Raw genomic sequence first — 112,100 nt, 5'->3', positions numbered from 1 at the left:
TGCGCGCGGCGTGCGCCCAGCGTGCGCAGCAGGGCGGCTTCGTGGCGTCGTTCGGCCGCGCTGGCGGCGAGTGCGGCGGCCAGCACCAGCGCGCCCGCGAGCAGGCTGAAGCCGAGGATCCAGCGCACCGCGTTGCCCACGCGGTCGACGATCTCGCGCACGCGGTCGAGCAGCGAGTCGACGTCCACCAGGCTCAGGTTGCTGTAGTCGCGCGACAGCTGCGCCAGTTCGGTCGCATGCCCGCGCGGCAGGTGGAAGCTGGCCAGCCAGGTATGCGGCAGCCCGCCGGTGTGGGCCGGGTCGAGCAGCAGGAAGAAGTTGACCCGGAACGAACTCCAGTCGACCTTGCGCACGCTGCTGACCTTTGCGTCGATGCGGCCTTCGCCCACGTCGAAGCGCAACGTGTCGCCGAGTTTCAGTGCGAACATGTCGCGCCACATGGTGTCGATCGACACCTCGGCCTGGGCCGGCTGCGCGCCCTGCCAGCGGCCGGCGATCACTTCGTTGGCGGGCGGCAGCGCGGCGGACCAGGACAGCCGCAGCTGGCGGTCGGTCCAGTCCTTCGCGCGTTCGTCGGCAAAGGCGAGCTGGTCGATCGGGCGGCCGTTGATCGCGGTGAGCTTGCCCACGGCCAGCGGCAGCATGTTGAGCTGGTCGCCGCCGATCCTGGCCAGCGCCTGCGCGAAGCCGGCGCGTTGGTCGTCCTGCAGGTTCAGCGCAAACCAGTTCGGCGTATCCGCCGGCAGCTCCTGGCGCCAGCCCTGCAGCAGCGCCGGCGCCACGATCGCCAGCAACAACAGCGCGCACAGGCCCAGGCTGAGCGCGGTGGCCTGGATCACGCTCAGCGCAGGTCGCCGCGCCAGCGCGGCCAGACCGAGCCGCAATGCCGGGTGCGCGCCCGGTGCAATACGTCGGGCCAGCCACAGCAGCGCTCCGGCCAGCAACGCCGCGATCAGCGCCACGCCGAGCAGGCTGGCGGCGAGGATGCCAGCCAGGGTGAGCGAGCTACTCTGGCTCCAGATCAGGCCCAGCGCCACCAGCGCGGGGATCAGGTACAGCGCATCGAAGCGCCGCACCCGCCGCTGCATGCTTTGGCGAAATACCGCCACCGGCGGCACCTCGGCCAGCCGCGCCAGCGGCGGCAGCGCGAAGCCAACCAGCACGGCGATACCCATCGCGGCGGCGGCGAACGACGGCGCCAGCGGCAGCACGGTCGGCACGTTGCCGAACAACTGGCTGGCCAGCAGCCAGGCCAGTTGCGCCAGCCCCAGCGCGAGCAGCACGCCGAGTGCGGTGGCCGGCACGGCCAGTGCGCCCAGCGTGCCCAGCAACAGCCCCAGCACGCGCCGACGCGGCGTGCCCAGCGCACGCAGCAGGGCGACTTCGGCGGTCTTGCGCCGCGCGTAGCGCTGCGCGGACAGCGCGATCGCGATGCCGGCCAGCAGCGCCGACAGCAGGGCGGTCAGGCGCAGGAAGGCGCCGGCGCGATCGAACGACGTGCGCATGCGCTCCTGGGTCTGTTCCGGCGTAATCAGCTGCGCGCCTTGCGGCAACGCGGTCGCCTGCGCCCAGTCGCGCCAGGCCTGCACCGCCGTCGGCGTGCCGGCCAGCAGCAGGCGGTGGCGGGCGCGGCTGCCGACGCCGAGCAGGCCGGCCTGCTCGGCGTCGGCCAGACTCATCAGTGCGCGCGGCGCCAGCGCCAGCAACTCGCCGCCATCGGGCTGGCGTACCAGTTCGGCGGCGATGGTCAGCTCGCGGCCGCCCAGTTGCAGCGGCTGACCGACCTGGAGGCCCAGCGCCACCAGGGCGCGATGGTCGAGATAGACCTCGCCCGCGGCCGGGGCGTGGCCGTTGTGCGTGCGGCCGGCGGCATCGCGCAGTTCCAGTGTGCCGCGCAGGGGATAGCGCGCATCGACCGCCTGCACGTCGAGCAACTGGGTCTGCTCGTGGGCGAACGCCACGCTGGGAAAGCCGGCGGTACGGGTGAGTTGCAGGCCATCCTGGCGCGCCTTGTCGGCGAACGTGTTTGGCAGGACCTGCGGCGATGACACACCGATGTCGCCGCCGATCAGTTCGGCGGCGCTGGCCAGCATGCCGCGCTCGATCCGCGTCGCCAGCGTAGCGACCACGCCCAGCGCCACCACCGCCAGCACCAGTGAGGCGGCCAGCGTGCGCAGTTCCGGCAGGCGCCATTCGCGGCGCAGGCTGCGCAGGGCGAGCAGCAGCATCTTCATGCCTGCACGTCCGTGCCGGACGCCACGACGCGACCTTCCTCCAGCTCGATCCGGCGATCGCAGCGTGCGGCCAGGGTTGCATCGTGGGTGACCAGCACCAGGGTGGTGCGGTGGTCGCGGTTCAGCGCGAACAACAGGTCGCAGATGTGGTGGCCGGTACGCTGGTCGAGGTTGCCGGTGGGCTCGTCGGCGAACAGCACGCGCGGGCCGTGCACGAACGCGCGGGCGATCGCCACGCGCTGCTGCTCGCCGCCGGACAGCTGGGCCGGATAGTGCCGCCGCCGCGCGCCCAGGCCCACGGCTTCGAGCGCATCGCGTGCGCGCTGGCGTGCATCGCTGCTGCCTTCCAGTTCCAGCGGCAGCATCACGTTCTCCTCGGCGGTCAGCGCGGGCAGCAGGTGGAACGACTGGAACACGAAGCCGACCAGGCGCCGGCGCAGGTCGGCACGGGCCTCCTCGTCCAGCTGCTGCAACGCATGGCCGTCCAGCGCAATGCTGCCGTCGTCCGGCGTGTCCAGCCCGGCCAGCAGGCCGAGCAGGGTGGTCTTGCCGGAGCCGGACGCGCCGACGATGGCGAAGCTCTCGCCCGGCTGCACCTGCAGGCTGACTTGGCTGAGGATCTCCAGTCTCCCCTCGGGGCCGTTGACCGACTTGCTAACATCACGGGCTTCAAGAAGAGGCCGGGAAGAATCACTCATGCGTCAATGCCTGTGGTTGCTGGTTTTTCTGTGCGGCATCGGCAGCGCCCAGGCGGCGGCGCCGAAAACCGTGCTGGTCCTGGGTGATTCGTTGTCCGCCGCGCACAACATCCCGGTCGAGGCCGGCTGGGTGCATCTGCTGGATGCGCGTCTCAACCAGATGGTACCGAAGTGGACCGCGATCAATGCCAGCATCAGCGGCGAGACCTCGCTGAGCGGGCGCAACCGCCTGCCTGCGCTGCTGGCGAAGTACCGCCCGCAGGTGCTGGTGCTGGAACTGGGCGCCAACGACGGCCTGCGCGGCCTGCCGCTGCCGGCCCTGCGCGCGAACCTGGATGCGATGATCGTGGCGGCGCAAAAGGCGAAGGTGCGCGTGCTGCTGGTCGGCATCGAGCTGCCGGTGAACTACGGACCGCAGTACCGCGACGGCCTGCGCGCGGTCTATGCCGACCTGGCGCGGAGCCGCCGCACCGCACTGGTGCCGTTCCTGCTTGAGGGAATCGCACTCGATCCCGCGCTGATGCAGGACGACGGCCTGCATCCGGTCGCCAGCGCCCAGCCGCGGGTGCTGGACACCGTCTGGAAGCCGCTGCAGCCGCTGCTGCATTGAGCGGCAAACAGAACCTGCTCTGAACCTCGTTTTCCCGCTTTCACGCTACCCTCACCCGGTCGCCGCTTAGATCTTCACGTATGTGAAATCATGGCAAGGAGGACGATATGACCGTACATGACGAGCAAGCGGGATTGATTCTGCTGGTCGAGGACAACCGCCAGATTGCCGAAATGGTGGGCGAGTTCCTGGAGCGGCGCGGTTATTCGGTCGACTATGCCGCCGACGGGGTCAGCGGGCTGCACCTGGCGGTGTCCAACAGCTACGACGTGCTGGTGCTGGACCTGATGCTGCCAGGCTTGGACGGGCTGGAGGTCTGCCGCAAGCTGCGCAAGGAGGCCAAGAAGTCCACCCCGGTGCTGATGCTGACCGCCCGCGACACGCTGGAGGACAAGCTTTCCGGACTCGAGGCCGGCGCCGACGATTATCTGGTGAAGCCCTTCGAGGTGCGCGAACTGGAGGCGCGGCTGCGTGCGCTGATCCGCCGCGACCGCCGCCAGGTCTCCACCGAGGTGCTCAGCGTCGGCGACATGACCCTGGATACCGCCACGCTACGCCTCACCCGCGATGGCCAGGAACTGACCGTGTCGCCGATCGGTCTGAAGCTGCTGGCGATCCTGATGCGCGAGTCGCCGCGGGTAGTCAGCCGGCGCGACATCGAGCGCGAGATCTGGGGTGATACGCTGCCCGACTCGGACACCTTGCGCTCGCATCTGTACAACCTGCGCCGGGTCATCGACAAACCCTTCGCGCGGCCCCTGTTACACACGATTCATTCAGCCGGCTATCGTCTCGCGGATCTCGAATCGGAAGTGGCCTCTTCGCCCCAGACGGCCTGACATCGACACGGCGCATACAGGTAGGCGCACACAGTTAATGGATAGCAGGGTCAAAGCAGTCACCTTTCGTGTGGGTGCCTTCCGCCGGCGCATTGCGCGGGTGTTCGCACTGCAGTTCCTGATCGTCGCCGTCGTCTGCATCCTGGGCATCTACGGCATCGTGCCCACGGTCATCGTGATTGCGATGATCGTGGTCACCACCGGCCTCGCCTGGCTGGCCACCCGGCGCGAGTGGCGGCCGGTGCGTGCCTTGGCCCGGCTGGTGAACCGCTGGGACGGCCAGCCGCCGGACCCGGAGTCGTTGAACCTGGAGCAGTTGTCCACCCATACCGACGCCGACGTGGCTTCGCTGGCGCAGGGGCTGCATGGTTTCGCCATGCGCCTGGCCAGTTACAACCAGCGCGAGCGCAGCTTTACCCGCGACGCCAGCCACGAGCTGCGCAGCCCGCTCACCGTGATCAAGATGTCGGTCGACATGCTCGGCGAGGAGGACGGCCTCAGCGATTTCGGCGTGCGCTCGGTGCGTCGGATCAAGCGTGCCACCCGCGAGATGGAGGTGCTGGTGGAGGCGCTGCTGATCCTCGCGCGCGAGACGGACGCTTCGGCCGACGACCAGTATTTTGTCGTCAACGACGCGCTGCGCAAGGAACTGGAGTCCGCCCGTGAACTGCTGTCCGGCCGGCCGATCGAACTTGTGCTGGAGGAACCGGCCCGCTTTGCGCTGCAGGGCTCGCCGCAGGCGTTCTCGGTACTGTGCTGGCAACTGATTCGCAACGCCTGCCAGCAGACCGAGCAGGGCAGCGTGGTGATCAGCGTGCTGCCCGGCGTGGTCAGCGTGCGCAACCGGACGACAACGCAGTTACCTGGCGACGACGGCCGCCCGCTGCGCGTTCATGGCGCCGACCGGCACGGTTTCGAGCTGGCCATTGCCCAGCGGATCAGCGACCGCTTCGCCTGGCCGCTGGAACTGCAGACGGGCTACGGACAGGAAAACATCGCCCGCATCCGCTTTCCACACCCCCTGCCGGCCGACGCGCCGGCAGAATCCGCTTTATAGGGCGGGTACTGCCCGCCGTTCCTGCCGCCCGGTGGGGACGGCAGGGCAGGGTGTTGCATCAGGCAGCTTGCAGCGCCGGGGCCACGTCGAATGCGCAACCGGTCTTCGCCTTCACGTCGTCGAGGCTGACGCCGTCGTTGAGTTCGATCAGGGTCAGGCCCTTGCCTTTCTGCACCTCGAACACGCACAGGTCGGTGATGATCAGGTCAACTACCTGCTTGCCGGTCAGGGGCAGGTCGCACTCGGTCTTGATCTTCGGGCTGCCGTCTTTCGCGCAGTGCTCCATCAGCACCACCACGCGCTTGACGCCGCTGACCAGGTCCATCGCGCCGCCCGGGCCCTTGACCATCTTGCCCGGCACCATCCAGTTGGCCAGGTCGCCGTGGGCGGACACTTCCAACCCACCGAGGATCGACAGGTCGATGTGGCCGCCGCGGATCATCGCGAACGAGTCGGCGCTGGAGAAGAAACTGGAGCCGGGCAGGGTGGTGATGGTCTGCTTGCCGGCGTTGATCAGGTCGGGGTCGAGCTGGTCCTCGGTGGGGAACGGGCCGATGCCGAGCAGGCCGTTCTCCGACTGCAGGGTGACGTTGACCCCGTCGGGGATGTAGTTCGCCACCATGGTCGGGATGCCGATGCCGAGGTTCACGTAGAAACCGTCGCGCAATTCCTTCGCGGCGCGCCTGGCCATCGCCACGCGGACCGGGCTTTCCTTGCCTGCGGCGACGCCGGCGATGGTGCGGAACTCGATGCGCTTCTCGTACTTCGCGCCTTGCACGATGCGGTCGACGTAGATGCCCGGCACGTGGATGTTGTTCGGGTCCAGTTCGCCGACCGGCACCAGGTGCTCCACCTCGGCCACGCAGGCCTTGCCGCAGGTGGCGATCATCGGGTTGAAGTTGCGCGCGGTCTCGCGGAACACCAGGTTGCCGTGGGCATCGCCCTTCCACGCCTTCACGATCGACAGGTCGGCGGTGATGGCTTCCTCCAGCACGTATTCCTTGCCCTCGAACACCTTGGTTTCCTTGCCCTCGGCCAGCTTGGTGCCGAATGCGGTGCGCGTGTAGAAGCCGGGAATGCCGGCGCCGCCGGCGCGCAGCTTCTCGGCCAGCGTGCCCTGCGGGGTCAGGTGCAGCTCCAGCTCACCGGCGAGCACCTGGCGCTCGAATTCCTTGTTCTCGCCCACGTAGGACGCGAAGACGCGTTTCACCTGGTGCGTCTTCAGCAACGGACCCATGCCGAAATCGTCCACGCCGGCGTTGTTGCCGACGATGGTCAGGCCCTTGGTGCCGGCCTCCAGCAGCGCGCCGATCAGGTTCTCGGGGATGCCGCACAGGCCGAAGCCGCCGGCGGCGATCGTCATGCCATCGAACAACAGGCCATCAAGGGCTTTCGCCGCGCTGGGGTAAACCTTGTCCATTGCCGTGCCTTCCTCAGGGAGAGTCAGCTGCCAAGGATACGACGGATTCGCCGCGGCCGGCCTGGTACCAAGGTCGCAGACCGGTCCGTCGGCGCGGTACGGACGCTCATAACCTTATGCGATTTCGCAAGTTCGCAGCGCGGCGCCGAGCCGATAGGCTGATCTTCCCCGACCGGACCGGAGACGGCGATGATCAAGCTCCCTGCATGGCTGGCACTCGCGGCAACCCTGGTGACGACGGCGGCGATCGCCGGGGAGGCGACCCTGCTGAACGTGTCGTACGACCCCACCCGCGAACTCTATCGCGACGTGAATGCGGCTTTTGCCGCGCAGTGGAAGGCGCAGCACGGCGACAACGTCACCATCGAGATGTCGCATGGCGGTTCGGGCAAGCAGGCGCGCTCGGTGGCTGACGGCCTGCCGGCCGACGTGGTCACGCTGGCGCTGGCCTGGGACATCGACGCCATCGCCGATCACGGACTGCTGTCCAGGGACTGGCAGCAGCGGCTGCCGCAGAACGCGTCGCCGTACACCTCGACCATCGTGTTCCTGGTGCGCAAGGGCAATCCGAAGGGCATCAGGGACTGGCCCGACCTGATCAGGCCCGGGGTGGAGGTGATCACGCCGAACCCGAAGACCTCCGGCGGCGCGCGCTGGAATTTCCTGGCGGCGTGGGGCTACGCGCTGAAGCAGCCGGGCGGCAGCGAGGCGAAGGCGCGCGCGTACGTGCGCGAACTGTTCCGGCATGTGCCGGTGCTCGACACCGGTGCGCGCGGCGCCACCAACACCTTCGTCCAGCGCGGCGTCGGCGACGTGCTGCTGGCGTGGGAGAACGAGGCGCTGCTGGCGCAACAGCATCTGGGCAAGGGCACGTTCGAGATCGTGGTGCCGTCGGCAAGCATCCTGGCCGAGCCACCGGTGGCGGTGGTCGACCGGAACGCCGACAAGCGCGGCACGCGTGCGGTCGCCGAGGGCTATCTGAAGTTCTTGTACTCGCCGCAAGGGCAGGCGATCGAGGCGAGGAACTTCTACCGGCCGCGCTCGCCACAGGTGGCGCAGCAGTTCGCCGCGCAGTTCCCCAGGGTGAACACCTTCACCATCGACGAGGTGTTCGGCAGCTGGCGCCAGGCGCAGGCGAAGTTCTTCGCCGACGACGCGATCTTCGACCAGATCGGCCCGGGCAGTTGAGCCGCATGCAGCGCCGCATCCTGCCGGGGTTCGGCCTCAGCCTGGGTTACGCGTTGGCGTACCTCGGGCTGATCGTGCTGCTGCCGCTGGCGGCGCTGGCGTGGAAGGCATCCGGCATCGGTCTCGCCGGCTTGCTGCACCTGCTGGCGTCGCCGCGCACGCTGGCGGCGCTCAGGCTGAGTTTCGGCGGTGCGTTGCTGGCCGCGTCGGTCAACGTTGTGGCCGGCCTGCTGGTGGCGTGGGTGCTGGTGCGCTATCGCTTCCCCGGCCGGCGCCTGTTCGACGCACTGATCGACCTGCCGTTCGCGCTGCCGACCGCCGTGGCCGGCATCGCGCTGACCACGCTGTACGCGCCGAACGGCTGGCTCGGCGGCTGGCTCGCCACACTCGGCATCAAGGTGGCATACACCCCGCTGGGCGTGTTGCTGGCGATGGTGTTCGTCGGCTTTCCGTTCGTGGTGCGCACGCTGCAGCCGGTGCTCGAATCGCTCGAGCGCGACGTGGAGGAAGCCGCCGAGAGCCTGGGTGCGCGACGCTGGCAGACGTTCCTGCGGGTGATCCTGCCGCTGCTGCTGCCGACCCTGCTGACCGGCTTTGCGCTGGCGCTGGCGCGCGCGGTGGGCGAGTACGGTTCGGTGATCTTCATCGCCGGCAACATCCCGCTGCGCTCGGAGATCGCGCCGCTGCTGATCGTGCAGAAGCTCGAGCAGTTCGATTACGCCGGTGCCGCCGCGCTCGGTGTGGTGATGCTGCTGGCCTCGTTCGTGCTGCTGCTGGCGATCACGCTGCTGCAGCGTTGGAGCACCCGCTGGACGGAGCCGGCACGGTGAGTGCGCGGCGGCCCGACGGTTGGCGACGACTGCTGCGCGGCGCGCTGGTGCTGGCGGCGGTCGGCTTCATGGTGCTGTTCCTGCTGCTGCCGCTGGCGACGGTGTTCAGCGAGGCGTTGCGCGCCGGTGTGCGCGCGTGCCTGGCCAGCATCCGCCAGCCCGAAACGCTGGCGGCGATCCGGCTGACCCTGCTGGTGGCGGCGGTCGCGGTGCCGCTCAACCTGGTGTTCGGCGTGGCGGCGGCATGGCTGATGGCGCGTTTCGAGTTTCGCGGCAAGGCGCTGCTGGGCGCGCTCATCGACCTGCCGTTCTCGGTGTCGCCGGTGATCGCCGGCCTGGTCTACGTGCTGCTGTTCGGTGCGCAGGGCTGGTTCGGGCCGTGGCTCGACGCGCACGGGGTGCGCATCATCTTTGCCGTGCCGGGGCTGGTGCTGGCGACGATGTTCATCACGCTGCCCTTCGTGGCGCGCGAACTGATCCCGCTGATGCAGGCGCAAGGCAGCGAGGAGGAACAGGCCGCGCGCGTGCTCGGCGCGAATGGCTGGCAGATGTTCTTCCGGGTCACTTTGCCGAATATCCGCTGGGCGCTGCTGTACGGCGTGCTGCTGTGCAATGCCCGCGCGATGGGCGAGTTCGGGGCGGTGTCGGTGGTGTCCGGCCACATCCGCGGGCTGACCACCACGATGCCGCTGGAAGTGGAGATGCGCTACAACGAATACGACTTTGCCGGCGCCTTCGCGGTGGCTTCGCTGCTCGCCTTGCTGGCGCTCGTCACGCTGGCCGTGAAGACCTTGCTGGAATGGCGCTATGGCAACGAGATCGCCGCCCATGCGCCGGGCGGCCACTGAGGGACGCCGCATGACCCTGGAACTTTCCCGCCTGCGACGCCGCTACAGCGATTTTGCCGCGCTGGACGATGTCAGCCTGACGATCGCACCGGGCGAGTTCCTCGCCCTGCTGGGGCCGTCCGGTTCCGGCAAGACCACCCTGCTGCGCATCCTGGCCGGGCTGGATTATCCCGACAGCGGCGGCATACGGCGCGGCGATGAGGATTTCCTCGCGATGCGCGCGCGCGAGCGCGGCGTCGGCCTGGTGTTCCAGCATTACGCGCTGTTCCGCCACCTGAGCGTGACCGAGAACATCGCGTTCGGCCTGCGCGTGCGGCCGCGGCGCTCGCGCCCGGCGCGTGCCGAGATCGCCATGCGGGTGGAGCGCCTGTTGCAACGCGTGCAGCTGGACGGCCTTGGCAGCCGCTATCCGGCGCAGCTGTCCGGCGGCCAGCGCCAACGCGTGGCGCTGGCCCGCGCGCTGGCGGTGGAGCCTGATCTGCTGCTGCTGGACGAACCGTTCGGCGCGCTGGACGCACAGGTGCGCGTCAGCCTGCGCCGCTGGCTGCGCGAGCTGCACGAGGAGCTTGGCCTGACCACGGTGTTCGTCACCCACGACCAGGAGGAGGCGCTGGAACTGGCCGACCGCATCGCCGTGATGAACCACGGCCGGATCGAACAGGTCGGTTCGTCCGCGGCGATCTACCAGCAGCCGGCCACCCCGTTCGTGTGCGAGTTCATCGGCAAGGTCAACCGGTTGCCGCTGCGCCGCGAAAGAGGCCGGCTGGCCGCCGGCGGCTGGGTGCCGGGCGACGATCCCTGGCGGGGCCGCTACGAGCACGCGATCGCCTATGTACGGCCCGAGCATCTCGCGCTGGCCGTGCCGGCCGCACAGCCCGGCTGGACGGCGTACCTGCGGCACGTCTATCCCGCCGGCAGCATCGCCCACCTGGAGCTTGCGGTGGATTCGCTGCACCAGACCCTGGAGGCGGATGTCGCCACCGACGACCTGGCCAGGCTCGGCCTGCATGCAGGCATGCCGTTGCGCGTGGCACCGCGCAGTGCGGTGGTGTTTGCGCAGACGGAAGACGGCACGCCGCTGCCTGGCGAACGCTGGAGCTGGCACGCCGGGCAGGTCGCCCCACGGCGGCATTGCGTCACCCTGTAACGCGGAATCCGCCGCGTTCCGGCGGTATGTGCATGCGTCGCCTTGACGCGATGGTTTACACGTGTAAACATCATGTCACTTACACGCGTAAACGGTGACCCATGGCAATCAGCGAAGCCGAGGCAGTGGTGATGGACGTGTTGTGGCGTGCGGCGCCGCGCACGGCCGAGGAGATCCTGGCCGAAGTCGGCCCGGCGCAAAACTGGCAGGAGGGCACGGTGAAATCCCTGCTCAACCGCCTGCTGAGGAAAAAGGCCGTGCACGCCGAGCGTGACGGTCGCCGTTATCTCTACACGCCGTTGCTGACGCGCGAGCAATACGTCCAGCAGGAGAGCAAGGGCCTGCTCGATCGCCTGTTCGGCGGCCGCGTGGCGCCGCTGGTGGCGCACTTCTCCGAGCAGCGCAAGCTGTCGAAGAAGGACATCGCCGAACTGCGCAAGCTGCTCAGGGAACTCGACGATGAACAGCATTGAGCTGGTCGGAATGGATGGGATCGGGATCGACTGGCTCGGGCGCGGCTGGCTGCTGATCCTCGCCTTCACTGCCACCGTGCTGGTGGCGGCCGCGCTGCGCAAGCCGTGCCGCCGCCTGTTCGGCACCGAACGCGCGTTCCAGCTATGGCTGCTGCCGCCGCTGGCGCTGCTGGCCAGCCAACTGCCGCATGCGGCCCACGCGCCGAGCACGATGCTGCCGCCGATGGTGTTCGCGATTACCTCGGCGGCAGCCGCGTTGCCGGCGCACGCCACGGCGGCAAGCGTGATCGACTGGCGCATTTTTGCGGCGGCGCTCTGGTTGTCGGGCATGTTCGTCAGCCTCTGGCTGGCCGCAGTCGCGCAGTCGCGCTATCGCACCCGCCTGCACGGCGCTTCGGTGGTGGATGGGTTGCGCTCACCCCGGCTGGTGCTGCGCGCCAGGGGCACGGATGTCGGGCCGGCACTGGTTGGCGCCTGGCGCAGCCGGATCGTGCTGCCCGCCGATTTCGAGCAGCGCTACGACGCGATGGAGCAGGCACTGGTTCTCGCCCACGAAGTTGCCCATGCGCGCCGTGGCGACGGCTGGTGGTGCCTGCTTGCGCGAATCCTTGCCGCGCTGTTCTGGTTCCACCCGCTGGCGTGGTGGGCGCTGGCCGCGCTGCGCCACGATCAGGAACTGGCCTGCGACGCAGTGGTGTTGCGCGAGCACGGCACACAGCGGCGCCGTTATGCGAATGCGATGTTGAAGACCCAGTCGTCTGCGTTCGCGCTGCCGGTGGGTTGCCCCTGGTCACCCCGTCATCCCGTTACGGAGCGTATCGCCATGTTGAAACTGCCTTCACCGAACGGCCGTCGCCGAAACGCCGGAATGCTCGCCGGCTTCGCACTCGCCATTGTCGTGGTCGGCTCGGTTTATGCCGCCGGCACGCCGCAGGAACCGCGCGGGGTCCGGAAAGTCCACGGCCTGGAATACCAGTTGGACATGCAGGTCGAGCTGACGGTCGACGATGGCCACAAACGCCATACGGAAGCTGCGGATTTCGCGCTGTGCATGGCGCCGGGCAAGGCTGCGATGGCAAGCGTGGGGGCCGTGAAGGTGGAAGCAACCACCGCGCCCGTCGATGATGGGCAGGTACGCATCGACCTGGCCGTGACCAGCGCCGGCACCTCGCCGATTGCGCACAGTCAGTTGCACGGCGCGCTTGGCAGGACGCTGCATGCGGTGGGCACGGGAGCGGATGGGAAGCCTGCGTATGCCGTAGACGTCACGCCGCAGGCAGGTTGCCCGGCGCGCGTGATTGCCGAGGCCTCTCCGGTCAGGATCACGGAGCACGTCACAAATGGCACGGCGCGTGAAGTGGCGGAATCGATAGCGGCGAAAGCGGGCTGGAAGCTCGCCAATCCGCGCGCGCTGGGCGACGCTCCCGTCACGTTGTCGTTCAACGACATGCCGGCAGGCACGGCGTTGCAGCGGGTGGCCGACCTTGCCGGCGTGAAGCTGGTGCTGGATGGCAAACGGGTGCGTTTCGCGCCCAAGTAAAGGTTGAGGTCCCGGTATACTCGTTCCCGTTGCCAGGGAGAGAGAGCCCACGTGAAACCGCATCGCCTGTTCATAGCCCTCGCCACCTTCGGAATCAGCGCCATGAGCCATGCCGCCGTCCCGCCCGTGCTGGTGATCCATGGCGGCGCCGGCGTGATCAAGCGCGAGATGACGCCGGCGAAGGAGCAGGCGGTGCGCACGGCGATGACCCAGGCATTGCAGAACGGCTACGCCCGTCTCAAGGCGGGCGATAGCGCGCTGGATGCGGTGGCCGCGGCGATCACCGTGCTGGAGGACGATCCGAACTTCAACGCCGGCAAGGGCGCGGTGTTCACCCATGACGGCACCAACGAGCTGGACGCGGCGATCATGGACGGCAACACGCTGCGTGCCGGCGCGGTGGCCGGCGTGCAGCGGGTGAAGAACCCGATCCTGCTGGCGCGCGCGGTGATGGAGCAGTCGCCGCACGTGATGCTGTCCGGCGCGGGCGCCGAGGCATTCGCGAAGGAGCACGGCATCGCCCTGGTCGACCCGTCGTATTTCCGCACCGAGGCGCGCTGGCAGCAACTGCAGAAAGCGCTGAAGGAGGACGCCGCGAAGCAGCCGCATGCGGACGTCGAGACGGCCAAACACTTCGGCACGGTCGGCGCGGTGGCGCTGGACGCGCAAGGCCGCCTCGCCGCCGGCACCTCCACCGGCGGAATGACCGACAAGCGCTGGGGCCGCATCGGCGATTCGCCGATCATCGGCGCCGGCACCTATGCCAACAGCGGCTGCGCGGTCTCCGGCACCGGCTGGGGCGAGTTCTACATCCGCACGGTGGCCGCGCACGAGATCTGCATGAAGGTCACCCAGATGCGCGTGCCGCTGAAGCGCGCCGCCGCCGAGGTGATCAACCAGGAGATCCCGTCGATGGGCGGCAGCGGCGGCGCGATCGCGCTGGACGCGGAGGGCCACATCTCGATCCCGTTCAACACCGACGGCATGTACCGCGGCTGGATCGGCGCCGATGGCGTGCCGCACGTGGCGATCTACGGCGACGAGGACGACGGCACCGCGGAGTTGCCGGCGCCGGCGCCGGCCGATAGCGTCGCGCAGCCGTGAGGCAGGTCAGGGCCGGAGTTTGTGCAGCTGCGCGGGCGTCAGCGCGCCACTGATGCCACGGCGGCTGCCGTCGGCACGGATCACCAGCACGCGCGGGGTTTCGCCGCCCCAGTTCGGGTCGAGCAGGAAGTTGATGCGTTCGGGCGAGGCTTCGGCGTAGGCGCGCGCGGGATAGACGTCCATCTTCATGCTGCGCAGGCGCGCCTCGATCGCCGTGCGCAACTGGATGCTGTCGGTCGTCACGGTGACCAGTTCGATCTCGCGCGGGTCGGCGCGTTGCAGTGCGGCCAGCGCTTCGAGGTTCGGTTCGCAGTAGGCGCAGTCGAGCGACCACAGGGCAAGGATGCGCATGCCGTGCGCCGGCGGCTGCAGCAGGGCGGGGACGTCGGCGGCGGCCAGCGGTTGCAGCGTGCCGGCGCAGGCCAGCGTCGGCAGCCACAGGAGGAACGCGAGCAGCAGGCGTTTCATCGTGGCACCTCGACCAGGCGAAAGCCGGTGGCGGTGTTCCAGGCCACGAACGCGCGGCCCTGTTTCAGCAGCAGTTGCGGCGAACCCACTGCGCCGCTGCTGCGGGCGATGTCGCGTGGGGCATCGAAGTGGACGCCGTTGTCGGTCGAGCGACGCAGCATCAGCGCGTAGCCGTCGGCGCCGACCTGGTTCCAGGCCACCCACACGGTCTGCTCGTGTACGGCCACGTCGGCGTGGCTGGCGCCGCTGCCGGCGATCGCCAGCGGATGTTTCGGTGCGTGGCCGGGATCGAGCTGGCCGTACCAGATCGTGGGTTGGTCCTTGGACTCGTACCACACGGCGTGGCGGATGCCGTCGCGGCCGATCGCCAGGCCGGGACCGTGATGCGGGCAGCCGGCGATCTGCCAGTCGCTGAAGGTGGCGCGTGCGGCCTGGCTGGCCTGGCCGTCCGTGCGCAACACGGCATAGGCATGGTCGCGGATGTTGTCGCCATGGATGCTGCGGAAGAACGCGGCGACTTCGCCATCGGGCGTGCGTGCCAGCGCGATGCGGCAGCACTCGCAGCTCTGGTCGATCAGCTTGCGCTCGGGCACGAAGCTGGCGCCGCCGTCGTCCGACCAGCTGTAGTAGATCGCCGCGCCCAGGTACGGCTTGCCGGCGGCGGTGGCGGCGATCACGTCGCGCTTGTCGATCCAGGCGATCACGATGCGGCCATGGCCGTCCACCGCCAGCGCATCGAAGCGGTGGGTGATCTCGGTGCGGTCGTGGTGCACGGTCAGCGGGGCGCTGAAGTGTTCGCCGCGATCCAGCGAGCGGGCGAAGCGCACGAAGCCAGTCCATGGCTCGGCGCGTGGCTGCGACCAGCTGACGTAGATTTCGTCGTGTGGACCGAACGCGATCTTCGGGCGGTTCTCGCCTTCGGCGTAGATGCGCTCGGCCGTGGCGTTCACCTCGACCGGCGCGCTCAGCGTGCGGCCGTCATCGTCGGAATGGCGCAGCCGCACGTGGCCGTCCGCCGCGTCCACCAGCCACAGCCGGCCGTGGCTGTCGAACGCCGCGCTGGCGCCAAGCTCCGGGCCGTTCTTCGGCATCTCCATGCGCATGCCGTCGTGCGCGAGCAGCGCAGGCGAGAGCAGGCAGAGCAGGACGATCAGCAGGTGGCGCATCACGGTTCCTCGAAGTAAGCCTTGCTCCCTCCCCTGCTTGCCCCAAAGGGACTTCCTTCGGTCGCAGGGGAGGGTCGGGGTGGGGTGCTCTTGCTCTTCAAGTCAAAAGCGTAACCCCCTCCCGACCTCCCCCTGCAGGCAGGGGGAGGAGCATGGCGGGGACATCACAGCTCCCAGCGCAGCTCGCCGAACCAGGTGCGGCCGGCGTAGGGATGGTAGACCCAGTAACGTTCATCGGTGAGGTTGTCGACGCCGAGCGCGGCGGTCCAGCCCGGCGCGAATTTCCAGCGCAGTTTCGCGTCGGCCACGGTGAAGCGGCTCACCGCGCCGTAGCTGTCCACGTAGTCGCTGTTGTCCAGCGTGCCGTACTGGCGGCCGGAGTGACGGATGCCGAGCGATGCGTCCCACTGCGGCGCGAAGCGGTAGTCGGCGAACACGCTGGCGCGGACTTTCGGGATGCGCGGGAAGGTCTTGCCGTTGGCCAGCGGGTACTGGCGATCCTGCAGCGTCTTCGCATCGTTGAGGGCGAGGCTGGCCGAAAGGTCGAGGCCGTCCAGCCAGAGGTCGGTGAGGCCGAGCTCGCCCTCGATGCCGCGGCTGCGCATGCGGTCGATGTTCTGCACGCTGGTGACGGTGGGGGTGACGGTGATGTCGGTCTGCGAGTACAGCGAGTCGGCGATGCGGTCCTGGTACAGCGAGACGCGCCAGTGGCCGTGGTCGAGATGACGGGTCAGGGTGAGGTCGGTGGACTCGTCGGTCTCGGGCTTGAGCGCGGGATTGTTGTTGACGATCGCGTTGGCCGACAGGCTGCCCTGGAACAGTTCGGTCACGGTCGGGTAGCGCACCGCCTTGCCGTGGGCCAGGCGCAATTCCCAGCCGTCGGCGAGGTCCCAGCTCAGCGCCGCCTTGGGCGAGAAATCGGTGCGCCGACGGTCGGCGTAGTGCAGCGTGTCGACCGCATTCGCGCGCAGGCCGCCGTAGGCGCGCCACTGTTCCAGCCGGCCGCCCAGGGTCAGCGCCCAGGTTTCGGCAAAGCTCCACACGTCCTGCAGGTACAGCGCGCGGGTCTGCGTGCGGCCGGCGAACGCGCTGACCCGCGCGCCATCGGCATCGCCGCGCCAGTCGCTGGCGTTGCGCACGCGGCTGTCCAGCACGTAGCGGTCGCCGTGCACGCCGGCGTACAGCATGTGGCGGTCGCCGAGCGGGCCGGAACTGCGCAGGTCGAAGGTATCCCAGCCGGAGCCGGCCTTGTCGGCGATCGTGCCGGGGCCGCCGCTGGGGATGCCGGGTTCGGCCAGGTTGGCCGTGGCGGCCTGCGAGCGCAGGAAGTCGTAGTGGCTGGCCACCGCGGTCCAGCGCCAGCCGTTGTCGAGGCGGCCGTTCAACTCGACGCCGTAGAGCAGGTGGGTGTCGCTGGCCGAGGAGGGGGCCAGGCCGCTGGCCGGCAGGGTCCAGGTCTGCCCGGCTGCGCTGATCACGCCGCCGGCGACCGGTCGTCCATCGGCGCCATGGATCAGGCTGCGGGTGCGATCCTCGGCGCGGTTGTGCCACCAGCCGACGGTGAACAGCGCGGCCACTTGTTCGGTCACATCGACGCCGACCTTCAGCTTGGCCTGGTCCTGCACCGTGTGCTCGATGCTGTTGGCGCCGTACACCAGCCGCGGCGAGCCGTTCGGGTTGCGATCCAGCACGGCGCCGCTGACCGGCACCGCCGCGGCCGCATCGCCGCCGGCCTTCGCGGTGGCGTACTGCATCGGCTGGCCGTGGTTGTCGAGCCGGCTGAATTCCAGCAGCCAGCTCCAGCGGCCCTGCTTGTCGCCTAGCGTGGCGGCGGCCTGGTGGCCGTTGTAGTGGCCGCCGGCGCCGTACGCGTCGCGGTAGTCCTGGCTGAAGAACTGGGTGCTCACGCTGGCCGTCAGCTGCTGCGGCAACACGGTGTGGATCAGCACGGTGCTGCCCAGCGAGTTGCCCGGGTACAGCGCGGAGTAGGGCCCGTACAGGATGTCGACGGCGCCGATTTCCTCGGGGGCGACCATGCCCCAGCGTGGCGCGCCATCCCAGCCGTTGGTCATCAGGTTGGAGAGCAGCAGGCCGTCGGCATAGACCAGGCTGCGCGCGCTCTGCAGGGTGCCGGCGTTGCGGCCGCTGATCACCGCATTCGGATCGCCGATATAGCGTTTGCGCACCATCATGTTCGGCGCGTACTTCAGTGCGTCGGCGCTTTCGGTGAGGTTCTGCTGCTGCAGTTTCTGCCGCGTGACGCGTACCTGCACGCTGGGCGTTTCCATCACCATGGTGTCGCTGGCGTGCACCGAGACCGGGGCGAGCGTGGTGGTGGCGGGGGCGGGTTCATCGGCGGCCAGCAGCGGGTGGCTGGCAACTGCAAGCGCCATGGCGCAAAAGCCGAGCGTGAGGGCGTTCAAGCGACACTCTGGATGGTGGTCTAGGGTTGCAAGGATAGTCCGCTGCCATGCACGCGACAGATGGCGCGTTGTCGCAGCGGGGGTCGGCGATAGGATGCGCGGGCATGCCTAAAGGTGCCCCGCTGGGAATGCGTATAGGAGCGCACCCTGTGCGCGATGCTTTCCGTCATGTGACGAAGAGCATCGCGCACAGGGTGCGCTCCTACAAATGCGGGTCACTCTTCGCGGTCGGGGCGTTCGCGTACCGGGTGCTTGCTCAGCTTGCGTTGCAGGGTGCGGCGGTGCATGCCGAGGCGGCGGGCGGTCTCGGAAATGTTGCCGTCGCATTCGGTGAGCACGCGCTGGATGTGCTCCCATTCCAGCCGGCGCAAGGCCAGTGGCTGTTCGGGGGCGTCGGGCGGGTCGCTGTCGTCGCTGTCGTTGTCGCCGTCGAGCAGGGCGCGCACCACGGCGTCGGCGTCGACCGGCTTGGCCAGGTAATCGTGGGCGCCGCGCTTGATCGCCTCCACCGCGGTGGCGATCGAGGCGTAGCCGGTCAGCAGCAGCACGCGCAGGTCGGGTACCAGAGCATGCAGCTCGGGGATCAGGCGCAGGCCGTTTTCCTCGCCCAGCTTGAGGTCGAGCACGCAGTAGCGCGGGTTGTGCCGGCGCGTCAGCGCGCGCGCTTCGTCGAAGTTGGTGGCGGTGATGACCTCGAAACCGCGCGAGCCGAGCGCACGCGCCAGCACGCGCAGGAAGGTGGCGTCGTCGTCGACCAGCAGCAGCGGGCGCGCCGTGGCGGCATGGGGCAACTCGGTCATCGGTGGTGTTTCCTGCGTGTGGATCAGTGGCTCATTCTTGCCCGAAGCGGCGAGACTTGCACGTCCGGCGAGCTATTTTTCGGCGATCACCGCCAGCGGCAGGCGCAGGCATACCTCGGCGCCGCGTTCGGCATTGCGCGCGATCAGTTCGCCGTTGAGCCGTTCGGCGGTGGCTTCGGCCAGAGCCAGGCCGATGCCCAGCCCGGTCTGCTTCTGCGAATAGCCGAGTAGGGTGAGTTCGCCGTCGGTGCCGAAGCCGGGGCCGTGGTCGCGCACGCTCAACTGCAGCCACTCGCCGTCGCGCGAGACCTGCAGCGCCACTGCGTGCGAGTGGTTGACGGCCGAAGCGTCGGCGGCGTTGTTCAGCAAATTGAGCAGTGCGTGGCGCAGACCTGGCGGGGTGCGCAGCACGACGCGGGCGATCTCCTGATCCAGCGTGAGATCCAGCTCCGCCTCGGGCCGCAGCAACTGGAAGCGCTCCAGGCAGCCGTGGATGAACGCGGCCACCTCGAGCCGTTCCGGCTCCTGCGAAAGCTGCGCCTTGCCGAACGCGACCATTTCGCGAAGGATCGTGCGGCAGCGGTCGACCTGGCCTTCCAGCAGCTCCAGATCCTCGGCCAGCGAGGTGTCGCCAATGTGCTCGCGGCGCAGCTCGGGCAGCAGGGTGCGCATGGTCGACAGCGGCGTGTTGAGTTCGTGCGCGGCGCCGGCGGCCTGGGTGGCGATGGCCAGGATGCCTTCGTCGCGCAGCGCGCGTTCGCGCACGCGTTGCACTTCGAGCTGTTGCAGGCGCAGCACGTGGGCCAGGCGGCTGATGAAGAAGCTCAGCAGCAGCGCCATGATCACGAAGTTCACGCCCATCCCGGCCACGTGCAGCGAGAAGCGGCTGGGCGAGTTCTCGTGCAGCGGCATCGGCAGCGGCACGTGCGAGTACAGCAGGATCACGTAGGCGACGCCGGCCAGCGCCGCCACCGCCAGTACCGACCGCCCTGACAGCGCCGCCGCGCTGAGCGCGATCGGCACCAGCAGCAGGGTGATGAACGGGTTACTGGCGCCGCCGGTGAAGTACAGCAGGTAGCCCAGCACCAGCGTGTCGAAGGCGATGTGGCCGACCGCTTCCCATTCGCGCAGCGGCCACGGCTGGGTCAGCCGCCATGCGGCGAACACCGAGAACACCGCGAGCAGGCCGATGCCGAGCAGCAACGGCAGCAGCGGGATGTCCAGGCGCATCCACCAGGCACAGACCAGCACGGCGGCGCTCTGGCCGGCGATGGCGCAGATTCGCAGCCAGGCCAGCGTGCGCGTCAGTGCAAACGGGCCGAGGCGTTGGGTGGGCCGGTGCGGCATGGCGATCATCCGGACTTGCTGAAACCGGCGGAACCGGCGCGCGGTGCGCGACGGATCACGCCGGCGTGTTGAATTCCTCGCTGCGCACGGCCGGCAGCAGGTTGTTGGCGACCGAGTCGGAATGGCTGCTCGACAGCTTCTTCATCAGCGGCAGCATCGCCAGCGCGATCACCGTGCAGGCGATGCCGGCGAAGCCGAGCTTGTTGAACAGCGCGGTGTAGATCGGCAGCGACACCAGCGGGTCCTTGATGTCGGTCGGGATGCTGGCGAAGTTCGCCACCACGCTGCCCAGGTACTGCGAGATGCCCGAGGCCACGTAGTAGGCGCCCATCATGAAGCCGCCCATCCGCGCCGGCACGTAGCGCGCGATCATCGCCAGGCCCAGGCCGCTGACCAGCAGCTCGCCCAGCGAATACAGGCCGTAGCCCCACACCATGATCCACGACGAGACCTGGCCATTCACCGCGAAGCGGGCGCCGACGCCGTAGATGAAGAAGCCGATCGCCACCGCGGCGAAGCCCCAGGCGAACTTGGCCGCCACCGAGGGGTTTTTGCCGACCTTGCCCATGGTGTTGTAGGCGAGTACCAGCACCGGGCTCAGCAGCACGATCCAGATCGCGTTGAGCGACTGGAACTGCTCGGGAATCCAGTTGAACAGGTGCAGGCCGAACAGGTTGAACGAGAGGTCGACGTTGCGCTGCGCGAACAGGTTCAGCGAGGTCGACATCTGCTGGTAGAAGATGAAGAAGAAGATCGTCTGCGCGGTCAGCACCAGCGCCGCGATCAGGCCGGCGCGCTCATGCTGCTCGCTGCTGCGGATCAGGTGCACGAAGATGCCCAGGATCACCACGCCGGCGGCGTACACGCACCACTTGGCGACCGTCTGGTCCTGCAGGATGAAGGCGGAGACGAACACCATGCCGATCGCGGCCAGAAGAACCACGCCGAGGCGCTTGACGTCCACCGGTTTCTCGTCCGCCGGCGAGCCGATGTGCGCCAGCGTGCGATGCATCAGCGTGTAGTTGACCAGGCCGAGGATCAGGCCGATCGCGCAAACGCCGAACGCGGTGTGCCAGCCCCAGGCGTCGCCGTATTTGGCGCCCACGTAGTCGCGGATCCACGGGGTCAGCAGCATCGAGATGGTCGAGCCGATGTTCACCGCCATGTAGTAGATGGTGAAGGCGCTGTCGATCTTGGTGTCGTCGCCCTCGTAGACCTTGCGCACCAGATTGCCGGCGTTCGGCTTGAAGAAGCCGTTGCCGACGATGATCACGCCGAGCGCGATGTACAGGAAGTAGGCGTTGTTGGTGGGAATCCACAGCATCGCGTAGCCCAGCGTCAGCACCACGGCGCCGAGCAGCATGGTGCGGCGGGTGCCGATCAGCTTGTCGCCGACCCAGCCGCCGATCGCCGGCGTGGCGTAGATCAGTGCCGCAGCAGCGCCCCAGATCAGGTTGGCCTTGCTGTCGACGAAGCCGAGCCGCTTCACCATGTAGGTGACCATCAACACCTGCATGCCGTAGAAGCCGAAGCGCTCCCACATTTCGATCAGGAAGACGGTGCTGAATGACCGCGTCTGCGAGACGGGTGGGTTCTGGGTTGCCATATGTTTTCCGTGCGTGATCCAAACCGTGGCGACGTGCCGGCACGCGCCAGTGCCGTGCGGCCCCTGAATGGGCCACAACCGACGAAGCGTAACCCATTCGCCATCACGGTGTAGCTGCACTGCGGCAAGACGCCGAACCCGCGGCGGACGCTTGGCGGCGGCGCTTGTGGCATCATCGGTCGCTCGAACCGGCCTGTTCCAGGGGAGTTTGCCGTCCATGTCCATCGCTGCACTGATATCGTTGGAGCGCCTGCGGCCGGCGGGGCGGCATCGCTGATGGCCGCCGAAGGTTTTCGCGGCCCCAAGCAGGTGTGGAACGCATTCCTGTGGTCGATGAAGGGACTTCGGGCCGGCTGGCGGCACGAGGCCTCGTTCCGGCTGGAAGCCTGCCTGGCGGTGGTGCTGATCCCGCTCGGGTTGTGGCTGGGCCACGGTGGGGTGGAGAAGTTCATCCTGATCCTGGCGCCGATGCTGGTGCTGTCGGCGGAGCTGCTGAATTCGGCGATCGAGGCCGTGGTCGACAAGGTCAGCCCGGAATTCAACGAGCTGGCCGGGCGCGCCAAGGACATGGGCTCGGCTGCGGTATTCGTGCTGCTGGTGCTGGTGGTGCTGAGCTGGGCGTTGATCCTCGGGCCGCGCCTGTTCGGTTAGCGCACGCGTTCACCCCGTGCTGACACGATTGCGGCAGGTGGCGTGGGATGATGGAATGGCTTTCCACCGGATCGGAGCGACTCCATGAAACTTCTGCGCAATCTCGTGCTGTTGCTGCTTGCCTTCGGCCTGAGCGGCTGCGGCTACAACGCCATCCAGAAGCAGGACGAGGCGGTCAAGGCAGCCTGGTCCGAAGTGCTGAACCAGTACCAGCGCCGCGCCGACCTGGTGCCGAACCTGGTCAACACGGTCAAGGGCTACGCCCAGCACGAGGAGAAAGTTTTCGTCGAGGTGACCGAAGCGCGCGCCAAGGTCGGCAGCCTGCAGGTCAATGCCGATTCGCTGAACGATCCGCAGAAGCTGCAGCAGTTCCAGGCCGCGCAGGGCGAACTGGGCAACGCGCTGTCGCGCTTGATGGTGGTCAGCGAGAACTACCCGCAGTTGAAGGCCGACGGCCTGTTCCAGAACCTGCAGGCGCAGCTGGAAGGCACCGAGAACCGGGTCACGGTGGCACGCAACCGCTACGTGCAGGCGGTGCAGGCATACAACGGGATGATCCGCACCTTCCCGAACAACATGACCGCCAAGATCTTCGGCTACAAGGTGAAGCCGAACTTCACCGTGGACAACGAGAAGGCGATCTCCACCGCGCCGAAGGTGGACTTCGGCACCACCGCGCCGGCACCTGCCGCGACGCATTGATGATGCCCTGGCGCTTCCCGCGCCGCTGGCTGCTGCTGGCGCTGCTGCTGCCGGTGCTGCTGCACGCGGCCGACGCCGTGCCGAAACTGGCACGGCACGTCACCGATCTCACCGGCACGCTGACCACGCAGCAGGTCGACCAGCTGGACGCGCAGCTGACGGCGCTGGAACGGGCCAAGGGCGCGCAGCTGGTAGTGCTGATGGTCGGCAGCACCGGCGAGCAGGATATCGAGGGCTATTCGCTGGCGGTGGCCGAGGCGAACAAGGTGGGCCGCAAGGGCACCGACGACGGTGTGCTGCTGCTGGTCGCGAAGGACGATCGGCGCGTGCGCATCGAGGTGGGTTATGGCCTGGAGGGGGCGATTCCCGACGCCGCCACCGCGCGCATCATCCGCGAGTACATCGCGCCGAAGTTCCGCAGCAACGACTACTTCGGCGGCATCAGCGACGCGGTCGGCGCACTGACCCAGTTGATCGACGGCGAGCCGCTGCCGCCGCCGGTGCGGGGCTCGCCCGGCGACGAGCGTTCCGGCCTCGGGCTGGAGCAGGGCTTGATGATCGCCGTGTTCGTGGCGCTGTTCCTGCGCGGCATCTTCGGCCGGGCCCGGGCATGGCTCCGTGCGCCGCTGGGTGCCGTGGCGGTCGGCGGGCTGCTGTGGCTGCTGATCTCGATGGGCGCGGGCATCCTCGGTGCGTTGATCGGCGGCGTGTTGATGCTGATGCCCGGCGGTGCCGGCCGCTCGATCGGTGGCGGTGGCTGGGGCGGCTTCGGGGGCAGCGGTTGGGGTGGCGGCAGCGGCGGCGGAAGTTTCGGCGGTGGCGGCTTCAGCGGTGGCGGCGGCAGCTTCGGCGGCGGCGGTTCTTCGGGGAGCTGGTGATGGCGCGCATGCAGCGACTGTGGACGAACCTGTTCGGCGGCTGGTTCCAGCTGTCGCGGCGCTTTCCGGCGGTACTGCTGGATGAGATGGCCACGACGATCGCTGCGGGCGAACGCCATCACCTGGGCGAGATCCGCTTTGCGGTCGAATCGCGGCTGGCGCCGCTGGCCGTGCTGGATGGCCTCGACGCCGCGGCCCGCGCGCGCCAGGTATTTGCCCAATTGCGCGTGTGGGATACCGAACTCAACAGCGGCGTGCTGTTCTACGTGCTGATGGCCGAGCACCGCATCGAGATCATCGCCGACCGCGGCATCGCGGCGAAGGTGGCGGCGGAGGAGTGGGATGCGATCTGCGCGCGCATGCGCGAATGCTATGCGCGCGGAGAGTGGCGCGAGGGCAGCCTCGCCGGCATCGCCGCCGCGAACGTGTTGCTGGAGCGGCATTTCCCAGGCGATGGCAAGGCCAATCCCGACGAGCTCGCGGATCGGCCGGTGCTGCTCTGAGAGAGGTGCGTTTCGCAGATGGCCCGCTTGCCCGCAATCCAGCGTGCCCAAAAAACAGGGAAGGCGCCGAAGCGCCTTCCCGACCAGCCTGCCGCAGATGATCAGGGAGCGGACGCGCCGGGGCCGATGTTCTTCTCCAGGAATGCCTGCAGCCGGTTGTAGAACTCGATGTTGTTCTTTTCGTCGTAAAAGCCGTGACCCTCACCCGGCTTGCTCAACCACTCGTATGGCTTGTGCGCGGCGTCGAGCGCGGCCCGCATCGCCTTGGCCTGCGCGAACGGTGCGCGTTTGTCGTCTTCGCCGTGGATCAGCAGCACCGGCACGTCGATCTTGTCGGCCAGCCTGGTGGGCGAGTTCGCGTCGAGATCGGCATCGTCCTTGCCGATGACGGTGTTCAGGTAGCTGCGGCCGGACTTGTCCTCGCGGATGTCGCCTTTCTTGTACATCATCTTCAGGTCGTAGATGCCGGCGTAACCGACCGCGCACTTGAACATGCCCGGCGCGCGGATCGTGGTCATCATCGCCGAGTAGCCGCCGAAGCTGCCGCCGTAGACGCAGACCCGCTTCGGGTCGGCGTAATTCTCCGCGATGGCCCACTTCACGCCGTCGATCAGGTCCTGCTGGATGCGGGTGCCCCATTTCAGGTAGCCGGCCTCCTGGAAATTCTCGCCGCGGCCACCGGAGCCGCGGTAGTTCACCTGCAGCACGAGATAGCCGCGGCTGGCGAGGAACTGCGCATCGTTATCGAAGTACCAGTCGTCCTGCACACCGATCGGACCGCCGTGCGGCAGCAGCACCATCGGCAGGTTGCTCTGGGTAACGCCCTTGGGAATCGTGAGGATCGCTTCCAGTTCCATGCCGTCGCTGGTCCTGAAGCGCATGGGGCGCCGCTCGGCCATCTTCGCCGGGTCGATCCAGGGTGCCACGGCGAACAGCTTGCTCACCTTGTAGTTATGCGTGTCGATCAGATAGTAGGTGCCCGGGTCGCGGTCGCTGCTGACCCAGAACAGCAGTTTGCTGCCATCCTCGCTGAAGTCGACGAACTGGACATGGCCGGCAAACTTCTGGCTCAGCGCACGGTGCAGTTTTGCCGTTGGTGTGGTGGCGTCGATATAACTTGTCTGCGGTACGCCCGTGGCCAGCGCCGTGGCAAACGGTTGATACGGCAACGCCGTCCATTCGATGTCGCCGATGCTGCTGAAGCCGTCGCTGGCAAGTACCTTGCGGTTGCCGCCATTCTCGTCCTGTTCGACCAGGGCGGTCGGGCCGCCGCCTGCGTCGTAGTGGGCGTAGACGCGTTGCCGGTCAGGCGCGAAGAAGATGGGGGTGAAGCTGCCGCCGATCTGGGCGGCGGCCATCTGCGCCCAACCGCCGGCCTGCTGGTGGTAGACCACGTAGTCCCAGTTGTCATTGCGGCCGTAGGCGTAGTGGGCCTTGCCGTCAGCGCCGACCATGAAGTTCAGTCCACCCACCTTGATCTGGCCGATCAGGCGGCGTGTGTTCTTGCCCGCATCGACGTCGTACAGGGTGCTGAAGTCCTCGCTTTCCCAGCTGTAGGTGGTCATGTAGAAGCGGCCGTCGGCCGGCGTCGGCTGACCGGCCACGAAGCCCCACCCGCGGTCGGTACCGCGTGTGCCTGCGCGCTTGCCGAACTTGCTTTCGAAGCCGTAGAGATAGTCCTGGTGTTTGCCGTCGAAATCGGTGGCGATCACCTCGCCGGTGGCAACGGGCTTGTCGATCGAACCCAGCTGCTTGCCTTTTTCCACCACCAGCCGGGTGTTGTCGACCCAGGTGATGCCGACGGCCAACTCGTACTTGGGCAGGCGCAGCAGGCTGACCGGCCTGCTCATGTCGGCCACGTCGTAGACGGCCAGCGCATGCGAATCGCCGTCGGTATCGTTTATGTTGACGGCGAGATGCCTGCCGTCTGGCGACAGTCGTGGCATGGACAGCGGCGCATGCCGCGCGAAGTCCTCCACCGGAACCAAATCGGCGGCCGTGGCGGCGGCGGGCAACAACAGGCAGGCGGCGGACAGCATGGTCCGCGCAAGACGGTACGACATCGGTTTTCTCCCCTGAAGCTCCGTGCGATGAATCCGGCCGTCTGGAGCGAGGCGGCCCGGCCGGATGCGGACATCCCTGGCAAAGCGGTGGTGCAACCCTCGTCCAGACTCCCCTGGTGCGGACGATATACGGAAGGATTCTAGTTCTTGCGAACGTCGCGGCGGAAGAGCTGCCGCCGCCGGCGCTGGCGTCCCGCTACACTTGGCCTTTGTCAGTCAGTGCGGTCGCCATGTCCCAGCCCTACGTCGTCGATTTCGATCCCGTCGCCTTCCAGCTCGGTCCGATCCAGGTGCACTGGTACGGGCTGATGTACCTGCTTGGCTTTTTCTTCGTGGCGGTGCTGGGCGAATACCGCCGCCGACGTGGGCGCCTGCCGGTCAGCCGCGATGCGCTGGGCGATCTGCTGTTCTACGGCATGCTGGGTGTGATCGTCGGTGGGCGCGTGTGGTACATGCTGTTCTACGCCGATATCGACTGGATCTGGACCGCACCGCAGACCCTGTTCAAGGTATGGGACGGCGGCATGAGCTTTCACGGCGGCCTGCTCGGCGTGCTGGCCGCGGGCTGGTGGTGGTCGCACAGACAGAAGCTGCACTTCTTCGACACCATCGACTTCGTGGCGCCGCTGGTGCCGATCGGGCTGGGCCTGGGCCGGCTCGGCAACTTCATCAACGGCGAGCTGTGGGGCAAGCCCAGCGACGTGTCGTGGGCGATGATCTTCCCGCAGGCGCCGGACCGGCTGCCGCGGCATCCCTCGCAGCTGTACGAGATGCTGCTGGAGGGCGTGGTGATGTTCGTGGTGCTGTGGCTGGTCTCGCTGAAGCCGCGCCCGCGTTACCTGGTTTCCGGCTTGTTCGCGTTGCTGTACGGCTGCTTCCGCTTTGCGGTGGAGTTCGTGCGCGTGCCCGACCCGCAGCTTGGCTACCTGTTCGGCACGCAGTGGGTGACGATGGGGCAGATGCAGTCGCTGCCCTTGATCGCGATCGGGTTGGTACTGCTCGCGCTGTCGCGCCGCGCGCCGACCTTGCCGCTGGCCAGCGTCTGACGCAGCTCTTGCAGGGCGGGCAGTGCCCGCCCTGCGCAGCCGAGGTCAGGTGAGCCGGGGTGGCTCAGAAGTTGCGGTCGCCGCCGATGATGTCGCCCAGGCCGCCGAGGATCGAGCCCTCGCCGCGGCGTTGGCCGCCGCCCTGCGGCGCCGCCGCCAGCATGCGCCCGGCCATGCGCGAGAACGGCAGCGACTGCAACCATACCGTGCCCGGCCCGGTCAGCGTGGCGAGGAACACGCCTTCGCCGCCGAACAGCATGCTCTTGATGCCGCCGACGGGTTTCACGTCCATGCTCACGGTGTCGTGGAAGGCGACCACGCAGCCGGTGTCCACGTCGAGCCGCTCGCCGGCCTTCAGCTCACGCTGCACCACGGTGCCGCCGGCGTGCACGAACACCCAGCCGTCGCCTTCGAGCTTCTGCATGATGAAGCCCTCGCCGCCGAACAGGCCGGTGAGGATCTTGCGCTGGAAGAAGATGCCCAGCTGCACGCCGCGCGCGCCGGCCAGGAACGCATCCTTCTGACAGATCAGCCGGCCGCCATGGTCGGACAGCTTCATCGCCATCACCGTGCCGGGGTAGGGCGCAGCGAACGCCACCTTGGCCTTGCCCTGGCCGGCATGCGTGAACACCGTGGTGAACAGGCTCTCGCCGGTGATCACGCGCTTGCCGGCGGAAAGCAGCTTGTCCATCAGGCCGCCGCCGCTCTGGCCGCCGCTGGAGCCGTCGCCGAACACGGTATCCATCTGCACCGCGGCTTCCTTGTACATCAGCGCGCCGGCCTCGGCGATCGCGCTTTCGCCGGGGTCCAGTTCGATCTCGACGAACTGCATGTCGGTGCCGACGATGCGGTAGTCGATTTCGTCGGCGCGGCCGCTGCCCATCGACGCCGGCATCGGTGGCGGCGCCAGCGGCGTGCCGCCGAACGCGGCCACGCTGCGGATCGGCTTCCATTCGGCAAACCCTTCGCACCAGCAATAGCCGTCCGGCTGGCGCTGGGCCTGTGCCCGCGCCGCGGCATCGTCGAGCGGGCCGATCCGGTCGGTGTTCTTGCCGTAACTGAAAAACCACTGCGCCATGGTCCATCTCCTGGTCGAAAGGCCCGAGTCTAGGCCGGGAAAGTGCGCTTCGGGAGTGACCGTTGTCATGCCCCACGGGCTAGAATTCGACGATGCACGCCTATCTCGACCTGCTCCGCCACGTCCTCGACCATGGCACCGAAAAGACCGACCGCACCGGCACCGGCACGCGCAGCGTGTTCGGCTGGCAGATGCGCTTCGATCTCAACGAAGGCTTCCCGCTGGTCACCACCAAGAAGCTGCACATCAAGTCGATCGTGCACGAGCTGATCTGGTTCCTGCGCGGCGACACCAATATCGCCTACCTGAAGGAACACGGCGTGCGCATCTGGGACGAGTGGGCCGATGCGAATGGCGACCTCGGCCCGGTCTACGGCCAGCAGTGGCGTGCCTGGCCCACCGCCGACGGCGGCGTGGTCGACCAGATCGCCTGGGTGGTCGACGAGATCCGGCGCAACCCGGACTCGCGCCGGCTGATCGTCAGCGCATGGAACGTGGGCGAGTTGCCGAAGATGGCGCTGATGCCCTGCCACACGATGTTCCAGTTCTATGTGGCGAACGGCAAGCTGAGCTGCCAGCTGTACCAGCGCTCGGGCGACATCTTTCTCGGCGTGCCGTTCAACATCGCCAGCTATGCGCTGCTCACCCACATGGTGGCGCAGGTCTGCGGCCTGGGCGTGGGTGACTTCGTGCACACGCTGGGCGACGCCCACCTGTACAACAATCACCAGGAGCAGGCTCGGCTGCAGTTGAGCCGTGAACCGTTGCCGCTGCCGCGGCTGAAGCTCGATCCCTCGGTGCGCTCGATCTTCGATTTCCGTTACGAGGATGTCGCGATCGAGGGCTACCAGTCGCATCCGGCGATCAAGGCTGCCGTCGCCGTATAGCGGTCGCGCAGGAACATGCGGAACCGGCGCGGTCTCGCCGCGGCCTGTTAATATCCGGCGTCATCGGCGGCGTCTTCCACGGGCGCGGGCCGTCCCACTGACCATCCAGCTTTCCAAGGATTCGCCATGGCTATTTCGCTGATTGCCGCACTCGACGAAAACTTCGCGATCGGCCGCAAGGGTCAGCTGCCCTGGCACCTGCCCGACGACCTGCGCTGGTTCAAGCAACTGACCACCGGCAAGAACGTGCTGATGGGCTACAACACCGCCCTGTCGATCGGCCGCGCGCTGCCGGACCGGGTCAACCTGGTGCTGACGCGCCGCCACGAGGCGCCGTACCCGGGCCAGATCACCGTGCGCTCGATCGATGAAGCGCAGGCGCGCTGCGACAACACCGGCCTGATCGTGATCGGCGGCGGCCTGGTGTTCGCCGAGGCGCTGCCACGCGCCCGCCGCATGTACCTCACCTGGGTCAGTGCCGCGATCGACGGCGCCGACGCGTTCTTTCCCGGCGTGCACTTCAGCGACTGGACCGAGGTCTCGCGCGTGCATCACAAGGCCGACGCCGAGCACGCCTACGACTTCGACATGGTCGAATACCTGCGCAGCAGTTGATGTTCGCACCGGGGGGGCCCAAGCCGGTCATGCGCGTGATGGCCGCCGTCATGCTCGATGCCCTGGGGCGCGTGTTGCTGGCGCAGCGGCCGGCGGGCAAGCATCTGGCCGGCATGTGGGAGTTCCCCGGTGGCAAGCTCGAACCCGGCGAGACGCCGATGGCGGCCTTGGCGCGCGAGCTGCGCGAGGAAGTGGGCGTCACCTTCTTGCGTGGCGAACCGCTGATCCGGGTGCCCATTCATTACCCCGAGCGCGAGCTGCTGCTGGATGCCTGGCAAACCGACCAGTGGGAAGGCGAGCCGCAATCGCTGGAAGGGCAGGCGTTGCAGTGGCTGCTGCCGGAGCAGATCGACCCGGCGATCCTGGCGCCGGCTGATCGCGTGATCGTGCAGGCTTTGCGGCTGCCGCCGCGCTACGCGATCACCCCGGCCGATGCACGGCCCGAGCAGCGCGGCTTCTGGTTCGAGCGCATCGGCCAGTCGATCGAACGCAGCCGGCAACTGGTGCAATTGCGGCTGCCGCTGTGGCCGCGCGAACGCGTGCGCGAACTGGCTGCCGGCCTGTTGCCGCTGGCCCGCCGGCACGGCTCCCAGCTGCTGCTCCGCGGCGACATCGAAGGCGCGCGAGAGCTGGGCATCGGCGTACAACTCAAGGGGCGTCAGCTGGCGACCCTGTCCGAACGCCCGCTGCCGCTGTCGCATCTGGTCGGCGCCAGCTGCCACGCCGCCGCCGACCTGGCCCGGGCCGAGCAGCTCGCCGTGGACTTCGCCACGCTGTCACCGGTCGCCGCCCCCCGCAGCCGCGTGCAAGCCGTGCCGTTGGGCTGGGCCAGTTTCCGGTCCATGGCGGAAGCTGCCGCACTGCCGATCTACGCCCTCGGCGGCATGGCCCCTTCGCACGTCGCGCAGGCCCGCGACAACAGCGGGCAGGGCGTTGCCGGCATCCGCGAGTTCTGGCCGTAGCGCCAGCGGATCAGTGTGAGGCGGCCAGCGCCAGGTAGCGTTGGTGCAATCCGGCAACGGCGGTGTCGAGGGCGGCTTCGTCGCCGCTGTTCTCGATCACGTCGTCGGCCAGGGCCAGGCGTTCGGTGCGGCTGGCCTGGTGGGCCAGCATGCGGCGTGCGAGGGTTTCGTCGATGCCGTCGCGGGCGATCAGACGTTCGATCTGCACCGGTTCGGGGGCGTCGACCAGCAGCACGCGGTCGACCCAGCGATAGTGTTCGATATTCTCCGCCAGCAGCGGGATCGCCAACAGGCAATACGGCCCGCGCTCGGCCAGCGCGCGTTCGCGCAGCCATTGGCGCACGCGCGGGTGGATGATCGCCTCCAGCGTCCTGCGCGCGGCGGGGTCGGCGAACACGCGCTGGCGCATGGCCGCGCGATCCAGCCGGCCCGAATCATCCAGCGCCCCGGCGCCGAACGCATCGACCACCTCGGCCAGCCCGGGCGTACCGGGTTCGATCACCTCGCGGGCGGCCACGTCGGCATCGTGCACGTGCACGCCCAGCGCCTCGAAACGCCGCGTCACCATCGTCTTGCCGGCGGCGACGCCACCGGTCAGGGCGACCACCAGGGCGTGCGATCGCGCGTTCACCGCAGGCCAGTCAGCTGCATGTAGCCCTGCAGCAGGTCCGCGCCCGCCACGAACCAGACCCAGCCGGCGGCGGCGATGAACGGGCCGAACGGCATCGGAATCTCGCGTTCATGCTTGCGCAGCGCGATCAGGGTGCCACCAACCAGCGCGCCGATCAGCGACGACAGCAGGATGATCGGCAGCAGCGCCACCGGTCCCATCCACGCGCCCAGCGCGGCGAGCAGCTTGAAGTCGCCGTGGCCCATGCCTTCCTTGCCGGTGAGCAGCTTGAACACCCAGTACACGCTCCACAGGCTCAGGTAGCCGATCGCCGCGGCCAGGATCGAGGCCGGCGCCGTAACGAACATCGGCAGCAGCGACAGCAGCAGGCCCAGCCACAGCAGCGGAAAGGTCAGCTGGTCGGGCAGCAGCTGGGTGCGGAAGTCGATGCCGGACAGTGCGACCAGGGCCCAAGTCAGCGCCAGCCCGGCCAGCGCAGCCCAGGAGGGGCCTAACTTCCACACGATCACCGCGCTCAGCACGCCGCTGAGCAGTTCCACCAGCGGGTACTGGATCGAGATCTTCGACTGGCAGTAGCGGCAGCGCCCGCGCAGCAGCAGCCAGCCGATCAGCGGGATGTTGTCCAGCGCCGACAGCGGATGCTTGCAGTGCGGACAATGCGACGGCTCGCGCACGATGCCCGGCGGCAGCGGCGTCGTATCGGCCTGCAACTCCAGCACATCCCGTGCCTCCCGTCGCCATGCCGCCGCCATGCGCTCGGGTAGCCGCAGGATCACCACGTTGAGAAAGCTGCCCACCAGCAACCCGAGCACACCGGCCAGGGCGATCCACAGGGCGAAGGGAAGTTCGGGCATGCGTCAGCCTTGTGTTTCAGAGCCCCTCGGGCAGGGCATAAGGGTACGGTGCGCTCGCGCAAATAAAAGCGGCGGGCAGTGCCCGCCCTACGAAGCGTGATGCATTGTAGGGCGGACACTGTCCGCCGGTTCTTGATTTGATTTTTGAGGTTGCGTCAGAACGTGCCGGCGAGCTTGAAGATCGGCAGGTACAGCGCGATCACCATGCCGCCGACCAGGGTACCCAGCACGACCATGATGATCGGTTCGAGCAGGGTGGACAGGGTGTCGACGGCGTTGCTGACTTCTTCCTCGTAGAACTCGGCGACCTTGAACAGCATGTTGTCCAGCGCGCCGGACTCTTCGCCGATCGCGGTCATTTGCACCACCATGTTCGGGAACAGGCCGGTCTGCTTCATCGCCAGCTGCAGCTGGTGACCGACCGAGATGTCGTCGCGCATCTGCTTCACGGCGTCGCCGTACACCACGCTGCCGGTGGCGCCGGCCACCGCATCCAGCGCCTCGACCAGCGGCACGCCGGCGCGGAACGTCACGCCCAAGGTGCGGGCGAAGCGGGCGATCGCCGAGTTGCGCACGATATTGCCCATCACCGGCATCTTCAGCGCCATGCGGTCGAGGAAGTGGGCGAATTTCACCGAGCGTTTCTTGGCGATGATCAAGGCGGTGATGCTGCCCGCGATCACGCCGATCACCACCCACCAGTAGCTCTGCATGAACTCCGAGGCGCTGACCAGCAGCTGAGTCGGGGCGGGCAGCTGGGCGCCGGCGTCCTGGAAGGTCTTGGCGAATACCGGCACCACGAACAGCAGCATGATCAGGCAGACCATGAACACCACGGCCAGCACCATCATCGGGTAGAACAGCGCCTTCTTGATCTTCTTCTTGATCGCCTCCGTGCGCTCCTTGTAGGTCGCCACGGTATCCAGTACGGTGTCCAGCACGCCGGAAGTTTCACCGGCGTGCACCAGGTTGCAGTACAGCTCGTCGAACTGCACCGGGTAGCGCGCCAGCGCCTCGTGCAGTGCCGCGCCGCCCTCGATGTTCTGCTTCACGTCGAGCAGGATGTTCTTGAAGCGGACGTTCTTCTGGCCGTCGGCGATGATGTCGAAGGACTGCACCATCGGCACGCCGGACGCCATCATGGTGGCGATCTGGCGGCTGAACACGGCCACGTCGCCCGGCTTGACCGTGCTGCCGCTGGCACCGAACAACGGTTTGGCACGCTCGCGCACGGTCTGCGGATTCATGCCCTGGCGGCGCAATTCGGCCTTGACCAGCGAGGCATTCTTCGCCGGCATGTCGCCCTTCATGCGCTTGCCGCGCTTGTCCAGCGCGACCCACTCGTACGTGGTCAGCTTGCTGACCTCGGCGCGCTGGGCACCAAGCTCACGCGCCTTGTTGATGTTCGTTGCGGTAGCCGTGGCCATGCGCATCTTCCCCCAGTGGTCCAGTCCCGGAGCCGTCCTTCGCAGGCGGCTGGCAAGGTATTGATACAGCTTATGTCATTTTTACGGCGCCAAACCGTGGCGCCGGACGCAAGTTCGATGCAACGGAGGTCCCAGAATCCGCCGCTTATTCCTTGGTGACGCGGTCGATCTCGGTCAGGCTGGTCAGGCCCTGCTTCACCTTGAGCAGGGCCGACGCGCGCAGGTCGTTGATGCCGGCGGCTTTGGCCACCTCGGCGATCTGCAGCGCATTGCCGCCTTGCAGGATGATCTTCTGGATATCCTCCAGCATCGGCATCACCTGGTAGATGCCCACGCGACCCTTGTAACCCTCGTTGCAGCCGTCGCAGCCGACGGCCTCGTAGATGGTCAACCCCGCGTCGATGTCGGCCTGGGTGAAGCCGGCGTCCAGCAGCACCTTGGGCGGCAGCTCGATCGGCTTCTTGCAGTCGTGCAGGCGCCGCGCCAGGCGCTGGGCGATGATCAGGGTCACCGACGAGGTGATGTTGTACGGCGCGATGCCCATGTTCATCAGGCGCGAGATGGTCTGCGCGGCATCGTTGGTGTGCAGGGTGGACAGCACCATGTGGCCGGTCTGCGCCGCCTTGATCGCGATCTCGGCGGTCTCCAGGTCGCGGATCTCGCCGACCATGATCACGTCCGGATCCTGGCGCAGGAACGAACGCAGCGCGCTGGCGAAGGTCATGCCGCGCTTCACGTTCTGCTGCACCTGGTTGATGCCCTCGACGCGGATTTCCACCGGGTCTTCCACCGTCGAGATGTTGCGTTCGGCGGTGTTGAGCATGTTCAGGCCGGTGTACAGCGACACCGTCTTGCCCGAGCCGGTGGGGCCGGTGACCAGCACCATGCCGTAGGGCTTGTGGATCGCGTCGACGTACAGCTTCTGCTGGTTCGGCTCGTAGCCCAGCTTCTCGATGCCGATCCTGGCCGACGAGCCGTCCAGGATGCGCAGCACGATCTTCTCGCCGAACAGCGTCGGCAGCGTGCTCACGCGGAAGTCGACTGCGCGGGTCTTGGACAGGTTGAGCTTGATGCGGCCGTCCTGCGGCACGCGCTTCTCGGCGATGTCGAGCTGGGCCATCACTTTGATGCGCGAGGAGATGCGGTTGGCCATCTTCATCGGCGGGTTGGCCACGGCCTTCAGCATGCCGTCCATGCGCAGGCGCACGCGGTACTGGGTTTCGAACGGCTCGAAATGGATGTCCGAAGCGCCGCGGCGGATCGCGTCGACCAGGATCTTGTTGACGAACTTCACGACGGGCGCATCGTCGTTCGCATTCGCATCGACGCCGGTGGATTCGACTTCGTCGTCGCCGACCTCGATGTTCAGCTCGTCCAGATCGCCGCCGCCCATCTCGGGCATGGTGTTGCGCATGTTGTTGAGCAGGGTTTCGATCACCCGCTGCAACGAGCCGCGCTCCACCAGGATCGGCTCGACCATGCAGTTGGAGTGGAACTTGATCTCGTCCAGTGCATGCGACTGCATCGGATCGGCGATGCCCACGTATAGCCGCTTGCCGCGGCGGAACAATGGCAGCGCCTGGTGCTTGGTGATCAGTGCCTCGCTGATCAGGTCCAGCGGCATCGTCGCCGGGTTCAGCACGCTCACGTCCATCATCGGCATGCCGAACTCGGCCGAGGCGATCCGCGTCAGCTCGACGCCGTCGACCAGGTTGTGGTCCAGCAACCAAGCCCCCAGCGTGGCCTTCTGCTGGCCGCTGTCGGTCATGGCCTTGCGGACCACGTCCTCCGGCATCACCCCTTCCGACACCAGCCGGCGCGCCATGCCGGACAAGCCCATGAGCGACGGTTGCAATTGAGATGACATAACCTACTCGACCTTGCCCCTGTATGTTGTTGAATCTACCGCAGTCCGGCCCGCAGGTCACCCATTCCCTGCAGCTTGGAGGCAGTAGGGTGATGCGGTGCACAAACCGGGCTCGCCACTGCCGAGTCGACCCTGCTTGCAGCGGGAAGTTGGATTGTTCTCTTCCCCCTTACTGAAGGGGCAAGTCGTGCAGGGGATGGCTTTTTCTCCTCCCCCTGCTTGCAGGGGGAGGTCGGGTGGGGGTAGCGCCTTTGATCTTCATGCCAAGAGCACCCCATCCCAACTCTCCCCTGCACGCAGCGGAAGGCGCAAAGCGTGGCGGAGTGCGCCCCAAAAACCCAACCCCGTCCTCAACCTCCACCCAGCCTTCACGCTATGATCCCCCTTCACACGGGGAGCCATCTGTTGAACCGCCTGAGCATCATCCTGCCCGCCAAGAACGAGGCGCCCGCGCTGGCCGCACTGCTGCCGCGCCTGCGCACCGCCCATCCCGAGGCCGAGATCATCGTCGTCGACGACGGCTCCACCGACGACACCCGCGGCGTCTGCAGCAGCAGCGGCGTCGAATGCCTGTCCTCGCCGTACTCGATGGGCAATGGCGCGGCGATCAAGCGCGGCGCCCGTGCCGCCACCGGCGACATCCTCGTTTTCATGGACGGCGACGGCCAGCACGACCCCGCCGACATCAAGCGCCTGCTCGACCAGCTGGACCGCGGCTACGACATGGTGGTGGGCGCCCGCGGCTGGGGCAGCCAGGCCGGCGTGGGCCGCGGCCTGGCGAACACCCTGTACAACTGGCTGGCTACCCGCATGACCGGCCACCAGATCGCCGACCTCACCTCCGGCTTCCGCGCCGTGCGCGCGGACAAGTTCCGCGAATTCCTGCACCTGCTGCCGAACGGCTTCAGCTACCCCACCACCAGCACCATGGCGTTCTTCCGCAGCGCCTATCCAGTTGCCTACGTTCCGATCAAGGCCGCCCAGCGCGTCGGCAAAAGCCACATCAGGCCCCTGCGCGACGGCCTGCGCTTCCTGCTGATCATCTTCAAGATCGCCACGCTGTATTCGCCGCTGAAGCTGTTCGTGCCGGCCAGCGTGGTGTTCTTCCTGCTCGGCTGCGCCAACTACGCCTACACCCTGATCGCGTACCACCGGCTCACCAACATGAGTACGCTGCTGTGGAGTGCGGCGGTGATTGTGTTCCTGATCGGGTTGATCTCCGAGCAGATCACCGGGTTGACCTATCGTCGCGACAAGTAAATGCAAGGAAGCCACTCGAACGGACCTCATGGTCGGAAGGTCTTATGGCGTGTTTCCCCAGCCGCGGTTCTGATGCGTTTGATAACGCCAAAATGAGGTTTTGCATCAAGTGACGCGCGTATTCCTGATCAGCACCTCATATCCGCGTGACATTTCCGACTGGCGTGGAATATTCATGAGGCATCTGGTGGCTGCGCTTGCCCGCGTGTCCTCCATCAAACTCAGTATATGGGCTCCACCGGGAGATCTGCCCGAGCAGGCAACAGCCATTGTTTCGCCCGCAGACGCGCGATGGCTGGCACAGCTGATGGCCGCTGGCGGCATATCGCACATGATGCGCAGCGGGGGGTGGAGTTCGTGGTTCGCACCGGTACGTCTTTTGCGCATGATTGCCGCGAGCTATCGCGATCACCCTGAGGTGGACATCTACCATATCAACTGGTTGCAGTGCGCTTTGCCTCTTCCGAACAATCGCAAGCCTGCACTTATCACGGTACTTGGCAATGATCTGAAGCTTCTGAAGTTGCCGTTCATGCGATTTCTGCTGCGTCGTGTCATGAGGCAACGCAAGGTGGCCATTTGTCCCAACGCTGACTGGATGCACGCCCCCCTGCAGGCGGCATTTGGAGACGTTGCGGAGATACGCCCCGTTTCATTCGGCATCGACCCGCGCTGGTACGCGATCAAACGCGAGTCTGGCGAAGGGCAACCTCATCGCTGGCTTGCTGTCACTCGCCTTACCGCGAACAAGCTGGGGCCTTTATTCGACTGGTCGGAAGATTTTTTTCACGAAGGTTCACGCGAACTGCACCTGTTTGGGCCGATGCAGGAAGGTATCGAAGTGCCGGAATGGGTTTATTACCATGGAGCGGCTACGCCCGAGCAGCTTGCAAACGAGTGGTTCCCGAAAGCGTGTGGCTTGATAACCCTCAGTCGTCACGCCGAAGGCCGGCCGCAAGTCATGCTGGAGGCCATGGCTGCGGGGCTGCCCATCATCGCCTCAAGCATGCCAGCGCACGCCGGTGTCGTGTTTGATGGAGAAACCGGAAGGCTATGCGACTCCATCGACCACTACGGTACTGCGCTGTGCGAACTGGAGGATGCGGTGACTAATCGCCGCTTGGGAGATGCCGCGAGGCACTGGGTGACCCGCGAAATCGGCACTTGGGATGACTGCGCCGATCGCTACGTGCAGATTTATCGCCGGCTACTTGGAAGCGCGTAATGAGCGATCGGATTCTTGTCCTCGGTGCAGGTGGGTTCATCGGGCAACACCTGGTACGGGCGCTGGCACGGCAGGGCGAGTCGGTGATTGCAGCCAGTCGGAGCAAGGTGGACTTTGATCTGCCAAATGTCGAAACAGTGATTGCCGAGCTGCGCGAGCCGAAGGATTTCGCCCCCTTGGTCGCTCGCAGTCGTGCAGTGGCCTACCTCGCGTCTACGTCCACTCCCGGGACATCCGTTGCCCGTCCCTTGCACGAACTGGTCGACAATCTGCAGCCAATGGCTGGCTTGCTGCATGTCTTGCAGGATCATTCTGGCGTGGATCTGCTTTATCTGTCTTCTGGCGGTTCGCTGTACACGTCGACGGGTGACATCGCAGCGAGTGAGGCGACGCGCGTGCAGCCACGGTCGTATCACGGCGCGAGCAAGATAGCCACTGAATACTTCATCTCGGCCTGGTGCAATCAGTATTCGGGCAAGGCGACAATTCTGCGCCCATCAAACGTCTACGGCCCGGGTCAGTTCGAGCGCGCGGGGTTCGGTATCGTACCTACGGCCCTTGGCAAGATTAAGCGGGATGAAATCCTGCATATATGGGGTGATGGTTCCGCTGTTCGCGACTATTTGTATATAGATGACCTGGTGGAGCTGATCACCACGATTCTGGCCCGACAAATGTCCGTAGGCGCGCATATAGTCAACGCCTGCAGCGGTATAGGGGTCAGCCTCAATGAACTGTTCGCCGCCATGGAGACCGTGACCGGTCGACCCCTGCGACGCAGCTATGAAGTCGGTCGTGCAGTGGATGCTGCACGCGTGGTGATGGACCCCACTCTGGCCAGTCACGAGTACGGATGTTCGCCCGTCACACCACTGCATGAAGGATTGGAGCGGACATGGGCCTGGTTGAACAGCACAGCGCACTGAATCGACCGGAACATCCGATGTGTTCCGTCTGCATCGCCAACTACAACGGCGCCGCATTGCTGGATGACTGCCTGACATCCGTTCTTGCCCAGCAGGGCAACATCAGCATCGAGATCATCGTTCACGACGATGCCTCCACAGATGATTCTGTAGCGCTGCTGCGCGAGCGGTATCCACAGGTCGAGTTGCTTGCGAGCAGCGAGAACGTCGGCTTCTGTGTCAGCAATAACCGCATGGTGGCGCATGCACGCGGCGAATTTGTGCTGCTGCTGAACAACGATGCGGCGCTGTATCCAGATGCACTGGTCACCTTGCTGGACGCTGCACAATCGGCACCCCTGCCGAGAATCCTCAGTCTGCCCCAGTACGACTGGGAAACTGGGGTGTTGGTTGATAGGGGTTGTCTGCTCGACCCGTTCTACAACCCGGTGCCGAATCTCGACCCCGGCCGTCGCGATGTGGCGATGGTGATCGGGGCATGCCTGTGGGTGGCGCGCGATGTATGGAATGAGCTCGGTGGCTTCCCAACGTGGATTGAGTCGATCGGCGAAGATATGTATTTGTGCTGCGTGGCCCGATTGCGCGGCAGGGCAGTGCAAGTCGCCGGTACCAGTGGATATCGCCATCGTCAGGGGGCTAGCTTTGGCGGAAACCGTGCAACTGCGCAAGGGCTGCAGACCACCTTTCGACGACGCTATCTGAGCGAGCGCAACAAAATGGAGGTCATGCTGGTCTGCACGCCAACAGTGCTGGTCATTCCGTTGTTGGCGCTGCATTTGGTGCTGTTGGTCGCTGAAGGCATCGTCTTGACAGCGGCGTGCCTAGATACACGCATTTGGCAGGAAATCTATGGCAAGGCTGGTACACAACTCATTCGTGACTTTCCGAGACTATGGGCCACGCGCCGTCAGGAACAGCGGGGACGTGTCGCATCACTGCGTGACTTTCTACGCAATTTTGTGTGGGCGCATAGAAAGCTTGGGTTGCTGCGCCGCTATGGCATGCCTCGGATCCGTTGATGCAGCCAATACGTCGCGTTGTGGATTGGTTAGGACGCCCAATTAGGCGCAATATGATGTGAGCATGATCGCAGCGGAGACATCTCACCGATGTCACTACTCACCTTGCCGTCTGAAATGGCGATTCAATTCACGACCTAGAAAACGCACTGTACCTTTCTTGCCGGGGCGGCCGCGGATGGTGCCAGCGGCAATGCAAGCCTCATGGATGTTCCGAATCGGCAAATCCTCTGCGAACACCGTATGCAGGGCGTTGATGATCTTGTGCGATGTCGAGAGGGGTTGCAGATAGGCGCGTTTGAAGGCGGCCGATCGTCTGGCCGATGCAAAGTCGATGCCGTGCTGCGTGGCAAATAGACGGCCCCACCTTTCGATGGATTCGCGGTGAGCCCCGGCGGTGGCAAGAATGACCTCGAGCTGTTGTCGGTACCCAAATTCCTTTGATGCGTCGCGAAGATGGGCAGACTGCAGATAAGCTTCGTAGACCATCGCTTGAAAGGAAATGGGCAGACTACCGTCTTCGTGCAACGGCATCGCGCCGTGAAACGGTATGTTGCTTTCCGAATAAAAAGTCGAAACAGGCGTTGTGTTCTTGTTCTTTTTGGTGGAAAACGACGAGTTCCCGGTACTGTGTCTGGATACGCCACTGACTGCCATGGGGGCTCGCATGAAAACATACCGATCAATCACGCTGGAGACGGCAACCGCCGAGTAGAGGTCGGGATTACAGGATGCAAAGAATGCTCCTGTCTTGCTCTTCACCTTGTTCAAGGTAGCAAGACTGACGAAGCCACCATCATAAATGACTGGTAGCTGGGGATATTTGGCAACGCCGCGCATGACTTTCTTCAGCCAGAGCGATGCCTCGCGTATTTCGATGCCGGATCCCATCGGTACGATCAACTGACCGCTTTCATTGCCCATGATGGCTGGCCAGTGGTAGGTGCAGAAGGTCGAACGGATGGCTTCGACACCCGATGTTTCGATGATGTTGGATACGGTCTTGATGGATTCCGGCAGTAGCCCGTCGTCATCGCCGATGAAACCCACCCATCCCTCGCGAACATGCGAAAGGGCGAACTCCCAGTTATGCGACATATTCAGGCGCTTTCCCGTCTTCACGTAGCGGATGCGCTGATCGTTGGCTCGACGTACGACGCCCTCGGTATCGTCAGTGCTGCAGTTGTCGCTGACGATTATTTCGAGGTTATCGTAGTCTTGCGATGTTACCGTGCGCAATGACGATTCCAGTACATCGCAACGCTCGCGCGTGGGAATGATGACGGTAATTTTTGGTGCAGGCATAGATGAAAGACCGGGAACTGAATCAGAATACAAGTTTCAGTCTAGCCCGAATCGCTCCGCAGGTTGCTTTGATGTCAGTACGCTGGTGATCGGGGCGTCAAGCTAACGAGTCCGATTAGCGGCACCTGGAATTGCACATGGCAGCGGTAGCAAGATCAACTTCAGCGTCGCCGTTATTGTGCATAGGGGCGATGGCCGGTGGCAAAGTGTCAGTAGATCCAGTGCGCGAGATCTCTGCGGAATAGAGATCGACGCAACGGCATGTGCTTACCGCCATATATAGAAGGGAGGTCGGTCGAGCCGAGTCAGCGTCGGAAGCCAAACCACTCGGCCAGCTGTTGCCGCACCAGATCTCGCACCAGTGGCGCTGCCACGGCCGCCGATAACAGCACTGCGCCACTCACTATGGCCAATTGAAAGACCCCTTCAAGGCTCCGGGGCAATGCCGGAAGCAGCCGGCTTGCAAGCAGTGCGACCACGGCGGCGGCGATCGCGGGAGGGAGTATGTCCCGAACGTACCAGCGAGCCATTTCGCTGCGCAAAAGACGCCGATGCATAAGCGGAATGCCGACTGCGACAAAGGCGAGATTGATGGCGAACCACAGCCAAGCGGCGCCGACGATGCCGTGGTGTCCGACGGCCCAGATGCAGAAGGGAATGCCGAGAACCAAGGCTACGAGGTTTGTACCTACGGTAAGTCGGGTCCAGCCGTGAGCCAGCTGCAGTGCGTAGGGAAGGTTCATCAATCCATTGAACGCTGTGCCGGCCACGAGGATCGACAGCGGCAGCGCCAGCCTCGCTGCCGTGGTGGCGTCCCCGGTCCACAGATAGAGTACGTCGCGGCCGAAGATCATCAGTACAGCCGCCACGGCTGCCACGACCACCGCGAGGCATTGATTGCTCAGATGGTAGAGATGGGTCAGTGAATCCTGCTGGTCAAGTGACGCCAGTCGGCTGTAGCGCGGGTACAGCGCATTGAACATAGGCTGGATCATGCGACCCATGCCAGCGGCGACGCTCATCGCCAAGCTGAAGTAACCGAGTTCTGCCAGCGGAAGCATGGCCGATATTACGATGCGATCAAGCTGGGTGAGCATGATCGACAGGGCCATGATGGCGACCAGGCCACCAGCGAAGCGTCCAGCGTCACGAAGTTCTGCGGCGCGAAAAGCCGATCGTTGCTGAGGGTCAGTCGGCAACAAGAGCCACAGGGCGGCGGCCGATACCAGTGACTGACACGCGCCCACGGCAGCGTACCACCACATGAAGGCGCTGATGGTGGGAGATACCCAGTACAGCACCACCAGCACACCCGCGCCGCGTAGCGTGGCGAACCCGGCATTGATCAGGTTCAGTACCGGCTGCCGTTCAAGTCCGGACAGGCCATTGGCGTAGAAGCTGCTAGGCCACTGCAACGCCACCGCCAGCCCCATGATCGCGATCGCATGCGCTGTGGTGGCACGGCTGAGGTGTTCGGGGTGCAGCCAGTGATTCGCCAGTGGACCGCTGGCTAGCCAGATTACGGCGACGATCATCAGTGCGATTGGCCAGACCAACCACTCGAACGTGCGCACTAGGTCGCCGAGGGTATGTGCGGCGCTAGCATTGTGCACACGCCGCGCCAATTCGCGGTTCAGCACGCCGCCCATGCCCAGATCGAACAGCATGGACAGCGCCTGGATACTTAACATCAGGCCAACCAGGCCAAACGCCTCCATGCCGAGCAGCTTTATATACAGAGGGATGAATACCACGCCCATCAGCGCCATCCATATCTGCCCAGCATAATTCGCCAGGATATTTGTGCGCAGTACGGGCATGGGCAAGGCGCTAGACGCGCCGCAAGTAACCGTCAGGGGCAACCGTGATGAGCAGTTTGCTCTCCAGTGCGCTGTCGATTTCAAAGGCCAGTGGGGCACCGTCGGCAGCCATGTGTGCTTCCCCCTTCAGGCGACGCAGGTATTCCCAGGTAGCGGTCTTGGGGTTGTTGCCCTTGCCCCAAGAGCGATCAGGGAACATCGCGTTGGGCAGATCCTCAACCACGGTATCGAACACGATGCAGTAGCTGCCCGGAGAGGTCAGCGGTGCGTAGGCCTCGAGCTCGGCCAGCACGTGATCGTGGGTATGGTTGGAGTCGAGAATCACCAGTATCCGCTGATGCGCCTGCGCGATTTTATGCACTTGGGCAATGATGTCCGCTGAGATCGAGGAGCCCTGAATCATGTCGATCCGGTGCGACATCGGGTGCGCTTCGATGGCGGCACGATTGTGCGCGCGGATGTCGATGTCGATACCTAGCACGCGGCGTCGGGTGGCCTTGGGATCTAGCACTTCCCCACGCTCGACGGTTTCGCAATAGTCGAGCAGAGCCAGCATAGACGCACTGAGGACCAGCGAACCACCATGGGCGATGCCCGTTTCGATGATGAGGTCGGGCTTGATCCGCCAGACTAGTTCCTGCATGGCCACCATATCCTGTGGATACTGGATGATGGGGCGACCAAGCGAAGAAAAATTATACGAATACTTGTACTGGAGCGAATGCTGGAACCACTGAAATGCAATGTCTTTCAGCAGTTGATCATTTCCCATGCCGGAAATATTTTCACGACATTCGCGTTCGAACTGTTCTCTGGCGTCCATTTGATCTTCCACTGATTCGTGTTACTGGATGGGTACTTGACGCATGTCAGCGTCAACGCCCTGTTGCGGGATTGCCCACCACGACCTCGTCAGCCGCGACGTCGCGAATCACCACGGCGCCCGCACCGACGATTGCCGAACGGCCAATTTTAAGTCGCGGCAAGACAACGGCTCCGGCACCGATAAACGCATACTCGTCAACGCGAACTTCGCCTGCCAGATTCGCCCCGGGACCAACATGGACGCCATCGCCGATCACACAGTCATGATCGATCGAAGCGGATGTGTTGACGATGACTGCGCAACCAAGGGTTGCATTGGAGCAGATGGCCGACATCGCCAGAATTTGAGCACCCTTGCCAATTTTGGCGTCGCTTGCGACGAAAGCGCGAGGATGTATCACGGTCAGTGGTTGCATGCCTTGCTGCTGAAGCCATTCCAAAAGGAACAGGCGGTCACTTCCCCGGCTACCTCCGACCGCCACGCAGGCGTGAACCTGGCCAGCTCCGGTTCGGCTTGCTTGCCACGAGTGGAACCCCTCTTGGCCGAGATAAATCGGAACATCGGGAAACGGGGAGGGGATTGGCCGGTTGTCAAAAACGGCGATCACCTGGAAATCGGAGGATGGCAAGGCCTCGCGCAGCACGCGCGCTTGACCCGCCCCACCCCAAATGATCACATCCTTCATGACTCCGGCACCAGCAGCCTACGCACACAGGCGATGACGCGGTCCTGCTCCTCATCCGTCATGTCGTGATAGCTGGGCAAGTTCATTGCCCTATCTGACAGCGAATGACTCACAACATGCTCTGGATGTGGCTTGAACGAGGGGAGCGATGACAGCGGCCAGAAGAACACTCGGCCGTCGATATTGTCTGCCTTGAAGGCATCCAATAGTGCTGCACGGTCAAACGACACGTTGTCATCGACAACGATGGTTGGCATCCAGTACCCGTTAATAGTGCCTGGGGCCTCGGGGTTCATGCGCAGGGGCAGATTACGCAATGCGTTGTGGTAATACTCGTAGACCCTGCGCTTGCCTGCGATAAGTTCCTCAATGCGCTCGATCTGGCCGCAACCGATTGCTGCCTGCAGATTCGACATCTTGTACTTGAAACCGATCGTCTCGGGCCAGAACTGCCGCGCCTCGCCGCGCGCACGACCATGGTTGGACAAGGTCAGTGCCTTTTCGTACAGCGTATCGTCGTTGGTGACAAAGATGCCTCCTTCGCCGGTGGTCACGGTCTTGGTGCCGTGGAAGGAGAACGCACCGAAGATACCCATGGAGCCAGCGCGATGTCCATGCCAGACAGAGCCGATCGCTTCCGCAGCATCCTCGATGACGGGAACTCCGTGGCGCCGACCTATTTCCCGCAACGTATCCAGCTCGCACAGGTTTCCGTATAGATGCACCGCGAGGATGGCCTTGGTTCTTGGCGTGATCGCCGCCTCCACCGCCGCCGGATCGAGGCACCAGCTGTCGGCTAGTACGTCGACCAGTACGGGCTTTGCGCCAAGATGGATGATGGGCGCTGCCGAGGCGATCCAGTTGATATCGCCGAGCACCACCTCGTCACCTACGCTGATACCCATCGCAGCCATGCCGATATGCAATGCACCGGTGGCACTCGAGGTGGCGATGGCGTGCTTCACACCAAGGTGCTGACGAAACATTGCTTCGAAACGGTGGATGTAGTCGTAGCAGCGCTCACCCCAGCCGTTGCTTGCGGCATCGGTGGCATAGCCGATTTCCAGCGTGGTGATCGATGGCTTGGTGTAGTAGATCCGAGAGGTTGCGACGTCGTTCATAGAATGGCCAATTGTGGGACGGCGACAACAAACTGGCCATCCCATTCCCGGACGTAACTAAGCTGGGCCATGATTTCCTCGCGCAGATTCCACGGCAGGATCAGCACGAAATCAGGCCGTTCTTCGCGCAGGCGCGATTCGGCGACGACAGGTATTCGTGACCCCGGCAACCAGTGCCCCTGCTTGTGCGGCGAGGCGTCGACCACGTAGGGCAGCAGATCCGGTCGCACTCCGGCGTAGTTTAGCAACGTATTTCCCTTGGCGGCCGCGCCGTAGCCGGCGACGCGGCGCCCGGCGCGTCGCTGCTCCAGCAGGAAGCCCAGGCAATCGTTCTTGACCGCATCGGCCTGCGCCTGGAAGCCTTGGTAGTAGGTGTTGTCCTGCATGCCTGCGTCAGCCTCGATGCGCAGTAGTGCCGATACGGCTGGTGTTTCGGCATGCCGGCTATTGGCATGTGCTGCCCAGAGGCGTAGGGAACCGCCATGCGTTGGAAGTTGTTCCACATCCCATATCTTCAGGCCATGCGCCGCGAAGATCCGGCGCACCGTGTGAAAGGAGAAGTAGGAAAAGTGCTCATGGTAGACGGTGTCGAACTGGTGCTTCGCTACCAACTCCATCAGGTGCGGAAACTCGACCGTGATCGAGCCCTCGGCAGCCAACGCCAGTACCAATCCGGCGACAAAGTCGTTGATGTCGGGTACGTGGGCGAGCACATTGTTCGCCACGATCAGGTCGGCGGTCCGCCGCTCTTGCACGAACTCCATGGCAAAGTCACGGCCAAAGAAACGCTCCAGTGTCTCGATCCCCTTCTGCCGTGCAACGTTTGCCGTACCGGTGGTGGGCTCGATGCCGATGCAGGGGATACCGCGCGCGGCGACGTATTGCAGCAGATAGCCGTCGTTGGACGCGATCTCCATCACCAGGCTGTCGTGACCCAGCTTCAGTTGGGCAGCCGCGCGTTCGACATAGCGTTCGGCATGCGCGAGCCAGGAGCGAGAGAACGATGAGTGGTAAACGTAGTCCGGAGCGAATAGTTTGGCGTGCGACTGCACTTCGTCCACCTGCACCAGCAGACAGTTCCGGCAGGTGAACAATTTCAGCGGAAACCAGGCTTCCGGCGCGCCGAGCGTGTCCGCGGTCAGGAACGCATTGGAGGGTGGCGCACTGCCGAGGTCAAGGAAAACATCTTGCAATGGCGTGGCGCAGTGACGACATTTCATGGCTGGATTCCCGCAAACCGGCTCTCTTTTACCAAGGACCATTGCCGATCTTTGGTCGAGATCCGTGTCACTGGCAGCGGCCAGGTAATGGCTATGGCGGGGTCATCATGGCGCAGTCCGCCTTCCTGTTCACGGTTCCACGCCGCGGTATGCAGGTAGAGCAGTTGCGCGTCGTCGGTTAGCGCCTGAAAACCATGCGCAAAGCCTTCCGGAATGAAGAACTGTATCGCCCCTTCTTCGTCCAGCTCGACGCCGTGCCAGTGTAGATAGGTGGGTGATTCGACACGCAGGTCGACCGCTACGTCGAACACGCGACCGCGCAGACAGCGGATCAGTTTGGCCTCGGTGGCCGGTGGGTACTGGAAATGCATACCGCGGACGGTGCCCTTGTCATAGGTCCGGGATAGGTTGATCTGGCTCCAGTGCAGGCCAGGTCGAATCGTGGCGCACTCGACCTCACAGAACAACCGCGAGAATTGGCCACGTTCGTCCTCGACGCGTGTCGTTTCGATCAGGCTGAGACCGGCCAGAGGCGTCGCGTGGAACTTCATGCGGCCCACTCCAGCCCCGCGGTGCGGGCGGCCTCGATGTATGTCTGCAGGTTGTCGCGGCTGCGCAGACGACCGCGCTCGTAATAGTCGCGATACCACTGGATGGTCGACTGCAGTGTGGCCTGCGCGTCCCACACTGGGTGCCACCCCAGTTGCTGCGCCGCCTTGGAAGCATCCAATCGCAAAATCCCAGCCTCGTGCGGGTGTGGCCCCTGCCGATGTTCGCTGCGCAGTTGCGGCCAATGCGACTGCATTAGCGCAACCAGCGCCTGCACCGGCAGCGTAGCGTCGGCGGCAGGGCCGAAGTTCCATGGTCCTTCGACTGGTTTGCCGGCGAGCAACTGCTGACCCAACCGCAGATAGCCTGACAGCGGTTCAAGCACATGCTGCCATGGCCGGATGGCCTCAGGATTTCGGATCTGCAGTGTTGAGCCGCTGGATGCGGCGCGCACCAGGTCTGGTACCAGCCGGTCCTGCGACCAATCGCCGCCGCCGATGACGTTGCCTGCGCGCGCCGTGGCGACGCGTGGTCCGGAGTTGTTGAAAAAGCTCTTGCGGTAGCACTCCGTCACCAGTTCGGCGCAGGCCTTGGAGGTGCTGTAGGGATCATGCCCACCCAGCGGGTGATCTTCTCGATAACCGGTGACGGTGGCCTGCTCCAAGTAGACCTTGTCGGTGGTGGCGTTGACGAGGGCGCGCACCGACGGCGTGGCACGCACAGCCTCAAGCAGGTTGACCAAGCCGAGTACGTTGGTGTCAAAGGTGGTGAACGGCTCGTGATAGCTGCGCCGAACCAGCGGCTGTGCCGCCAGATGAAAGATGATTTCCGGCTTGGTCAGCTCCAGGGTTTGCCGTACTGCATGGGCATGGCGCAGATCCACCTGCAGGTCGCGCACGTTGTGCAGTTCAAGCAGCTTCCAGTGCGCCGGTTCTGTGTCCGGCGCGAGCGCCAGACCGGTAACACGTGCGCCCAGTGCGGTCAGCCACAGGCAAAGCCACGAACCTTTGAAGCCGGTGTGCCCAGTGACCAGTACCTGGCGATCGGCGTAGACATTCCCAAACAGATCGTTCAAGGCCAGACTTTCCATCGGGCATGACCGTTTTGCCAGAGCTCTTCAAGTTTCAGCTTGTCACGTAGCGTATCCATTGGCTGCCAGAAACCGGCATGCATGTACGCGGAAAGCTCGCCATCACGGGCGAGCGCCTCCAGCGGGTCACGCTCCCATACCGTGGCGTCACCCTCGATGTAGTCGAATACACCGGGTTCAAGAATGAAAAAGCCGCCATTAATCCACGAGCCATCGCCGGAAGGCTTTTCCTCGAAGCGAGTGATCCGGTTGTCCTGAATATCGATGGCGCCGAAGCGCCCCGGTGGCTGCACCGCGCACATGGTGGCCAGACTGGCTCTGGTCTTGTGGAAGACCAGTTGTGCGGTGATGTCTATATCGGCGAGGCCGTCGCCGTAGGTGAAACAGAACGTCTCGCCATCCAGATAGTTTTCGACCCGCTTCAGACGCCCACCGGTCTGTGTCTGGTCGCCGGTATCAACCAGGGTGACCCTCCACGGCTCGGCATGCTGCTGGTGCACGTCCATGCGGTTGTTGGCCAAGTCAAAGGTGACATCCGACGTATGTAGGAAATAATTGGCGAAATACTCCTTGACCATGTAGCCCTTGTAGCCCAGGCAGATGATGAAGTCGTTGATGCCGTGCTGCGAGTAGATCTTCAGGATATGCCAGAGCACCGGCTTGCCACCGATGTCAATCATAGGCTTGGGACGCACGGTAGTTTCTTCGCTGATCCGCGTGCCCAGACCGCCGGCGAGGATGACTGCTTTCATGAGAACTGGCCCGCCAAGTGGCCTACTGGCCAAAGGTCAAGGATAAAGGGTCGACGAGGAAAAAAATCCCTACGTCGCCCCACTACTGACGGCAATCATTGCAGACCCGGCAAGGCGCGCAATGCCGACAAGTCCTGATTCAGCCTACCGCCAATGTTCAGGGAATTCAGTTTCCTTAGTGCCTGCTCGGCTTCCACCTTGCGACCTTGCGCGATGAGCATGCGGATCAAGGTAATCTGATAAGCGGGCTCATTCGGACTGGTCTTGATGGCTTCTTCGGTCATGCGTTCGCCAAGAGATGGGTCGTTCAGCACGTTCCACGCGTAATCACCATATGTGGCAAGTAGACGGGCACTCGGACTTGGATGGGCAAGTGCCGCCATGAAAGATTCCATCATGCGCTCCTGCGGCAAGTCACAACGGTTTTCACGCGCACATTGGGTTAATGCGCCCAGCGAGCTTTCATCTTGTACACCGGGTTTATGCGCTTTCAGCTTGGCAATCATGCTGTCCCACCAAGCATCCCTCAGTGGCAGTTTCATGCGCGAATTCATGAAGATCAGTGCCTGTTCCGGCAGAATCGATGAGTAGGGGAGTGCCGCGGACTTTTCCAATGGCGCATAAGCCAGCTTGGTAAAGGGCGAGGCAGGGTCGTAGTGCGAATAGATGATGTAGGTACGTCCCAGTTCGTACTGGGCGCGTGGTGATTGCGGCGCACGTAAAGCCAGGTCTTCAGCCAGCCGCAGGGGGTTGCCCCAAGCATGGGCCGTCATGGCAGTGAGTGTCGTCCAGCACAGCAGGAGCCCAGCAAGCAATACGTGGCGTGGCAGCGTAAATGACTGACCACGGGGCACGGCGAGCAACGGTACGATCGCCAGCAGTAGGCCGAAGGTGGCGAAGTAGTTGCGATGCTCGTAGATCAGTTCCAGTGGCAAGATGGTGCCAGTTGGCAGCTGGCAGCCTAGAAACAAGACGACGCCAAGTGCAACCAGCGGGCGACGTGGGCGTAGCCACCAAGCCAATGCAATCAGGGCCGTAAGAACTGCAATGCTAGCAAGCGTGGTCCACGGGGCCAGCAGTCCGGTCGAAATACGGAAGTTATCGTGATAGAACGACAGCGCACTTGGCGTTGGCAGTAGTGTCCAGACAATATAGTCGACCACGATGCGCGCCTCGCTGAGCAAGCGGGTGCTCAGGGTGAAGTCGCGGGTGGCCCAAGTTTCTGCTTTCAGAATGCCAGGGAGCAGCCGTGCCAGGCCGAAAACCATTGGCACGACCAGAACCAGTAGGAACATGCCGATGATGCGAAAGTCACAGCATCGAGTTTCTGCGCCGTATTCTTTGGGAGACGGCGCAGATTCCTGTGTTTTGCGAAAGCGGAATAGCGCCCATTCGATCAGCAACGCGTATAGGGGCAGCATCACTGCGGTTTCTTTTGCTAGGACGCCGATGGCGGTCGGGACGGTGATGCTGATGAGGCAAAGGATTAAGCCGCCGGTGTCGGATGAGAAGCGCCCCCTCCCTAATCCTCCCCCGTTGGCAGGGGAGCGGATGACAGTTTGGGTGAGCATACGGCGGCGACCGGTGAGGTAGCCGATCAGGCCAAGCAACACGAACAGGTTAGCCAGGCTCTCCATGCGCTGCACGACGTACAACACGGCGGTGAGGTTGATTGGAAGTAGCATCCACGCTGCAGCGATTAGCGAGGCAACGATGCCGGCATGAGGGTTTTGATCGGTGGGAATCGTTCGGAGCAGAGCGCTTGCCAGCAGAAACGCCAGTAGGCCGTTCAATAGGTGAATGACCAAGTTGGTCAGTTTCATCCAGTACGGATCAAGGCCGGTGACGAGGTAGTTGGCGGCAAAGCTCAACGATGCCATTGGCCGCTTGAATTCGCTGGATGGCGAGGAAAGAGCAGCGGCGACCAGCGAAGGCAAGCTAGCGTCGACTGGCTGCACCCCCTTGTTGTCGACGATGTTGGGATAGTCGTCGAAAAGGAAGCCGCCCTGCAGGCCTGGCCAGTACGCGACAGCCGTGATGACGAGGGCCGCAGCCAGTATCCACAGGTAAAGCGACGAGCGTTTCGATGTTGAATGCATTAGTGAGTCGCGCCCGCGTCAGGGTTTGGCTGTGCAGTATTGGTGTTGCCGGCCCTGGCGTCGAGGGTGAGTTGCTGGCGCAGGTGAGTCAGTTCATGTGGCCAATAATTCTGGCGCGCCAGCACCCATGCGTGCAGCATTGGCATACCGAAGCCGGGTGGCATGGCTTGATTCTGCACCTGCTTATAATGGTCGAGTAGTTGCAGGCCCTGCGTCGGATAACCGGCGGCACCCAGTGTGGCGGCAGCTTCCAATGCCATTCCTGGGCGGACCTGCAGATCGAGTGCTCGAATGAAGTCTGCTTGTGCGGCGCTAGGCTGATGTTGGATCAAGGCGATGCGCCCGCGCAGGTAGGTGAGATCTTGCTGCGGTCCTGCGGTCGCCAGTTTCGGGTTCGACAAGCCGGTATTGATCAGATCGAGCAGGACTTCCGACGTCAGGCCCGGGCACTCGCCGGACATGGCAACGGGCAGGGTGCGGTCAAACCAGTGAGCGAGCAGTGTGCCGGTGTTGGCGCTACCCTGCATGGCCTTGCGTGCGGCAACAATGTCGTCGTGGCTGATCCCGCCAGTCAGGCAACGTGCGCCGATCAGATTGAAGGCAAGCTGGGTCTGGTCAGGCTGGGTGGCGAGCAGTTTTTCCAGTCGATGGATGGCATCTTGCGGATGTCCGGCCTGCATCTCGATTTGGGCGGCATTGGCTTGGGCACGTGCGGAGTCAGGATTGATCTTCGCCCAGAGCAACGCTTGTGTGTGCACGTTCCCCCACAGCTCAGCGCGCGCGTGGGTCATCAACGCCAAGCCCAGCGGCAGTACGATCATCAGCCCACGCTTGAGTACCGGCATGGTACGTGTGTCTGTCAGCCACAGGCCAAGCGGCCAGAACATCAATAGCGCCGGCACATAGTTGCGATGTTCGAAATACAGCTCCAACGGCAAGGAGGTGGATTCGATCAACTGGCCCGCAAAGTAGAAAAGAATCGCCAATGAAGCGGCAGGGTGGCGCTGGCGCAGCCACCAGGCGCTGCCGAGCAATGCCAATAGCACGATGATCGCGGGCAGTGTGGTCGCAGGGTGCAGCCAGGATGTCGAGACCACATATTGATCGTTGAACAAACCACTGGAAAAGGGATGCGGTAGCCACAGCAGCGAGAGATAGTCCATCAGCACGCGTGGTTCGGTCAGCAGGCGTTGACCAATGCTCCACGCCCGGAAGTCGGGACCACCGGTGAGGATGCCGTGGATGCCGACCCATGTAATGTGGGCGCAGATGGCGGCTGTGGGGATGGCGACAAAGGTCCACAGGAACCCGCGGTAGGTGCGCTGTGCGTTGCCCGCAGGAACCGGGTGTCGTGGAGCGAGCACGATGATCTCGATCAGCAGCACATACAGCGGTAGCAGGGCACCGTTGGCCTTGGCCAGTACGGCGAGCAGCGTGAAGCCGCCCACGCCGACAATGCTCCATACCAAGCCACTAGGGATTCGTCCGTGGCCCAGTTGAGCTCGGCCATGTAGCCAGGTCAGTAATCCAGCGATAACGCAGGTAGCCGGCAACATGGCCTCGCGCTGCACGATGTACAGAGTGGTGGATACCAACAGCGGATGCAGCAACCACAACGCACTGCCCAGCAGAGCAGCGGCTTGGCGACGTGGCGCTTCCATCGCCAGCAACTGGCCGAGCCTAGCAAGCAGGGCGTACAGCAGAATGCCATTGAGCAGGTGCAAAATCAGGCTGGTGCGCTTGAATGGGTAGGGGTCAGCGGGCCAGTTGCGCGCGTCAAGCAAGAACGTCAACAGCGTCAGGGGTCGTCCAGTGGGGTCGGCTGTGCCCGAAGTGATGTAGCGCCAGAACGTATGCCAATTGTCAACGGGCCCCATGGCGCCCAGAGCCGGCAGATTACCGAAGTCATCAAACAGGAAATCCCCATGTAGACCTGGGGCGTAAGCAATCCAGGCCGTACCGAGCAGTAGTAATACGAGCAGTGGTGTCAGTACAAGGCGATACCGCATCAGAGACGATCCTGAAAAAAGAAAGGCCGCGCATGGCGGCCTTTCCAAACGTCGACGATGCCGATCTTACGGGCGGCAGGAGGTCGGCAGATACTTCGGGTCCACGGTCGACTTGGTGCACGTCCAACCGAGCGAGCCAGAGTTGACGATCGGCGAAAGCACGAAGGTCTGGTTGGCAATCTTGGTGTTCGCCTCATTGCCGAAGGTGGCCGTGATGACACTGGCTGCCACTGCGACTTTGGACACATACTTGCCGCTGATGGACGTGTCAGTCGCCAGACCAGCGGAGGCATTCGATGTGGGCATGGTGCCCTTGTTGCTGTAGAACTCCGCGAAGGCGGTCTTGGCGCCATCGGTCAGCACCGCACCTTCCGACACCTGCGTGCGAATCAAGTAATCCTGGTAGGCCGGGATGGCGATGGCGGCGAGGATCGCGATGATCGCGACCACGATCATCAGTTCGATCAGGGTAAAGCCTTTCTGCACGTTCTTCATGGTGGTTCCTCTGTTTGGTTAGCTAACCGTGTGATGCCCCCTGAGCCCCAGTCCCTTTAATCCCCCTAGGCGGGAACGGACCCCATTCGCATGGTCGGAACGACCAGGAAGCTCGCGGCAAAGTCAAGCAGCTTGTATGCCACGTTTGCCGCAGGTGTATTCCCTCACAACTGTAGGCCTTTGGATTGTGCCCGTGGTCACGAAAGCTCGCAACCCTTGGTGGAAAGTCCCGCGAAGCTCCCGAAGTGTGATCTCGGGTACACGGGCTTGCACTGTTCATCCGGGGCACTTAGTGACACTTATTGTCAGTTTGTGCGACGGCAAAGGTGAGGGCAGCTGAAACTACTTGCGACAGGTCGCGGGTAGATACTTGTCCGACACCGTTCCACCATTGCAACTCCAAGCGATACTGCCGGCTTGGGTGATGGCGGAAAGCACCAGCGTACTGGCCTTGATGCTGCTATTGGCTCTGGGTCCGCTGAATGCGACCGTTATCTTGCCGGCAGGTGCCAAGTCCACACTGGAAACATAATCGCCGGTGATCGATGTGCTTTTTGCGAGGCCTGCGGATTCATTCCTTGTGGGGAACCGTCCGGTGTTGGAGACGAAATCCCATACCGCAGCCTTGGCCCCGCTCGCCAGGCTCATGCCTTCGGTAACTTGCGTCCGGATCAGGTAGTCCTGATACGCCGGGATGGCTATGGCAGCAAGGATCGCGATGATCGCCACGACGATCATCAGCTCGATCAAGGTGAAACCGGCGGAAATACGCTGGCGCAACATGGTGGACTCCCCTGTGAGTGCACCATGGACAGGCACGTTTTGTACCAAATGTGAAGACGGAGTGTGCGCCGCATCACAACGGTGTGCTCGGCCGTTTGAGCCTCACCCGGGGGCTACGTTCGGGGTATTCCAGTCGCGGCTTGCTTGCGTCCCGGCAGGCCGGCGCTTACCGTCACCGCTTTGACCACCCAAGGGGATACCCCATGAAACCTCTGATTGCCGCGCTGCTGCTCGCGCTGGTGGCGGCGCCCGCGATGGCGGGCGACGTCGTGGATACCACCTTCGTCAAGGCCGAGGGCGCGCATGCGTTCAATGTGCGCGACCTGGTGATGATGGATCGGGTCAGCGATCCGCAGCTGTCGCCGGATGGGCGCCATGCGGCGTTCGGCGTGCGCAGCACCGACTACGCGGCGAACAAGGGCATTAGCGCGATCTATGTGCTGGATCTGGACAAGGGCGGCCAGCCGGTAAAGGTGGTTGAGAAGGGCAGCTCGGCACGCTGGTCGGCGGATGGCCGCAGCCTGTACTTCGTGGCGCCGGCCAAGGGCGTGGCGCAGTTGTGGCGGGTGGACCTGGGCGGCAAGGGTGGTCTGAACCTGGCCAAGCATGCTCCCGCCGTGCAGGTCAGCCACGGGGTGCTGGACGTTGGCGGCTACAAGCTGTCGCCGGATGGCAAACAGGTGCTGTTGTCGTATGAGGTGTTCACCGATTGCGCCACGCTGGCGTGCACCCAGCAGCGCCTCGACGCGCGCGAGAAGGACAAGGCCAGCGGCACGCTCTACCACAAGCTGTTTGTGCGGCACTGGGATACCTGGGCCGATGGCCGGCGCAACCAGTTGTTCGTGGCCCGCTTCGACGGCAAGGGTCAGCTGGCGGGTGAGCCCAAGCTGCTGAGTCGCGGCATCGACGGCGACGTGCCGAGCAAGCCGTTCGGCGACGACGGCGAGTTCGGCTTCGCGCCGGATGGCAAGACCGTGTATTTCGACGCGCGCATTGCGGGCACCAGCGAGCCGTGGTCGACCAATTTCGACGTGTACAGCGTGCCGGCGGACGGCTCAGCCGCGCCGAAGAACCTCACCGCCGAGAACAAGGCGTGGGACGCGTACCCGGTGGCCTCGCCGGACGGCAAGACGTTGTACTACCTGGCGATGAAGACCCCGGGCTTCGAGGCGGATCGTTTCGCGATCATGGCGCTGGATCTGGCCAGCGGCGCGAAGCACGAGGTGGACCCGAACTGGGATCGCTCGCCCGGCGGCCTGACGGTTTCCGCCGACGGCAAGACGCTGTACGCCACCGCCGACGACAACGGCCAGCACCCGCTGTTCGCGGTCGACGCGGCCAACGGCAAGGTCAGCCAACTGGTCGGTGATGGCACCGTGGGCGGCTTTTCGCTGGCCGCCGGCAAGCTGCTGCTGACCCGCGACGACCTGAAGCGGCCGGCCGACGTCTACCTCGCAGCCGCCGACGGCAGCGGCCTGAAGCAGGTCACCCATTTCAACGCGGCGGACCTGAAGAACGCGAAGGTGGGTGACGCCGAGTTCTTCACCTTCAAGGGCTGGAACAACGAAACCGTGCAGGGCTACGTGGTGAAGCCGGTCGACTACCAGCCGGGCAAGACCTATCCGGTGGCCTTCATCATCCATGGAGGCCCGCAGGGTGCGATGAGCAACGGCTGGAGTTACCGCTGGAACCCGCAGACCTACGCGGGCCAGGGCTTCGCGGTGGTGACGGTGAACTTCCACGGTTCCACCGGCTACGGCCAGGCGTTCACCGACTCGATCTCGGGCGATTGGGGCGGCAAGCCACTGGAAGATTTGAAACTGGGCTGGAAGGCTGCGCTGGACAAGTACAGCTTCCTCGACGGCGACCGCGCCTGCGCGCTCGGCGCCAGCTACGGTGGCTACATGGTGTACTGGATGGCCGGTGTGTGGAACCAGCCGTGGAAGTGTCTGGTCGACCATGACGGCGTGTTCGACGCCCGCGCGATGTACTACGACACCGAGGAGCTGTGGTTCGAGGAGTACGAGAACGGCGGCACCCAGTACGAGCACCCGGAGAACTACGAGAAGTTCAACCCGCTCAACCATGTCAAGGACTGGCGCGTGCCGATGATGGTGATCCATTCGGCCAAGGACTTTCGCATCCCCGACACCCAGGGCCTGGGCGCATTCACCGCGCTGCAGCGCCGCGGCATCCCCAGCCAGCTGCTGCACTTCCCGGACGAGAACCACTGGGTACTGAAGCCGCACAACAGCGTGCAGTGGCACGACGCGGTGAACGCCTGGCTGAAGCAATGGACCGCGAAGGATGCCCCGAAAGCCGCCTCGCATTGAGCCGGTTGAAGCGGTGAGAAACGGCGGCCTCCGGGCCGCCGTTTTTTTTGTCTTGGCTTTGGCTCCTCCCCCTGCTTGCAGGGGGAGGTTGGGAGGGGGTTGCTCCAGGCTGGCGGGGAAGATCAAGAGCACCCCATCCCAACCCTCCCCTGCGATGCAGGGGAGGGAGCACGGCTGCGGAGCGGGGGTGATGTCAGCGCAGCAGGGCGCGCAAACGGCTGCGAGTGAAGGCGCCGAGGCGGAGTTGTTCGCAGAGGGTTTCGAGTTGGTCGGGCTGGCGGGTGCGGCGCAGCAGGGTGTCGATGGTGCTGGCGCCGGGGGCGTCGAGGGCGATGCGGGTGAGGCGGCGGTAGAGTCGTGCCTGTTCGGCGTGTTCGCGCAGTCTGGCGGCGCAGGTTGCGGCGCCGCGCAGGCGCAGGAAGGCGACTTCGTCGATGCGGTCGAGCAAGGTGTCGAGGCTGCCGAAGTGGGTGAGCAGGGCGGCGGCGGTCTTCGCGCCGATGCCGGGTACGCCGGGGATGTTGTCCACGCTGTCGCCGCACAGCGCCAGGTAGTCGGCGACCTGGTGCGGGTGCACGCCGAGTTTCTCGTGCACGCCGGCGGGCCCCCAGCGCAGGCCGCGGGCGTAGTCCCACTGCTCGTCGTGCTCGCCCAGCAACTGGCCGAAATCCTTGTCGGCGGAGACGATCACGCTGCGCCAGCCCAGCGCGCGCAGGTTCCACACGGTGCTGCCGATCAGGTCGTCGGCCTCGAAGCTGTGGTCGATCATCAGGTGCACGCCGAGCGCTTCGGTGATCGCGCGGCACTGCACGAACTGCCGTTCCAGGTCGGGTGGCGGCAGGTCGCGGTTGGCCTTGTACGGCGGGTAGATCGCGTTGCGGAACGAGCTGGTCAGCGAGGCGTCGAACGCCACCGCGATGTGTTCGGGCTGCGCGCGTTCCAGCAGTTCGCACAGGAAACGGGTGTAGCCGTGCACCGCGTTGACCGGGTGGCCGTCGGCGTCGAAGAATTCGTCCGGCATCGAATGCCAGGCGCGGAAAACATACATGCTGCCGTCGACAAGATGGACGGCTGGACGTCCGCTCGCCGGCGTGTTCACGGTGTCCACGTGCTCAGCAGGTCGGCCAGCGCCGGGCGGTCCCGGTCGGGCACGTCGATCTGCGGCGTGCCGAGGTGGACGAAGCCGACCACGTGCTCGTGTTCCGCCAGGCCGAGGATGCCCGCCACCTCGCGGTCGTAGGCGGCCCAGCCGGTCAGCCATTGGCCGCCGTAACCCAGCGCGTAGGCGCCGAGCAGGATGTTGTAGGCCACGTTGCCGGCGCACAGTTTCTGTTCGATCTCCGGCACCTTGCTGTCGGCCTGCAGGCGGGCGACGACGGCGATCACCAGCGGCGCGAAGATGTAGCGCCCGCGCTCCTTCTCGAGCTTGGCGTCGGACATCTCCGGGTGGTTGCGGATCGCGATCGCGGCCAGCCGCTCGCCGAACGCCAGTTTCGCGTCGCCCTGGAGGCGGATCAGCCGGAACGGCACCAGCTTGCCGTGGTCGGGCACGCGAATCGCCGCCTCCAGCAGTTCATGCAAGGTCGCCTCGTCCGGCGCCGGCTCGCCAAGCTGGCGCGAGGGGACGGAATGGCGTTGCTGGAGCAGGGACAGGACAGCGGGCATGGAGCGGTTCTTTCGATGGGGGAATGCCCATGCTAGCGGGCGGGCCGATGACGCGCGAACCGTCACGCCGACAGCGGCAGCTTGAACGAGCCGGGCAGCAGGGCGGCCACGCTGGTCTGCTGGGTGTCGCCGTGCAGGTTCGCCAGCAGCACCGGCATGGCGTCGTCGCACAGTTCGGACATCACCTGGCGGCAGGCGCCGCAGGGGCTGACCGGATTCTCGGTGTCGGCGACCACCGCCAGCGCGGCGAAGTCGCCGGGCCGGCAGCCCGCGGCGATCGCGCTGAACAGGGCGGTACGTTCGGCGCAGTTGCACAGACCGTAGGAGGCGTTTTCCACGTTGCAGCCGCTGAAGCGGCGACCGTCGCGGGTCAGCAGGGCGGCCCCGACCTGGAAGTGGGAATACGGCGCATAGGCCTGTTCGCGCGCGCTGCGCGCCAAGGTCAGCAGGTCGTCGAAAGCGGCGGAAATGGCAGGCATCGGGATCTCCAGCGATGACCCAGGCGCGGCGCGAGCCGCGTATGCCGGCGGACCAGCTTACTCTTTTGCGCCGGCCCGGATCAAAGCCCGCGAGTGCCGCTAAGATGACCGGACCAATGCCGAGGGGACTGCACCATGCCGATCACCGTAGCCGCTTTGCGCGAGACTGCCGCCGGGGAGCGGCGCGTGGCGATCACGCCCGAGATGGCGAAGAAGCTGCGCGGCAAGGGCCTGCGCGTGCTGCTGGAGCGTGATGCCGGACGCGCCGCGGGTTTTCCCGACAGCGTCTACGCCGAGGCCGAATTCGCCGATGCCGCCCTGGTGCTGGCGCAGGCGGACGTGCTGGCCTGCGTGCTGCCGCCCGCCGATACGGTGTTCGCCGGCTTGCGCGAGGGCAGCGTGGTGGTCGGCCAGTTGCGCCCGTACGGCGCGGCCGAACGCATCGCCGCGCTGGCCGCGCGCAAGCTCACCGCGTTCTCGCTGGAGCTGTTGCCGCGCACCACCCGCGCGCAGGCGATGGACGTGTTGAGTTCGCAGGCGGCGGTGGCCGGCTATCGCGCGATGCTGATCGCGGCCGAGGCTTCGCCGAAGTTCTTCCCGATGTTGACCACCGCCGCCGGCACGATCCGGCCGTCGAAGGTACTGGTGATCGGCGCCGGCGTGGCCGGCCTGCAGGCGATCGCCACCGCACGCCGGCTCGGTGCGCAGATCGAGGGTTACGACGTGCGCCCGGAGACGCGCGAACAGGTGGAGTCGCTGGGCGCGAAGTTCCTCGACCTCGGCGTCAGCGCCGCCGGCAGCGGCGGCTACGCGCGCGAGCTGTCGGCGGAGGAGCGCGCCGCGCAGCAGCAGGCGCTGGCCGATCACCTGAAATCGTTCGACGTGGTCGTCAGCACCGCCGCGGTGCCGGGGCGGCCGGCGCCGAAGATTCTCAGCGCGGCGATGGTCGAGGGCATGAAGCCGGGCGCGTTGGTCGTCGACCTGGCCGCCGAGAGCGGCGGCAACTGCGAGCTGACCCGGCCGGGCGAGCGGGTCGAGCAAGGCGGGGTGGTGATCCTGGGCCCACTGAACCTGCCGGCTGGCGCGCCGCTGCATGCGTCGGAGATGTACGCGCGCAACGTGTTCAACTTCGTCGAGCTGCTGGTGCGCGATGGCGAATTGAAGCCGGATTTCGACGACGAGCTGGTGGCCAAGAGCTGCCTGAGCCACGCCGGCGAGACGCGCTTCGCCGGCTGAATTGCGTAGGGCGGGCACGGCCCGCCGCTCTTGCCGTCAAAAGCCGGCGGGCCGTGCCCGCCCTGCAGATCAGGGGTGGCCGGGGCCGCCTGGCGGCGGAGGCGGTGGCGGACGGTCGTGACCACGTCGCTCGTCCCAGTGCAGGCGTTCGGCGGGCGGCAGCGAGTGCCATTCGCGGATCAGCCGCTCGCGTTGTGCCGGCGGCAGTTGCTGGAAGCGCTCGAAGGTGGCGTGCAGTTGTTCGCGCTGCTGCGGCGAGAGCTCGTTGAATTTTCGCCGGTTCTCGCGCGCCTGCCGACGCTCGTCCGGTGTCATCTGCTGCCAGCGGGCGATGTGCTGGCGGACTTCCTCGCGCCTTTCCGGCGGCAGCGTGACCCAGCGTTCGGCCCGCTGCAGCATGCGCGACTGCTTGCGCGGCGGCATGCTGTCCCACTCTTTCTGCAGCGGCGCCAGCACGTCGCGCTGGGCCGGGTCGAGGCTGCTCCACGGGCGCGGCGGCGGTGGCGGCATGTCGCCATGGGGCGGCGGCGGGGGCGGTGCGCTCTGCGCGTGCAGCGGCGCCACGGCAACGCTGCCGAGCAGGGCGGCAAGCAGCAGGGGCAGGATCGGGCGGAGGATTCGGGTCATGGCTCAGCGGGTTGCCGTGTGGCTGTCGGTGGAAGCCAGCCAGCCGTAGAAGTCGAGGTTCTGGTAGAGGTTCGGATCGGTCTTGTCGGCATCCGGCGGCAGCTCGCTGTCCAAGTCATCGGCGGTGCTGGCGGCGTGCATCGCGCTGGTCGCGTGGTGCTGCGGCAACGGCTGCCACACCATCATCGCGGCCAGCGCGATCGCGGCGAAGGCGCCGGTGGGGATCAGCCAGCGCACGGCGCGGTGCGCGGGCGCACTGGCTGTCTCCAGCGCCTGCCGCCGGGCCGCGCGCAGGCGTCCGGCGGTGGCCGGGTCGATGCGCTGGGCGGCCTCGCGCCAGAGTTCGCGGGCGCGCTGTTCGAAATGTTCGTCGGGCGAAGTCATCGCCAGTCCTCCAGTTGGTCGCGCAGATGGTGTATCGCGCGCGACAGATGGGTTTTCACGCTGCCTTCGGAGCAGCCCATGGCGCGGGCGGTTTCGGCCACGTCCAGTCCTTCCAGCATGCGCAGCATGAAGGCCTCGCGCTGGCGCCGCGGCAGCTGCCTGACCGCGGCGGCCATGTCCGCATACGACTGCACGTCGTGCAGGCGGCCCAGCGGATCCTGGCCGGGGTCCGCCGGCTCCCACGCGGGCAGTTCGTCGCCGTCGTCGTCGCGGCCACCGCCGAGCCAACCCACCACGATCGAGCGCACCTTGCGGCGGCGCTGCAGGTCGACGACGCGCCGGCGCAGGATGCCCCAGAACAGCGGCGCCCATTCCGCGGCAGGCTTGTCGCGGTAATGCCTGACCAGCCGCAGCATGGCGTCCTGCACGGCGTCCATGGCGTCCTCGCGATGGCGCAGCTGCAACTCGGCCATGCGGAACGCGCGCCGCTCGACCTGCGCCAGGAACGCATCCAGCGTGGCGGGCGTTTCGCGGGCGTCGCCGAGCAGGTCCGTGTCGAGCGTGCCGGCTACGCTGTTCATGGACTCGTCAGCCGCGGCGTCGGGTGAAGCATCCTCGGGCTCCGTCGGTGGGTTCCCGATGTTCAACGCGGCAGGCTCGCACGGGTTGACCTGCACCCGTATGATGCGGATTCGACGTCCTGGCGGGCGGCTCTCACGGGGGATGGGGTCATGATCGACGGTTTCCTGGCGCTGTATATCTTCATGCTGGCCGCGTTTACCGGCTATGAAATCATCGCGCGGGTGCCGGTGATCCTACACACGCCGCTGATGTCCGGGTCCAACTTCGTGCACGGCATTGTGCTGGTTGGGGCGATGATCGCACTAGGCCATGCGCAGACGCCATTCGAGATGACGATCGGCTTCATCGGCGTGCTGCTGGGCGCGGGCAACGCCGCCGGCGGCTACGTGGTGACCGAACGGATGCTGGAGATGTTCAAGTCCAGCAAGCCGGATGCCGGCAAGGGAGCGAAGTGATGAGCTGGCTGCCCACCGTGATCAAGGCCTGTTATTTCCTCGCCGCGCTGCTGTTCATCCTGGGTCTCAAACGCATGAGCTCGCCGCGCACCGCGCGCGGCGGCATCGTCTGGGCCGGCTTCGGCATGCTGCTGGCGGTGCTGGCCACGTTCTTCCTGCCGGACATGCACAACCGCGGACTGATCGTCGCTGCGGTGCTGATCGGCGTGGCCGCCGCCTGGTGGAGCGGCCGCCGCGTGGCGATGACCGCGATGCCGCAGATGGTGGCGCTGTACAACGGCATGGGCGGCGGTGCGGCGGCGGCGATCGGCGCGGTCGAGCTGATCGGCTACGCACGCGGGCTGGGCCTGCTGCAGGCGGTGCCGGATACCTCGCCGCTGCGGCCGGAGGCCTGGGCGGTGAACGGCTTGCCGCCCGCGCTGTCGCCGACCGAGCTGGCGCTGGGCGTGCTCGGTGCGCTGATCGGCGCGGTGAGTTTCTCCGGCTCGCTGATCGCGTTCGCCAAGCTGCAGGGCTGGCTGGACAAGCGCTTCGTGTTCCCCGGCCAGCGTGCGGTGAACCTGTTGCTGCTGGCGGCGGCGGTGGTCGTGGGCATCCTGCTCGCGACGGGTCACGTCAGCGTGCCGTTGATCGCACTGTTCTTCGCGCTGGCGCTGCTGTTCGGCCTGATGATGACCTTGCCGATCGGCGGCGCCGACATGCCGGTGGTGATCTCGCTGTACAACGCGTTCACCGGCCTGGCGGTGGCGTTCGAGGGCTTCGTGCTGGGCAACGAGGCGATGATCATCGCCGGCACCGTGGTCGGCGCGGCCGGTACGCTGCTGACCCAGCTGATGGCCAAGGCGATGAACCGCTCGATCGGCAACGTGCTGTTCGGCAGTTTCGGCGCCGGCGGCGGCGAGGCGCAGGCGATCGAGGGCGCCCAGAAGCCGATCGACGCCAGCGACGCGGCGGTGATGATGGCGTACGCCGAGCGCGTGGTGATCGTGCCCGGCTACGGCCTGGCGGTGGCGCAGGCGCAGCACAAGGTGTGGGAATTCGCCCAGCTCCTGATCAAGCGCGGGGTGAAAGTGAAGTTCGCGATCCACCCGGTGGCCGGCCGCATGCCCGGGCACATGAACGTGCTGCTGGCCGAGGCCGGCGTGCCGTACGACCTGATCGCCGACATGGACGACATCAACCCGGAATTCCCCGCCACCGACGTGGCGCTGGTGATCGGCGCGAACGACGTGGTCAACCCGCTGGCGAAAACCGATCCGGCGTCGCCGATCTACGGCATGCCGATTCTCGACGTGGGCAACGCGAAACACGTGATCGTGATCAAGCGCGGCAAGGGCACCGGTTTCGCCGGCATCGAGAACGCGCTGTTCTACGCCGACAACACGCGCATGCTGTACGGCGACGGCCAGGCGGCGGTGGGCGAACTGGTGGCGTCGCTGAAGGAGATCGACGCCTGACCGGCGCTGGGCCGCTTCAACGCCGGCGCGGCTTGCGCCAGGCCAGCCACGCGGCCAGCAGCATGCCCAGCACGGCGCAGGCCATGTCCGCCGGCGACAGCGCCATCCGTGCCAGTTGCCACAGCATGCCGACGCCGGCGGTGCGCATCGCCGCGATCAGGCCCATGCCCATGTTGCCGGCGATCAGCACGCCGGCGATCAGCATGTTGACGTAGAACGCGGCCAGCAGAGTGGCGCCTGCCGCCAGCAGCGCCGCGACGGTGCCGGCCGGGCGCACGCAGGCGCGAATGGTCCAGGCCAGCAGCGCGCCGATCGGTAGCGCCAGCCACGGCAGCGGGTGCCGCAGATACAACGCCGCCACCATCCATACGGCGCCGGCGGCCAGTCCCAGCATGGCGGCGCTGAACAGCACGAACACCGACAGCGATACGGTGCGCACGCTCATCGGCGATGACACGTTAGAGCCTGTTCATGATCTCCAAGTGCCTCGCGCCGGGAGCTGTTTGCGCGCAGGCCAAGGAAGAACGAAGGAGTGGACGTCCGTCCACGACCGAGTGATGACGCCGGCATGCGGGCAAACAGACCCGGCCCTTCGGGTTGCCATCGAGTGGCCGCCATGCGGCAGCGCGCGGCTTGACCTGACGGCCAGTCAGGCGCTGCGCCACGCACTACCACCTGGCGGCCACTCGATGGCAACGCGGGGCACTTGGAGATCATGAACAGGCTCTCGGCAGGGCGCATGCGTTTTTCCGTCGGATAAAGCGGCCATCATAACGTGTCGTCGGCGGGCATCCCTTGAGTTCCGGTGATTCCGGCCTGATCTGGGACAAGCGGTCGCATGCGGCGGGCGGCATAATAGACAACCAGGGTTCGACGCATGGCCGTGCCCGCAGATACAGGATTGGCGTTGGCATGAGTGGTTTCAGTCTGAGCAGCGAACCTTTCACCCTGGTGCGTGATTGCAGCGCCGTGATGGTGCCGCAAGGCGACGTGGTGACCCTGCCGGCCGGCCAGATCGGCTACATCACACAGGCGCTGGGCGGCAGCTTCACCGTCTACGTGGAAGGCAACCTGTTCCGCATCGCCGGCGACGACGCCGACGCCCTGGGCAAGGAACGACCGGCGCCGATCGAGGTGCCGGCGGACGCCACCGACGCGGACGTGGAAAAACTGGCGTGGGACCAGTTGCGCACCGTGTTCGATCCGGAGATCCCGGTGAACGTGGTCGAACTGGGGCTGGTCTACGACCTCAGCCTGGAGCAGACCGAATCCGGCGAGCGCAAGGTCTACGTGAAGCTCACCCTGACCGCGCCCGGCTGCGGCATGGGCGACATCCTGGTCGACGACGCACGCACCAAGTTGGAGATGATTCCCACGGTGGTCGAGGCGGATGTGGACCTGGTGTTCGACCCGCCGTGGAGCCATTCGATGATGTCCGACGCGGCGAAGCTCGAAACCGGCATGCTCTGAGCTGCCGTGGTGCCCGCGAAAGTTGCCGGAGACTTCCCGGCCGCGCGCATTCCCTCCGTTCCGACATGACGGTCGATCACGACACGTGACTTCGTGCACGCGGCTGCGTATCGCACGCACCGCCACTTTTCCTTCGCGCATCATTCACGTCCGTGACGACGCAGATGCCACGTCCTGTGACTGCCGTCACCCATCGTAGGAAAAAGTCAGATTGTTGCGATGGTTCGCAAGGAATAACGTAACCGGATTCGTCATCGGGGAGGTTGACGGATGATCCTTTGGCGGCCTGATCGCCGTCTTGCAGTTACGCGTCCACGCGCTGCCCGTGCAATGGAGTGCCAGGGGGAGGCAGCCGATCCGGACGTATTTTGGGATCGCTAGACAGCACACGAAAAAAAAGGGGCCGTGCCTCGCACGGCAATTCTTGCATGGGGTCCACGCGGCCGCATCGGGCTCGTTTGTCCCCAAAAAATAGCGTCTAGGAGTTTTCAATGCCCAATCATTACCGTCTGAAATTGCTGGTTGCCGCGATCGGCATGGCCACCGCGTCCGTGGCCACCGCCGCCAACACGAAGACCTTGCATGCACAGGATCTCGGTGCGGTGCCGGCCAGTTCGCTGGCCGCCCACCTGAACCTTGGCCAGAACATGTCGCTGGTGCCGCGCAGTTCGGTGGCCATCCCCGGCGGGCGCAAGGTCGTGCGCCAGCAGCAGATGTTCCGCGGCGTGCCGGTTTACGGCCGCAGCATTGCCGTGGTGCAGGATGCCAATGGCAATGCGCTGCGTGCCACGGGCGAACTGATGCAGGACGCCCAGCTCGGCCTGGCCTCGGTCGCGCCGAAGCTGTCCGCCGCCCGCGCCATCGCGGCGCTGCAGTCGCACGCGCACACCACCCTGATCGGTGGCGCCGCCATCAGCAACCAGATGACCGACCTGTTCGTGTATCCGCAGGACAGCGGCACGGCACGCCTGGTCTACCGCGTGTCCTACTTCGTCGGCGGCGCGAATCCGTCGCGCCCGACCGCGATCGTCGACGCCAACACCGGCGAGGTGATCCGCAGCTGGAACGGCCTGACCGATGCTTCCGCCACCGGCCCCGGCGGCAACACCAAGACCGGCAAGTACCTCTACGGCACCGACTACGCCGCGCTCGACGTGACCCAGTCCGGCAGCACCTGCACGCTGGTCAACACCAACGTCAAGACCTACAACCTCAACCACGGCACCAGCGGCGGTTCGGTGGTCAGCTTCACCTGCCCGAACAGCGACACCGACGCGATCAACGGCGCCTACTCGCCGGTCAACGACGCGCACCATTTCGGCGGCGTCGTGCATGACATGTACACCGCCTACACCGGTGCGCCGCCGCTGAGCATCCAGCTGGTGATGAAGGTGCACTACAAGTCGAACTACGAGAACGCGTTCTGGGACGGCAGCGCGATGTACTTCGGCGACGGCGCCAGCACGTTCTACCCGCTGGTGTCGCTGGACGTGACCAGCCACGAGATCAGCCACGGCTACACCGAGCAGAACTCGGGCCTGGAGTACAGCGGCCAGTCCGGCGGCATGAACGAGGCGTACTCGGACATCGCCGGCGAAGCGGCCGAGTTCTACGATCGCGGTGCGGCGGATTTCCTGGTCGGGCGCGATATCGTCAAGACCAGCGCCGGCATCGGTGATGCGCTGCGCTACATGTGCAACCCGCCGCAGGACGGCGGCTCGATCGACAACGCGGCCAACTACACCTCCAGCATGGACGTGCACTACACCAGCGGCGTGTACAACAAGGCGTTCTGCCTGCTGGCCAAGACCGCGGGTTGGGACGTGAAGAAGGCGTTCCAGGCCTTCGCGCTCGCCAACAAGTCGTACTGGACGACCACCGCCACCTTCAACTCCGGCGCCTGCGGCGTGCAGTCGGCGGCGACCGACCTGGGCTACAACGCGAACGACGTGATCGCCGCCTTCACCGGCGTGGGCGTGAGCTGCTCGGGCGGCGGTGGCGGCGGTACCACCACCGAGCTGCAGAACAACGTGGGCGTCACCGGCGTGGCCGCGGCGTCGGGCGGCGACAACGACTACTTCATCACCGTGCCGACCGGCGCCAGCAACCTGGTGATGTCGATCTCCGGCGGCACCGGCGATGCCGACCTGTACACCAAGTTCGGCAGCGCGCCAACCACCAGCAGCTACGACTGCCGCCCGTACAAGACCGGCAACTCGGAAAGCTGCACCGTGGCCGCGCCGAGTGCGGGCAAGTACTACCTCAAGGTGCACGGCTACTCGGCGTACTCCGGCGTCACCGTCAAGGCGTCCTACAGCACCGGTGGCGGCGGTACCGGCGGCCTGCAGGATGGCGTGCCGGTGACCGGCCTGGCCGGTTCGACGGGCCAGGAGCTGAGCTACACGGTGACGGTGCCGACGGGCAGCAACCTGTCCATCGCGATCTCCGGCGGCACGGGCGATGCGGACCTGTACGTGAAGAAGGGCTCCGCCCCGACCACCAGCAGCTACGACTGCCGCCCGTACCGGACCGGCAATGCGGAAACCTGCTCATTCAGTGCGGCCTCGGGTACCTATTACATCAAGGTACGCGGCTACACGTCCTTCTCGGGCGTGTCGCTGGTGGCCAACTGGTAAGCCCCCTGACGGGTCAGGGATGACCCGCCGTTTTTCCCAAGGAGCAGTGGCTGCAACGCGGGCCCGGTCGGATCGACCGGGCCCGTTTTTCATGCGTGAAAGTCAGCCGGCGACTTCCTCGAAACGGTTGGCGTCGCGGTTCTTGCGCACCTTGGCCGGGTCCCACACGCGGCCGTTCATGGTGATGTAGACGCCGTCGGGCAGGGTCTGCACCGCGGCCACCGCGCAGCCGATGTTGAACACCGCGTCGGAACCCTGGAAGCGCGCCGGGTTCAGCGCGCCGGTCAGCACGATCACCTTGCCCTTGATGTCGGCCAGTTCGCGCGCGGTCTCGACCATGGTGTCGGTGCCGTGGGTGATCAGCACGTGGCGGTGCGGCTGCGCCTCGATCGTCGAGCGCACCAGCGCGCGGTCTTCGGCGCCCATGTGCAGGCTGTCCTTGCGCAGGATCGGGATCACGTCGAACTGGAACGCCACGCCGAGCTGGTCGAGGATCTCGCCGATCTGGGGCGCGCCGATCTTGTAGTCCGACTTGTCGTCGAAGTAGATCTTGTCGATGGTGCCGCCGGTGGTGACGATGGTCAGGTGCTGCATGTCGGTGGGCCAGTGTGAGGGAATGCTGGCATTTTAGCCCGCCTGCGGGTGAGGGATGGGGAGAGACCTGCTCGCGAACCCGGGGGCGGAAGAGTGTCAGGTCGTAGCGCGTGGTGACCATCTGAGCCCTTCTCCCTCCGGGAGAAGGTGGCGCGTAGCGCCGGATGAGGGTGCGGGCGCAGCGTGATGTGGAATGCTGCACGGAACCAGCACTTCTCCGTTGCAGATTACGCGAGCCCCGTACCCTCACCCCAACCCCTCTCCCGGCGGGAGAGGGGCTTCAAAGCGATCGATTACCCCAGCAGCAGCGCGGTGTTGCCGGCATCCGGCGACACCAGTCGATCCAGGCCACGGCTGACGAAACGTTGCAATGCCGCGGCCGGGCGTCGGTCGCCGTGGCGATCCGACCAGGTGGCCTGGCGCGCCAGCAGCGCCGCGGCGGCGCAGCGCGCGAGGGTGAAGGCGAGGCCGCGCGCGCCGGCCTCCAGCGTGTCGCGCGCGGCCGCATGCTGGTCGAGCCAGCGCGCCGCGGCGTCCAGCGTCTGCCGGATCGCGCTGGCCGCGTGCATGTCGTCGTTGCCCTCCAGCCAGCCCGCGCAGGCCGTGCGCAACGCGCCGAGGCTGTCGCCGGCCAGCGCGCGCAGGCTGTCCAGCGACAGCACGTTGGTGGTGCCTTCCCAGATCGCATACACCTGCGCGTCGCGCAGCAGCTGCGGCAGGCCGGTGTCCTCGATGTAGCCGGCGCCGCCGAAGCATTCCAGCGCCTCCGAGCACATCTGCACCGCCAGCTTGCCGGTCCACAGCTTGGCCAGCGGCGTGAGCAGGCGCAGCAGCGCGGCCTCGTGCGGCTGCGCTGCGCCGTGCTCGACCCGGCCCAGCAGTTGCGCGATCTCGAACGCTAGCGCGAACGCGCCCTCGAACTCGGCCTGCATGTCGGCCAGCGTCTGCGCGTGCAGCGGCTGCTCGATCAATGGACGGCCAAACGCGCGCCGGCGCTCGGCGAAGTCGCGCGCCAGACTGATCGCACGAGCCATGCTGGCGACCGCACAGACCGCGTTCCACGTGCGCGTGACGTTGAGCATCGGCGCCACCTGGCGCACGCCGTTGGCAAGCTCGCCCAGCGGCCACGCGGGCAGGCCGTCGAGATGGATTTCCGCGGTGGGCAATTCCTGCGTGCCGAGCTTGTCCTTCAGGCGGTCGATCACCAGTTCGCTCTTGCGTCGCGCGCCATCCATCGTCTCGACGTAGAACAACGCCAGCGCCGCGGTGCCCGCGGCCGCCGCGCCGTCGGGCCGCGCCAGCGCCAGCGCCGCCTCGCCGACCACCGCCGAGCTGAACCACTTGCGCCCGTACAGGCGCCATTGCCCGGCGGCATCCTGCCGCGCGACGGTTTCGGTGTGGCCGACATCGGAGCCGCCGGCGGTCTCGGTCATCCACTGGCCGCTGAGCCAGAAGGTGGCTGGATCGCGGCTGAGGAAATGCGGCAGCACGCGCTCGATCAGCTCGCGGTTGCCGGAGGCCTTGATCGCGGTGGCGGCGCCGTCGGTCATCGCCAGCGGGCAGGTGTAGAACTCGCTGGCGAGGTGGTACAGGTAGACGCGGGCGAATTCCTCCAGCCGCCCGTATGCGCTGTCGCCGTGGCCGGCGGCCAGCACGGCATGCCGCGTCGTCAGCGCCGCGCCTTCCTGCCACGCCGGCGTCAACTCGATGCGGTCCACACGCTGACCCCAGGCGTCCCACTGCGTCAGCACCGGCTTGCGCCGCGTCGTGGTGCATGCGCGCTGCCACGCCATCTGCGCGTAGTCGCCCAGCGCATCGAGGTCGGCATCCAGCGCCGCGCGGCGCTCCGCCGGCAGCGCACGATCGAGCAGGGCCAGCAGCGCACGGTCGCTGCGATACGGGTGCGGCAGTTGCGGCGGATCCTGCAGGAAGGCCATGGCGCGCTCCATCCAGAGTCGAGGTGTCGAGTATAGGCACGCGGGCATTCGGCGCGTTGCGCTGGCATCATCGAAAGCCATCCTCCAGCGCAGGCGCCACCCATGCGATTTTCCGAAGCGATGCAGACGGTCACGCGCCATGGCGACGGCTGGCAGGCCACCGTCAGCGAGGACTGGCTGCAGGGGCGCAGCGCCTTCGGCGGCCTGCAGGCGGCACTGGCGTTGCGCGCCATGCGCGAGCTGGTGCCGGCGGACATGCCGCTGCGCACCCTGCAGGTGACTTTCATCGCGCCGGTGCCGGCCGGCAGCGTGGCCATCCGCGCGCGGCTGCTGCGCGCGGGGCGCAGCGCCATCCAGGTCGAGGCCAGCCTGTGCGACGGCGAGCAGACGCTGTGCCGGCTGCTCGGCGTATTCGGCAACGCACGCCCCTCGGCGCTGGACTTCCAGCCCGAACAACCGCCCGTCGTGGCGGTGACGCCGCAGGAACTGCGCTACGTCGAAGGCCGCATGCCCGCCTTCACCCAGCACTTCCGCGCCAGCTGGCTGCGCGGCGACCTGCCATTCAGCGGCGGCCGCCAGCGCGACAACGTGCTGCGACTTTCCCTGCGCGACGACGGCCCGCCCGACGAAACCCACGTACTCGCCTTCGCCGACTTCATCCCGCCGATCGCGCTGTCGATGTTCGCCACGCCCACCCCCGGCAGCTCGCTCACCTGGATGCTCGAACTGCTGTGCGACCGCTACGACGACCTCGGCCTGGACGACTGGCGCGTCGACGCCAACCTCATCGCCGCCCGCGACGGCTACACCAACCAGAGCGTGATGCTGTGGGGCCCACGTGGGGAGGCGGTGGCGTTGAGTCGGCAGAGTATGGTGGTGTTCGGGTGAGGCGGAGTGTTTCGTGTACGGCGTTCGCGCCGTGATCGTGTGCGTGGAAACACGGCGGGATTAGACGGCGGGATTAGGCTGCACCAAACGCAGCAACTTGTTGATCTGTGTAGGCCTGGGCCCTGTCGTGTACGGCGACGAGCACGGGATAGGCTGCAGGGTTACACTTCATTTTGAAATCTACACAGCGTTAGGCAAACGAAAGGGGAATCGCAAGAATGGATACGTTGGAAGAACGCATTGCTGAAATTGAGCGCCGGCTTTCATTGCTCGAAGCCAGTTATGGGTTACAAGGATCTGGATCTGCTGCGAGTGCATTGCCGCCAGAGTTGCCAAAGAAATCATTGGTGGCACTTTCAGTTTCAAACAAGCGCTACGACCATGGAGACTACGAAGATCATATTTGGTTCGACTGTACCTACACCTTGTCGGCAGCGTCGAAACCAACTCGTGCAGTAAAGGGGGCTATCCAATTTTCTGATCTATTTGGAGACGTAAAATTCCGTCTTCTAGTCACAGTGAACGATGCACTTAGTCCTGACAAGCCTCTCGTAAATCCTGGGATCGGATTCACGTTCAACCAATTCATGGGGGAGCATCAGTGGATGCAAGCGACCAACTTGACCGATATGAAATGTAGCTTCGCTGTGTCAAACGTGTTGTACAGCGATGGCACCTCTGAGGCGTTTGCCTAACCACTCTTAACTCCAGCGTTAGACAACACAGGAAAGTTCCGTGCGACTTGAACCAGATGAGCTGCAAAAGATCCGAGATGAATTCACCAAGCTTCTGGATGAGTCGCACCCTGAACAGGTGTATCAGCGGTTCATGGAAGAACATACAGTGCTCATACCACGAGAGTTTGTACAGAATCACGGTATCCACTTTGATATGGTTTTCCGAAAGATCTCTCTCGCGAGGGACTATGCACCCGACTTCTTCTATCTTTCGAAAAGCTCGGCTGACTGGAACTTGGTTCTCATAGAAATTGAAAAGCCGCACTCTCGCTATTTTAAGGAACACGCCAACGATCTTCATCCAGAATTTCTGACGGGACTTGATCAAATTGCTCGGTGGCGAGCATGGTTCGACAATCCTGCAAATATTGCTGGCTTCATCGATGGCACGATCGCACCCGTTCGTGTACCGGAGGCTATGAAGCGGAACAAGTGTCATATCAAATATGTTCTTGTACACGGCCGGCGTGCGGAATTCGAAGGTAGTGAATTACGGCGTAGCCTCATCCGAGCTCGCGAGGCCGACGATTTTCACATCGTCTCATTTGACAGCCTGGCGGAAGCCTTGCATACGAAGAGTCCTCTGTACTTGTGCTTACGCAAGAACGAGCATGTCGAAATTGTCTCGGACAAATTCATTGATGAGTCGGTGTTTGCGTGGATGGACCCCAGTCAACTAAAGATTGTCGACGAGCTTAGAAACGACATACTTCGCAATAGGGGCAGTTGGTATCACCGGAGTCTCAAGGACGGGATGATGCTCGATCATGCTCTCCCGAAGGTGGGGCGCTGCGTTGTCTAACAGTTCGTTCAAGGCGGACGGCTACGCCGCCGCTTAACTCCAGCGTTAGGGCGCACTGGCAACAAGCTCACCACGTGTAGTAACAAAAGCGATCTACAACCAACCAGGGGGAACAATGAAGAAGCTTTTGAAATGGATTTTTATTGCTTTCGTCGGCCTCGTTGCGCTCGGAATGATCATCGAAGCGACCAAATCCCCAGAGCAAAAAGCAGCTGAAGCCGCTGCACACGATCAACAGATCACCGAGCGAGCTGAAGTAAAAAAAGAAGAGACCGTAACAGAAAGTTTGACTGGGCCACAGAAGAACGCCGTTAGGTCTGCGAAGCAGTACCTCAGCATGGCGGGCTTCTCACGGGACGGACTTGTTCAGCAACTCTCATCGGAAGCTGGAGAAGGTTATAAGGTCGCCGATGCTACCTTTGCGGTGGATAGCCTGAATATTGATTGGAACCAAGAGGCGGTGAAATCCGCAAAGCAGTACCTCAGCATGCAGGGTTTCTCGTGTAAGGGTCTCATTCAGCAGCTTTCATCGAGTGCCGGAGAAAAGTACACCGTGAGGCAGGCAACCTACGGGGCGCAGCAAGCAGGTGCTTGCAACTAGCTTTTCTCGTGGCTCTCGCCCCAAAATTGGGGTGAGCTTAAGGTCAGCCCAAGTTTGGCGTGGCAGCGGCTTTGATCCAGTAGCGACCTAATGATTCATTCAAGCGGACGGCTTCGCCGCTGCTTAACTCCAGCGTGAGGGGCGGGGAAGGTGTTTGACGACAATTTATTAAAAATTTTGATTGGTGTCACGTCTGCTTTCGCGGGCTGGATACTGGCGCAGGTAACTAGCAGCTTAAAAATCTGGCTGCAGCGGCGAAAAATTCTCAAACTCCTGCTTGAGGAACTTGTAGACTTGGACGAAGAGATCAACAGGTTGTTCTTCTTCTATGCTCGCCAGCTTGAGATCCACGGTGCTATGGGCGTAAGCAGTGAGTCTACTGTGGGTTTGTCCAATCCGATTTTTCGTGGGTACTACAACGATGCACTCTTGTCTCTCAATCAAAAGCAAAGAATCTCATACCAAATGATTCATTCGCTAGTCGATTTGATCAATACCGGTATCACGAATCTACGTAACAAATCATCTGAAATTTATACTAGACATGCATGCGACGGAATGACGGAAGAGCTTGCTAAGGTATGTAGCGCGTGGGGGCAGACTGCCAAAGCACAATTTCTAAGCTGTGCAGGTCTACAGTGGCAAATACGCTTCCATCTACAGAATAGACATGGTCCCGACCTCTCCGCATACACGGAGAGCCATGAGCAATTTCTCATCTATCTGAAGGATATGCAGAAGAAAGCGGATGAGTTCGTTGCCAATGGCAAGACAATAGAACGAACTAAGTTTGACGAAGTATATGACGCGTCGACGTTCTCCCGATCTGTCCCCTAACATTTCCGTAAGAGACTTCCGGTCAACCGGGCGAATGGTGCTTTGCCGTGGGCTTTTTGGGCCATTGCTGGTCGTCGTGTTGGCCTTCTGACGCGTGCCGCTTTGTCAGTTCGATGCGGTGTTGCGGCACTACGCTTACACCCCATCCTCCTCCCCCTACATCGCCCATCGCTCCAACCCCACGCCACCTCATTGCTACGCTCCCTACGCCGCCAGCTGGGCGGCTTTTTTCTTGACGCAAGGGAGTGTTTCCATGAGCAATGACAACCGTATTTCCGCCGTGCTGTCGGATGAGGATGTGGCGACGGTGCAGGGGGCGTTGGCGGCGATCCGTGGGGTGCTGCCGTTTCTGGTGACGCTGTCGGTGCAGGAGCGGCGCGAGTTGCCGAAGATGGGGCCGAAGTCAATCGGCTTCGACGAGAAGTGCACGACCTACATGGGCAATCGGGCGGAGTTCGTGCCGGGTTTCGTGGAGCTGGCCGAGGTGCAGAAGGATCGCACCCTGCGCGCCCAGTTGCTGCGTTTTGCGGCGGAGCTGCAGACGCTGGCGACCAGCGTGGACGACACCGTGCAGCTGGTATCCAGCGAGGTGTGGATGGCCGACCTGGCCTACTACCAGAGCGTGCGCGAGGCGGCACATCGCAGCCGCGCCGGTGCGCAGGATATCTACGATGACCTGCGCCAGCGCTTCCCCGGCACCCGCGCGAACCAGGCCACGCCGGAGCCGGCAGCCGCCTGATCGGCCAGGCCCGGCGGGCAGCGCCAGCCGCTTCCCGCCGGGTGCCGGATGCTCGACGCCGGGTGTCAGGCGGTCGGCGCCGGGTAGCGCGCTATCCCCGCCGATGGTGCGGCAGTCGCCGCCGACGCTTCGACTATCCCCGCCGAGGGCGGGGCACTCGGCGTCGAGCGTTCACTACTCCCCGCCGGATGTCGGCACATCGCCGTCGATGGTTCTTGCATCCCCGCCGACTGGCGCGGACTCGGCGCCGACGGTTTCAGTGTCTGCGCCGGCTATCAGGCACTCGGCGCCGGGCGATGGACACTCGCGGTCGACTGCCGACGCACTCGGCGTCCATGTCACGAAGTGCGATGCCGGCCTGCGCCGGCATGACGGGGGTGAGGGTGACATGGTGTGCAAAGAACGGGTTATTCGAGGCTCCCTGAAGCTTGCAACGCCCCGGCAAACGTCTCAGCGCGACGGCGGTGCGCCCGTTTGATCGGTGCGCCGCTTCACCCCGGCGCCCAGCGCCGCGATCAGCAACACGGTCAGCACGATCTCCGCGATCGCCAGCCAGCGCTCGCCCGCCGACCCCCAAGCCTCGGACACGCCGTGGCAGAAGTAGAACAGGCTGAGGATGCCGACCCAGAGCAGGGCGCGGCGCACGTTGCGGATGGCGAGCAGGGGCAGCAGCAGCGGGATGACGGTGATCGCCAGCAGCAGGGTCAGCGGCATGCTCTGCGGCGGCACCAGCCAGGCATGCCAGGCGAGTTGCAGCACGACGAGCAAGGCCCAGGCGACCAGGCCGACGCGATAAACGGGAAGGATGGGTGCGCGCGCGGCGGTAGTCACGGCCTGTCCGCCAGTCGGCGCGCCGTGTCGGCCAGACGCCGGCCCAGCGCGCGGGCCAGTTCGCGTTCGTGTTCGCTGATCGGGTTGTCGCCCTTGGCGCCGGCGACGTGGCTGGCGCCGTACGGGGTGCCGCCGCTTTGCGTGGCGGTCAGCGCCGGCTCGGTGTACGGCACGCCGAGCAGCAGCATGCCGTGATGCAGCAGCGGCAGCGCCATCGAGAGCAGGGTGGATTCCTGGCCGCCATGCATGGTGCTGGTCGACGTGAACAGCGCCGCCGGCTTGCCGACCAGCGCGCCGCTGGCCCATTCGGCGCCGGTGGTGTCGAGGAAATATTTCAGCGGCGCGGCCATGTTGCCGAAGCGGGTGGGGCTGCCCATGGCGAGTGCGACGCAGTCGAGCAGGTCCTGCTTCTGTACGTACGGCGCGCCGTCCTCGGGTTCCGGCGGCTGCGCGGTTTCGGTCACCGGCGCCACCGGCGGCACCTGGCGCAGGCGCGCGCGCATGCCGGGCACTTCCTCGATGCCGCGGGCGATCAGGCGGGCCAGCTGGGCGGTGTGGCCGCTGCGGCTGTAGTACAGGACCAGGATCTCTTGGTTCATGTGGCGTCGACTCGGGCGTTTGAGGCATTCACAGCCAATACGCTAGTGTACCGGCCGGTACCCACGATGTTGGCGGTCCGCCCGGGCCGCCAGTGAAAGGACAGCGATGATCCGGCGTTTCAACCGCGAGCGCACGAAGAGCTTCAGCCGCTTCATCTGGCAGCGCTTCGTCGATGACAAGTGCTTCGAGACGGCCGGTGCGTTGTCGTACACCACCCTGGTCTCGCTGGTGCCGTTGACGGTGGCGGTGTTCGCGATGTTCTCGGCGTTCCCGGTGTTCCAGCCGGCGCGCGACACGCTGATCAACTTCGTGTTCAACAATTTCGTGCCGTCGACCGGCGAGGCGGTGCAGGCGACCATGCTGGGGTTTGCGGCGAATGCCAGCAAGCTCACCGGCATCAGTATCCTGGTGATGCTGTTCAGCGCGCTGTCGATGATGATCAGCATCGAGGACCGGCTGAACCGGATCTGGCGCGTGCACCAGCCGCGCAGCTGGGGCTCGCGCCTGCTGCTGTACTGGGCGGCATTGACGCTGGGGCCGATCCTGGTGGTCGGCGGCATCGCGGTGACCTCGTACGTGACCGCGGCGCCGCTGCTGCACAGCGCCGCCGACCAGCTCAGCGGCGTCACCCAGAGCCTGCTGGGCACGCTGCCGTTCCTGGTGACGTTTTTCACGCTGTGGCTGATGTATGCGGTGATCCCGAACTGCAAGGTGTCGCGCCGCGACGCGGCGATCGGCGCGCTGCTCGGCGCGGTGCTGTTCGAGATCGCGCGCTGGGGTTTCGGCCAGTTCGTGCAGCAGGCGCAGACCTACCAGCAGATCTACGGCGTGCTGGCGGCGATCCCGATCTTCCTGCTGTGGATCTACCTGTCGTGGGTGATCGTGATCCTGGCCGCGTCGATCGCCGCCTCGGCGTCCGCGTTCGAATACCACGCACCGATGCAGACGCTGCCCGAAGGCGCCGAGTTCCTCGGGCTGCTGGTGGTGCTGCGGCATTTCGTCGAAGCCCAGCGCAGCGGCGACTGCGTGGACCCGGCCGACCTGCGCGTGCGCGAGCCGTACCTGCGCAGCGCGCTGATCGCCGCCTACATCGACGACCTGCAGCAGGCCGACCTGATCCAGCGCGGCGAAGCCGGCGGCTGGCTGCTGTGCCGCAGCCTGGACAGTACCGACCTGCTGCGCGTGTACCGGCATACCAGCTACCGTCTGCCGCTGCAGCCGGTGGACGAGGCGGCCGCGCTGGGCATCGCGCTGCCGCCGGAGCTGCTGGCGATGCTGGCCGAACTGGCCGCCGCGCTGCAGGCGAAGCTGGGCGCACGGCTCGACCAGATCTATCCCCCTGCCGCCGACCCGGCGGCTGACACCGAGGAACTCCCCGCATGACCCTGTTCTCCTTCCTGTCGCGCCCGGCGGCTGTGCTGGCCGTGGCGCTCGCGTTTGCCATGCCCGTGCAGGCGGCGATGCCGGCGCAGCCGACCCTGCACGTCACCACGCTGGACGGCAAGACGTTCGACCTGGCCGCGCAGCGCGGCAAGTGGGTGATCGTCAACTACTGGGCGACCTGGTGCGTGCCGTGCATCAAGGAGATGCCGGACATCTCGCGCTTCGTCACCGCGCACAAGAACGTGGTGGCGATCGGGCTGGCCTACGAGGACAGCGAGCCGGCCGACATCAAGGCGTTCCTGGCCAAGCACCCGGTGGCGTACCCGATCGCCCAGGTCACCCTGGACCAGCCGCCGAAGGATTTCGACGAACCGCGCGGCCTGCCCACCACCTACCTGATCAGCCCCGACGGCAAGGTGGCGAAACACATCGTGGGGCCGGTGACCGAGGCGTCGCTGGAAGGCCTGATCGGAGCCAAGTGATGGCAGCCGCGCGGTTCATCGTCAGCGGTCGGGTGCAGGGCGTGTTCTATCGCGCCAGCGCCCGCGGGCAGGCGCTGGCGCTCGGGGTGGCCGGGTATGCGAAAAATCTGCCGGACGGCAGCGTCGAGGTGCTGGCCAGCGGAACGGCGGAGGCGCTCGATGCTTTGGAACGCTGGCTGCGGCGGGGACCGCCCGCGGCGCGCGTGGAGACGGTCAGCCGCGAGGACGTGCCGGAGCAGGATCTGCACGGCTTCCACACCGGCTAGAACGTATCGGGCACCCACGATGCCTGCTCGGTGACGCGCTCGGTCTTCGGCTTGCCCTTGAGCCTGGGCAGTTTCACCGCAGGGACCGCTCCGTCGTGCAACGGCAGCTGTTGCAACAGGTGGCGGATCACGTTGATCCGGCCGCGCTTCTGGTCGTTGAAATCGACCACGAACCACGGCGCATGGTTGGCATGCGTGCGCTCGATCATCACGTCGCGCAGCCGGCCCATCTCGGCGTACTTCTGGCGCGCGACCAGGTCCACCGGTGAGAGCTTCCAGCGTTTCAGCGGATCGTCGGCACGCTCGGCGAAGCGCTTCTCCTGCTCGGCCTGGTCCACCGCGAGCCAGTACTTGATGAGGATGATGCCGTCGTCGGCGAGCAGCTTTTCGAACGCCGGCACCGCGTCGAGGAAGGCTTCGTATTGCGTGCTGCTGCAGAAGCCCATGGCCGGTTCCACTACCGCGCGGTTGTACCAGCTGCGGTCGAACAGCACGAACTCGCCGGCGGCGGGCAGGTGGGCCACGTAGCGCTGGAAGTACCACTGGGTAGCTTCGGCCTCGCTGGGTTTGGGCAGGGCCACGATGCGGTAGCCGCGGGTGTCCAGGCTCTCGGTGATGGCCTTGATGGTGCCGCCCTTGCCGGCGGCGTCGCGGCCTTCGAAGATCACCAGCAGCCGTTTGCCGCTGCTGCGCAGGCCGTGCTGCAGCCGCACCAGGTCGAGCTGCAATTCCTTCATCGCCTTGCGGTAGCGCTTGCCCATGGGGTTCTCCAGCTTGCAAACCTCTGCACCTCAAACCTCGCCACCTCGTCATTCCGGCGAAGGCCGGAATCGCTCTTGCGATGTGTGAAAGCCGAAATGCGATTCCGGCCTTCGCCGGAATGACGACAAGGGGAGGGGTGGCCGCAGGGTAATCCAGCCTGCCGTGACGGTGTTGTCAGGCCGTGCCGAGCGCCTGCAGCAGGTCGGCCTGGTGTTCGCGGGTCAGCGTGTCGATCAGTTCGCCCAGGTCGCCTTGCATGATCTCGGGCAGGCGGTACAGGGTGAGGTTGATGCGGTGGTCGGTGATCCGGCCCTGCGGGTAGTTGTAGGTGCGGATGCGTTGGCTGCGGTCGCCGGAGCCGACCTGCAGGCGGCGCTCCTGCGCCTGCGCCGCGTTCTGCTTGCCCTGCGCCTCGTCGAGCAGGCGCGCCCTGAGCAGGCTCATCGCGCGGGCGCGGTTCTTGTGCTGGCTGCGCTCTTCCTGGCACTCCACCACGGTGCCGGTGGGCAGGTGGGTGATGCGGATCGCCGAGTCGGTCTTGTTGACGTGCTGACCGCCGGCGCCGGAGGCGCGGAAGGTGTCGACCTTGAGGTCGGCCGGGTTGATCTCGATCTCGTCGATCTCGTCGAGTTCCGGCAGGATCGCCACGGTCGCGGCCGAAGTGTGGATGCGCCCCTGCGACTCGGTTTCCGGCACGCGCTGCACGCGATGCGTGCCGGATTCGAACTTCAGCCGCGAGTACGCGCCCTTGCCCTCGACGCGGGCCACGATCTCCTTGTAGCCGCCATGCTCGCCGGCGTGTTCGCTGAGCACCTCGACGTGCCAGCGGCGGTTCTCGGCGTAGCGCAGGTACATGCGGAACAGGTCGCCGGCGAAGATCGCCGCCTCGTCGCCGCCGGTGCCGGCGCGCACTTCGAGGTACAGGTTGGCCTCGTCGCGCGGGTCCTTCGGCAGCAGCAGGAGCTGCAGTTCGTCGTCGAGGTCGAGCAGGCGCCGCTCCAGCCGGCGCACGTCGTCGACCGCCATCTCGCGCAGCTCGGGGTCGTCCAGCATCGCGCGGGTTTCGGCCAGCTCGCGCTCGGCCTGGTCGTGCTCGCGCAGCGAGGCGGCGACCGGTTCGAGCTGGGCGTATTCCTGCGACAACTCGCGGAAGCGCGTGTTGTCGGCGAGCACCTCGGGCTGCGACAGCAGCAGGCCGATTTCCTCATGGCGCTCGGCCAGTGCCTCGAGCTTGCGGCGGATCGAAGGAGTCATGGGATGGGAGACACGTGGCGAGAGATGAGTGGCAAAGCAGGAGCGGCTTCACCGCGGTGACCGGGACACGACGAGCGGCAGCCAGCCGCACTCGCTACTCGCCTCGCGTCCCAGCCTCTTCTTCGTCCAGCCCGTACAGCCGGCCGGCGGCGTGCAGCAGGTCGAGATCGCCGCTCAGCGCGGCTTCGCGCAGGCGCGCGCTGGGGTGGTGCAGCAGCTTGTTGGTAAGCGTGTTGGCGAGGAAGGCCAGCGCCTCGTCGGGCGACTTGCCGTGGGCCAGCATCGCGCGGGCCTTGCCCAGCACTTCGTCGCGATAGACCTCGGCATGCTGGCGCATGTCGACGGCCGGATTCTTCAGGGTCAGCGCGCGGCGCCAGGCCATGTAGCGCTCCACCTGCAGGTCGATGATCGCCTCGGCCTCGTGCGCCGCGGCGGCGCGCGAGCGCAGGTTGTCGTCGATCACCTGGCGCAAGTCGTCGATGCCGTAGAGGTAGACGTCGGGCAGCTCGCCCACGCCGGCCTCGATGTCGCGCGGCACCGCGATGTCGACCATGAACATCGGCTTGCGTTTGCGCGCGGCCATCGCCTGCTCGACCATCGCGCGGGTCACGATCGGCTGCCGCGCGGCGGTGGAGGAAATCACGATGTCGGCTTCGGCCAGGTGCTGCGGCAGGTCGGCCAGCGCGATCGCGTAGCCGCCGTGGCGGCCGGCCAGTTCCTGCGCGGTTTCCGGCGTGCGGTTGGCCACGATCAGCCGGCGCACCTGTTTCTCGGCGAGGTGCCGCGCGGCCAGTTCGATGGTGTCGCCGGCGCCGATCAGCAGTACGCAGGCATGCTTCAGGTCGGTGAACACCTGCTCGGCCAGGCGCACCGCGGTGAACGCGACCGATACCGTGTGCGCGCCGATGCGGGTGTCCGTGCGCACCCGCTTGGCCACCGCGAAGGTGTGCTGCAGCAGGCGGTCCATCGGCGCCTTCAGCGACTGCGCATCGCGCGCGAGCTGGTAGGCGTCCTTCACCTGGCCGAGGATCTGCGGCTCGCCCAGCACCATCGAGTCCAGCCCGGTGGCGACGCGGAACATGTGACGCACGGCCTCGTCCTCGTCGTGCCGGTACAGGAACTCATCCAGCTTGCCGGGGGTCAGATGGTGGTGACGATTCAACCATGCCTGCGGGATGTCCTCCGCACCTGCCGCGACGCCGACGTACAGCTCGGTGCGATTGCAGGTGGACAGGATCATCGCCTCCTCCACGCCGGGTTCGCGGGCCAGTTCGTGCAGGGCCTCGCCCGCGGCGTCCGCATCGAACGCCACCTGTTCGCGCAGGCTGACCGGCGCGGTGAGGTGATTGAGCCCGAGGGCGATCAGCGGCATGGTGGCGGGAACATCTCGGCGGCAGGGATTCGGCGGCGTAGGCTAAGCTTGGCGCAACGTCAGATGGTGACTCGCGCGACCAGAACGGGCATGTGAATGGAGAGTAGTGTGCGGAGCGGTGCGGGCAAGTTCAAGCAACTGCGGCATTTTACGGCAGTAACGACGCTGGCGCTGGGTCTGGTCGCCTGTGCCGGCGCGCCACTGCGTTCCGCCTCGAAAACGTCCGCTTCGCCGCAACCGCTGGCGCGGTTGACGGTGGTCACGCCGGATGCCGACCACGACGTGCTGGCGCAGTTGCTGGCCGGCGAGATGGCGCTGACCCGCACCGACCTGAAGGCTGCGTCCGGCCATTACGACAAGGCGATGGCCTTGAGCAACGATCCGCAGGTGGCCGAGCGTGCCGCCGGGCTGGCGATCGCCGTGCATGACGGCGCCGCCGCCCAGCGTGCGCTGGATCGCTGGCAGGCGCTGGGCGCCAAGCCCGCCGCGATGGCCCAGGCGCGGGCGCAGCTGGCGCTGGACCGCGGCGATGCCACCGAGGCGCGACGCCAGCTGGAACTCTTGATCGGCAGCGGCGACAAGGACGCCTGGCGCCAGTTCGGCCGCGTGCTGGTGGGTGCCCGCGACCAGGCCCAGGCGGCCCGTCTGCTGGAGGCACTGGCCACGCCGCAGCGCCTGCCCGGCGATGCCCACGCGTGGCTGGCGATGAGCGAGCTGGGCGATCAGTTCGGCCGGCATGCCTATGCCGTGCAGATCGCCGACGCCGCGATGCGGCACTTCAAGAGCGCCGAGACCTATGCCTGGGCGGCGCAGATGAAGTTCAAGGACGGTGACCACGACGGTGCCCGCGCGCTGCTGCAGAAGGCGCTGGCGAAGGACCCGCAGAATGCCCAACTGCGTCTGGCCTACGCCGGCATGCTCAGCCAGGCCGGCGACTACGCCGGCGCCAGCAGGCTGCTGGCGCATGGCCCGCAGAACGCCGACATCTATGCCATGCGTGCCGGGTTGGCCGCGCATGAGCGGGACGACAAGGCGCTGGCCTCGCTGTACCAGGAGTTGCAGAAGGCGCCGCCCGAGGTTCGCGAAAGCAGCGCCTACCTGCTCGGCCAGCTGGCCGAGATGCAGCATCGCGAGGCCGAGGCGCTGGCCTGGTATGACCAGGTGGGCGACGCCGACGAGCATGCGTTCGACGCCGACCTGCGCAGTGCGATGATCCTGCATGCGCAGGGCAAGCGCGCCGATGCGCATGAATTGCTGGGGCAGCTGCAGCTGGCCTATCTCGACCAGCCCGCGCAGTTGCGCCAGGCCTGGCAGGCCGACGCCGAGCTGTACCTGCGCGAGCAGAACTATGCGAAGGCCGAGGCCGCGTTCAGCCGCGCGCTGCAGGTCGTGCCGGACGATCCGGGGTTGCTGTACGGCCGCGGCCTGGCCTATGCCGAGGCCGGCCAGATCGACCAGGCGGTGCAGGATTTCCAGCATCTGCTGAAGATCAAACCGGGCGATGTCGATGCCAGCAACGCGCTGGGCTACACCCTGGCCGACGCGAACCGCGACCTGCCCGAGGCCGAGCGACTGATCCGCGCCGCCCGCGCCGCGAAACCGGACGACCCGGCGATCGCCGATTCGTGGGGTTGGCTGCAGTACCGCAAAGGCAACCTGGAGCAGGCGGCGCAGACCCTGCGCAACGCCTGGCTGGCGCGCAAGGATGCCGACGTCGGCGTGCACCTGGGCGAGGTGCTGTGGAAGCAGGGGCATCAACAGGATGCGCAGCGGGTCTTCGACGAAGTGCGCAAGCTCGACCCGCACAACGTCGCGTTGCAGGAAACCCTGAAGCGGTTGCATCCATGAGGCGGCGGCTGCGTCTCCTCGCGATCGCCCTGCCGTTGCTGCTTGCCGCCTGCGTGCCGCAGGCGGTACGCATGAAGGGCGACGCCGGCCTGCTCGGCGCGCAGCTCGCGCGTGAACGGGCGCTGGCGCAGGCCGACCATTGGGTGCTGCAGGGCCGGCTCGGCGTTTCCAACGGCAAGGACGGCGGCAGCGGCAGCTTCAGCTGGACCCAGAACGGCGAGCAGTACGAGTTCGTGCTGCGCGGGCCGGCGATCAGCGGCATGAACTTCCGCCTCAGCGGCGGTCCGGACGGCGCCCTGCTGGAAGGCATGGCGCACGGCCCGTTGCGTGGCCCCGATGCCGAGGCGCTGATGCGCAAGGCACTCGGCTGGGAAGTGCCGCTGCGCGACCTGCGTGCCTGGGTGCTCGGCCTGCGCGCGGACAGCGGTCCGGCCGAACTGAGCTTCGGCGAGAACCGGTTGCCCTCGCTGCTGCAGCAGGATGGCTGGGCGGTCGACTACCGCGAATGGGACGACGCGCGCCAGCCGCCACTGCCAACGAAGGTGTTCGCCGCGAAAGCGCCGTACAAGGTGAAGCTGTCGATCGAGTCCTGGCAGTTTCAGTAAGCCCGCCCGATTGGGGTAGGCTTTGCGCCCTCCCTTGGCCGCGCGGCCGCTTTGCGAATTCCGGAACCCGCATGTCCTTCCTGATCGAACGTGCCGACCCCAGCCAGGTCGAGGCCTTGTGCGCGATCGAGCGCGAGGCCGTGCAGCTGTTCCGCGGGCATCCGGCGTGGCCCAGCTATGCGGCCGTGTCGATCCCGCCGGAACTGCTGCGCCAGGCGATCGGCCGCGGCCTGGTATGGGTGGCGCTGGACGGCGCGGGCGGGCCGGTCGGTTTCGTCTGGCTGGATACGGACCTGGCCGGCGGCGCGATCGGCATCGCCGAGATCGACGTGCTGCCGGAGTACGGCCGGCGCGGCATCGGTGCCGCCCTGGTGGAGCACGCCTGCACATGGGCGCGTGCGGCCGGCTACCGGCGGATGGACCTGGGCACGCTGGCCGATGTGCCATGGAATGCGCCGTTCTACGCGAAACACGGTTTTGCCATGGTCGACAAGGACGATCCGTCGTTTGCGTTTGCGCGCCAGCGCGATCGCGAGAACGGCTTCCCCGACGATCTGCGCGTGTTCATGAGCCGGCCGTTGCCGCCGCCTGCGCCCGGCGAATGGACGGTGTGGCCGGCGCCGGCCAAGCTGAACCTGTTCCTGCGCATCACCGGGCGGCGGGCGGACGGCTATCACGAGCTGCAGACGGTGTTCCGCCTGCTCGACTGGGGCGACGAGGTGCGCCTGCGGGTGCGCGACGACAGCGCGATCCGGCGCACGCGCGAGGTGTCGGGCGTGCCCGAGTCCGCCGACCTGGCGGTGCGGGCGGCGCGGCTGTTGCAGGAACGGGCTGGCACGCCGGTGGGCGCCGACATCGACGTGGACAAGCGCATCCCGATGGGCGGCGGGCTGGGCGGTGGCAGTTCCGACGCGGCGACCGTGCTGGTGGGGTTGAACCAGCTGTGGCAGCTGGGCCTGGACGAGGATGCGCTGGCGGAACTGGGGCGCCAGCTCGGTGCCGACGTGCCGGTATTCGTGCGCGGCCGTTCGGCGTGGGCCGAAGGCGTGGGCGAGCAGCTCACTCCGCTGGCCCTGCCGCCGCGCCATTACGTGGTGCTCGACCCGCACGAGCCGGTGCCGACCGCCGCGCTTTTTCAAGCGCCTGAATTGACACGAAATGCCCCGCGGGCGACAATTTCATCCTTTGCTTCCGGCGAAACGACAGAAAATGCCTTTGCACCGGTGGTGCGCGCGCGGCACCCGCGGGTAGCCGCGGCGCTGGACTGGCTGGGCGGCTTCGGTCAGGCGCGGCTTTCCGGCAGCGGTGGTTGCGTGTTCCTGGAACTGCGTTCGCTGGAGCGGGCGCAAGCGGTGGCTCGGCAATGTCCGGCGGCGTTCACGGCGCATCTCGCCACGGGTGTCGACGTGTCGCCCTTGCATGAGGCATCGGCGCGCCACCGGGGCGCGACGTGACGGCGGCGGCAGAGACGGATCAGGCACGAGCAGAGACACAAATATCACTGGGGCGTCGCCAAGCTGGTTAAGGCACGGGATTTTGATTCCCGCATTCGCAGGTTCGAATCCTGCCGCCCCAGCCATTTCATGATGGCCAAGTTTTCGAGGTAACCACTGTGGACACGTCCACCCCGATGATGCTGTTTACCGGTAACGCACATCGTGCCCTGGCCGAGGATGTCGCCCATCGCCTGGGTGTGCCGCTGGGCAAGGCCCTGGTCGGCACGTTCAGCGACGGCGAAGTGCAGATCGAGATCGAGGAGAACGTCCGCAAGCAGGAAGTGTTCGTGCTGCAGCCGACCGGCGCGCCGAGCGCGGTCAACCTGTTCGAGCTGCTGGCGCTGACCGATGCGCTGAAGCGCGCCTCGGCGGCCAGCGTCACCGCGGTGATCCCGTATTTCGGCTATGCCCGGCAGGATCGCCGGCCGCGCTCGGCGCGGGTGCCGATCACCGCCAAGCTGGCGGCCAGCATGATCGGCGCCGCCGGCGTCGACCGGGTGCTGACGGTGGACCTGCATGCCGACCAGATCCAGGGTTTCTTCGACATTCCGGTCGACAACGTATACGCCTCGCCGGTGCTGCTGGCCGACATCTGGCGCAGCCACAGCATGGACGACCTGATCGTGGTCAGCCCGGACGTGGGCGGCGTGGTGCGCGCACGCGCGATCGCCAAGCGGCTGGACGACGCCGACCTGGCGATCATCGACAAGCGCCGGCCGCGCGCGAACGTGTCCACCGTGATGAACATCATCGGCGACGTGGACGGCAAGACCTGCGTGATGGTCGACGACATCGTCGACACCGCCGGCACGCTGTGTGCGGCGGCAGCGGCACTGAAGGAGCGTGGCGCCCGCAAGGTGGTTGCCTACTGCGTGCACCCGGTGCTGTCGGGTGCGGCGATCAGCAACATCGAAGGCTCCCAGCTCGACCAGCTGGTGGTCACCAACACCTTGCCGCTGCGCCCGGAAGTGCAGGCCTGCGCCAAGATCCGCCAGCTCTCGGTCGCCGAGCTGCTGGCCGAAACCATTCGCCGCATCGCCTTTGGCGAGTCGGTGAGCTCGCTGTACGTGGATTGATCCACTGATTTCGCCATGGCGGCTCGGCCGCCTGGCACCACCGGCTTTTCTGGTCGCGGAAAAGTCATGCAACTGCCGCGAGGCGGTTCTTAAAAAACCAAGGTAGCAACGAAATGTCCAAGACTCATGAAATCAAGGCGCAGAGCCGCAAGGACGAGGGGAAAGGTGCGAGCCGCCGCCTGCGTCATGCGAGCTTCGTGCCGGCCGTCGTGTACGGCGGCGATCAGGCTCCGCAGAGCATCCAGATCGAACACAACACCATCCTGCTCGCTGCCAAGAACGAGTGGTTCTTCTCCTCGGTGCTCGACCTGAACGTCGACGGCAAGGTGCAGAAGGTGCTGGTGCGCGACTGGCAGAAGCACCCGTTCAAGCAGCTGATGATGCACATGGATTTCCTGCGCGTGAACGAGAAGGAAGCGATCCGTGTCAGCGTGCCGCTGCACTTCCTGAACAAGGAAAAGTCCGCGGCCGCGAAAACCTCCGGCGTGGTGATCTCGCACAACCTGACCGAAGTGGAAATCACCTGCCTGCCGAAGGACCTGCCCGAGGCGATCGAACTGGATCTGGCCGACCTGAAGCCCGGCGACATCATCCATCTGTCGCAGCTGAAGCTGCCGAAGAACGTCGAGCTGGTCGCGGCGCATGGCGGCGAAGGCCACGACATTGCGGTGGTCACGGCCAACACCGTGCAGGAAGAAGCCGAGGAAGCGCCGGCCGACGAGGCTGCGCCGGCTGCGGCTCCTGCCGCCGCCGCGCCGGCCAAGAAGGACGACAAGAAGTAAGCCGCGCCGCTCCGCGCTCCATTGGAGCGCGGAGCGTCACTGCTGCTTGTCCGCATGGCTGGTTTGCGACTCATCGTCGGGCTGGGCAATCCCGGTGCCGAATACCTCCGAACCCGGCACAACGCCGGGTTCTGGCTAGTTGATGCCCTCGCCAGCGGGCAGGGCGAGCGCTTCGCCTTCGACGGCAAGCTGCACGGCGAAGCCTGCCGCGTGCGCCTCGGCGGCGAACCGGTCTGGCTGTTGAAGCCGGCCACCTTCATGAACAAGAGCGGCATCGCCGTGGTCTCGGCGCTGCGCTACTACAAGATCGAGCCGGAGCAATGCCTGGTCGCGCATGACGACTTGGACCTGCCGCCCGGCACCGTGCGCCTGAAGTTCGACGGCGGCCACGGCGGCCAGAACGGCCTGCGCGACATCATGGCCCACCTCGGCCACGGCAAGTTCCATCGCCTGCGCGTGGGCATCGGTCATCCCGGCCACCGCGACCAGGTCACGCCATGGGTGCTGGGCCGGCCTTCGGCCACGGACGAGGATGCGATCCTCGACGGCGTGGCCCGTGCGCTGGACGTGTTGCCGCTGGCGGTGGACGGCCAGTTCGACAAGGCGATGCAGCTGCTGCATACGCCGACCTGACGCTTCTCCAGGTTCCCCCGATGCAAGTTCCAACAATTTTCAGGAGTCCTACCCTCCCATGGGCATCAAATGCGGCATCGTCGGACTGCCCAACGTCGGCAAGTCCACCCTGTTCAACGCGCTGACCAAGGCCGGCATCGCCGCGGCGAACTTCCCGTTCTGCACGATCGAGCCGAACGTGGGCGTGGTGCCGGTGCCGGATCCGCGGCTGAACGCGTTGTCGGAGATCGTCAATCCGCAGAAGGTGGTGCCGACCGCGGTGGAGTTCGTCGACATCGCCGGCCTGGTCGCCGGCGCGTCGAAGGGCGAAGGCCTGGGCAACAAGTTCCTGGCGCACATCCGCGAGGTGGACGCGATCGCCCACGTGGTGCGCTGCTTCGAGGGCGACGTGATCCACGTCGCCGGCAAGGTCGACCCGATCTCCGACATCGACACCATCGACACCGAGCTGGCGCTGGCCGACCTGGAGTCGGTGGACAAGGCGCTGAACCGTGCCGAGCGCGCGGCCAAGGCGAACGACAAGGAGGCCATGGCGCGCAAGCCGGTGTTGCAGAAGCTCTCCGCCGGCCTCAACGAGGGCAGGTCGGCACGCAGCCTGGGCCTGGACGAGGAAGAGAAGGCGCTGGTGCGCGACCTGTTCCTGCTCACCCTGAAGCCGCTGATGTACATCGCCAACGTGGCCGACGACGGCTTCGAGAACAACCCGTTGCTCGACGCCGTGCGCGAGCGCGCCGTCACCGAGGGTGCCGAGGTGGTGCCGGTGTGCGCGGCGATCGAGGAGGAGCTGGCGCAGCTCGACGAGGCCGATCGCGACGAGTTTCTCAAGGACATGGGCCTGGACGAGCCGGGCCTGAACCGGGTGATCCGCGCCGGCTACAAGCTGCTCGACCTGCAGACCTATTTCACCGCCGGCGTGAAGGAAGTGCGCGCGTGGCAGGTGAAGCGCGGCGCCACCGCGCCGCAGGCCGCCGGGGTGATCCATACCGACTTCGAGCGCGGCTTCATCCGCGCCGAGACGGTCGGCTACGACGACTTCATCCAGTACAAAGGCGAGGCCGGTGCCGCAGCGGCGGGCCGGTTGCGCAAGGAAGGCAAGGAGTACATCGTCAAGGACGGCGACGTGCTGCACTTCCTGTTCAACGTCTGACGACCGGCGGCACCGCAGATCCCTGATCCTCGCGACGAGGCGGGGCGTCCGTCACTTGAGGTATTTCTCCATCCACCCCACCCACCGGCGGTAGACGTCGCTGATCTGCACGATGTCGTGGGGTAGATGCGATGTTTCGGGATAGGCGTAGAACTCGACGGTGACGCCGTTGTCGCGCAGCCCGTGGTACCACTCCTCGGCATTCACCAGCGGCACGTTCGAATCCATCACGTCGCCCAGGATCAGGGTGGGGGCCTTGACGTTGCGCACGTACGTGATCGGTGACTGCGCACGCCAGATGTCCCAGCCGGCATTCGTCCAGGGCGATGAGCCGAAGAGATGGGCGTCGGCCTCCTGGTAGTAGGAGATGCTGTAGTCCATCAGCCAGTCGGTGAGCGGCGCGCCGGCGACGGCGGCTTTCCATACGTCGTAATGGCTGGTGAGCCATGCGGTCATGAAGCCGCCATACGACCACCCGCTCACGCCGATGCGGCTCTCGTCCACCATGCCGAGCTTCTCCACGGCGGCGAGTCCCGCCATCACGTCCTTGCCCGGACCGTCGCCCGTGTTGCGGTAAATGGCATGCTGGTACGCGTCGCCCAGATTGGTGCTGCCGCGGTAGTTCGGCTGGAACACCAGGAAGCCGGCGGCCGCGAACAGTTGCGCCAGCTGCTGGAAACCCGCGTTGGAGGAAATCGGGGGGCCGCCGTGGATCACGAGTACCAGCGGGTATTTGCGGCCTTGCTGGTAACCGACCGGGTAGACCAGTACGCCATCTTCGCGAAAGCCGTCCGGGCCCATCCATTCGATGGATTCGGTACGGCCCAGGTCGAGACTGTCCGTGAAGGCGTTCACGTCGGTGAGCCGGCGTGGCCTGGCATCGATGGAATCCAGAACGTACAGCTCACAGGGGTGATTTGCCGTGGTGCCGATAAAGGCGATGGCGCCCGTTCTGGAAACGCTCATGCTGGTCGTACTGCTGCTCGTCGTGATGCCCAGGCCGTTGTTGGCTTCCACATCGCCGAGATCGAGCAGCGTGGCTTTCCCCGATAGCGGTTGCTTCCAGAGCACCGTATGCGTGCCCAGCCCGCCAGCGGTGATCAGTGTCCGGCCGTCCGGCATCCAGGCGTAGTTGCCGAAGTGGCGGGCCAGCGCCGCCGTCGCGTCGTAGGCTTTGCCGTCCACGTTCACATACACGGCGTCGCCGTTGTTCTGGTCGCCGCCACGCGGGCGCGAGAACGCATGGGCGTCGCCCGCTGGCGCGAATTCGACATGGTCCGAGCCTGGCGCGGAAACCAGTGTCCGCATGTCGCCGCTCGCGACGTCCACTTCGCCGATGACGGAACGAAACGACGACGCCCAATGCACGTCCGGAAATTGCGTGAACGCGACGCGCTTGCCGTCGCGGCTCCAGATGGGCGTTGTCGCGCCTCCGTGATCGGTGCCGAGGCTGAAGGCGCCGCGGGTCAGCTGCCTGGCTTTCCCGCCCGAGGCCGGTGCCACCCACAACTGCCAGGGCGCGACCTCCTTGTCCAGCAGGAAATGACCATGGGTGATCCGGAACACCTTGTTGTGCGCCTTGATGGCTTCCGCGTGGAGCGGCGGGTCCTGTGCGATGAACGCGATGCTCTTCCCGTCGGGACTCCAGGCGTAGTCGCCCACGCCTTGCCCGTTGTCGGTTGCACGCCGTGCCCCGCCGCCCTTCATCGGCATGATGAAGACCTGGGTTTTCCTGGTTCGGGGGTCTTTCGCGAGGAACGCCAGGCGCGCGCCGTCGGGTGACCAGCGCGGCGAGGACAGGTTGTCGCGATGACTGACGAGGGTGCGGCGCGTACCGTTCGCCACAGCCACCAGGTCGATCTTTTTTATGGCTTTATCCGTACTCCAATCCGGTGTGGACACGACCACGGCGATTTCCTTCCCGTCCGGGGAAATCTGCGGATCGCCGAGGGAGACGATCTTCTGCAGATCGCTCAACTGGAAAGCGCGCGTCGCCGCCGCCTCTCCCGAGGGACACGCCAGCAAACACGCGATCCAGAGAATGGCGAAGCGTACGGATTTCATGGGCGTCCGCCGGTCGAGATGCCGTCCAAGGGATCTCGCTCCGGTTCACTCACTATGGCTGCCGCCCAGTTTCATGCTCGCTTCCAGGAAGAAGGCGCGGCCGGTCGGGTTGTTCCAGGGGATGTAGTAATACGGGTAGCTGGTCCAGGTGGGATCGCGCCGCGGCTTGGTGTCGAACAGGTTGTCGATGGCCAGCGACAGGTTGAAGTTCTTCGTGATGTTGTAGCTGAGCGTCGCGTTGTAATTGAAGGTCGGAGCGAGACGAAGGGTGCCGTCGTAGTTCGGTATGCCGCCCATGCGCGAGCCGTAGAGCGTGGTGGTGAAATCGCGGAAGGTCCACGTCACCGAGGCGTTCGCCTTGGTACGCGGGATCAGGTAGTAGTAGATGTCGGTCATTTCGTTGTCGACCGGCGAGTCGGGCGAGAGCCGCGTCCGGTGCATGATCACGTAGGTCGCGCCGACGTGGAAATCGAACTTGCCGAACCTCTCGGTGGCCAGGCGGTAGCGCGTGTCGAAGTCGACGCCGGAGGTGTGATCCGTGGCGGCGTTGATCGGAAGCACCAGCACCGAGGTGATGCCGTTCGGGTTGTAGCCAGCGGTCGGCGAATTGCGCACGACCTGGCTCTCGACCTGCTGGCAGAACGACGAATTGCCGTCCACCGGGGCGCCGTTGGCGTCCACGCCGAGACGGCAATCCGCCTCCTCGCGCAGGACCTTGTCGCTGTCCTGGTATTCGACCTCGTTGTTCACCCGGATGTTGTAGTAGTCGGCGGTGAAGTCCAGGTTCGGGGTCGGCGAGTACACGAAGCCGTAGGTCAGGGATTTGCTGGTTTCGTCCTTCAGCGCGGTGCTGCCGTGGCTGCGCCCGTTGAAATCCACATTGCCGTTGCTGCAGTTGTCGTAGTAGTCCGGGCCGCTGTCCGGTTCATCGAGGCGGCACTGGTAATAGTCCGTTCCGCTGGAACTGGAGCCGCTGTCGCCGGCATAGAGATAGGAAAGATCGGGCGCGCGGAAGCCCGTGCCCAGCGAGCCGCGCAGCAACAGCGTCTTGAAAGGGCGGTATTCGAAGCCGAGCGCATAGGTGGCCTTGCCCGACGCGTTGGCGCCGTATTCGTATCTGTCGTAGCGGCCCGCAGCGGTGAGCATGAGCTGCGAGAACACTGGCACGCTGAATTCCGCACCGAGCCCGGAATGGTCGCGCGAACCGACCGCCACGGCGTTATGCAGGCCGTAATAGCTGCCGTCGAGCGAGAGCGGATCGGCCTTCAGTCCGAAATACTGGTTGCCGTATTCGGCCACGGCGGCGAAACCGACCGGACCTGCCGGCAGATGGAACAGTTCGGTGTTGCTGAGGGTGACGGACCAGTCCTCGGAGCGGCTCTTGTCCCGGTCGATCGAGTCCTGGGTGATGGAACGGAACTGCGCCACGGTCAGCGGCGTGTAGAAGCGGCTGAGCGGCGCGTTGTAGATCTGGTAGCCACTGTCCGGATCGACACCCAGCGACGGTCCCAGGTACAGGGCCTGCGCCTTTGCCGCGACCAGCGCCGGCCATTTGCTCTTGAGCTGGTTTTGCGAATGGCTGAACGAGGCCTCGTAATCCCACTGGTCGTCCTGGCCGAAACTGCCCTTCATGCCGGTGGTCAGCGACAGCGTGTTGTTGATGTTGCGGATCTCGCCGGGTTTCAGGCCGCCGTTTTCCTCGAGCGTGAAGTAGTTGCGCTCCCATTGTTCGACCTGGCCGGTGGCCTGGTTGTAGAACGGCGTGGGCGTGCAATCGCCGTTGAGCTTCTCGCAGTTCAGCCATTTCAGGGACGTGTTGTAGCTGTCCTGGTGGGACGTGCCGGCCAGCACGTCCAGGAACAGATCGACGTGGTCATTGACATGGAAAGTGGCCGAGCCGAAGAAGTTGGCGGACCTGCGCCCGTTCTCCAGCGTGCCGTAGTCGAGGTCCTCGTAGCTTCCGCAGTAATAGCCGGGTCCGCCGTTGTTGTCGGGCGCATAGCCGGAACGCGACGCATAGAAAACCGAACCCTGGTCCAGGTGGGACAGGCTGTCGCAAGTGGCCTTGCCCGGATCGAGGTAATTGCCGTTGATGTCCTGGCGAACGAACGTATGGCCGGCCACGATGCGGTCGCTCGGGCTGTCCAGGCGCGAATCGGTGAAGCTGCGCTGGTAGTCCCATATTGGTTGGGCCTCGTAGAGTTCCAGGCCGAATACCGAGTCGAACCGACCCTTCGAAAAGCCGCTGCTTATCTGGAACCGTTGCGAACTGCCGCCGCCGTGCTGGGTGTCGCCGACGCGGTAATCGATGGTGGTGCCGTCGGCCTTCTTTTTCAGGATGAAGTTGATCACGCCCGACATCGCATCGGAGCCGTAGATCGCGGAGGCGCTGCCGCTCAGGATTTCCACGCGATCGATCAGCGAGGTCGGCAGATTGGAAATGTCGGTGAAGTTGCTGTTGCCGTCGTAGGCCTGCGGGTAGTCGGCAATGCGCCGGCCGTTGACCAGCACCAGGGTGTGGTTGGGGCCGAGTCCGCGCAAGTCGACGGCCTGCGCGCCGGGCGAGAATCCGTCCGTGCTCTGGTTGTTGTCGAGCGCGCCGAGGTTCTGGGTGAGCGAGGTCATCACGTCGGAGACGGTGGCGAAGCCGTTGCGGGCGATGTCCTGCGCGGTGATGGTGGTGACCGGCGCCGGCCCCTCGATCTGCGCGCGCGGAATGCGTGAGCCGGTCACCACGACCGCCTGCAGCTTGGTGGCCGATGCTTGATCGGCGCTGTCGGGCGCCGGGCGGCTCGCCGATGTCGAGCGGGACGATGGCGGGGGGACGACCGGACTATCACCCTTCACGATCACCATGGCGCCGGAGACATCGTGATGGACCGTGAAGCCGCTGCCGTTGAGCAGCTGTTTGAGGGCGTCGTCGGTGGACAGCGAGCCGCTGACCCCTCGCGTGCGCAGGCCGCGCAACTGATCCGCCTGATAGATGAATTGCGCGCCCGACTGCCGGGCCAGGCTGTCGAGGGCCGTGACGAGATCTCCGGCGGGAATGCTGACGGGCCGGACGGCGTTGGTCTGCGCGTAAGCGGCGACGGATAGCGAGCAGGCCAAAGCGAGCACGCTGGTGCGGAACGAACGGATCATGGTTACCCTCTCCCCAGGGTGGCGCGCACGATGGCGCCATTGATTAGCGTGACGAACGTGCGCTGCAAATCCCCCCGTCGTCTTTCTTCGTGCGCGCAGCGGTCCACAGCGGCCGGCGGAGTGCGAGGTTCGCTAGCGGCTCTTCAGCACGATGACGTCCTTGCCGTGCACGGCGCGGACCGGGAAACCCAGCTCCAGCAGCCGTACGAACGTCTCCGCATTGGACCAGCGGAAATTGCCGCCCACCCGCAAGCTGCCGATCGAGGCGTCGCCGATGACGATCTTGCGGGCGTTGTAGCGATTGAATTCCGCGGCGGCCGAAGCCAGCGGCGTGTCGTGGAAGGAAAGGAAGCCACTGCGCCAGCTGAGGAACTCCTCCGCCTGCTGCACCGAGCCCGAGTTCACCACCACGCCGGCGTCGCTGGCCAATGCGATGCTGCCGGCAGGCAGCAGGGTGCTCGGCCGGCGGCGTCCGCCCGGTCCGTTGTCCGACTCCAGCCGCACCACGCCCTGGGTCACGATGACGCGCAGTTCAGCCGCATCGCGGCGCACGTCGTAGCGCGTGCCGACCGCGATCGCGCGGCGATCGCCGGCGCTGACCACGAACGGACGGCCGGGATCCTTGGCGACCTTGAAGAACGCCTCGCCCTGCTGGAGGTCGATGTGGCGCTCGCTGCGGGAAAGCGTGACCAGGATGCGGCTGTCGCTGCTCAGCGTGATCACCGAACCGTCGGGCAACGGCACATCCTGCAGGCCACCGATCGCGGTGCGGTACGAGGCCTGATCCACCGCCGCGTAATGCCGCCAGCCCCATGCCAGCGATGCCAGCACGACCAGCGCGAAGCCGGCCGTGGCGTAGCGAAGCAGCCGGCGCGGTCGGCTCTTCGGCAACTTGCGCGTGGCAGGCGACAAAGCACTGAGGTGACGTGCCGCAGCGACCCTCGCCGGCGCGGACGGTTCGCCATCGGTGCCGGATTCGGATGGCGTCGCGCGGGACTCCGGAAGCGGAGCCATTCCCCACGCTCCGCGTTCGGGCACGGCCCCTGCGGGTACGCCGGCGCCGAGCGCCTTCAGGCGATCGCTTTGTCGCCACGCGGCGTCCAGGCGCAGATACGCCACGCGGTGTGCGGTGGATTCCTGCAGCCACGCATCCAGTTGCAACTGGTCGTGCGCGGTCCACTCGGCCCCGTCGCGCCTGGCCAGCCAGGCGGAGGCGATCAGTTCAATCTGCCTGCTGCTGGCCATGGCCATCTCCATGCTCGGCGTCCGCCGCCGCGCGTTCCCGCGAGCGGTGCGTGTGGCCGCCGCCGTAAAAATATTCCGCGATCAGCCGCATGCCCTTGGCGACCTGCTTTTCCACTGTCTTCTCGCCGATGCCCATGCGCAGCGCCACTTCCTTTTGCGGTAGTTCCTCGACCCTGCGCAGCCACACCACTTCGCGGCAGCGGTCGGGCAGGCGGTCAAAGGCTTCGGTCAGCTGCTTCAGCTCTTGCCGCGCGCTCAATCGGCGTTCCGGCGAAACCTCATCTATCAAGACGTTCAGGGCGTCCAAATCACCCACGGCATCGATCGAGACGACACGCGCACGACGCAGCCGGTCGGTCATCAGGTGACGCGCGGTGGTGAACATGAAGGACTTGGGCATCGCCGGGCGCGCCTTCGCAGCCGCCTCGTAGACGCGTACGTAGATGTCCTGGCGCAGGTCGTGGATTTCGTCGCGCCGGTACCAACTGCGCAGCAGATAGCGCATCAGCGCGCGCTCGTGCACGAGGATTTCGCGAATGAACCAGTTGTCGAGTGAGTCGTCCACGCCGCGGACAGTAACGCCAATCCACGCGCCAATGACAGCGTCATGACGCCTGTGTGGCCACATGGCCTGCAATACGTGCATCGGGTGGGGGATATGCGCCGCCCGTTCGTCCCGACCATTGCACTGTGCGCGATCGCTCGCGTTGCGCCATCGTTTGGAAAACCACGTTGCATCCTCCCCGACGGACCATTGACCGATGACTTCGCCCAGCCGTTCGCAGCACTTTCTCCGCACCGGTTTTTCGCTGGTGTTTTCCCTGTGCCTGCTGATGGCATGCAGTGCGGCGGCAGCGGCGTCGCCGGATTCGGCGGCGATCCGGCAGGGCTACGAGTACTACCAGATCGGCGATCTGAAAGCGCCGACGCCGGGGCGCACCGAGGCGGCCCTGATGCTGATGGGCGGAGGCAAGTGGCCGCACAAGGCATTCGCATGGTTTGCAGCCAGGGGCGGACACGGTCATTTCGTGATCCTTCGCGCCTCCGGCGAGGACGACATGCAGAAGGAGTTCTACACCGAGGTCGGCGGTGTCGCGTCGGTGCAGACGCTGGTGTTCCACCGCCGCGAGGCGGCCAGCGATCCGAAGGTGCTGGACATCGTGCGGCATGCCGACGGCATTTTCATTGCTGGTGGCGATCAGGCCAATTACGTGAATTTCTGGAAGGGCACGCCGTTGAACGTGGCGCTGAACCAGCACGTGGAACACGGCAAACCGATCGGCGGCACCAGCGCCGGGCTGGCCATCCTCGGCGCCCACGCCTATGGCGCGATGGATGGCGGCAGCATCACGTCGAAAGAGGCGATGCGCGATCCGCTCGGCAAGGGCATGACCCTGGTCGGCGATTTCATGCATCTGCCGAACATGCAGCGAGTGGTCACCGATACGCATTTTCACAAGCGCGACCGGTTGGGGCGGCTGATTGCGTTCGTCGCCAACCTGCGTCATGCCGGGCACGCCGATGTCGTGGGTCTGGGCGTGGATCAGGATGCGGCGTTGTGCGTCGACGGCAACGGCATCGGCCGGCTCTTCACCATCGACAATGGCTTCGCCTGGCTGGTGCAGCCGAAGGGGTCGCCGGAACGGATCGAGGCAGGCAAGCCGCTCGACTATCGCGGCACGCGCGTCACCGGTGTGGGTACGCAAAGCCGCATCGACCTGAAGGATTTCAAGGTCAGCCAGCCAGTGTTCGATGCGATCGCCGATGTCCACGACGGCGAGCTGACCCTGCGCGGCGAACACGCACCGCTGTTGGTGATTCATGGTGGCGCGGGCGTGGAACGCGCCAGCATGACACCGCAGATCGAAGCCGGGGCGCGCGCGGCCCTTGAGCTTGCCCTGCGCAAGGGCTACGCCGAGCTGAAGAGCGGCAAGACCGCGACCGATGCAGTGGCGGCGGCGATCACCGTGCTGGAAGACGACCCGCTGTTCAACGCCGGCAAGGGCGCCGTGTTCACCCATGACGGCAAGAACGAGCTCGATGCCTCGATCATGGATGGCTCGACGCTGGCCGCGGGCGCGGTGGCGGGAGTGCATCGCGTGAGGAATCCGATCCTGCTGGCGCGCGCCGTGATGGAGCGTTCGCCGCACGTGATGATGGTCGGCGACGGTGCGGAGACCTTCGCCACGGAGCAGGGATTCAAGCTGGTGGATCCGTCGTATTTCCGCACCGACCGACGCTGGCAGGAGTTGCAGAAGGCGTTGAAGGACGATGCGGCCGGTGTATCGCTGACAGAACGGCTGATGGCGCTCAAGCACTTCGGCACCGTCGGCGCGCTCGCCCGCGACAGCCAGGGCCGGCTTGCTGCCGGCACGTCGACCGGCGGCATGACCGACAAGCGCTACGGCCGCGTGGGCGATTCGCCGATCGTCGGCGCCGGCACCTATGCGAACGCCGCCTGCGCGGTGTCGGGCACGGGCTGGGGCGAGTTCTACATCCGGGTTTCCGCCGCGCGCGAGATCTGCCTGCGCATGGCGATGCTGGACGAGTCGGCGCAGCAGGCCGGGCAGGCGGTGATCAACGACGAGATCCCGCAGATGGGCGGCGACGGCGGCGCGATCATCCTGGGCGCGGATGGCAGCGTGTCGATGCCGTTCAACACCGAGGGCATGTACCGCGGCTGGATCGGCGCGGACGGCGTGCCGCATGTGGCGATCTACAGCGGCGATCCGCTGGCACTGCCCGCGCCGGTACGCTGACGGCTGCCGCTCAGGCGTCGTCGTTGTCGCCTTCGGTGATCTGCCGCTGCATGCGGTCCAGGTAGGCGTCGAGCTCCTGCGTGCTGGTGAAGACCTCATTCACCGGCACCGCCTTGACGATGTCGAACACCTTGCGTACCTGCGGCTGCGGGTTCAGCAGCAGGGTGTGGCCGTTGCGGGCGCGCATGCTCTTGCGGATCCGGGCGAAACTGCGCAGTCCGGCGCTGCTGACGTATTCCAGTCCGGCGAGGTCGACCACCACGGTGCCGCCGTCGCCGAGCCGGGGCAGCAGGGCCAGCATGGCCTCATCGAGTTCGCCGAAGGTCATCGCGTCGAGGCGGCCGCCCACGTGCACGACGACACGATCGGGCGTGGAGAATTCATGGTGCAGGCTGAGCGTCATGGCGGAGATTCGTCCAGGTTCGGGTAGGTGAAGCGAAGCAGCAGGTGGTTGCCGTCGGCGTCCCGTGTATAGCGCATTTCGCTGGCCATGGTGCGCGCGAGATGGATGCCGAGACCGCCGACCTGTTCACGGTCGGCGAGGTCGCCGGTAAGGTCGGGAGTGGCCGATTGCAGCGGGTCGAAGGGGCCGCCATCGTCGATCAACTCGACCGCGACGGCGTCCGGCTGGGGTTGCAGCAGGATGCGGATTCGGCCGGGGCGCCCGTCGGGATAGCCGTATTCGACGGTATTGACCATCAACTCCTCCAGCACCAGCCGCATGTCGCCGCGCAACGCGGCCGGCACGTCGGCTTCCAGCAGCAGGTTCTCGCAGCGGTCGAGCGCGCCGAACACGTCGGCCAGCTGGTTGCCGATGCTTATCTCGGTACCCGGCGCCGTGGCCCCATGCCAGGTCAGCGCGAGCACGGTGATGTCGTCGGCCTGCGCGGCTTCCGCCACGAAACGGTCCACGTCGCCCAGCAGCCGTTCGATGTAGCCGGCGGTGGGGGCCGTCGGCGGCACCTGGGCAAGGCTTTCCACGGTGCGCTCGATGCCGTACATCCGCTGCTCGTCGTCGCTGGCCTCGGTGATGCCGTCGGTATACATCAGCAAGGTCTCGCCCTGGCGCAGGCGCAGGCGATGTTCCGGGTAGTCGGAGTCTTCGTACAGCCCGAGCACCGCGCCGGTGGGGAAGTCCAGCAGCTGCGGCGCGCCGCGGCCGCACAGGATCGGCGGCTCGTGTCCGGCGCTGGCCAGTACCAGGCTGCCGTTGCCGGTATCCAGCAGGCCGCACAGCAGGGTGACGAACATGCAGCTGTCGTTGCCGCGGCACAGCTCGAGGTTGAGCAGCCGCAACAGATTCTGTGGCGTCTGCGCGCGCGGCGCCAGCGCCTTGGCCAGGGTGATCGTCTGCGCCATGAACAGGGCGGCCGGTATGCCCTTGTCGGAAACGTCGCCGACCATCACGAAGAAGCGCTGCGGGTCGAGCATGAAATAGCTGTAGAGGTCGCCGCCGACCGCCCGGGCCGGGCGCAGCGCCGCATGCAGTTCGAAGTAGGCGCAGACGGCGTCGAGATAGTGCTCGCTCGGCAGCAGGCCGATCTGGATCTGGTGGGCGATCTCCAGTTCGCTGGCGAGCCGCTGCTTTTCCCGCGCCACCCGGGCGAGGTTCTCCAGGTGCAGGGCCAGTTCGCGGCGCATGTGGTCGAAGGATTGGGTGAGGCGTCCCACCTCGTCGGGGCGGCGCGGCGGCGGCAGCTCGAAATCCAGTTCGCCGCGGGCGACGTGCTCGGCGCGGTCGGCCAGTACCCCCAGCGGCGCCATCGTGCGACGGATGGTCAGCAGCGTGATCAGCGCGACGCCCAGCAGGGCCAGCAGGCCCAGGGCGAGGCTCAGCACGAAGATGCGCCTTACCCCCGCATAGATCTGGTATTCCGGGACCACCAGGCCAAGTCGCCAACGGGTGCCCTCGATCGGGGCGGAATAAACCCAGACCGCTCCGTGTACATGCGGGTTTTGCGCCACCGGCAGGCGCGTCGATTCAGGCTGGTCGCTGGCCAGTGCGACCAGCAGGGCGGCGGCGCCACGCTTGCCTACGAGGTCGGGGTTGTCGTGCGCCAGGTAGTTGCCATCGCTGTCCAGCACGAAGGCATAGGCGCCCTCGGGCTTGGCCAGGCTGCCGAGTATCTGGTGCAGCCAGTCGAGCGTGACGTCGGCGTTGATGATGCCGACCGGGTGTCCGTCGCGGCTGATCGCCACGGAGTAGTTGATCAGCTGGCGGTGCCGGGACTGCGAAAAGAACGGTCGCTGCCAGCAGCCGTTGCTGCAGCCAAGTCCGCCGAGGAACCAGTTGTTGTTCCAGTAAGGATTGGCGTCGCGCGAGAGGTCGCGGCTGGTCAGGGTGCCGTCGTCCAGTCGGCTTACGAACGGCGAATACGGCAGGGCGTCGGCCGGATTCGGCGAGGGCCTGAATACCGCGGCTAGCCCGTCCATGTCCAGGTTCGCGGCCAGGGTGTCGCGCAGCAGCGGTTCGGCGTCGTCCTGGCGGGTGTCGATGATCGCGGCAAGCATTCGTGCCGAAACCGCGACACGGTCGATCCGGGCCTGGATCTGGCTGCCGGCATGGGCCGCCAGGGCGGCTGCCTCATGGTGGGTGTGTTCGAGGATCTGCGTGCGGGTCAGGTTGAGCAGCAAGGCGCCCATGGCTGCCAGCACCAGGGTGGAGCCGACCAGGACCCACAGCGCCGTCCGTGATGCAATGCTGCGCAAGGCCAATGCTGACTCCCCCTGTTTCCTTTTGGCATCTAGCCATGAAGCGTGGCGGGCCGCAAGCCGGCGAACTGTGCCCTGGTACGGGGAAATGCGCACAGTCAGGCATAATCCCGGTTTCGGATTCCGCCCACGAGATGCCCGCCCCATGTCCGGAAAACAGCATGAAGTGACGTTCCGCTTTCTCGCCCAACCCACCGACGTCAACTTCGGCGGCAAGGTGCACGGCGGCATGGCGATGAAGTGGATCGACCAGGCCGGTTATGCCTGCGCGGTGGGCTGGAGCGGGGCGTATTGCGTCACCGCCTCGGTCAGCGGCATCCAGTTCGTGGCGCCGATCCTGATCGGCGACCTGGTCACGGTGCGGGCGCGTCTGATCCACACCGGCACCAGCAGCATGCATATGGCCATCGACGTGCTGGCGCGCGATCTGCGCAAGGACGAACAGCGTCTGGCGACCAGCTGCGTAATGGTGTTCGTGGCATTGGACAGCCCGGAGGGCAAGCCCACCCCGGTGCCGCACTGGGAGCCGCGCGACGATAGCGAGCGCCGGCTGCAGGCGCAGGCGAAACAGCTGCTGGAGTTGTCCAAAGGCATGGAGCAACTGGTCGATCTGCACGCGGCTTCGCTGGACTGATGATATCCGCGGAATAATCGCTGCCGCGGGCGGAATCGGCGCCGCAAGGTGTTGACAGTTCAGGGCCTGATCCACACAATACGCGTTCTTTGTTGGAGGGATACCCAAGCGGCCAACGGGGGCAGACTGTAAATCTGCTGGCTTACGCCTTCGGTGGTTCGAATCCACCTCCCTCCACCAGCACAGAGTTCCGCGCAGGGCGGGAGTAGTTCAATGGTAGAACATCAGTTTTCCAAACTGATTACGCGGGTTCGATTCCCGCCTTCCGCTCCATTGCGCTGCACCTGTCAACATGATCGACCGGTGCAGAAGATGCAGAGGTCGACGAATTTTTGAAGAGTCCGGCAGGACGCCGGTCTTGTCTTTGCCGTCATGGAGGACGGTTAAAGCTTTGGCTCATGTAGCTCAGTCGGTAGAGCACTTCCTTGGTAAGGAAGAGGTCACAGGTTCGATTCCTGTCATGAGCACCACTCATTCGACCGTCATGGTCAGCCCCGAAACGGGCAGTTTTCTCCAATTCATTGACTCCATCGGGGTTTAGCGCGCATGGCAAAGGGTAAATTCGAACGCACCAAGCCGCACGTCAACGTCGGCACGATTGGTCACGTGGATCACGGCAAGACGACGCTGACGGCGGCGCTGACGAAGGTCGGTGCGGAGCGTTTCGGTGGCGAGTTCAAGGATTACAGCGCGATCGACGCGGCGCCGGAAGAGAAGGCGCGCGGCATCACGATCTCGACGGCGCACGTGGAATACGAGTCGCCGAACCGCCACTACGCGCACGTGGATTGCCCGGGCCATGCGGACTACGTGAAGAACATGATCACGGGTGCGGCGCAGATGGACGGCGCGATCCTGGTGTGCTCGGCCGCGGACGGCCCGATGCCGCAGACGCGCGAGCACATCCTGCTGTCGCGCCAGGTCGGCGTGCCGTACATCGTGGTCTACCTGAACAAGGCGGACATGGTGGACGACGCCGAGCTGCTCGAACTGGTCGAGATGGAAGTGCGCGAGCTGCTGACCAAGTACGACTTCCCGGGCGACGATACGCCGATGATCCACGGTTCGGCCAAGCTGGCGCTGGAAGGGGATCAGAGCGAGATCGGCGTGCCGTCGATCATCAAGCTGGTGGACGCGCTGGACAGCTACATTCCGGAGCCGGTGCGTGCGATCGACAAGCCGTTCCTGATGCCGGTGGAGGACGTGTTCTCGATCTCGGGCCGCGGCACGGTGGTGACCGGTCGTATCGAGCGCGGCATCATCAAGGTGGGCGACGAAATCGAAGTGGTCGGCATCCGCGACACGCAGAAGACCACAGTCACGGGCGTGGAGATGTTCCGCAAGCTGCTGGACCAGGGCCAGGCGGGCGACAACGCCGGTCTGCTGCTGCGCGGCCTGAAGCGTGACGACGTGGAGCGTGGCCAGGTGCTGGCCAAGCCGGGCACGATCACCCCGCATACGGACTTCGAGGCCGAGGTGTACGTGCTGTCGAAGGACGAGGGTGGCCGTCATACGCCGTTCTTCAAGGGCTACCGCCCGCAGTTCTACTTCCGCACGACGGACGTGACGGGCGCGGTGACCCTGCCGGAAGGCGTGGAGATGGTGATGCCGGGCGACAACGTGAAGATGGTGGTGAGCCTGATCCACCCGATCGCGATGGACGAAGGCCTGCGTTTCGCCATCCGCGAGGGCGGCCGTACCGTCGGCGCCGGCGTGGTGGCCAAGGTCATCAAGTAAAAAGCTTTTGTGAAAAGTCCGGCAGGATGCCGGTCTGATCTTTGCCATCAGGGAGGATGGCTGAAACAAATGTGAGAAGTCCGGCATGGATGCCGGTTTGATCTTTGCCATCACGGAAGATGGCTGAAATAAAGTCTAAAATAACCCTCACGGGGCGAGCGGATTCAAGCCGCTCGCCGTCGTGTTTCAAGTTCAAGCCATGTACGCCAGTAGCTCAATTGGCAGAGCAGCGGTCTCCAAAACCGCAGGTTGGGGGTTCAAGTCCCTCCTGGCGTGCCACTTCCCCGAGGATCGAGACGGGTGACGATGGCAAGGTCGGCCGCAAGGCACGGCATGCTGCTGACACCTGGTCACTAGTGCATGAATACCAAGGCAGAACAGCCCAAGGGCACGAACGCCGCCGACATCGGCAAGCTGGTACTGGCGGGCCTGGTGCTGGCTGGCGGTATCTTCGCCTATTCCTGGCTCGGTCGGGATGGCAGCATTTCATCGTCGGTGCGTCTGCTGGGCGTGCTGGCCGCGATGGTGGTTGCGCTGGCGATCGCCGCGTTCACCGCGCTGGGCCGGCGGGTGCGGAACTTCATCGCCGAGTCGCAGTTCGAAATGCGCAAGGTGGTCTGGCCGACCCGCGACGAGACGATCAAGACGACTGGCATCATCATCGTGGTGGTGGTCGTCCTGTCGCTGCTGCTGGGTCTGATCGACCTGATCCTGAAGTCGGTCATTCTCGACTGGCTGCTGAAGCTGGGTGGCTGAGGTGAGCATGAGCAAGCGTTGGTACGTGGTGCACGCCTATTCGGGTTTCGAGAACCAGGTGAAGCGATCCCTCGAGGAGCGCGTCAAGCGCGCCGCGATGGAGGAGAAGTTCGGTGAAGTGCTGGTGCCGACCGAGGAAGTGATCGAGATGCGTGGCGGCCAGAAGCGCCGCAGCGAGCGCAAGTTCTTCCCGGGCTACGTGCTGGTGCAGATCGAGACGAATACCGAGGGCAAGTCGCCCCGGATCGACGACGAATGCTGGCATCTGATCAAGGAAACCCCGAAAGTGATGGGTTTCATCGGCGGTACCGCCGACCGCCCGCTGCCGATCAAGGACAGCGAAGCCGAGGCGATCCTCAGCCGCGTGCGCGAAGGCGTCGAGAAGCCCCGTCCCAAGGTGCTGTTCGAGCCGGGCGAGATGGTGCGCGTCACCGAAGGCCCGTTCAACGATTTCAATGGCGTGGTCGAGGAAGTCAACTACGAGAAGAGTCGCCTGCGCGTGGCAGTGCTGATCTTCGGTCGTTCGACCCCGGTCGAGCTGGAGTTTGGTCAGGTCGAGAAGGCCTGAGCGGCCTGATCCGGCCGGGGCAACCTGGCCACCCGATCCGGCGACTTTGGCACGGGGCTTGCTGACGATTCGGTAAATCTCTATACTGCGCGGTTCACGCGGGGTCTTTTTGGCCCGGCGTGTCCGCGTTTTGGATCTGCACGAGGCGGATCTTCCCTCCATCCATGGAACGGTGAACAGCGAGGAGCCGCAAGGCGCTTGGACTCGCGAGGAAAATCCAATGGCAAAGAAAGTTGTCGGTTACATCAAACTGCAGGTCAAGGCCGGCCAGGCCAACCCGTCGCCGCCGGTGGGCCCAGCCCTTGGTCAGCGCGGCCTGAACATCATGGAGTTCTGCAAGGCGTTCAATGCCGCCACGCAGAAGCTGGAGCCGGGTCTGCCGATTCCGACCATCATCACCGCGTACTCCGACCGCAGCTTCACCTTCATCACCAAGACCCCGCCCGCCACGATCCTTCTGAAGAAGGCCACCGGTGTCGCCAAGGGTTCGCAGAAGCCGAATACCGACAAGGTCGGCAAGGTCACTCGCAAGCAGCTGGAAGATATTGCGAAGCAGAAGGAGCCGGATCTGACGGCTGCCGACCTCGACGCCGCGGTGCGCACCATTGCCGGTAGCGCCCGCAGCATGGGCCTTGTGGTGGAGGGTTAAGACATGGCAAAGCTCACGAAGCGTATGAAGTCGGCGCAGGCCGCGGTGCAGCCGGGCAAGTTCTACGCCCTGGAAGAAGCCCTGAAGATCGTCAAGGACAACGCCAAGGCGAAGTTCGCCGAGTCGGTGGACGTGGCCGTGCGCCTGGGCATCGACGCGAAGAAGTCGGACCAGGGCGTGCGTGGCTCCTCGCTGCTGCCGCATGGCACCGGCAAGACCGTCAAGGTCGCCGTGTTCTGCCCGCCGGGCGAGAAGGCCGAGGCCGCCAAGGCCGCCGGTGCCGACGCCGTCGGCATGGACGACCTGGCCGAGCGCATGCAGGCCGGTGATCTCGACTTCGGTCGCGTGATCGCCACGCCGGACGCGATGCGCGTGGTCGGCAAGCTGGGCCAGCTGCTCGGCCCACGCGGCCTGATGCCGAACCCGAAGGACGGCTCGGTCACCGCCGACGTCGCCACCGCGGTCAAGAACGCCAAGGCCGGCCAGGTGAAGTTCCGCAACGACAAGGCGGGCATCATCCACGCCACCATCGGCAAGGCCAGCTTCGAGGCCGCCCAGCTGGCGGACAACCTCAACACGCTGATCGCCGACCTGCTGAAGGCCAAGCCGGCCACGGCGAAGGGTCAGTTCCTGCAGAAAGTGGCGTTGTCCAGCACGATGGGCGTCGGCGTTGCCGTCGATACCTCGTCGCTGGCCATCTCCGCGAAGTAAGACTCAAGTCCCGCTCGACGCTTTTGTCGATGCGGGCAGTTTTTGAGGGTAGCCCCGGTTCTTCGCATGAAGGTCGGGGCCGCTGTCAAAGACCGCAGGCGCGTTCAGCGCGCGACGACGACGGGCAGGGAGCTCGTACAAGGCAGGGAATCGCCGTCGCCGCCAGCGGGACCGCTTAATCGGGTTTCTGGCAAATCCGGCCTGCGCAGATGGTGCTGCCCCTTCTGGAATCGTTCGATTTTCTGGAAAGGCCAACACCCGGGACCCTCGCGTCCCCGACGTCACGGATGGCGTCGCCCAGGACCGCAAGCGGCAGGAGCCGTAAGCGGAGTTCATTTGGAGGAGTGCAATGGCTCTCAATCTGTCTCAGAAGCAAGAAGTAGTCGCCGAACTGGCAGAAGTTGCCGCGAAGGCTCACTCCCTGGTCGCTGCCGAGTATGCGGGCACCACGGTCGAACAGATGACCGCGATGCGCAAGAAGGCCCGCGAATCCGGCGTGTACTTGAGGGTTGTCAAGAACACGCTGGCGTCGCGCGCCGTGGCCGGTACCGAATTCGAGGTCGTCAAGGACGCCCTGGTCGGTCCGCTGCTGTACGCATTCTCGACGGAAGAACCCGGCGCTGCCGGGCGTCTGATCAAGGAATTCGCCAAGGGCAACGACAAGCTGAAGGCGAAAATCGTCTCGGTGGAAGGCAAGCTGCTGCCGGCTGCGCACGTCGACGTGCTGGCCGCGTTGCCGACCCGCGAACAGGCGCTGGCCATGCTGGCCCGCGTGCTGGCCGAACCGGCCACGATGTTCGCCCGCGTCGTCAAGGCCGTGGCCGACAAGCAGGGTGGTGGCGAAGTCGCCGCCGAAGCCCCGGCCGAAGCCGAACCCGCCTAAGTTCAACGTCTATTCAAACCGAATCCATTTCCAGAGGTAAATCAAATGTCCCTGACCAACGAACAGATCGTTGAAGCCGTCGCCGCCAAGTCGCTCATGGAAGTGATGGACCTGGTGAAGGCCATCGAAGAGAAGTTTGGCGTGACCGCCGCTGCCCCGGTCGCCGTGGCCGGTCCGGCCGCTGCTGCCCCGGTTGCCGAAGCGCAGACCGAGTTCGACGTCATCCTGAAGACCGCCGGCGCCAAGAAGGTCGACGTGATCAAGGCTGTCCGCGCGATCACCGGCCTGGGCCTGAAGGAAGCCAAGGACCTCACCGAGGCCGGCGGCGTCCTGAAGGAAGCCGTGTCGAAGGAAGATGCCGAGAAGTTCAAGAAGGACCTCGAAGCTGCCGGCGCCACGGTCGAACTGAAGTAATCGGCGCCCTTGCGCGTCGTCAGTTTGATCTAGCGTCAAGCAAGCCTGGGGGCGCGAGCCCCCGGGCTTTGCCTGCTTAGGCGGGAAGGGGAATGGAGAATAGGGATTTGCAGGTCGAATCCCCATTCTCGATTCCCAAATCCGCGGATTTGTCGAACACCTGATTTTTCATTCAGCCGGTGTGTGCACCACCGGCGTCACTGCGAACCGAGGCGCTACCGATCATGGCCTACTCGTTTACCGAGAAGAAACGCATCCGCAAGGACTTTGGCAAGCGTCCGCCCGTACTGGGCGTGCCGAACCTGCTGACCATCCAGACTGATTCCTACCGGGAGTTCCTGCAGGAGCACGTCGCGCCGAAACAGCGCGGCGAGAAGGGTTTGCATGCCGCGTTGAAGTCGGTGTTCCCGATCTCCAGCTATTCGGGCAATGCGGCGCTTGAGTACGTCGACTACCGCCTCGGCGAGCCGGCGTTCGACGAGCGCGAGTGCCGCAACCGCGGCATGACCTACGGCGCGCCGCTGCGCACCACCGTGCGCCTGGTCATCTACGACAAGGACAGCCCGGCCTCGAAGAAGGTGGTCAAGTACATCAAGGAGCAGGAGGTCTACATGGGCGAGATTCCGCTCATGACCGACACCGGCACCTTCATCATCAACGGCACCGAGCGCGTGATCGTCTCGCAGCTGCATCGTTCGCCGGGCGTGTTCTTCGACCACGACCGCGGCAAGACGCACAGCTCGGGCAAGCTGCTGTTCTCGGCCCGCGTGATTCCCTACCGCGGCTCCTGGCTGGACTTCGAGTTCGACCCGAAGGACGCGCTGTTCACCCGCATCGACCGTCGCCGCAAGCTGCCGGTCACGGTGCTGCTGCGCGCGCTCGGCTACAGCAACGAGGAGATGCTGGGCATCTTCTTCGAGCACAACGTGTTTCACCTGGGCAAGAAGGGCGGCACCACGCTGGAGCTGGTCGCCGAGCGCCTGCGCGGCGAAACGCTGAGCTTCGACCTGGCGATCGGCGGCAAGGTGCTGGTGGAAGCCGGCAAGCGCATCACGGCGCGTCATGTGCGCCAGCTGGCGGCCGAGAACATCACCGCGCTGGAAGTGCCGGACGACTACCCGGTCGGCCGCATCGTGGCGACCGACATCGTCGACGCGAAGACCGGCGAGTTGCTGGCTTCGGCGAACGACGAGATCACCGCCGAGCAACTGGAGAATTTCCGCAAGGCCGGTATCGAGATCGTGCCGACGCTGTACGTCAACGACCTCGACCGCGGCGCCTACATCTCGCACACCCTGCGCATCGACAACACCAAGACGCCGCTGGAGGCGCTGGTGGAGATCTATCGCATGATGCGCCCGGGCGAACCGCCGACCAAGGATGCCGCGCAGAACCTGTTCTTCAACCTGTTCTTCACCTTCGACCGCTACGACCTGTCGGGCGTGGGCCGGATGAAGTTCAACCGCCGCGTGGGCCGCAAGGAAATCCTCGGCCCGGGCGTGCTGTACGACCACAAGTACTTCAGCGAGCGCAAGGAAGATGCGTCGCAGGCGATGGTCAAGGAACTGGGCGAAAGCTCCGACATCCTCGACGTGCTGAAAGTGCTGATCGACATCAAGAACGGCCACGGTACCGTCGACGACATCGACCACCTGGGCAACCGTCGCGTGCGTTCGGTCGGCGAGATGGCCGAGAACACCTTCCGCATCGGCCTGGTGCGCGTCGAGCGCGCGGTGCGCGAACGCCTGTCGCTGGCCGAGGCCGATGGCCTGACCCCGCAGGACCTGATCAACGCCAAGCCGGTCGCGGCGGCGGTGAAGGAGTTCTTCGGCTCCTCGCAGCTGTCCCAGTTCATGGATCAGAACAACCCGCTGTCGGAAGTAACGCACAAGCGCCGCGTCTCCGCGCTCGGACCGGGCGGCCTGACCCGCGAACGCGCCGGCTTCGAAGTGCGCGACGTGCACCCGACCCATTACGGCCGCGTCTGCACCATCGAAACGCCGGAAGGCCCGAACATCGGCCTGATCAACTCGCTGGCCGTGTACGCCCGCACCAACTCGTACGGCTTCCTCGAGACGCCGTACCGCAAGGTCGCCAACAGCAAGGTCACCGACAAGGTCGACTACTTGTCGGCGATCGAGGAAGGCGACCACGTGATCGCCCAGGCGAACTCGCCGCTGGACAAGCACGGCGCGTTCCTGGAGGACTTCGTGTCCTGCCGTTTCCGCGGCGAATCCGAGTTGCGTCCGGCGTCCGAGGTCGACTACATGGACGTCTCGCCGATGCAGACCGTGTCGGTCGCCGCGGCGCTGGTGCCGTTCCTGGAGCACGATGACGCGAACCGCGCTCTGATGGGCGCGAACATGCAGCGCCAGGCCGTGCCGACGCTGCGTTCGCAGACGCCGCTGGTGGGTACCGGTATCGAGCGCGCGGTGGCGCGCGACTCCGGCGTCATCGTCAGCGCCAAGCGCGGCGGCGTGATCGACCAGGTCGATGCGGCCCGTATCGTGGTGCGCGTCAATGAGAAAGAAGTCGGCGACAACGACGCCGGCGTCGACATCTATACGCTGACCAAGTACACCCGTTCCAACCAGAACACCAACCTCAACCAGCGTCCGCTGGTCAACGTCGGTGACGTGGTGGCGAAGGGCGACACGCTGGCCGACGGTTCGTCGACCGACCTGGGCGAGCTCGCGCTCGGCCAGAACATGCTGATCGCGTTCATGCCGTGGAACGGCTACAACTTCGAAGACTCCATCCTGTTGTCCGAGCGCGTCGTGCAGGAAGACCGCTACACCTCGATCCACATCGAGGAGCTGTCCTGCATCGCGCGCGACACCAAGCTGGGCGCCGAGGAAATCACCGCCGACATTCCGAACGTGGGCGAACAGGCGCTGGCGCGCCTGGACGAGTCGGGCATCGTCTACATCGGTGCCGAGGTGAAGGCCGGCGACATCATGGTCGGCAAGGTCACGCCGAAGGGCGAGAGCCAGCTCACGCCGGAAGAGAAGCTGCTGCGTGCGATCTTCGGCGAGAAGGCGTCCGACGTGAAGGACAGCTCGCTGCGCGTGCCGCCGGGCATGGACGGCACCGTCATCGACGTGCAGGTGTTCACCCGCGACGGCATCGAGAAGGACAAGCGCGCCAAGCAGATCGAGGAAACCGAGGTCAAGCGGATCCGCAAGGATCTGGACGACCAGTTCCGCATCCTCGAAGGCGCGATCTACAGCCGCATGCGTACCCAGCTGGTCGGCAAGTCCGCGATGAGCGGGCCGGGCGGCCTGAAGCGTGGCGCCGAAATCACGGACGCCTACCTGGACGGCCTGAAGAAGGACGACTGGTTCAAGATCAACGTCAAGGACGAGGAAGTCACCGAGTTCCTCGAGCGCGCGGCCGACCAGGTCAAGCGCCACAAGGAGGAGTTCGACAAGCGCTTCAAGGAGAAGCAGGGCAAGATCACCCAGGGCGACGACCTCGCGCCGGGCGTGCTGAAGATGGTCAAGGTGTTCCTGGCCGTGAAGCGCCGCATCCAGCCGGGCGACAAGATGGCCGGCCGGCACGGCAACAAGGGCGTGGTGTCGAACGTGGTGCCGGTGGAAGACATGCCGTACTCCGCCGACGGCGTGCCGGTCGACATCGTGTTGAACCCGCTGGGCGTGCCGTCGCGCATGAACATCGGGCAGAT

The 112,100-nt window shown here is 65.5% G+C and carries 103 protein-coding genes, 5 tRNA genes and 1 pseudogene (2 of these 109 running past the window's edge); 60 read left to right on the top strand and 49 right to left on the bottom strand.

The window, feature by feature from the left end; translation table 11 throughout:
• Both ABIE04_RS04545 and ABIE04_RS04540 read right to left on the bottom strand, forming a co-directional pair.
• Positions 1-2,234, bottom strand: partial view of an ABC transporter permease gene (locus ABIE04_RS04545; protein WP_354547385.1) — the 5' portion only. 250 nt of this gene lie to the left of the window's left edge; only the first 2,234 of its 2,484 coding nucleotides appear in the window; its start codon is at positions 2,232-2,234; its stop codon lies beyond the left edge, outside the window.
• Positions 2,231-2,932, bottom strand: coding sequence for an ABC transporter ATP-binding protein (locus tag ABIE04_RS04540; protein ID WP_354547384.1), 702 nt, complete (start codon positions 2,930-2,932; stop codon positions 2,231-2,233). Before ABIE04_RS04540 ends, ABIE04_RS04545 begins: the two co-directional genes overlap by 4 nt.
• Here ABIE04_RS04540 and ABIE04_RS04535 point away from each other — a divergent pair.
• From ABIE04_RS04535 to ABIE04_RS04525, 3 genes are all read left to right on the top strand, one after another.
• Positions 2,931-3,542 (top strand): arylesterase, encoded by a 612-nt coding sequence (locus tag ABIE04_RS04535; RefSeq protein WP_354547383.1) that lies wholly within the window; start codon positions 2,931-2,933, stop codon positions 3,540-3,542. The genes ABIE04_RS04540 and ABIE04_RS04535 overlap by 2 nt on opposite strands.
• A gap of 107 nt (positions 3,543-3,649) precedes the next feature.
• Positions 3,650-4,381 carry a response regulator transcription factor gene (locus tag ABIE04_RS04530; RefSeq protein WP_214555545.1) on the top strand — a complete coding sequence of 244 codons (732 nt, stop codon included), beginning with the start codon at positions 3,650-3,652 and terminating at the stop codon, positions 4,379-4,381.
• A 37-nt stretch (positions 4,382-4,418) separates the two neighbouring features.
• Positions 4,419-5,438 carry a sensor histidine kinase gene (locus ABIE04_RS04525; RefSeq protein ID WP_354547382.1) on the top strand — a complete coding sequence of 340 codons (1,020 nt, stop codon included), beginning with the start codon at positions 4,419-4,421 and terminating at the stop codon, positions 5,436-5,438.
• Between the two features lie 58 nt (positions 5,439-5,496).
• Here ABIE04_RS04525 and ABIE04_RS04520 read toward each other — a convergent pair whose 3' ends face one another.
• Complete coding sequence (locus ABIE04_RS04520) at positions 5,497-6,858, bottom strand: 3-oxoacid CoA-transferase (protein ID WP_354547381.1); 1,362 nt, start codon at positions 6,856-6,858, stop codon at positions 5,497-5,499.
• A gap of 189 nt (positions 6,859-7,047) precedes the next feature.
• Here ABIE04_RS04520 and ABIE04_RS04515 point away from each other — a divergent pair, with 189 nt between their 5' ends.
• The 7 genes from ABIE04_RS04515 (at position 7,048) to ABIE04_RS04485 (ending at position 13,988) form a co-directional block, all read left to right on the top strand.
• Positions 7,048-8,046, top strand: coding sequence for a sulfate ABC transporter substrate-binding protein (locus ABIE04_RS04515; protein ID WP_354547380.1), 999 nt, complete (start codon positions 7,048-7,050; stop codon positions 8,044-8,046).
• 5 nt (positions 8,047-8,051) lie between these two features.
• Complete coding sequence (gene cysT, locus ABIE04_RS04510; protein ID WP_354547379.1) at positions 8,052-8,876, top strand: sulfate ABC transporter permease subunit CysT; 825 nt, start codon at positions 8,052-8,054, stop codon at positions 8,874-8,876.
• Positions 8,873-9,724, top strand: coding sequence for a sulfate ABC transporter permease subunit CysW (gene cysW / locus ABIE04_RS04505; protein WP_354547378.1), 852 nt, complete (start codon positions 8,873-8,875; stop codon positions 9,722-9,724). Before cysT ends, cysW begins: the two co-directional genes overlap by 4 nt.
• A gap of 10 nt (positions 9,725-9,734) precedes the next feature.
• Positions 9,735-10,871, top strand: a complete 1,137-nt coding sequence (locus ABIE04_RS04500; RefSeq protein WP_354547377.1) for a sulfate/molybdate ABC transporter ATP-binding protein — start codon at positions 9,735-9,737, stop codon at positions 10,869-10,871.
• A 101-nt stretch (positions 10,872-10,972) separates the two neighbouring features.
• Entirely contained in the window at positions 10,973-11,344 is a 372-nt protein-coding gene (locus tag ABIE04_RS04495) for a BlaI/MecI/CopY family transcriptional regulator (protein WP_354547376.1), read from the top strand.
• Positions 11,331-12,884: a M56 family metallopeptidase gene (locus tag ABIE04_RS04490; protein WP_354547375.1), complete on the top strand. Its 1,554-nt coding sequence runs from the start codon at positions 11,331-11,333 to the stop codon at positions 12,882-12,884. The genes ABIE04_RS04495 and ABIE04_RS04490 overlap by 14 nt, the downstream gene beginning before the upstream one ends.
• A 102-nt stretch (positions 12,885-12,986) precedes the next feature.
• A complete protein-coding gene (locus ABIE04_RS04485; RefSeq protein ID WP_354547374.1) occupies positions 12,987-13,988 on the top strand; it encodes an isoaspartyl peptidase/L-asparaginase family protein in 1,002 nt (333 codons plus the stop codon).
• Between the two features lie 6 nt (positions 13,989-13,994).
• Here ABIE04_RS04485 and ABIE04_RS04480 read toward each other — a convergent pair whose 3' ends face one another.
• From ABIE04_RS04480 to ABIE04_RS04455, 6 genes are all read right to left on the bottom strand, one after another.
• Positions 13,995-14,456: a hypothetical protein gene (locus ABIE04_RS04480; protein WP_354547373.1), complete on the bottom strand. Its 462-nt coding sequence runs from the start codon at positions 14,454-14,456 to the stop codon at positions 13,995-13,997.
• The gene (locus ABIE04_RS04475) at positions 14,453-15,622 is read right to left on the bottom strand and encodes a sialidase family protein (RefSeq protein WP_354547372.1); all 1,170 of its coding nucleotides are present in this window, start codon (positions 15,620-15,622) and stop codon (positions 14,453-14,455) included. Before ABIE04_RS04475 ends, ABIE04_RS04480 begins: the two co-directional genes overlap by 4 nt.
• A 164-nt stretch (positions 15,623-15,786) precedes the next feature.
• Positions 15,787-18,015 carry a TonB-dependent receptor gene (locus tag ABIE04_RS04470; RefSeq protein WP_354547371.1) on the bottom strand — a complete coding sequence of 743 codons (2,229 nt, stop codon included), beginning with the start codon at positions 18,013-18,015 and terminating at the stop codon, positions 15,787-15,789.
• A 245-nt stretch (positions 18,016-18,260) separates the two neighbouring features.
• Entirely contained in the window at positions 18,261-18,845 is a 585-nt protein-coding gene (locus tag ABIE04_RS04465; RefSeq protein ID WP_354547370.1) for a response regulator transcription factor, read from the bottom strand.
• 72 nt (positions 18,846-18,917) lie between these two features.
• Positions 18,918-20,192 carry an ATP-binding protein gene (locus ABIE04_RS04460; protein ID WP_354547369.1) on the bottom strand — a complete coding sequence of 425 codons (1,275 nt, stop codon included), beginning with the start codon at positions 20,190-20,192 and terminating at the stop codon, positions 18,918-18,920.
• 55 nt (positions 20,193-20,247) lie between these two features.
• Complete coding sequence (locus tag ABIE04_RS04455) at positions 20,248-21,798, bottom strand: peptide MFS transporter (RefSeq protein WP_354547368.1); 1,551 nt, start codon at positions 21,796-21,798, stop codon at positions 20,248-20,250.
• Between the two features lie 276 nt (positions 21,799-22,074).
• Here ABIE04_RS04455 and ABIE04_RS04450 point away from each other — a divergent pair, with 276 nt between their 5' ends.
• The 4 genes from ABIE04_RS04450 (at position 22,075) to ABIE04_RS04435 (ending at position 24,532) form a co-directional block, all read left to right on the top strand.
• On the top strand, positions 22,075-22,449 hold the full coding sequence (locus ABIE04_RS04450; protein WP_354547367.1) for a diacylglycerol kinase: 375 nt from the start codon (positions 22,075-22,077) through the stop codon (positions 22,447-22,449).
• A gap of 84 nt (positions 22,450-22,533) precedes the next feature.
• Positions 22,534-23,151, top strand: a complete 618-nt coding sequence (locus ABIE04_RS04445) for a LemA family protein (protein WP_354547366.1) — start codon at positions 22,534-22,536, stop codon at positions 23,149-23,151.
• Positions 23,151-24,029, top strand: a complete 879-nt coding sequence (locus tag ABIE04_RS04440) for a TPM domain-containing protein (protein ID WP_354547365.1) — start codon at positions 23,151-23,153, stop codon at positions 24,027-24,029. The genes ABIE04_RS04445 and ABIE04_RS04440 overlap by 1 nt, the downstream gene beginning before the upstream one ends.
• Positions 24,029-24,532 (top strand): TPM domain-containing protein, encoded by a 504-nt coding sequence (locus ABIE04_RS04435; protein WP_354547364.1) that lies wholly within the window; start codon positions 24,029-24,031, stop codon positions 24,530-24,532. Before ABIE04_RS04440 ends, ABIE04_RS04435 begins: the two co-directional genes overlap by 1 nt.
• A 101-nt stretch (positions 24,533-24,633) precedes the next feature.
• On the opposite strand, the gene ABIE04_RS04430 is transcribed toward ABIE04_RS04435, so the two are convergent.
• Positions 24,634-26,595 carry an alpha/beta hydrolase family protein gene (locus tag ABIE04_RS04430; RefSeq protein WP_354547363.1) on the bottom strand — a complete coding sequence of 654 codons (1,962 nt, stop codon included), beginning with the start codon at positions 26,593-26,595 and terminating at the stop codon, positions 24,634-24,636.
• A 230-nt stretch (positions 26,596-26,825) separates the two neighbouring features.
• Between ABIE04_RS04430 and lgt the strand changes: the two genes are divergently transcribed.
• Positions 26,826-27,641, top strand: coding sequence for a prolipoprotein diacylglyceryl transferase (gene lgt, locus ABIE04_RS04425; RefSeq protein ID WP_354547362.1), 816 nt, complete (start codon positions 26,826-26,828; stop codon positions 27,639-27,641).
• 64 nt (positions 27,642-27,705) lie between these two features.
• On the opposite strand, the gene ABIE04_RS04420 is transcribed toward lgt, so the two are convergent.
• Positions 27,706-28,719 carry a TIGR00266 family protein gene (locus tag ABIE04_RS04420; RefSeq protein WP_354547361.1) on the bottom strand — a complete coding sequence of 338 codons (1,014 nt, stop codon included), beginning with the start codon at positions 28,717-28,719 and terminating at the stop codon, positions 27,706-27,708.
• A gap of 92 nt (positions 28,720-28,811) precedes the next feature.
• Between ABIE04_RS04420 and ABIE04_RS04415 the strand changes: the two genes are divergently transcribed.
• The 3 genes from ABIE04_RS04415 (at position 28,812) to ABIE04_RS04405 (ending at position 31,183) form a co-directional block, all read left to right on the top strand.
• A complete protein-coding gene (locus ABIE04_RS04415) occupies positions 28,812-29,606 on the top strand; it encodes a thymidylate synthase (protein WP_354547360.1) in 795 nt (264 codons plus the stop codon).
• Positions 29,607-29,732: 126 nt separating this feature from the next.
• Positions 29,733-30,221 (top strand): dihydrofolate reductase, encoded by a 489-nt coding sequence (locus tag ABIE04_RS04410; RefSeq protein WP_354547359.1) that lies wholly within the window; start codon positions 29,733-29,735, stop codon positions 30,219-30,221.
• 29 nt (positions 30,222-30,250) lie between these two features.
• Positions 30,251-31,183 carry a Nudix family hydrolase gene (locus ABIE04_RS04405; protein ID WP_354547358.1) on the top strand — a complete coding sequence of 311 codons (933 nt, stop codon included), beginning with the start codon at positions 30,251-30,253 and terminating at the stop codon, positions 31,181-31,183.
• Positions 31,184-31,193: 10 nt separating this feature from the next.
• Here the strand turns inward: ABIE04_RS04405 and coaE are convergent, their stop codons facing one another.
• The 4 genes from coaE to pilB all read right to left on the bottom strand — a co-directional run bounded on the left by coaE (position 31,194) and on the right by pilB (position 35,962).
• Positions 31,194-31,814, bottom strand: a complete 621-nt coding sequence (gene coaE / locus ABIE04_RS04400) for a dephospho-CoA kinase (RefSeq protein ID WP_354547357.1) — start codon at positions 31,812-31,814, stop codon at positions 31,194-31,196.
• Entirely contained in the window at positions 31,811-32,668 is an 858-nt protein-coding gene (locus ABIE04_RS04395; RefSeq protein WP_354547356.1) for a prepilin peptidase, read from the bottom strand. The genes coaE and ABIE04_RS04395 overlap by 4 nt, the downstream gene beginning before the upstream one ends.
• Positions 32,669-32,823: 155 nt before the next feature.
• Positions 32,824-34,095, bottom strand: coding sequence for a type II secretion system F family protein (locus tag ABIE04_RS04390; RefSeq protein WP_354547355.1), 1,272 nt, complete (start codon positions 34,093-34,095; stop codon positions 32,824-32,826).
• 145 nt (positions 34,096-34,240) lie between these two features.
• Positions 34,241-35,962, bottom strand: a complete 1,722-nt coding sequence (gene pilB, locus ABIE04_RS04385) for a type IV-A pilus assembly ATPase PilB (protein WP_354547354.1) — start codon at positions 35,960-35,962, stop codon at positions 34,241-34,243.
• A gap of 405 nt (positions 35,963-36,367) precedes the next feature.
• Here pilB and ABIE04_RS04380 point away from each other — a divergent pair, with 405 nt between their 5' ends.
• The 4 genes from ABIE04_RS04380 (at position 36,368) to ABIE04_RS04365 (ending at position 40,392) form a co-directional block, all read left to right on the top strand.
• Positions 36,368-37,222 carry a glycosyltransferase family 2 protein gene (locus ABIE04_RS04380; RefSeq protein WP_354547353.1) on the top strand — a complete coding sequence of 285 codons (855 nt, stop codon included), beginning with the start codon at positions 36,368-36,370 and terminating at the stop codon, positions 37,220-37,222.
• 175 nt (positions 37,223-37,397) lie between these two features.
• Complete coding sequence (locus ABIE04_RS04375; RefSeq protein WP_354547352.1) at positions 37,398-38,447, top strand: glycosyltransferase family 4 protein; 1,050 nt, start codon at positions 37,398-37,400, stop codon at positions 38,445-38,447.
• Complete coding sequence (locus ABIE04_RS04370) at positions 38,447-39,373, top strand: NAD-dependent epimerase/dehydratase family protein (protein ID WP_354547351.1); 927 nt, start codon at positions 38,447-38,449, stop codon at positions 39,371-39,373. The genes ABIE04_RS04375 and ABIE04_RS04370 overlap by 1 nt, the downstream gene beginning before the upstream one ends.
• Complete coding sequence (locus tag ABIE04_RS04365; protein WP_354547350.1) at positions 39,343-40,392, top strand: glycosyltransferase family 2 protein; 1,050 nt, start codon at positions 39,343-39,345, stop codon at positions 40,390-40,392. Before ABIE04_RS04370 ends, ABIE04_RS04365 begins: the two co-directional genes overlap by 31 nt.
• A gap of 96 nt (positions 40,393-40,488) precedes the next feature.
• On the opposite strand, the gene ABIE04_RS04360 is transcribed toward ABIE04_RS04365, so the two are convergent.
• The 13 genes from ABIE04_RS04360 to ABIE04_RS04300 all read right to left on the bottom strand — a co-directional run bounded on the left by ABIE04_RS04360 (position 40,489) and on the right by ABIE04_RS04300 (position 55,146).
• Positions 40,489-41,697, bottom strand: coding sequence for a glycosyltransferase family 2 protein (locus ABIE04_RS04360; protein ID WP_354547349.1), 1,209 nt, complete (start codon positions 41,695-41,697; stop codon positions 40,489-40,491).
• Positions 41,698-42,002: 305 nt separating this feature from the next.
• Entirely contained in the window at positions 42,003-43,517 is a 1,515-nt protein-coding gene (locus tag ABIE04_RS04355; protein WP_354547348.1) for a lipopolysaccharide biosynthesis protein, read from the bottom strand.
• 10 nt (positions 43,518-43,527) lie between these two features.
• Complete coding sequence (locus tag ABIE04_RS04350; protein WP_354547347.1) at positions 43,528-44,340, bottom strand: cephalosporin hydroxylase family protein; 813 nt, start codon at positions 44,338-44,340, stop codon at positions 43,528-43,530.
• Positions 44,341-44,392: 52 nt separating this feature from the next.
• On the bottom strand, positions 44,393-45,028 hold the full coding sequence (locus tag ABIE04_RS04345; protein WP_354547346.1) for an acetyltransferase: 636 nt from the start codon (positions 45,026-45,028) through the stop codon (positions 44,393-44,395).
• Complete coding sequence (locus ABIE04_RS04340) at positions 45,025-46,149, bottom strand: DegT/DnrJ/EryC1/StrS family aminotransferase (protein WP_354547345.1); 1,125 nt, start codon at positions 46,147-46,149, stop codon at positions 45,025-45,027. Before ABIE04_RS04340 ends, ABIE04_RS04345 begins: the two co-directional genes overlap by 4 nt.
• The gene (locus ABIE04_RS04335; RefSeq protein ID WP_354547344.1) at positions 46,146-47,369 is read right to left on the bottom strand and encodes a class I SAM-dependent methyltransferase; all 1,224 of its coding nucleotides are present in this window, start codon (positions 47,367-47,369) and stop codon (positions 46,146-46,148) included. The genes ABIE04_RS04340 and ABIE04_RS04335 overlap by 4 nt, the downstream gene beginning before the upstream one ends.
• On the bottom strand, positions 47,366-47,920 hold the full coding sequence (gene rfbC / locus ABIE04_RS04330; protein WP_354547343.1) for a dTDP-4-dehydrorhamnose 3,5-epimerase: 555 nt from the start codon (positions 47,918-47,920) through the stop codon (positions 47,366-47,368). The genes ABIE04_RS04335 and rfbC overlap by 4 nt, the downstream gene beginning before the upstream one ends.
• On the bottom strand, positions 47,917-48,993 hold the full coding sequence (gene rfbG, locus ABIE04_RS04325) for a CDP-glucose 4,6-dehydratase (RefSeq protein WP_354547342.1): 1,077 nt from the start codon (positions 48,991-48,993) through the stop codon (positions 47,917-47,919). Before rfbG ends, rfbC begins: the two co-directional genes overlap by 4 nt.
• Positions 48,990-49,760, bottom strand: coding sequence for a glucose-1-phosphate cytidylyltransferase (gene rfbF, locus ABIE04_RS04320; protein WP_354547341.1), 771 nt, complete (start codon positions 49,758-49,760; stop codon positions 48,990-48,992). Before rfbF ends, rfbG begins: the two co-directional genes overlap by 4 nt.
• 95 nt (positions 49,761-49,855) lie before the next feature.
• The gene (locus tag ABIE04_RS04315; protein ID WP_354547340.1) at positions 49,856-51,859 is read right to left on the bottom strand and encodes a hypothetical protein; all 2,004 of its coding nucleotides are present in this window, start codon (positions 51,857-51,859) and stop codon (positions 49,856-49,858) included.
• The gene (locus tag ABIE04_RS04310; protein WP_354547339.1) at positions 51,859-53,868 is read right to left on the bottom strand and encodes a tetratricopeptide repeat protein; all 2,010 of its coding nucleotides are present in this window, start codon (positions 53,866-53,868) and stop codon (positions 51,859-51,861) included. The genes ABIE04_RS04315 and ABIE04_RS04310 overlap by 1 nt, the downstream gene beginning before the upstream one ends.
• Before the next feature lie 66 nt (positions 53,869-53,934).
• Positions 53,935-54,363 (bottom strand): pilin, encoded by a 429-nt coding sequence (locus ABIE04_RS04305; protein ID WP_354547338.1) that lies wholly within the window; start codon positions 54,361-54,363, stop codon positions 53,935-53,937.
• A gap of 342 nt (positions 54,364-54,705) precedes the next feature.
• The gene (locus tag ABIE04_RS04300; protein WP_354547337.1) at positions 54,706-55,146 is read right to left on the bottom strand and encodes a pilin; all 441 of its coding nucleotides are present in this window, start codon (positions 55,144-55,146) and stop codon (positions 54,706-54,708) included.
• A 203-nt stretch (positions 55,147-55,349) separates the two neighbouring features.
• Between ABIE04_RS04300 and ABIE04_RS04295 the strand changes: the two genes are divergently transcribed.
• Positions 55,350-57,479, top strand: coding sequence for a dipeptidyl-peptidase 5 (locus ABIE04_RS04295; protein ID WP_354547336.1), 2,130 nt, complete (start codon positions 55,350-55,352; stop codon positions 57,477-57,479).
• A gap of 193 nt (positions 57,480-57,672) precedes the next feature.
• Here the strand turns inward: ABIE04_RS04295 and ABIE04_RS04290 are convergent, their stop codons facing one another.
• The 3 genes from ABIE04_RS04290 to cdd form a co-directional block, all read right to left on the bottom strand.
• Complete coding sequence (locus ABIE04_RS04290) at positions 57,673-58,587, bottom strand: 5'-3' exonuclease (protein WP_436410351.1); 915 nt, start codon at positions 58,585-58,587, stop codon at positions 57,673-57,675.
• Positions 58,575-59,144: a nitroreductase family protein gene (locus ABIE04_RS04285; RefSeq protein WP_354547334.1), complete on the bottom strand. Its 570-nt coding sequence runs from the start codon at positions 59,142-59,144 to the stop codon at positions 58,575-58,577. Before ABIE04_RS04285 ends, ABIE04_RS04290 begins: the two co-directional genes overlap by 13 nt.
• Positions 59,145-59,206: 62 nt before the next feature.
• Positions 59,207-59,623 (bottom strand): cytidine deaminase, encoded by a 417-nt coding sequence (gene cdd, locus ABIE04_RS04280; RefSeq protein ID WP_354547333.1) that lies wholly within the window; start codon positions 59,621-59,623, stop codon positions 59,207-59,209.
• A gap of 135 nt (positions 59,624-59,758) precedes the next feature.
• Here cdd and ABIE04_RS04275 point away from each other — a divergent pair, with 135 nt between their 5' ends.
• Positions 59,759-60,859 carry an NAD(P) transhydrogenase subunit alpha gene (locus tag ABIE04_RS04275; RefSeq protein ID WP_354547332.1) on the top strand — a complete coding sequence of 367 codons (1,101 nt, stop codon included), beginning with the start codon at positions 59,759-59,761 and terminating at the stop codon, positions 60,857-60,859.
• Positions 60,860-60,928: 69 nt separating this feature from the next.
• Here the strand turns inward: ABIE04_RS04275 and ABIE04_RS04270 are convergent, their stop codons facing one another.
• The 3 genes from ABIE04_RS04270 to ABIE04_RS04260 are packed head-to-tail and all read right to left on the bottom strand — an operon-like array spanning position 60,929 to position 62,451.
• A complete protein-coding gene (locus tag ABIE04_RS04270; protein ID WP_354547331.1) occupies positions 60,929-61,486 on the bottom strand; it encodes a DUF3106 domain-containing protein in 558 nt (185 codons plus the stop codon).
• Positions 61,487-61,489: 3 nt separating this feature from the next.
• Positions 61,490-61,870: a hypothetical protein gene (locus ABIE04_RS04265; RefSeq protein ID WP_354547330.1), complete on the bottom strand. Its 381-nt coding sequence runs from the start codon at positions 61,868-61,870 to the stop codon at positions 61,490-61,492.
• A complete protein-coding gene (locus ABIE04_RS04260) occupies positions 61,867-62,451 on the bottom strand; it encodes an RNA polymerase sigma factor (RefSeq protein ID WP_354547329.1) in 585 nt (194 codons plus the stop codon). Before ABIE04_RS04260 ends, ABIE04_RS04265 begins: the two co-directional genes overlap by 4 nt.
• 150 nt (positions 62,452-62,601) lie before the next feature.
• On the opposite strand from ABIE04_RS04260, the gene ABIE04_RS04255 reads away from it, so the two are divergent.
• Positions 62,602-62,907: an NAD(P) transhydrogenase subunit alpha gene (locus ABIE04_RS04255; RefSeq protein ID WP_114344467.1), complete on the top strand. Its 306-nt coding sequence runs from the start codon at positions 62,602-62,604 to the stop codon at positions 62,905-62,907.
• Positions 62,907-64,364: an NAD(P)(+) transhydrogenase (Re/Si-specific) subunit beta gene (locus tag ABIE04_RS04250; protein WP_354547328.1), complete on the top strand. Its 1,458-nt coding sequence runs from the start codon at positions 62,907-62,909 to the stop codon at positions 64,362-64,364. The genes ABIE04_RS04255 and ABIE04_RS04250 overlap by 1 nt, the downstream gene beginning before the upstream one ends.
• A gap of 16 nt (positions 64,365-64,380) precedes the next feature.
• Here the strand turns inward: ABIE04_RS04250 and ABIE04_RS04245 are convergent, their stop codons facing one another.
• Complete coding sequence (locus ABIE04_RS04245) at positions 64,381-64,809, bottom strand: hypothetical protein (protein WP_354547327.1); 429 nt, start codon at positions 64,807-64,809, stop codon at positions 64,381-64,383.
• Positions 64,810-65,276: 467 nt separating this feature from the next.
• Between ABIE04_RS04245 and sufT the strand changes: the two genes are divergently transcribed.
• Both sufT and ABIE04_RS04235 read left to right on the top strand, forming a co-directional pair.
• Positions 65,277-65,834, top strand: coding sequence for a putative Fe-S cluster assembly protein SufT (gene sufT / locus ABIE04_RS04240; protein ID WP_354547326.1), 558 nt, complete (start codon positions 65,277-65,279; stop codon positions 65,832-65,834).
• Between the two features lie 491 nt (positions 65,835-66,325).
• A complete protein-coding gene (locus tag ABIE04_RS04235; RefSeq protein ID WP_354547325.1) occupies positions 66,326-68,470 on the top strand; it encodes a M4 family metallopeptidase in 2,145 nt (714 codons plus the stop codon).
• A 102-nt stretch (positions 68,471-68,572) separates the two neighbouring features.
• On the opposite strand, the gene ABIE04_RS04230 is transcribed toward ABIE04_RS04235, so the two are convergent.
• Both ABIE04_RS04230 and ABIE04_RS04225 read right to left on the bottom strand, forming a co-directional pair.
• Positions 68,573-69,064: an asparaginase domain-containing protein gene (locus ABIE04_RS04230; RefSeq protein WP_354547324.1), complete on the bottom strand. Its 492-nt coding sequence runs from the start codon at positions 69,062-69,064 to the stop codon at positions 68,573-68,575.
• Between the two features lie 293 nt (positions 69,065-69,357).
• Positions 69,358-71,001, bottom strand: a complete 1,644-nt coding sequence (locus ABIE04_RS04225; RefSeq protein ID WP_354547323.1) for an acyl-CoA dehydrogenase family protein — start codon at positions 70,999-71,001, stop codon at positions 69,358-69,360.
• A 102-nt stretch (positions 71,002-71,103) separates the two neighbouring features.
• Between ABIE04_RS04225 and ABIE04_RS04220 the strand changes: the two genes are divergently transcribed.
• The 6 genes from ABIE04_RS04220 to ABIE04_RS04195 all read left to right on the top strand — a co-directional run bounded on the left by ABIE04_RS04220 (position 71,104) and on the right by ABIE04_RS04195 (position 75,605).
• Positions 71,104-71,889, top strand: a complete 786-nt coding sequence (locus ABIE04_RS04220; RefSeq protein ID WP_354547322.1) for an acyl-CoA thioesterase — start codon at positions 71,104-71,106, stop codon at positions 71,887-71,889.
• Positions 71,890-72,107: 218 nt separating this feature from the next.
• Positions 72,108-72,584 (top strand): hypothetical protein, encoded by a 477-nt coding sequence (locus ABIE04_RS04215; RefSeq protein WP_354547321.1) that lies wholly within the window; start codon positions 72,108-72,110, stop codon positions 72,582-72,584.
• A gap of 40 nt (positions 72,585-72,624) precedes the next feature.
• Entirely contained in the window at positions 72,625-73,428 is an 804-nt protein-coding gene (locus ABIE04_RS04210) for a Shedu immune nuclease family protein (RefSeq protein ID WP_354547320.1), read from the top strand.
• Positions 73,429-73,543: 115 nt separating this feature from the next.
• The gene (locus ABIE04_RS04205) at positions 73,544-74,029 is read left to right on the top strand and encodes an Ltp family lipoprotein (protein ID WP_354547319.1); all 486 of its coding nucleotides are present in this window, start codon (positions 73,544-73,546) and stop codon (positions 74,027-74,029) included.
• Positions 74,030-74,179: 150 nt separating this feature from the next.
• Positions 74,180-74,866, top strand: coding sequence for a hypothetical protein (locus ABIE04_RS04200; RefSeq protein ID WP_354547318.1), 687 nt, complete (start codon positions 74,180-74,182; stop codon positions 74,864-74,866).
• Positions 74,867-75,119: 253 nt separating this feature from the next.
• A complete protein-coding gene (locus ABIE04_RS04195) occupies positions 75,120-75,605 on the top strand; it encodes a hypothetical protein (RefSeq protein WP_354547317.1) in 486 nt (161 codons plus the stop codon).
• A 450-nt stretch (positions 75,606-76,055) separates the two neighbouring features.
• Here ABIE04_RS04195 and ABIE04_RS04190 read toward each other — a convergent pair whose 3' ends face one another.
• Both ABIE04_RS04190 and wrbA read right to left on the bottom strand, forming a co-directional pair.
• On the bottom strand, positions 76,056-76,436 hold the full coding sequence (locus ABIE04_RS04190; protein ID WP_354547316.1) for a DUF2069 domain-containing protein: 381 nt from the start codon (positions 76,434-76,436) through the stop codon (positions 76,056-76,058).
• The gene (gene wrbA / locus ABIE04_RS04185; protein ID WP_354547314.1) at positions 76,433-77,035 is read right to left on the bottom strand and encodes an NAD(P)H:quinone oxidoreductase; all 603 of its coding nucleotides are present in this window, start codon (positions 77,033-77,035) and stop codon (positions 76,433-76,435) included. The genes ABIE04_RS04190 and wrbA overlap by 4 nt, the downstream gene beginning before the upstream one ends.
• A gap of 106 nt (positions 77,036-77,141) precedes the next feature.
• On the opposite strand from wrbA, the gene ABIE04_RS04180 reads away from it, so the two are divergent.
• From ABIE04_RS04180 to ABIE04_RS04170, 3 genes are read left to right on the top strand one after another with little or no spacing between them, the layout of a single operon-like run.
• Positions 77,142-78,419 (top strand): YihY family inner membrane protein, encoded by a 1,278-nt coding sequence (locus ABIE04_RS04180; protein WP_354547311.1) that lies wholly within the window; start codon positions 77,142-77,144, stop codon positions 78,417-78,419.
• Entirely contained in the window at positions 78,416-78,901 is a 486-nt protein-coding gene (locus ABIE04_RS04175; RefSeq protein WP_436410350.1) for a TlpA family protein disulfide reductase, read from the top strand. The genes ABIE04_RS04180 and ABIE04_RS04175 overlap by 4 nt, the downstream gene beginning before the upstream one ends.
• Entirely contained in the window at positions 78,901-79,167 is a 267-nt protein-coding gene (locus ABIE04_RS04170; RefSeq protein WP_354547307.1) for an acylphosphatase, read from the top strand. Before ABIE04_RS04175 ends, ABIE04_RS04170 begins: the two co-directional genes overlap by 1 nt.
• Here the strand turns inward: ABIE04_RS04170 and ppk2 are convergent.
• The 3 genes from ppk2 to hemA form a co-directional block, all read right to left on the bottom strand.
• Positions 79,164-79,928, bottom strand: coding sequence for a polyphosphate kinase 2 (gene ppk2, locus ABIE04_RS04165; protein ID WP_354547303.1), 765 nt, complete (start codon positions 79,926-79,928; stop codon positions 79,164-79,166). The genes ABIE04_RS04170 and ppk2 overlap by 4 nt on opposite strands.
• Positions 79,929-80,103: 175 nt before the next feature.
• A complete protein-coding gene (gene prfA, locus ABIE04_RS04160; protein WP_354547300.1) occupies positions 80,104-81,183 on the bottom strand; it encodes a peptide chain release factor 1 in 1,080 nt (359 codons plus the stop codon).
• 94 nt (positions 81,184-81,277) lie between these two features.
• A complete protein-coding gene (hemA, locus tag ABIE04_RS04155) occupies positions 81,278-82,555 on the bottom strand; it encodes a glutamyl-tRNA reductase (RefSeq protein WP_354547297.1) in 1,278 nt (425 codons plus the stop codon).
• A gap of 96 nt (positions 82,556-82,651) precedes the next feature.
• Here hemA and ABIE04_RS04150 point away from each other — a divergent pair, with 96 nt between their 5' ends.
• The 8 genes from ABIE04_RS04150 to ychF all read left to right on the top strand — a co-directional run bounded on the left by ABIE04_RS04150 (position 82,652) and on the right by ychF (position 90,142).
• Complete coding sequence (locus ABIE04_RS04150; protein ID WP_354547295.1) at positions 82,652-84,403, top strand: tetratricopeptide repeat protein; 1,752 nt, start codon at positions 82,652-82,654, stop codon at positions 84,401-84,403.
• Positions 84,400-85,008, top strand: coding sequence for a lipoprotein insertase outer membrane protein LolB (gene lolB / locus ABIE04_RS04145; RefSeq protein WP_354547293.1), 609 nt, complete (start codon positions 84,400-84,402; stop codon positions 85,006-85,008). The genes ABIE04_RS04150 and lolB overlap by 4 nt, the downstream gene beginning before the upstream one ends.
• A gap of 71 nt (positions 85,009-85,079) precedes the next feature.
• Positions 85,080-86,462 (top strand): 4-(cytidine 5'-diphospho)-2-C-methyl-D-erythritol kinase, encoded by a 1,383-nt coding sequence (gene ispE, locus ABIE04_RS04140; RefSeq protein WP_354547292.1) that lies wholly within the window; start codon positions 85,080-85,082, stop codon positions 86,460-86,462.
• A 48-nt stretch (positions 86,463-86,510) separates the two neighbouring features.
• Positions 86,511-86,587: transfer RNA gene (locus ABIE04_RS04135), tRNA-Gln, on the top strand.
• Positions 86,588-86,638: 51 nt separating this feature from the next.
• Complete coding sequence (locus tag ABIE04_RS04130) at positions 86,639-87,580, top strand: ribose-phosphate diphosphokinase (protein WP_214556646.1); 942 nt, start codon at positions 86,639-86,641, stop codon at positions 87,578-87,580.
• Positions 87,581-87,693: 113 nt separating this feature from the next.
• On the top strand, positions 87,694-88,362 hold the full coding sequence (locus tag ABIE04_RS04125) for a 50S ribosomal protein L25/general stress protein Ctc (RefSeq protein WP_354547291.1): 669 nt from the start codon (positions 87,694-87,696) through the stop codon (positions 88,360-88,362).
• 54 nt (positions 88,363-88,416) lie between these two features.
• Positions 88,417-88,995: an aminoacyl-tRNA hydrolase gene (pth, locus tag ABIE04_RS04120; protein WP_354547290.1), complete on the top strand. Its 579-nt coding sequence runs from the start codon at positions 88,417-88,419 to the stop codon at positions 88,993-88,995.
• A gap of 58 nt (positions 88,996-89,053) precedes the next feature.
• On the top strand, positions 89,054-90,142 hold the full coding sequence (gene ychF / locus ABIE04_RS04115; RefSeq protein ID WP_354547289.1) for a redox-regulated ATPase YchF: 1,089 nt from the start codon (positions 89,054-89,056) through the stop codon (positions 90,140-90,142).
• Positions 90,143-90,193: 51 nt separating this feature from the next.
• Here the strand turns inward: ychF and ABIE04_RS04110 are convergent, their stop codons facing one another.
• The 4 genes from ABIE04_RS04110 to ABIE04_RS04095 all read right to left on the bottom strand — a co-directional run bounded on the left by ABIE04_RS04110 (position 90,194) and on the right by ABIE04_RS04095 (position 97,157).
• Positions 90,194-92,206, bottom strand: a complete 2,013-nt coding sequence (locus tag ABIE04_RS04110; protein ID WP_354547287.1) for a S9 family peptidase — start codon at positions 92,204-92,206, stop codon at positions 90,194-90,196.
• A gap of 45 nt (positions 92,207-92,251) precedes the next feature.
• Complete coding sequence (locus tag ABIE04_RS04105) at positions 92,252-95,347, bottom strand: TonB-dependent receptor (RefSeq protein ID WP_354547286.1); 3,096 nt, start codon at positions 95,345-95,347, stop codon at positions 92,252-92,254.
• 132 nt (positions 95,348-95,479) lie between these two features.
• Positions 95,480-96,592, bottom strand: coding sequence for a FecR family protein (locus tag ABIE04_RS04100; protein WP_354547285.1), 1,113 nt, complete (start codon positions 96,590-96,592; stop codon positions 95,480-95,482).
• Positions 96,570-97,157 (bottom strand): RNA polymerase sigma factor, encoded by a 588-nt coding sequence (locus ABIE04_RS04095; protein WP_354547284.1) that lies wholly within the window; start codon positions 97,155-97,157, stop codon positions 96,570-96,572. The genes ABIE04_RS04100 and ABIE04_RS04095 overlap by 23 nt, the downstream gene beginning before the upstream one ends.
• Before the next feature lie 196 nt (positions 97,158-97,353).
• On the opposite strand from ABIE04_RS04095, the pseudogene ABIE04_RS04090 reads away from it, so the two are divergent.
• Both ABIE04_RS04090 and ABIE04_RS04085 read left to right on the top strand, forming a co-directional pair.
• Positions 97,354-98,151 (top strand): annotated as a pseudogene (locus ABIE04_RS04090) (cyanophycinase); the annotation flags it as partial.
• A 186-nt stretch (positions 98,152-98,337) separates the two neighbouring features.
• Positions 98,338-99,351: an isoaspartyl peptidase/L-asparaginase family protein gene (locus ABIE04_RS04085; RefSeq protein ID WP_354549772.1), complete on the top strand. Its 1,014-nt coding sequence runs from the start codon at positions 98,338-98,340 to the stop codon at positions 99,349-99,351.
• Positions 99,352-99,361: 10 nt separating this feature from the next.
• Here ABIE04_RS04085 and ABIE04_RS04080 read toward each other — a convergent pair whose 3' ends face one another.
• Positions 99,362-99,754, bottom strand: a complete 393-nt coding sequence (locus ABIE04_RS04080) for an STAS domain-containing protein (protein ID WP_354547283.1) — start codon at positions 99,752-99,754, stop codon at positions 99,362-99,364.
• Complete coding sequence (locus ABIE04_RS04075) at positions 99,751-102,060, bottom strand: SpoIIE family protein phosphatase (protein WP_354547281.1); 2,310 nt, start codon at positions 102,058-102,060, stop codon at positions 99,751-99,753. The genes ABIE04_RS04080 and ABIE04_RS04075 overlap by 4 nt, the downstream gene beginning before the upstream one ends.
• Positions 102,061-102,208: 148 nt before the next feature.
• Here ABIE04_RS04075 and ABIE04_RS04070 point away from each other — a divergent pair, with 148 nt between their 5' ends.
• The 5 genes from ABIE04_RS04070 to tuf all read left to right on the top strand — a co-directional run bounded on the left by ABIE04_RS04070 (position 102,209) and on the right by tuf (position 104,434).
• A complete protein-coding gene (locus tag ABIE04_RS04070; RefSeq protein ID WP_354547279.1) occupies positions 102,209-102,697 on the top strand; it encodes an acyl-CoA thioesterase in 489 nt (162 codons plus the stop codon).
• Between the two features lie 94 nt (positions 102,698-102,791).
• Positions 102,792-102,877 (top strand) — tRNA-Tyr (locus ABIE04_RS04065).
• Between the two features lie 19 nt (positions 102,878-102,896).
• Positions 102,897-102,970: transfer RNA gene (locus tag ABIE04_RS04060), tRNA-Gly, on the top strand.
• 121 nt (positions 102,971-103,091) lie between these two features.
• Positions 103,092-103,167, top strand: a tRNA-Thr gene (locus ABIE04_RS04055).
• Positions 103,168-103,243: 76 nt separating this feature from the next.
• Positions 103,244-104,434, top strand: coding sequence for an elongation factor Tu (tuf, locus tag ABIE04_RS04050; RefSeq protein ID WP_354547278.1), 1,191 nt, complete (start codon positions 103,244-103,246; stop codon positions 104,432-104,434).
• Here the strand turns inward: tuf and ABIE04_RS04045 are convergent.
• Complete coding sequence (locus tag ABIE04_RS04045) at positions 104,427-104,624, bottom strand: hypothetical protein (protein WP_354547277.1); 198 nt, start codon at positions 104,622-104,624, stop codon at positions 104,427-104,429. The genes tuf and ABIE04_RS04045 overlap by 8 nt on opposite strands.
• A gap of 13 nt (positions 104,625-104,637) precedes the next feature.
• On the opposite strand from ABIE04_RS04045, the gene ABIE04_RS04040 reads away from it, so the two are divergent.
• The 8 genes from ABIE04_RS04040 to rpoB form a co-directional block, all read left to right on the top strand.
• Positions 104,638-104,713: transfer RNA gene (locus ABIE04_RS04040), tRNA-Trp, on the top strand.
• A gap of 81 nt (positions 104,714-104,794) precedes the next feature.
• Positions 104,795-105,190: a preprotein translocase subunit SecE gene (gene secE / locus ABIE04_RS04035; protein ID WP_354547276.1), complete on the top strand. Its 396-nt coding sequence runs from the start codon at positions 104,795-104,797 to the stop codon at positions 105,188-105,190.
• 7 nt (positions 105,191-105,197) lie between these two features.
• Entirely contained in the window at positions 105,198-105,758 is a 561-nt protein-coding gene (nusG, locus tag ABIE04_RS04030; protein ID WP_354547275.1) for a transcription termination/antitermination protein NusG, read from the top strand.
• A 220-nt stretch (positions 105,759-105,978) separates the two neighbouring features.
• Positions 105,979-106,407 carry a 50S ribosomal protein L11 gene (gene rplK, locus ABIE04_RS04025; protein WP_027491701.1) on the top strand — a complete coding sequence of 143 codons (429 nt, stop codon included), beginning with the start codon at positions 105,979-105,981 and terminating at the stop codon, positions 106,405-106,407.
• Positions 106,408-106,410: 3 nt separating this feature from the next.
• Entirely contained in the window at positions 106,411-107,118 is a 708-nt protein-coding gene (gene rplA / locus ABIE04_RS04020) for a 50S ribosomal protein L1 (RefSeq protein ID WP_354547274.1), read from the top strand.
• Between the two features lie 349 nt (positions 107,119-107,467).
• Complete coding sequence (gene rplJ / locus ABIE04_RS04015) at positions 107,468-108,001, top strand: 50S ribosomal protein L10 (RefSeq protein WP_354547273.1); 534 nt, start codon at positions 107,468-107,470, stop codon at positions 107,999-108,001.
• A gap of 45 nt (positions 108,002-108,046) precedes the next feature.
• Positions 108,047-108,415, top strand: a complete 369-nt coding sequence (gene rplL / locus ABIE04_RS04010) for a 50S ribosomal protein L7/L12 (protein WP_056386853.1) — start codon at positions 108,047-108,049, stop codon at positions 108,413-108,415.
• Between the two features lie 221 nt (positions 108,416-108,636).
• Positions 108,637-112,100: the 5' portion of a DNA-directed RNA polymerase subunit beta gene (gene rpoB, locus ABIE04_RS04005; RefSeq protein WP_436410371.1), read on the top strand. The gene runs 700 nt beyond the window's last position; only the first 3,464 of its 4,164 coding nucleotides appear in the window; it begins with the start codon at positions 108,637-108,639; the stop codon falls past the right edge of the window.

This window comes from Rhodanobacter soli, assembly GCF_040548735.1.
GTDB lineage: Bacteria > Pseudomonadota > Gammaproteobacteria > Xanthomonadales > Rhodanobacteraceae > Rhodanobacter > Rhodanobacter soli_A.
The sequence above is the reverse complement of the archived record's forward strand: the minus strand, read 5'-3'. Positions and strand labels throughout refer to the sequence as shown.

Excerpts from the sequence above, each read along its gene's own strand:
- tuf (WP_354547278.1), top strand. The coding sequence starts at position 103,244 with ATGGCAAAGGGTAAATTCGAACGCACCAAGCCGCACGTCAACGTCGGC.
- ABIE04_RS04245 (WP_354547327.1), bottom strand. The coding sequence starts at position 64,809 with ATGAGCGTGCGCACCGTATCGCTGTCGGTGTTCGTGCTGTTCAGCGCC.
- ABIE04_RS04420 (WP_354547361.1), bottom strand. The coding sequence starts at position 28,719 with ATGGCGCAGTGGTTTTTCAGTTACGGCAAGAACACCGACCGGATCGGC.
- ABIE04_RS04235 (WP_354547325.1), top strand. The coding sequence starts at position 66,326 with ATGCCCAATCATTACCGTCTGAAATTGCTGGTTGCCGCGATCGGCATG.
- sufT (WP_354547326.1), top strand. The coding sequence starts at position 65,277 with ATGAGTGGTTTCAGTCTGAGCAGCGAACCTTTCACCCTGGTGCGTGAT.
- rfbF (WP_354547341.1), bottom strand. The coding sequence starts at position 49,760 with ATGAAAGCAGTCATCCTCGCCGGCGGTCTGGGCACGCGGATCAGCGAA.
- lgt (WP_354547362.1), top strand. The coding sequence starts at position 26,826 with ATGTCCCAGCCCTACGTCGTCGATTTCGATCCCGTCGCCTTCCAGCTC.
- ABIE04_RS04375 (WP_354547352.1), top strand. The coding sequence starts at position 37,398 with ATGAGGCATCTGGTGGCTGCGCTTGCCCGCGTGTCCTCCATCAAACTC.
- ABIE04_RS04470 (WP_354547371.1), bottom strand. The coding sequence starts at position 18,015 with ATGGCGCTTGCAGTTGCCAGCCACCCGCTGCTGGCCGCCGATGAACCC.
- hemA (WP_354547297.1), bottom strand. The coding sequence starts at position 82,555 with ATGCCGCTGATCGCCCTCGGGCTCAATCACCTCACCGCGCCGGTCAGC.
- ABIE04_RS04300 (WP_354547337.1), bottom strand. The coding sequence starts at position 55,146 with ATGTTGCGCCAGCGTATTTCCGCCGGTTTCACCTTGATCGAGCTGATG.
- ABIE04_RS04150 (WP_354547295.1), top strand. The coding sequence starts at position 82,652 with ATGGAGAGTAGTGTGCGGAGCGGTGCGGGCAAGTTCAAGCAACTGCGG.
- ppk2 (WP_354547303.1), bottom strand. The coding sequence starts at position 79,928 with ATGGGCAAGCGCTACCGCAAGGCGATGAAGGAATTGCAGCTCGACCTG.
- ABIE04_RS04220 (WP_354547322.1), top strand. The coding sequence starts at position 71,104 with ATGCGATTTTCCGAAGCGATGCAGACGGTCACGCGCCATGGCGACGGC.
- lolB (WP_354547293.1), top strand. The coding sequence starts at position 84,400 with ATGAGGCGGCGGCTGCGTCTCCTCGCGATCGCCCTGCCGTTGCTGCTT.
- ABIE04_RS04285 (WP_354547334.1), bottom strand. The coding sequence starts at position 59,144 with ATGCCCGCTGTCCTGTCCCTGCTCCAGCAACGCCATTCCGTCCCCTCG.
- ABIE04_RS04110 (WP_354547287.1), bottom strand. The coding sequence starts at position 92,206 with ATGAAATCCGTACGCTTCGCCATTCTCTGGATCGCGTGTTTGCTGGCG.
- cdd (WP_354547333.1), bottom strand. The coding sequence starts at position 59,623 with ATGCCTGCCATTTCCGCCGCTTTCGACGACCTGCTGACCTTGGCGCGC.
- secE (WP_354547276.1), top strand. The coding sequence starts at position 104,795 with ATGAATACCAAGGCAGAACAGCCCAAGGGCACGAACGCCGCCGACATC.
- ABIE04_RS04070 (WP_354547279.1), top strand. The coding sequence starts at position 102,209 with ATGTCCGGAAAACAGCATGAAGTGACGTTCCGCTTTCTCGCCCAACCC.
- ABIE04_RS04265 (WP_354547330.1), bottom strand. The coding sequence starts at position 61,870 with ATGACTTCGCCCGACGAACATTTCGAACAGCGCGCCCGCGAACTCTGG.
- ABIE04_RS04275 (WP_354547332.1), top strand. The coding sequence starts at position 59,759 with ATGCCGATCACCGTAGCCGCTTTGCGCGAGACTGCCGCCGGGGAGCGG.
- ABIE04_RS04355 (WP_354547348.1), bottom strand. The coding sequence starts at position 43,517 with ATGCCCGTACTGCGCACAAATATCCTGGCGAATTATGCTGGGCAGATA.
- ABIE04_RS04440 (WP_354547365.1), top strand. The coding sequence starts at position 23,151 with ATGATGCCCTGGCGCTTCCCGCGCCGCTGGCTGCTGCTGGCGCTGCTG.
- ABIE04_RS04255 (WP_114344467.1), top strand. The coding sequence starts at position 62,602 with ATGATCGACGGTTTCCTGGCGCTGTATATCTTCATGCTGGCCGCGTTT.
- rplL (WP_056386853.1), top strand. The coding sequence starts at position 108,047 with ATGTCCCTGACCAACGAACAGATCGTTGAAGCCGTCGCCGCCAAGTCG.
- ABIE04_RS04295 (WP_354547336.1), top strand. The coding sequence starts at position 55,350 with ATGAAACCTCTGATTGCCGCGCTGCTGCTCGCGCTGGTGGCGGCGCCC.
- ABIE04_RS04495 (WP_354547376.1), top strand. The coding sequence starts at position 10,973 with ATGGCAATCAGCGAAGCCGAGGCAGTGGTGATGGACGTGTTGTGGCGT.
- ABIE04_RS04365 (WP_354547350.1), top strand. The coding sequence starts at position 39,343 with ATGGGCCTGGTTGAACAGCACAGCGCACTGAATCGACCGGAACATCCG.
- ABIE04_RS04370 (WP_354547351.1), top strand. The coding sequence starts at position 38,447 with ATGAGCGATCGGATTCTTGTCCTCGGTGCAGGTGGGTTCATCGGGCAA.
- rplA (WP_354547274.1), top strand. The coding sequence starts at position 106,411 with ATGGCAAAGCTCACGAAGCGTATGAAGTCGGCGCAGGCCGCGGTGCAG.
- ABIE04_RS04225 (WP_354547323.1), bottom strand. The coding sequence starts at position 71,001 with ATGGCCTTCCTGCAGGATCCGCCGCAACTGCCGCACCCGTATCGCAGC.
- ABIE04_RS04205 (WP_354547319.1), top strand. The coding sequence starts at position 73,544 with ATGAAGAAGCTTTTGAAATGGATTTTTATTGCTTTCGTCGGCCTCGTT.
- ABIE04_RS04180 (WP_354547311.1), top strand. The coding sequence starts at position 77,142 with ATGATCCGGCGTTTCAACCGCGAGCGCACGAAGAGCTTCAGCCGCTTC.
- ABIE04_RS04500 (WP_354547377.1), top strand. The coding sequence starts at position 9,735 with ATGACCCTGGAACTTTCCCGCCTGCGACGCCGCTACAGCGATTTTGCC.
- ABIE04_RS04540 (WP_354547384.1), bottom strand. The coding sequence starts at position 2,932 with ATGAGTGATTCTTCCCGGCCTCTTCTTGAAGCCCGTGATGTTAGCAAG.
- ABIE04_RS04215 (WP_354547321.1), top strand. The coding sequence starts at position 72,108 with ATGGATACGTTGGAAGAACGCATTGCTGAAATTGAGCGCCGGCTTTCA.
- ABIE04_RS04195 (WP_354547317.1), top strand. The coding sequence starts at position 75,120 with ATGAGCAATGACAACCGTATTTCCGCCGTGCTGTCGGATGAGGATGTG.
- rplK (WP_027491701.1), top strand. The coding sequence starts at position 105,979 with ATGGCAAAGAAAGTTGTCGGTTACATCAAACTGCAGGTCAAGGCCGGC.
- ABIE04_RS04450 (WP_354547367.1), top strand. The coding sequence starts at position 22,075 with ATGGCCGCCGAAGGTTTTCGCGGCCCCAAGCAGGTGTGGAACGCATTC.
- ABIE04_RS04480 (WP_354547373.1), bottom strand. The coding sequence starts at position 14,456 with ATGAAACGCCTGCTGCTCGCGTTCCTCCTGTGGCTGCCGACGCTGGCC.
- ABIE04_RS04390 (WP_354547355.1), bottom strand. The coding sequence starts at position 34,095 with ATGGCCACGGCTACCGCAACGAACATCAACAAGGCGCGTGAGCTTGGT.
- ABIE04_RS04465 (WP_354547370.1), bottom strand. The coding sequence starts at position 18,845 with ATGACCGAGTTGCCCCATGCCGCCACGGCGCGCCCGCTGCTGCTGGTC.
- nusG (WP_354547275.1), top strand. The coding sequence starts at position 105,198 with ATGAGCAAGCGTTGGTACGTGGTGCACGCCTATTCGGGTTTCGAGAAC.
- rplJ (WP_354547273.1), top strand. The coding sequence starts at position 107,468 with ATGGCTCTCAATCTGTCTCAGAAGCAAGAAGTAGTCGCCGAACTGGCA.
- ABIE04_RS04515 (WP_354547380.1), top strand. The coding sequence starts at position 7,048 with ATGATCAAGCTCCCTGCATGGCTGGCACTCGCGGCAACCCTGGTGACG.
- ABIE04_RS04435 (WP_354547364.1), top strand. The coding sequence starts at position 24,029 with ATGGCGCGCATGCAGCGACTGTGGACGAACCTGTTCGGCGGCTGGTTC.
- pth (WP_354547290.1), top strand. The coding sequence starts at position 88,417 with ATGGCTGGTTTGCGACTCATCGTCGGGCTGGGCAATCCCGGTGCCGAA.
- ABIE04_RS04520 (WP_354547381.1), bottom strand. The coding sequence starts at position 6,858 with ATGGACAAGGTTTACCCCAGCGCGGCGAAAGCCCTTGATGGCCTGTTG.
- ABIE04_RS04535 (WP_354547383.1), top strand. The coding sequence starts at position 2,931 with ATGCGTCAATGCCTGTGGTTGCTGGTTTTTCTGTGCGGCATCGGCAGC.
- rfbC (WP_354547343.1), bottom strand. The coding sequence starts at position 47,920 with ATGAAGTTCCACGCGACGCCTCTGGCCGGTCTCAGCCTGATCGAAACG.
- ABIE04_RS04310 (WP_354547339.1), bottom strand. The coding sequence starts at position 53,868 with ATGCGGTATCGCCTTGTACTGACACCACTGCTCGTATTACTACTGCTC.
- ychF (WP_354547289.1), top strand. The coding sequence starts at position 89,054 with ATGGGCATCAAATGCGGCATCGTCGGACTGCCCAACGTCGGCAAGTCC.
- ABIE04_RS04405 (WP_354547358.1), top strand. The coding sequence starts at position 30,251 with ATGCGCGTGATGGCCGCCGTCATGCTCGATGCCCTGGGGCGCGTGTTG.
- ABIE04_RS04345 (WP_354547346.1), bottom strand. The coding sequence starts at position 45,028 with ATGAAGGATGTGATCATTTGGGGTGGGGCGGGTCAAGCGCGCGTGCTG.
- ABIE04_RS04170 (WP_354547307.1), top strand. The coding sequence starts at position 78,901 with ATGGCAGCCGCGCGGTTCATCGTCAGCGGTCGGGTGCAGGGCGTGTTC.
- ABIE04_RS04395 (WP_354547356.1), bottom strand. The coding sequence starts at position 32,668 with ATGCCCGAACTTCCCTTCGCCCTGTGGATCGCCCTGGCCGGTGTGCTC.
- ABIE04_RS04430 (WP_354547363.1), bottom strand. The coding sequence starts at position 26,595 with ATGTCGTACCGTCTTGCGCGGACCATGCTGTCCGCCGCCTGCCTGTTG.
- ispE (WP_354547292.1), top strand. The coding sequence starts at position 85,080 with ATGTCCTTCCTGATCGAACGTGCCGACCCCAGCCAGGTCGAGGCCTTG.
- ABIE04_RS04485 (WP_354547374.1), top strand. The coding sequence starts at position 12,987 with ATGAGCCATGCCGCCGTCCCGCCCGTGCTGGTGATCCATGGCGGCGCC.
- ABIE04_RS04360 (WP_354547349.1), bottom strand. The coding sequence starts at position 41,697 with ATGCCTGCACCAAAAATTACCGTCATCATTCCCACGCGCGAGCGTTGC.
- ABIE04_RS04530 (WP_214555545.1), top strand. The coding sequence starts at position 3,650 with ATGACCGTACATGACGAGCAAGCGGGATTGATTCTGCTGGTCGAGGAC.
- wrbA (WP_354547314.1), bottom strand. The coding sequence starts at position 77,035 with ATGAACCAAGAGATCCTGGTCCTGTACTACAGCCGCAGCGGCCACACC.
- ABIE04_RS04105 (WP_354547286.1), bottom strand. The coding sequence starts at position 95,347 with ATGATCCGTTCGTTCCGCACCAGCGTGCTCGCTTTGGCCTGCTCGCTA.
- pilB (WP_354547354.1), bottom strand. The coding sequence starts at position 35,962 with ATGTCATCTCAATTGCAACCGTCGCTCATGGGCTTGTCCGGCATGGCG.
- ABIE04_RS04270 (WP_354547331.1), bottom strand. The coding sequence starts at position 61,486 with ATGACCCGAATCCTCCGCCCGATCCTGCCCCTGCTGCTTGCCGCCCTG.
- ABIE04_RS04100 (WP_354547285.1), bottom strand. The coding sequence starts at position 96,592 with ATGGCCAGCAGCAGGCAGATTGAACTGATCGCCTCCGCCTGGCTGGCC.
- ABIE04_RS04080 (WP_354547283.1), bottom strand. The coding sequence starts at position 99,754 with ATGACGCTCAGCCTGCACCATGAATTCTCCACGCCCGATCGTGTCGTC.
- ABIE04_RS04335 (WP_354547344.1), bottom strand. The coding sequence starts at position 47,369 with ATGAAATGTCGTCACTGCGCCACGCCATTGCAAGATGTTTTCCTTGAC.
- cysT (WP_354547379.1), top strand. The coding sequence starts at position 8,052 with ATGCAGCGCCGCATCCTGCCGGGGTTCGGCCTCAGCCTGGGTTACGCG.
- ABIE04_RS04125 (WP_354547291.1), top strand. The coding sequence starts at position 87,694 with ATGTCCAAGACTCATGAAATCAAGGCGCAGAGCCGCAAGGACGAGGGG.
- ABIE04_RS04130 (WP_214556646.1), top strand. The coding sequence starts at position 86,639 with ATGATGCTGTTTACCGGTAACGCACATCGTGCCCTGGCCGAGGATGTC.
- ABIE04_RS04490 (WP_354547375.1), top strand. The coding sequence starts at position 11,331 with ATGAACAGCATTGAGCTGGTCGGAATGGATGGGATCGGGATCGACTGG.
- ABIE04_RS04445 (WP_354547366.1), top strand. The coding sequence starts at position 22,534 with ATGAAACTTCTGCGCAATCTCGTGCTGTTGCTGCTTGCCTTCGGCCTG.
- ABIE04_RS04475 (WP_354547372.1), bottom strand. The coding sequence starts at position 15,622 with ATGCGCCACCTGCTGATCGTCCTGCTCTGCCTGCTCTCGCCTGCGCTG.
- ABIE04_RS04350 (WP_354547347.1), bottom strand. The coding sequence starts at position 44,340 with ATGGACGCCAGAGAACAGTTCGAACGCGAATGTCGTGAAAATATTTCC.
- ABIE04_RS04260 (WP_354547329.1), bottom strand. The coding sequence starts at position 62,451 with ATGAACAGCGTAGCCGGCACGCTCGACACGGACCTGCTCGGCGACGCC.
- ABIE04_RS04340 (WP_354547345.1), bottom strand. The coding sequence starts at position 46,149 with ATGAACGACGTCGCAACCTCTCGGATCTACTACACCAAGCCATCGATC.
- ABIE04_RS04455 (WP_354547368.1), bottom strand. The coding sequence starts at position 21,798 with ATGGCAACCCAGAACCCACCCGTCTCGCAGACGCGGTCATTCAGCACC.
- ABIE04_RS04525 (WP_354547382.1), top strand. The coding sequence starts at position 4,419 with ATGGATAGCAGGGTCAAAGCAGTCACCTTTCGTGTGGGTGCCTTCCGC.
- ABIE04_RS04230 (WP_354547324.1), bottom strand. The coding sequence starts at position 69,064 with ATGCAGCACCTGACCATCGTCACCACCGGCGGCACCATCGACAAGATC.
- ABIE04_RS04415 (WP_354547360.1), top strand. The coding sequence starts at position 28,812 with ATGCACGCCTATCTCGACCTGCTCCGCCACGTCCTCGACCATGGCACC.
- ABIE04_RS04175 (WP_436410350.1), top strand. The coding sequence starts at position 78,416 with ATGACCCTGTTCTCCTTCCTGTCGCGCCCGGCGGCTGTGCTGGCCGTG.
- ABIE04_RS04305 (WP_354547338.1), bottom strand. The coding sequence starts at position 54,363 with ATGAAGAACGTGCAGAAAGGCTTTACCCTGATCGAACTGATGATCGTG.
- ABIE04_RS04250 (WP_354547328.1), top strand. The coding sequence starts at position 62,907 with ATGAGCTGGCTGCCCACCGTGATCAAGGCCTGTTATTTCCTCGCCGCG.
- prfA (WP_354547300.1), bottom strand. The coding sequence starts at position 81,183 with ATGACTCCTTCGATCCGCCGCAAGCTCGAGGCACTGGCCGAGCGCCAT.
- ABIE04_RS04460 (WP_354547369.1), bottom strand. The coding sequence starts at position 20,192 with ATGCCGCACCGGCCCACCCAACGCCTCGGCCCGTTTGCACTGACGCGC.
- ABIE04_RS04410 (WP_354547359.1), top strand. The coding sequence starts at position 29,733 with ATGGCTATTTCGCTGATTGCCGCACTCGACGAAAACTTCGCGATCGGC.
- ABIE04_RS04315 (WP_354547340.1), bottom strand. The coding sequence starts at position 51,859 with ATGCATTCAACATCGAAACGCTCGTCGCTTTACCTGTGGATACTGGCT.